The sequence below is a fragment of the Legionella sainthelensi genome, from assembly GCF_900637685.1.
In the GTDB taxonomy this organism is placed as follows: Bacteria; Pseudomonadota; Gammaproteobacteria; order Legionellales; family Legionellaceae; genus Legionella; species Legionella sainthelensi.
Genome location: NZ_LR134388.1, coordinates 856,030 through 971,372, shown reverse-complemented (window position 1 = coordinate 971,372; position 115,343 = coordinate 856,030). Strand labels below are relative to the sequence as shown.

Here is a 115,343-nt window from a genome sequence, read left to right as displayed (position 1 = left end):
TGTTCAAAATAGCTTGATTTAATACGCAATGACATTTACAAATACAGAATTAAAAATCAAGCTATTTTGATCCTGGTTTTACAAATTGTATATTGCCCCTAACGATTCGACAATGTCATCTGATTTGCCATATTTGCCTTTAATAAACTGATCACTCGATCAGCTCGATCAACAGCTAATGCGGTATTACCATTATAAACATTTGAATCTTGCTTCACTAAGAGCAACCTTTCAGATGCCTTTTTTATTTTTTCCTCTACTTCTAAATCACCTTCTTTATCGATAACACGCATGTGGAGTAAAAATGCCTCTAAAGATCGAGATTTTACTCCTCCTGCTCGCCAATTTTTAAAAAATTGCTGATCTAATAATCCAAGGTATGACTCGATAGGTGCTGCAATCATTTTTAATTCTGGAGTTCTAAAATTTTCAACCGTACTTTGATTTTGACTTGCTAGAACTAATTCCTTGCAAATGGATACCTCACTAGGTTCTTCAGGATGTTGCGTCGGTGAAGAAACAGCAATCAGAGGAGTTAAAAGAGCGGAGCCAATCTGTAAACTCGCATCATAAAATTGACGCGTTGCCCAGAAAGTCATTTCGAGTAAACGGACCAATAAAGTGGTTGTAGCTGTTGCTGTCACTGCACTAATCTTCTGTAATGTTTCACCTAGTTTTTGTAGCTCTTTAGATTGACTACTCTCAAGGAATTGTCCACTTTTTAATAAAGCAAAATAGAGCGCATAAACGGCAAATAACTCCTCTGCAAAAACAAAAGTTCCAAAACTGATAAATACCATAGGTAGAAACGAGATTAGAGCACGCAACCCGGTCGGTTTTATCTTGCCAACCTCATCGAAATAGCTTGTCGATTCATCTAACAAACCTAAAAGACTGGCATAAAAATTACGCTCAGTATAAGTTCTAGAGCGATTTTTTAACATTTCCAACCACTTTTTTAAATCTTCACGAGTAGTGATTTCATCAAATTGAATAGGTTTAAAATCTTGTGGTGAAGTTAATTTTTCATAACAGAGCATTAACGTTTTGAAACAAGCCCCATCATTACGGCCCTCAGATAGGTTTTGTTCAAGCCATCCAAGTTCAGGGCTGAATGAAGAGCTATGATCTGGATGAAACTGCACTGCTATTGCTTTATAATTTTTTCGAATCTTTCTCTTGTCTGGACCATCTTTTAAAAGTAGCTTATTGATAAATCGAATAAAGTCAGCATCTAAACGTAAAAGAGTCTCTTTATTTAAAGAACTCAAATAACTTTTTTTTTCTTCATCATAACTGGCATAAATGCTAACCAGAGTTTTTAATTCTGTTTCTATACTCATCAGCACTCCCTAGCATTAGTTATGGATTGATACTGTTATAATTCTGATTGTAATTTTACTCCAAACAATACCATCCATTTTTTGGAACCAACTTTCCTTCTAAGATATTCAGTAAAAAAGCTCACTACTAATAAACTAATATAAAAAGCACTCATCACATCACTCAAATAATGAAAGCATAATAAAATTCTTGATAGAGCCACAAAAAATGCAACAATAAGTAAAAGATAAAAATAACGCGGAAAAAGTACACCTAATCCCGTGGCTAAACTAACAACTGTAGTTGTGTGCCCTGAAGGAAAAGACCAGTAATTACTGCTCAGTTTAAACCAATAAAACCCAAATTCATAACTCGAAAACAATAAATCAGGGCGAGCACGACTTAACGCAATCTTCAGAATCACACAAACAAAATTTGCAATAAAAACACAACCTAACAAATACCAAGACCTTGCTTCGTATAAGGGATTAATTTTAATGTAACGAAAATATAATCCTATGATAAAAAATAAAGCTATATAGGCTACCGACTTACCTAAAGCAGTTAATGCCTCTAATAAAGGTACTTTAGTCCCCAGATCTAATTGATGCAAATAAATTGCCAATGGCCTATCAACAAAATAATAGGCTACAATAACAGAAATTGCATAAAGAAAAATAACCCAAGGTTTTTTCATAAAATAATCTGTTTTTTCAAATTGTGTCATCAATCAATCCTTACTCGCGTAAATACCAAGGTATTGTAATTACAATAATGCGCGGCTCTCTCTCTAAAAAAAGTAACGCACGTAAACCTGTCGCATGAATATTATGTAACAAATACTCATACCATTTAGGCTCTATTAATTCAGGTATAATAATCGCAATAAGTTCATTTTTCCTGTCTTTTCTTACTTTACTTACAAAATTTAATAACGGCTTATAGATACGGCGATAAGGTGATTTAATAATTTCAAGTTTAGGAATCTTTTTATCTGCCTTATACGCTGGGATTTCAATTTTTTCATGCCAAAGCTTTTTCAATCCATGGACATCCTCATAACCAGCATCGATAAAAACAGCCGTAATATCCTCTGAAAGCAACATTCCAAATTGTATTGCTTTTTCAGCAATTAAATCTAGACCATGTATGGGGATAATCACTATAGGAGGTTTTAAGGAGTTAGGATTGATCTTAATTGGATTTTTAATTTCATGGGCAATTTTCTTATAATGAAGTTTTATACGATGCATCAAAAAAGCAAGTGTGGGTGCTAGAACAATAATTATCCAGGCACCTTCTACAAATTTTGTAATGATGATAATAAACAGAGCAATTGCCGTTACCAGAGCACCTAATGCATTGATTATTAACTTATAACGAACTTTGCGATTTTCTTGACGTAACCAATACACGACCATGCCACTCTGAGAAAAAAGAAAAGCACTAAAAGCGCCAACAGCAAATAATGGAATGAGATTACTCGTAATTCCATTAAAGGCAATAAGAATGATGGCTGAAAAAATGGCAAGAATGATAATGCCGACTGAAAAAACGAGGCGTCGCCCACGCTCAGCAAAAAAATAGGGTAAATAGTTATCTTCGGCTAGTAAACGGCAGACTCTTGGAAAACCTGAAAAACTAGTTTGTGCGGAATAAGCAAGGATAATAAAAATGCTAACAATTGAAATGTAGTAAAAAATGCCTTTTCCTGTGGTCACCATAACCAATTGCGACAAGATGGTCTGATATCCAGGTTGATTCTGATTCATAGCTACAATATGATAAGCAGGACATAAGTAACCTATAACTATTAAAAAAACAGCTAGAGTAACAACGATTATGGTCAAGGTCCATTGTGCATTGCGGACGGTGGGTTTCTGAAATAGAGGAACTGCATTACTGACCGCTTCAACTCCCGTCATTGCGGTTAATCCATTGGCGAATGCCGTTAAAAACATCCAAAATGTTAATGCTTCAAACGAATTTGCTTGTGTTTTTGGAGGCTCATTAATCAGCTGGGGATGCCCGCCACTGGACCAAACGTCCACAATACCGATGCACATAGCAACTAACATGCATGCAATAAAGATAAATACCGGGATCAAAAAAAGTGTTCCCGTCTCACGAATTCCTCTTAAATTGAGCAAAGTCAGCATGAGCAAGATGAGAAGGCATAGGATGAGAGTGTAAGGTTGCAATGACGGAAGCGCTGAAACTATAGCACCAACACCTGCTGAGATTCCAACAGTAACATTTAACAAATAATCCAGTATTAAAGAAATTGCTGCACCTAAACCGTATTTTTTACCTAAATTATCACTAGCGACAATGTATGCACCGCCTCCATTTGGATAAGCGGCTGTCGTTTGCAAATAAGAAAAATACAAAAACACAAGAACCAGAACAACCAATAATGAAATAGCGAAAAAGTGATTTAGCCCTACTATTCCAGCCGGTAATAAGATGGTGAGTGCTGCTTCCGGGCCGTAAGCGGTCGAAGATAATGCGTCTAAGCCTAATGCAGGAACGCCTGTAAAAATAGACAGCTGTTGCTTTTTTTTTGCCTTTAATGGTAGAGGTTTTCCTAATATCTTATCAAGTAATGACATATCCTTATTACCTCATTATTTTTAATCTATTGTAACCATTCAATAAACCATAATCAAAGACTCACATTGAACGTGAATTATGAATTTTATTAGGGTCAGTTGACAATTCACCTGCCGCCTCGTGCCGCTTCTTGTCCGCGGCATCCATTCGATCTAAATCATTGGCAAATTTCTTGATACAGGTCACGCGATTGAGGGTTTAGTTTCTCTATTAAATTTATTTTCCATTGTCTTGGCCAATTTTTGAAACGTTTTTCACGTCGTGCTGCTTCAACGTATAATTCATATGCTTCATAATAGACCAGCATATGTACGTTATACTGAGCAGTGAAACCAGGACTGACTTTATTTTTGTGTTCCCAAGTCCGTTTAATGATGTCTGACGTAGACCCTACGTAAAGAGTACCATGATGCTGACTCGCAAGAATAGAAACATAAGCCAGACTCATCGTACTTCCTTGGATGTTGGGCAAACACTGAGATAATACCGGAAGCTGCGCTACATAGGTAGCCATAAAAATGCGCATGCCATAGCAACAACAGAAGCATCGTTTCGCTTTAATTTATCAACTCTTGTGGCGATTGCACGAACGTGTTTTATTCTGACAAAAAAATTTTCAACTCGATGTCTGTATTTATAAATACCCCAATCCATATCTGCATTACCAGTTTTAGAATTGCTCTTTCCTTGAATCACGGGAATGGATGATTTTTTTCGAATGGTATCTCGAACCTCTTCGCTATCATAACCTTATCTGCAATAGTATGTTCTGCAGCAGGTAACTTTTCGATAAATTCTGGTGCCACTTTGCAATCATGCACTTCGCCACCTGTTATTTCAAAATCAATAGGTAATCCGTGAGCATCAACGTCCATATGAATCTTCGTTGTATTTCCAGCAGCCGACTTACCAATGCCTTGTTCTTCCTTATTAGGCGCGCCAGCACTATGTTGATGAGCTTTGACAATACTGCCATCAATAAACTCCCATTCTAAATCGGGCTCTTGCACAAGCGTTTTAAAAATTTGAATTAACTTTTTTTGAGATGACCATCGATTAAATTGTTGATAAATTCAATTCCAGCATCCAAAATCTATCGGTAGGTCACGCCAAGGGCACCCAACCCGCATGCGATATAACATTGCCTCAACTATCCTACGAAGATTGGGCTTGTCATAAATTCTGTGCTGTAGCATGCTCTCCCTCAGCTTTGACCAACGCTCGTCATTGAGCATAAGTCTAAGCATTGCAAACTCGTTTTATACTTGGTATCTGAGCCGTTATATTATGAGTGTGCTTCCATTAATCAATCAATTAGGTTGTTCAGCTTTTAATTTGACCATCTACTGGATGCCGCGGACAAGCCGCGGCACGTAGGCAGCAGGTGAATTGTCAACAGACCCTAGATGAAAATCTAACTTGTGTGTGTTGGATTGAAAAAATGCACTCGCATCGGCTTGAAGCTTTTATACCAGGCCTGAAGCAGAAACATTTTGCCCTTAGGCTCGCCGCTATTCACTTAAGGAGTTTTCGTTATTTTCGCGAAAATGAAAATCCATTTCTACACAACCATCGCGACTTGCTCAACAGGAGCCTTAATTTGAGATGCTTTTGGTTCTTCGTTAAAAAACCGATGCTTCCTTGAGTCCGATTTTAGAGAGGTTAAAATATCCTCTTTCATCGATTCCATAAAACTTGGAGTATCTCTGTATCCCCCAAGGCAATATCTTTGCCATAACCCGTCTAGCTTCATTTCGATAAAACAATGATCTGAATTAACAATAACAGAAACAGGAATCTCGGGGTATAAACGTTTCATTTCTTCTTTGAATGCAATAGCTCTTAAGCGACAACTTGCAATACCCTGTTTTCGCGCCTCATTAAGGTATTCATGACCATTGTGGATACTGACTCCGACAGAATCACGGAGTTTTCCATGATCTTTGCCAAACTTTAGGTATTTCATTAATAAACGATGAACTTCTTGATGCTCTGGATTTTTTATTAAAGTATTAAATACAGGATTTGCTCTATAGTGTTGGGACATACGCAGCAGTAAATGAACCGTGACGTCTATAGGAGCTGTTTGGGGTTTAGCTAACCGAATGTAATAGAGGTGATTTTCTTTAGAATATTTTATTTCAAAATCATCTTTTTTTAATCCTTTTAGTGCAATATCCAACAATTTTTCATTCGGATCTAAGGAAGGTAAAGCTTGCCAGTTACTGGTAAGACAAATACTCTTTTCTCCTTCAAACACTGTTAACTTTGACTGTTCCTTTCTTCTTTTTATTAAATCTTTTGTTATTCCATTAGCATGAAATTTATACTTACAATGAACTAGATTTTCAGTAGCGTTCATTCCTAATAATTCGAAATACTGGAATGGAGAAGAGGGATTCTCATTAATAGTTAAATCAGAATATACTTCATTACGATAATACTTTCTTGATGGGGTCAAAGTGATTAAATCAACAGATTTAAATATAGGTGCCCTGTATTGGGGTTGAGAAACAAATGCTTTCGTATCTATACCACTTTGAAAATTTGTTTGTTTCGCATTCATCTGTGTCGCAATGCGCTCTTTGATCTGTTGCAATCTAACGAGTTCTATTTGATTATTCTCGATATTTGCAATCTCAATATCAATAATATTTTGCTTGGCTTGTCCCAAATGATAATTATCAAGTTTTGTTGCGAATAAGGGAGCAATGTTATCGAGCTTTACTTCAAGTGCTTCACGGTCCTCGACTAGATTTTGACATGCTTTATAGTCAAGAAATTGTATCTTTGTAGTATCTAATTTTTGTTGTTTGGCCTGTTGAGCCAATACTGTTCTCGTTGCTGGCGTTAACTTAGAAACCAATAAATCGTCAAAATCTTCGCCATTAATTGCATTTTGCAAAGATTCTTTATTCATTTGAACCAGTTGTTCATTCTCCCAGGTATATAAAGAATGTCCTGCAGCAAGTAAGTCAAGCATATGTTCGAGTAACAGCTCACGTTTATTTGTTGACCAACTAGAGAATGACCAATCCGCAAAAATATATATTTGGCTCTTTGCAGAGTTTTCAGGATGTTTATTCTCTTTTTCTTGAGTATTTTTGTCCTCTGCAATTCGTCTAGGAGGTTTGTCTTTTAGTTTCTCTATTGTTTCACGAATGTCACCATCAAAAATACCTTGGGTTCGTGCAAATGCGCGTACATGAGAATATGAAGTTGCTGGAAACCAGGCTCCTAAAAGTCCGGTTTTTCTTTGCAGTGTTGGAAGTAACGTTGCGATAAGCTCTAAACCAGTATCCACCTGCAAATTAACAGGATATGTTTGCAATTTAGGATCGCGGAAAGGTAACAGAAGCTGTTTCAAATCAGATGCTTTTTTTTTGTCAGCCTTATTGGTCCACCACTTAGATTCAATTCGGATAATTTCATTGTCAACCACCTCTAACAAAGTACTCATAAGCTTTCGACCTGAGGAAGGCAAAATCTGCAACGTAAATGGTGGAAGTGATTGTTCTTGTGCTGCAACCATATCCTCAAATTCATCTAATTGTTGTTGATTGGCCGTGCCTTCTACTTGTATTTTTCTTTTTGTAGCTTCTCTAAGACCTGCCTCTAAAGCTTTTGGTAACACATGTCTTCCACGATCGACCAAATTAGGATCTACCTGATTTAGAACTTGCATGAGATTACGCGAACAATAAGTAGCCTCTGATGGGGGATTTTTTTCTCTGTCTTTCTTATCTTGACTTGACCACTGAAAAAAAGATTTGATAAGGACCCAAAGACTAGTACGTACTTTTCCTTCAGCATGGAGCTTTTCAGTCAACTTGACTTGTTCTAAATATTCATCAAGAAATTGCTGTCTTATTTTACTGTCAGTATGTTTAAAAAGTAATAAACTTGAATTAACTACAGGGAGAATGTCAGCTTGCCCCGTGGCACGCCAAAAAGTGACTAAGAGTTGGATTAAGCGATCTTTATTCTCTTTGGATGCAGTGATAAATTGTTCAATAAGCTCATCCTTATCCTCTATCCCTTTCATATCTTTGGCCAATCGCCTCATCCAACGATGACCAGTTGCAAGAGCTTCTTTTAGTTGGGCACGAGTAAGTTCTTTAGTGCAGTAATTTAAAAGCAGAACAGATAATTCTTCTACAGTTTTTTCTTGTAGGGTTTTAATAAATGACTCGGTGGATAAAGATAGTTTTCGCTCAAAATTATTACAAATTACCCCATATTTATTCTTTCCAGTGCAAACAAAGACAGAGATAACTTCTCTATGTCCATGTTTGCTCCGAGATGTTGTTAGTGATTGTGCTGCTTGCTTGAATAGAGCCAAAGGCTTTTTGCTATTAGTAACTACAAACAAAATATCGCCCGGATCAATAGCACAGTCATTCATCACTAACATGATGACTCTCCTAATAAATTAATTACCGATGGCCATGGAAATGACTGTACGCATAAGGATGGCCATGATGATGGCTATTTGCAGACAGTAAAGAAGTCTCACTGGTAACTACGGAAGTGATAAGAGTTGCCAGATCATCATCATTGACTCCGGGTTGTTCCATTCCTTTAGTAATTTCATCGATTGAATCGTTAGAAAAATCGACTTCTTTTAATCGAGATGCTACATCTGATGGTTTAGAAAATGATAAAACAGCGATTTCTCCAACATGTTGCTTCAGCAGAGCAAGAAAAGATTCTCTTTTGCTTTCTAACAAAGAAGTAGTAGGAGAAATTGCTTTAATTGACTTATATCTTTTAATTACAGAGTCAACATAATTAATTGCATCTTGATTATCTCGTAATGATTCACTTTTGCTTTTTTCAGCTAGCACTTGATATTGAGTTGCCCTGGGACTCATTTTACCTAAAGCTTCTCTCAGTTCAGATGATAATTGATTTAACATTGGCATTTTCTCTCCTAGACTAGTTAAATTTGGCCCGCATTCTATCACTGAAAGCTCAATCAATCAACTTATTGAATTTTATTTGAACTTTTTGGTTTGGGGTGCTTTATTTTATTGTAAAAAATAAATTAATTACTCTTTTTACTTTGCCCTACGTGAGTAAGATTCTAGTTTAGAATCATCGATACACACCTATATAAATACCTAATTCACATCAGTTTATAACGGACCAGAACTCAAATTATAAAAGGCAATATCGATGATGAGCATATTTTGACCTATTATTTACTTGTTATTTCAAGTCACTATTCGTTAGAATCAGAATACTTTGATCATGAGTCATTTTTAATGTTGGAATTTACTTTAATTCAAAAAATATGTATTTGGGCTATTCCTATTTTACTTGCAATAACCTTGCATGAAGCAGCTCATGCTTACGTGGCCTATCGATGTGGAGATACTACCGCAAAAATGTTTGGCCGTTTAAGCTTAAATCCGATACGTCATATTGACCCTATAGGTACAGTGCTCATTCCTCTGTTAGTAGGTGTTTTGACTCAATTTAATTTTGTAATCGGGTATGCCAAACCGGTTCCTATCAATTGGAGGCAATTTCGTCACCCTCGCCGTGACATGATTTTTGTCACTCTTGCAGGACCTTTTGCAAATATTTTTATGGCTTTTTTATGGGCCGGTTGTTATAAAATTTCACTAATTCTCAATCCTGCCTCCTCAATGCCAGTACTTTTTCTTTATGCCACAGCTCAGGCTGGGATATTGATCAATTTGATTTTAGCGACTTTAAATTTACTTCCTATTCCGCCATTAGATGGGAGCAGAGTAGTGAGCAGTCTTTTACCTCCTAAACAAGCGATTGCTTACGAAAAAATAGAACCTTACGGATTTTTTATTCTAATTCTGTTAGTATTTACTGGAGCTTTGGGTATCATATTAACTCCATTGATCAATTTGGGGTTAGTGACACTGAGTGCCATTTTTAATATATGAATATTTTAGCCGATGCATCCCTTCCCGGACTAGAGCAAGCTTTTCCTAAGCCTTTTAACTTAATGCGCTATAATCATGCCAATGAACTTGCTCACTTACTCGTTGGACAGGATGTTCTTCTTTGTCGTTCTACGCTTAAAGTAAATCGAGCGTTATTAGAAAATCATTCGATAAGGTATGTAGCTACTGCAAGTTCAGGCACTGATCATCTCGATCACTCCTGGTTAAACGCACAACATATTCAAATCATAGACGCCAAAGGGTCAAATGCTAGAGCTGTCGCTGATTATGTTGTTGCCTGTCTTGCTTTTCTGGAGCAGCGCCATTTTATTCAAGGCAATAAAGCCGGTGTGGTTGGTTTGGGTAAGGTGGGAACCCGAGTCTCGACACGATTGCAGGCAGCAGGTTTCCAAGTATTGCACTATGATCCACTGAAAGCGATGCGCGAAGCGGATGCTTTTCAAAGTTGCTCTCTAGAGGATTTGTATCAAGCGGATCTCATCTGTATTCATGCAGAACTGCATGACAATCCCCCCTTCCCTAGTCGTCACTTAGTTAATCAACATTTTTTGACTCAATTAAAGCCCGGTTCCATTATTATTAATGCTGCACGAGGAGGAGTTATTGATGAAGAGGCCCTGCTCCATGAACCCAAGGCCTTGATTTATTGCACTGATGTATATCTAAATGAACCAACAATTGATGTACGTATAATTGATAAAGCAGTACTCTGCACGCCCCACATAGCAGGCCACAGTATTGAAGCAAAATATGCTGCTGTGGCGATGGTTAGCTTATCTTTACACCAAGTCGCAAATTTGCCCGTGCCTCAATTTGCCACACCCCAAACGATAAAAACCATTCATATAGAAAAAAATAAATTATGGTATGAGTCGGTGTTATCCCTTTATAACCCCATTGAAGAAACAGTGAATTTAAAAAAAGCTATAGATAAAAAATCGGCGTTTATAGAGTTGCGTAAACATCATCAAAACCGTCATGATTTTTGTCAGTATTCCATGGAATCGCTTGGTGATGAGAAAACGAAACTCTTATTGGGTATGTGAACCAATAAAGAGTGCCCCATAATTGTATTTAATGTTATTAAAGTTAACTTTGTTCATTGTAAATCAGCAAATCAACTGATAATCTCTTACCGGTTTTTATAAAAATAAAGGAGTATTTATAATGTCTTTAGGAACAAAGTTGGCCTCTTTTACAGCTGCATTAATTTTTTCTGGTTCTACTTTTGCCCAAGATGTAGTATGTCCTGATCTTGGTGAAATCCAAAAAATAGGGATCAATAAAGCCTCAATAGTCGATCGAAATTATTATATAGGCTATGCAACGAACCATTACAATACTGATTCAAATTGGAGCTTCGCTATTGGACCAGTAAATGCACACTCAGAGAACGAAACTATTGAAAGAACTAATGATATTTTATCAAAAATGACTGGTATAGGCGTGCCTGATTCCTATAATAATGATGTAATTTGCTTTTATGAATCAGGTGAAAGAGATGTGTTGGCCATCGCTATCACGGGTTCTTATGAAATATCACCAATGAAACTAAAACAATTAATATATAAAGCACATTAAGAATCAATTCCTGAGCGAAATTCGAATTCGCTCAGGCTAACTCAAAAACTTCTTATATAATCATTTATTTTGTATCCATTTAGAAAGTATGCCTGGCGCCTGGGGAAAAGCAGGATTTGAGCGCAAAATGTGTCAAATACATCCTTTCGATGCATCAGGCATATACGCTGACTTATTTTTGGATTAACCTTCTTACTACCTCTTGATCAGAAAATTGATGTTTCACAGCACCAATCTGCTGATACGATTCATGCCCTTTTCCAGCGATTAAAATAACGTCGTTTTCATCTGCGTTACCTAAAGCATAAGCAATTGCCTCCTCACGATTTATTCGTTGAATGACTTTAGACGTTGGAGCAATGCCTTGTGAAATTTCATTAATGATTACTTGTGGCTCTTCGGTGCGTGGATTATCACTCGTAATAACAATGTGATCTGCCAGCTTATCCGCAACCATTCCCATAATAGGCCTTTTGGTTTTATCTCTATCCCCGCCACAACCAAATACTACCCATAAACGCCCTTTCTTCAATTGATTTAAAGTCATTAAAGCATTCTCTAAGGCATCAGGTGTATGTGCATAATCAACCAAAACATATGGAGTATGAGCAACAATTTCCATACGTCCTGGAGCAGCTTTTAATTGGGTCATTACCTCAACTACCTGTTCAGGGATGTAATGAGCAGCTAACAAACTACTAAATATTGCTAGGCTGTTGTAAATATTAAATTGCCCTAACGCTTTGATTTTTATTTGATGCTGCCCCCAAGGCGAGTGCACTTCAATTTCCGTGCCATAAATATCCATAAACCATTTCTTAGCTCTAACATCACAATCTTGATGTATTCCATAAGTTAATTTTTTTACTTGTGGCTTAATTGCAGCAGCCATAATCTTATGATAAGCATCATCTTGATTGATAATTGCCCACTCCAAGGACTCTCTGGCAAATAGTAATGACTTAGCCCTGGCATAGTTTTCCATACTATGATGATAATCTAAATGATCTAAAGTTAAGTTAGTAAATATAGCTTGATTAAATTCAAGGGCATCGACGCGGTGCTGCGCGAGTGCATGAGAGGATACTTCCATACATACCTGTCGTGTATCCTGGTTCTTATATTGATGCAATAATTTCTGTAAATACAGGGAATCAGGAGTGGTATTATCCAATAGCTGTAATTCATTCACATTGCCTTGGCCAATAGTACCTATATAAGCCGCTTTTTGCCCTAGTAAATGATGTGCTTGAGCAAGTTGATATGCAATTGTTGTTTTTCCATTAGTACCTGTCACACCGGTTATATTTAAAAAATATCCGGGATTATCATAAAACTGTTTTGCAATACTAGAAAGCTGCATCGATAACTGGGGTACAGGAATACAAGGAACAGATTCAGGTAATACGCAATTACCAGGAAAACCCGCAGGATCATAGGCAACTGCAACCGCTCCTGAACTTACAGCCTTGTCTATAAATAAACGACCATCAGCTGCCGCACCTGCATAGGCTATAAACAAATCTCCTGGATGAATTCGGCGGCTGTCATTTTCTAGACCCGAAATCATACAGTCCATTACCGATTGTTCCATCCAAGGTTTTAATAAGTGTGAAAGTTTCATTAATTCGTTCCTGATTGGTATGTAACTCAGCACCAGCAATGAGGATCTATTTTTTTTATACAGCCCTGTTCCGCCGTTGTAAATGAATTCTCAACTGCGCGGAATAGATCAAGCTTACCCCACTAACTCATCCGTAGGTACGTTAAACAGTCTCAATGCTCCGGACATGATTTTTGTAAACAAAGGAGCAGCAACAGCGGCAGCATAATATCCTTTCCGAGAAGGTTGATGGATGATAACGACCACCACGAATTTAGGCTTTGAAACAGGCGCAATGCCAACAAAACTCGCGGTATATTTTTTATCCTTATATCCATCTTTTCCTGCTACACGCGCTGTTCCGGTTTTTCCAGCTACACGATATCCAGGTACTTTTGCAGCTCGACCCGTTCCATCTTTCATAACTGCTTCCATCATATGTAGAACCTGTTGGGCTGTTTCAGGCTTTATGACTTGTACTCCCTGCGTGGGTGGATCATTGTGCAGCAATGTCACTGGAATGAGTCTTCCTTGATTTGCAAAAATCATATTGGCCTTTGCCAATTGCAATGCAGTGACAGATAGACCATACCCAAAACTTAAAGTAGCCAAAACGAACGGATTAGCATCTTTGACGTTAACAATTCCACCTTCACTTTCACCGGGATAAGTACTTTCTGTACGTTGGCCAAAACCACAACGTTGCAATAACCCAATTAGTTGTTCTGGGGGGCTTGCCAAAACCATTTTTGTTACCCCAACGTTACTCGAGTGCTGTAATACACCCGTCACATCCAAAACCCCATAATTGTGAATGTCACGTACTGCATGGCCATGCACAACCATCCAACTGGGATTTGTATCAATAATCGTTGAGGGTTTAAACAAACCCGTTTCTAAGGCACTTGCGATACTAAACGTTTTGATTACCGATCCAGGCTCAAAGGTATCTGTTACAGCCCTATTTCTATAAGTATCCTTGTCATAACGACCCCGTGAATTTGGATTATAAGAGGGTACATTAGCCATGGCTAAAATTTCACCATTTTCAGTGTCTACTACTACTACCGAACCCGATTTTGCAGCAAATTCTTCTACAGTTTTACTCAACTCGCTGTATGCTAAATACTGCAATCGTCTATCAATACTTAAAGTCATATCACGTCCAGGACGTGGTTCTTTAATTACCCCTAATTCGTCAATAATTCTACCTAAACGATCTTTAATTACTCTTTTTTTACCGACAACGCCTTTTAACCAATCTTGATAGGCTAACTCTATGCCTTCTAACCCATGATCATCGACGTTTGTAAAGCCTACCAACTGCGAAATACTATCTGAATCAGGATAATAACGTTTAAATTCTTTTTGAAAATTAACACCAGGAATTTTAAGATTTTTTATTTGCTTCGCCAAAGGAGGGGGTAATTGTCTTTGTAAGTAAATGAATTCTAATTCTTTATTTTCAGCATCTACAATTTTGCGACTTAGTTGCTGGGGAGTAAAGTTTAAATAGGCTGCCAAGGACATAAATTGTTCTTTATCTGGAGCAAACTCCTTGGGATTAACCCAGACTGACTCTACAGGAGTACTAATTGCCAAAGGAGTACCATTTCTATCCATGATCATCCCTCGATGAGCCGGAATGTCTACTACCCGTAAACTTCGTGCATTACCCTGGCCCTGGAGAAATTGTCGATGAAGAACGGTTAAATCAACCATTCGCAAAACCAAAATAACTAAAAGCAAAGAAAAAAAAGCAGATACAATGACAAGTCTGTTTAGATGGGTTGATTTTTTCATGGGTATCTACCATTTATAACCAGTGGCAATGGTACTCGTTTGAAACAAAAACTTCTACTGCTGAGCTTGCAACCAGTAAGTATTTTTAGATGTTGGCAAAACCATTTGTAATTTATCGCTAGCCAACTCTTCTACCCGGGCTGGAGTAGCCAAGCTCGCTTGCTCCAAAAGCAATTGACCCCATTGCAATTGCAAATAGTGGGTGAATTGTTCTTGTTGTTCCACTTGATTTAAAGTGACTCGATATGAATTAGTACTGTAAACAACTGCCAACGCGCTTATCAATACAGCGATTAATAAAATAACCAGCATGTATAATGATTTAGACATATGTATATCTGCCAGTTGACCGTTAAATAAAGTACCTTCTTGGTTGATCACTTTCGCTGCAGCGTTCATGCTAATTTCTCCCCTATTCTTAGTACTGCACTTCGAGCCCTGACGTTTTCACTTACTTCACTTTCTTGCGGCATTATGGCTTTACCTATTCTTTTAAAATTTGTTTTTAATTCTTCGTAACGTATAGGTACTTCAGGAGGTGGTTTAGCACCTTCTTCTTTATTTCTCATAAATTGTTTGACAATTCGATCTTCAAGGGAATGAAAACTAATCACTACCAATCTGCCTTTAGGCGCTAAAACATGGATACATTGTTCCAAACAACTCTCTAAATCATTAAGTTCTTGATTGATGTAAATTCGAATTGCTTGAAACACACGGGTTGCTGGATGTTTGTGTTTTTCCCATTTGGGATTTGCTTCTTTTACAATTTCTGCTAATTGCAAAGTTGTAGAAATTGGGGCTATATTTCGTGCTGCGACAATTGCTTTTGCTATTCTTCCCGCAAAGCGCTCTTCCCCATAAAGTTTAAAAACAGCGGCCATTTCACCAGCTTCTGCTTCGTTAACAAAACGTGCAGCACTCAATGGTTGGGATCTGTCCATACGCATGTCTAATGGACCTTGCTGCATAAAACTAAAGCCTCTTTCAGGATTGTCCAATTGCGGTGAAGAAACACCTAAATCAAGTAAAATACCATCTACCTTTCCCAAGACACCTACTTCAGTTGCAAATTGCTCAATTTTTGCATAGGAACCTTGAAATATATGAAATCGTTTATCGTGGTCAAAGTGCTCCTTGGCATACGTGACAGCATCCAAGTCTTTATCTATAGCGTATAAACGACCTTCTTTATCTAAATGACGCAAAATCTCCTTGCTATGGCCGCCTCGTCCAAAAGTGCCATCAAAATAAATACCATCGCTTTTAATGGCTAAGCCTGTTATTGATTCGTGCAATAATACGGATTGATGTGTTGCCATATTTGTTTCCATTACAAAGAAAACGTTTTCATTTCATCAGGTAAACTAGAAGTCCCAGAACTTTCCTCAGCTAACCATTGTTCACGCCGAGTTTCCCAAATATCTTTATTCCAGACTTCAAATTTATTTCCTTGGCCTATCATCACTACATCTTTTTCCAACTGCGCATAATTTCTCAACACTGTTGGCAGCAACACGCGTCCATTGGTATCCACTTCGACATCAGTTGCATGACCAATCAATAAACGTTGTATTCTTCGTGCAGCGGCATTAAAGCTGGGTAGTTTCTGCAAATTATTTTCAATGATTTGCCATTGAGCTGCTGTATACAGCAGCAAGCATGTTTCTTCGGTATCAATAGTTATTACTAAGGGTATTTTTTCATCAGCCCCCAATGCCGCTCGATAACGCGTAGGAATAGCTAAGCGTCCTTTTGTATCGATAGTAATGGCATTTATTCCCCGAAACATGCTTTTCTGTATGTGAAGGTTTTTATTCCTCCACAATTCTCCACTTTTTTATTATTTTACTCCACTTTTATACACTATAGAAACACATTTCTCCATGCGTCAAGATAAAAAATTGCTTTTTAAGTATTTTATTTAAAGTGATCAAAATATGAGATTAAAAAAAAATCTATATAGCAAAATAATGGGCAAATTTAAAATCATAAAGAAAGATAGTTTTTAAAAACAGATTCAAAACAGGGGGAAATTATAAGATTAGGTTTAAAGTGATTTACTATGCACTTATTTTCGGGAAGGCATTCCTTGCCTTCTCAAAGATTAAGATTCTCATTACACCAGATGGGTTAAAATCACCAATCAAAATCAATTATTCATCAAGGCAGCTAAGCGTATTCCTTGAAGTACTAGATCTGGAACTAAATAATCGTATAAACCTTGCTTCTCGAACAATGACGCAAATCCACCAGTAGCTAAAATTAAAGTTTTTTCTGTACCAAAAACCTCTTCGATCATCCGCTGAATCAATTCTCGACAAGCACCAAGAACGCCATAATAAACACCCGATTGTATGCTTTCAATTGTTGAACGTCCTATTGAGTTCTCTATTTTTATTATCTCCACTGCTGGCAATTTGGCAGTATTTTTTGATAAAGCATCCACTGAAAGTCTAACACCAGGTAGAATGGCTCCTCCCATATAGGCTTTTTGTGCACTAATCACACAAATAGTAGTTGCCGTACCAAAATCAATAACAATTACATTTTGATTGGGATAAAGATGGGTAGTGGCAATTGCATTAGCAATTCTGTCAGCGCCAACCTCCACTGGATTACGGTACTTGATATTTAAGCCCGTTTTAACTCCTGCTTGTAATAAAAAGGGTTCTATAGAAAAATACTTAACGCAGGCTGCGCGCAAAGAATAGTCAATCTGGGGGACAACAGAGCAAATGCCAATTTGTTTAATTGATTCTGGCAAGCAATTATTTTCTCGCAAAACACTTTTTAAAAAAATACCCAATTCATCTGACGTACTTATCTTGGATGTATGGCGAAAACGCAACTTTATCTCATCGCCATCAAAAACACCGCCATAAATATGTGAGTTTCCAACATCAATACAAAGAATCATAACTTAAGCAGATCCGATAAAAAGAATATGATAGTAAATGCCACTTCGGTTATTAGCAAGTTGTTCGAATGAAAAAAAACAATGGAGTTCATTGAAATGAACCACAAAAAATATGAGTCAACAGAAAGTCAGAACTAAAAAAATTGGGCTGTTAACTTCTCAAGAAATGATTCTGCTTATTTAAAAAATAAAAAAGCCCTGCATTTGCAGGGCAATAGGAGATAACGATGTTATTTAAGTCATTGTGTTAATATGGTTTTACAATTACGGTTGTTCCAATATCAGCGAAATCTTCATTTAGCCATTTCGCGGCACTCGGCAAAACACGAATACAACCATGGCTTGCGTTGTAATTAGGTACTTCGTATGCTGCATGGATGGAATATCCTCCGTGGAAATGCATGCAATAGGGCATTCTAGCCCCCCCGTGGGTTTCAAGAGGATAAATACTAGAGGTACAATCCTCACCTTTCTTAGAATAAATACTAAAAGTTCCTGTAACTGTATGGCAGGGCTTGCCTTCATCTTCACAAAAGTCCTTTCCCCCTGAAGCACTACCGGTGTTCACCCTGTTCCCATCTTTATCGTAAGCCGCCCAGGCCGTTGCTTTTGGATCAAATACAATAACTTTTTTTCCCGTTGCTTCTCTTTTCACTGGAAAATAATTAGACCCTTTATTATCAGCACCCATGCTCATTGTATAGTGAGTATAACCTGCGTCATCCACAATAGGCACTGATCGATCCATAGAAGCACAAGATGTTGCTAATGCACATACTGGAACTAACACGAGATATTTTTTCACTTTATTTCTCCCTCTTTTTTATCTTATTTATCGGGAGTTTTAAAAATAGGTTTAGCTTTTTTGTAATTTTTTTTGCTTTTTTGTATTTTTTATGAACTTATAAAGAAAATAATGTTTATTTTTTAGAGTGCTCGGGTAGCATGTATTGAATCGCTAACATGAGTTGTTTATCAGTGCATTCAAAGCATCCACCTCTAGGAGGCATTGCATTTAAACCTTCATTTGTATGTTTAAAAAGAATGTTTACCCCTTGTTTTAAACGTGTTTTCCAATCGTCATTTTCACCAATTCTGGGTGCACCTATAGAAATCAAAGGTTTTATCGCATGACAATTCACACAAAAATGGTTATAAATTTGTTCCCCTTCATTTTTGGCTCCACTAATTGATTGTAAAAATTCTTGGGGGTGGTGACTTTCTGCATACGCTGATATCTGGAAAACCAACAAAATTACGCTATAAATACTGAAACGAATCATCATTATATACTCCTGAAATTGGCATATCTGATTTTTATCAAAAATGAGCATACTAAGTGTTTTACTATTTTATGCAAGTAGCGATGGGTTGGATGAATGATTGAATCATAGAAAAGCTTCTTTAGAAAAAGCGACTAAGCATAATGTGTGTTCCGGTTAAGCAGTTTATGAATACAGAGTCTATCGAGTTTGTACTTTTATTCCATACTCATACTAGCTCCTAAAAACAAAAAATCTTTTTCTCCAAAAACACAAAAATCAAGTAGAATGAAATTTAAAGAAGCACTATCATGTAAAAAAATCAATAAAACATCTAAAGTTTTTTTAAAATGAGCCGATAAAGATAGAAGTCAAATATGCTTGAGGATACATTATGTTAAATCCAATCATTGATATAGCTCCCGTAAAAACAATAGAGCTGGAAGAACATTTAAAGAAAATACATGAAGACGTTAAAAATTTAACTGATGCACCCTCATCACATGTCAGTATCAATGACACATCCAAACAGCTAGAGGCAATAAAAAACTCTCTGAAAGAAGTTTCCGAAATTAATGAAGCGCGCGTTTTATATTTTAAAGCTGAAATCGCACTAGGCAATTATCAGATTGATAGCGACAAAATTGCTATGAAGATGTTAAAAGAGCCTCTCTGTGTTGATTAAAAAAATTGCGAATAAAAACCAATGACTAATCTTGTCCCTAGTCCTCAAATCGCATTAAATCATCAATTAAAAACACCTTGATTTTTAAAAGTTCTGAGCATCCTCATGGGACATTACCAGAAACCATAAAAGTGGGGTTATTCCAATCCGAATATGAGGATTTAGAATCACCTATGGAAAATGAGCCAAGGAGTTGCAAAATCACATTTTGTCTCTGAATTTGATAGAGACAAACGAACCTCCAAAAAAAGACCACATGCGGAAATCATCAGTATCTTCAGAAAGATTTAAAAGAAATTTAAAATCCATTCACTGGATTGATTTCGAAGAGGCAATTAAAAATATGCAGGCGCTTAGATGTCCTCTGTGATTGGCAGGGGAATCATTACATTCCCCTATTTTTTCGCAATGCCTTGATGCAAAACTCACTGCATACGAAGAGCACCATCAAGACGTATTACCTCCCCATTCATCATCTCATTTTCGATAATATGAGCGACCAGTGCTGCAAACTCGTTAGGTTTTCCAAAACGTTTCGGAAAAGTCATTGTCGTCACTAAATTATCTTGTACTTCTTGAGGCATATTGAGCAACATTGGTGTGGCGATCAATCCCGGTGCAATTGTGTTTACACGAATTGCAAACTGAGCTAACTCCCGCGCTGCCGGGAGGGTCATCGCTACAACCCCACCTTTAGAAGCACTGTAAGCAGCTTGCCCAATTTGACCTTCAAATGCAGCAATCGACGCCGTGTTAATGATCACACCTCGCTCCTGGGAGTTGCTCTCCAACTCCAGGCTGCTCATCGCATGAGCAGCGACCCTCATCACATTAAACGTACCAATAAGATTCACATCGATTACTTGCTTAAAAGCAGCCAACGGCATGGGGCCATCTCTCCCAACAATGCGCTTTGCAGGCGCAATTCCAGCACAATTAACACAAACTCGAGGCACACCTAATTGTTCTATGGTCTGCTGCATTGCTTTTTCTGCGGATTCATCAAGCGTTACATCACAACTAATAAATAAATCTGCTTCACTTTGTTCATCAACTTGTTTATCCCAAACAACAACATGCATTCCTCGTTGTTGAAGATATTGAACACAAGCTTTTCCCATCCCCGAAGCACCACCAGCAATTAAAACAATTTGATTTAAAAAATTCACTGTCTACTCTCCATGAATTGTAGTACCTAGGCAAAACGAAAAAAATTGTCGTTTCAAAGCATACTTTATTTTATATTCCTTTCACCTGGTAAGTTTATTTAACTAAAAAACTCTTTGCTTAACATTTTAAATTCGGGAGTACCGGCTTTTTTTAGCCATTCAAAAAATACCATTTCAGAAGTAACGAGTTGAACTCCTTCTTGTTTCATTCGTTTTAATCCATATTTCATATTTTGTTCGCCACGACAGCTTACCGCATCAACCACGACAAAAACATCATAACCTTCACTTCTCATTTCTAGTGCAGTTTGCAAAACACAAACATGGGTTTCAATACCGATAAGGACGAGCTGTTTTTTTTGAAATTGCTTTAAGCGATCTGCATATTTTGACTCACCCATGCAAGAAAAAGACACCTTGTCGATGCATTCTTGTTGATTAAAATAAGGGTGAAATGTCTTCAAAGTTGAACCAAGACCTTGGGGATATTGTTCGCTAACTAGAACTGGAATTTCTAGTCTTTGCGCTAATTTTAATAACCATTCACAGTGGCTTATCAATGCTTCACTATTAAGTACAGCTGGCGTCAATTTTTCTTGTACATCAATTAATAATAAAAGTGAATCATTTCTATTTAATAACATCCATATTCTCCCTAGAATCAAGTCATCATGCAGCAAGAAAAACTCGTAACTTCTCGCCTTCTCGCTGCTTTATATAACTTTCTTATTTAATGCAAGTTCGATACAAAAAAAACATCATTTTTTATATCGAACAGATTTTATTTAGTACTGGATCCTATATAAACGCGACGTGTTTACGACTGAATTCCAGCTACATCAATTGTTCTCATTGTTACATCCATTTGCTTATTACCACGCTGGATAGAAACAGTTACTCGTTCGCCTACTTTGATTTCAGTGAGCATGTTGTATAAAACATCATAGTTTCGAACTGCATGGCCATTTAATGCAACAATAATATCACCTAATTCAATACGACCCCAAGCATCTTTATGAGTACCATGCAAGTGGGCTTTACTTGCGGGTGTATTTGGTAAAACATCTGCAATTAATATTCCTTTATGTATCCCTAACCGATGAGCAATACTAGATGGCACACTTTGAATACCGATTCCAGAGAGCACCACACGACCATTCTTAATGATTTGCGTCACAATACGCTCAATATCATCAGCAGGAACAGCAAAACCAATTCCTGCTGATGAGCCTGAATTAGAATAAATCATAGTGTTCATACCAATTAATTGTCCTGCACTATTTAGTAGTGGACCACCTGAATTGCCCGGATTAATGGGGGTGTCTGTTTGGATCATATTGTGAATCGTCACCCCTCCAATTCCTGGAACTTTTCTACCTAATGCAGAAATAACCCCCTTAGATAAACTATGATCGAGGCCAAAGGGATTACCTATTGCGATCGCCTTTTGTCCCACCATAAGATCATTCAGGTGCACTATTTCAAATGGCTTAAACCCTTTAAGTAAGGCTAATGCTTGGGGTGACTCAATCTTTAACACAGCAATATCTTTACGTGGCTCCGCAGCAACTACTTTTGCTGGCACAGTCAATTTGCCCAAAGTAACTGCTAACTTCTCAGCTCCTTTTATCACATGATAATTTGTTACTATATAACCACTGTTATTCCACACAATACCAGAACCGGCTCCCGCTGGTATTTGCATTTTTTTTAAAGATTGATTAGTTACAGTTGCTAATCGATGAACATAGACAACTTTAGGCGACGCCTCTTGGAAAACGGTCACTGTGTTTTGCTCATCTGGAAGTAGCGAATTCACACTTAAACTGTATCCTGGGAACGTCAGAGTGAAACATAAAATAAACGAAATAAATCTCAAAAAACGTTTTCTTGCCATTAATATACCTCCTCCAATTAGCTCAAAATCCCGCATTCCTCAAAAATGCAGGAGAATTGTAATATATACCAACAAAAATGTCACTAATTGACTCAGAAGAATAATTTTAACTCAAGTAGTTGTTGATGTTTTTTGGGTAGCCACCAAGAAATTTATTGCTCCCCTCTACTGTCGCAGAGGAGATTAGGAAATATGACGAGACAAATAAATATCATTATTGTTTCTCATGATCGGAGCTACCTCTAAACCACAGCATGCAATTTATTGGTGCAGATGTATTAATTGAGTATGAATTTCTATTGCAAAATAATGATTAAATGTTTGAAAAGAATCAATAATTGGCCATTGCTCGGGCTCCTCTAATAGATATTTCATTGCCGTTGCAGAGATTGAAAAAAAGTTTTTTTGGATAAAAGGTTTTATTTCAGTCAAATTGGAAAAGTCTCTAACTAAAACTGTTGTATTTTTTGCTAATTGATTTAATTTGATTTTTTCAACGACATCTTGTAAACCTTCTTGTCTTTTTTCTGAAGAATTAATCCAATTCAACAATCCTAAACGGGGTTGAATTAATAATAATTGATGTCCTTTTTCAATTGAAGGCTCCATCAAAAGAATATGATGATGTAATTCAAATTTAAAACAACAAAGAAAATCAAGAAAGTTGATGCTTATTTCGTTTGGTACTCTATCTCCTAACCAACGCATAATTTCATGGCCAAACATAATTGAAAAATGTTCTTCTATTTGATCAAGAATAGGTTTATCCACATGATGTTTTTCAAAAGCATATGCAGTATTATCAATTTGTAACAATCTTAAATCAGGTAATTTAATCCCGGGTAACTTTGACGTGAGAAATGATAGGAAAGCAGCCGTAGGTTTTAATACAACTATTTCATACTGACTCTGGCGCATATATCTCTCCTTGATTGGGTTACTCATCCTAAATACAACAGGCCCTTATTTAACGTTAGTTTCGATTAAATATTTGCATAAATATTTGAGTAGACCTTGATACAAATTGAGTCTCATAACATTCTTATCTAAAACTGACGCTATTTAAAACGATAGACTATATATCGGCATTTTGCGAATCCCCTTTAATTTTTTCTACGCTTTATGAAGCAGGATTTCTTTCTAAAAAGCGACAATTTTTATTAATGGTTGACCTCAAACCTTACTTTTTTTACAGTACGCCCATACGAAACACCACAAAGAACCATTTAGAGTGAATAAACAAAATTTATATGAGCAATTTAGCAAACCATTACTACTCTGGTTTGCTCTGCATGGCCGTAAAAATCTACCTTGGCAACATCCACGTACTCCTTATAGAGTATGGATTTCCGAAATTATGTTGCAACAAACTCAAGTACAAACAGTTATTCCCTATTTTGAGCGTTTTATACAGCGCTTTCCGGATATTAGTGACTTGGCGCATGCACACGAAGATGATGTGCTCTCTTTATGGTCAGGACTAGGGTACTACAGCCGGGCTAGAAATCTTCATCACACTGCAAAACTTATTTTGCAACATCATCAAGGAGTATTCCCAAATGACCGTAAATTATTAAACGAATTACCGGGAATTGGCCCTTCCACTTCAGCAGCTATCTTATCGCAAGCATTTAACAAGCCAACAGCGATTTTGGATGGCAATGTGAAAAGAGTTTTAACCCGTTTTTTTAGGATCAAAGGCTATCCAGAGCAAGCTCAAGTCAAAAAAAAGTTATGGGAACTCGCTGACTCTTGCATGCCCCAAGAGAACTGTGCGGATTATACCCAAGCCATTATGGACTTAGGCGCTACCTGTTGTATTACAAAAAAACCCCAGTGCTCGAATTGCCCCTTGCAAGAAAATTGCTTGGCCTTTAAACATGAAGAGCAGCATTTATATCCTACAAAAAAAATTAAAAAATCAATACCGACTCAATATCAGCAATTATTAGTTTTACACAATGAGAAAGGAGATATCTATTTAGAAAAGCGTCCTCCTTTGGGGTTATGGGGCGGTTTATGGTGTTTGCCAAGCATTGATACCGATAAATGCCCCTTGGATTTTATTCGTGTGCACTATGATTTAGCGGGTGAACATCCCCAACCATTACTTGCTTTTAAACACCGTTTTAGTCATTTTCATTTAGAAATTAACGCCCTCAGCATAAAAACTGTATATTTAGGTATGCAACTGTCCGAAAATCAAGGCAAGTGGTTTACAAAAGAACAATTAAACTCCTTAGGATTAGCCCAACCTACCCGCAAAATACTTTCTTGTCACTACATTACATCGCAGAACTTATGAAGGACTATTTTAGGGGCTTTTGATAATTCAAATCGCTACACCCCGCGACTTGCTCCTAAAAGTCCGCAGAAAATTGCTTTAATTTATTGAAAAATAAAGCAATGGATTGAAGAATATGTGGCGTGGAACAAATTACGTTCCCTTTATTGTGAGCCGAGAAGTGTTGGAAGTTTAATTCAAAGAGCCACCACGGGCCAAAATTCGAATTGCTTCTTTTGCATCAGGCTGTCCTAAATTTGCTGCTGCATTGATCCAAAACCAAGCCTTTTTACGATCTTCTACAACGCCTTTACCGTAATAATACATATAGCCTACCGCATATTGGGCATCAGGTTGGCCTTTTTCAGCCTCTGGCTTTAACCGGATAAACGCTTTGCGATACTCTTCTACTCTAAAACTATCTATACCCTCTCGCAAATTAACAGAGCTGGATATAACACAGCCCCCAAGAGTAAAAACAAAAATTACAACAGTTAACAATTCCAATAAACGTCTCATAAATCCTTATCCTCTGTCAAAGGCTTTGCTGCTGGCTCAAAGATTAATTCATTTTTAGGTAAACTCAAACTCTCTAAAGTACCACGTCGATCCACTAAAATTCCAGTAGCCATGATACGCTTAATGACCGCACCCCCAGGTACTGTATCCCCGATCTTATAAGTTTTTTCCTCTCCATTAGCAGAGCGTATAATTACCTGTGACTCATTTATTTTATTAGCAAATAAGATTCCAACCAACGTGACATTCAGCATTGATTTTTTAATACTCGATAAATTATTAGTAACATAAACCCCAAATAATGATGTATGTAAAATAGCATCAAAAGAATTCTGTACCTTTGTGACTGGTACTTTATTTATTGTTTCAGGGGGAGATTGAACATTTGAAGAAAAAAATAAAGTAGACCATTCACTAATGATCAATAGAGAAAAAAGCAAAATTAAAGCAATAACAACCCACTGTGCGTATTTTGCTGTTAACAAAGCAAGAAGATCAAATTTCATTGTTAAACGCCCTGATTAATAAAAAAAACCGAAGTCTAGATAAACCACAACAAAAAAACACACCGTTTATACCCATGAGACAGCTAAACTTTTCTGTACATATAAGCCTCACTAGAATATCCTACATCAACTAGTCTGAAAAGATCGCTCTTCAATACACGAAAAAAAATCAAGTTACCTAAAAAGGATAGATCTCAATGAAAAAAAGCCATTTTGATACCCGTGCGATACATGCCGGCCAAGAACCATGCCCAAGTACAGGTGCGGTGATGACTCCTATTTATGCAACATCTACCTACAAACAAAGTGCCCCAGGCGAACATCTAGGCTATGAATACTCGCGTACCCACAATCCCACCCGCGGTGCCTATGAAGGATGTATTGCTAGTTTAGAGTCAGGGGTTCGTGGTTTTGCATTTGCCTCAGGAATGGCTGCAATTAATACAGTAGTTGACTTGTTAGACGCAGGAGATCATGTCGTAGCGATGGATGACTTATACGGAGGAACTTTTCGCTTATTTGATAAAGTAAAAACACGCACCTCCCACTTATCTTTTTCATTTGTCGATATGTCAGATTCCCAAAAAATAGAAGCTGCGATTACCTCAAAAACACGTATGCTTTGGGTTGAAACTCCCTCGAATCCTATGCTAAAACTCGCTAATTTACGTGAAATAGCAATAATTGCGAAAAAATATAATTTAATCGCTGTTGCAGATAACACCTTTGCAACTCCCTGGATACAACGCCCTCTCGAACTAGGATTTGATATAGTCCTTCATTCTGCCACCAAATACCTTAATGGTCATTCTGATGTAGTAAGTGGCGTGGTAGTTGTCGGCGATAATCCAAATTTAGCAGACAAACTTGCATTTCTTCATAATTCATGCGGGGGAATTGCTGGCCCATTTGATAGTTTTCTTGTTTTAAGAAGCTTAAAAACTCTATCCTTACGCATGCAAAGACATTGCGAGAATGCTAATCATCTAGCAAATTGGCTGGACAACCATGCCAAGGTTAGTAAAGTCATTTATCCAGGGCTTGAAAGCCACCCACAACATCAACTCGCAAAAGAGCAAATGCAAGGCTTTGGAGGTATGATTTCCATGGTCATTGACGGTGGACTTGATGCTGCTAAGCGATTTTTATCACGCTGTGAATTATTTACCCTGGCTGAAAGCCTTGGGGGTGTAGAGAGCTTGATTGAACATCCCGCGATTATGACTCATGCCTCAATCCCTCCAGAGCAACGAAAAACATTAGGTATAGAAGATGGATTTATTCGCCTGTCAGTAGGCATAGAACATATAGATGATTTACAAGCTGATTTGAAATACGCATTTGAAGATTAAAAATATTTAAACAGAATTGCTATAAGCTTAGAAAATTTGTTGTCGTACTTGTGAAAATGAGCTCCCCTCTGAACTTTCGTTTTCGCAAAATAAACAAACACTTAAGTAAAGACAATAGCGTAAACTTCAAATAATACCAGATACAGGAAAAAGAGATGCACACGTTACAAACTCTAATTGAAGAAGCATTTGAGCAACGTCAAACATTATCCATTGATACGGTAACGCCTGAACTAATCACCGCAATTAGTGAAGTACTATCTTGTCTCGACAGTGGTCAACTTCGTGTTGCAGAAAAAATAAATAACGAATGGATTGTTCATCAATGGATAAAAAAAGCCGTTCTCTTATCGTTTAAACTGAATCCCAATCAAATCATTGATTCCGGTTTTTGTCAGTTTTACGACAAAGTACCTCTCAAATACAATAATTATACTGAAGAACAATTCAAACAAACTGGAGTAAGGGTGGTTCCCCATGCAATAGTCCGTAAAGGTGCCTATATTGCAAAAAACTGTGTTTTGATGCCTTCTTATGTGAATATAGGGGCTTATATCGATGAAGGAGTCATGGTAGATACCTGGGCTACTGTGGGTTCGTGCGCTCAAATCGGTAAAAATGTTCATCTTTCAGGAGGGGTAGGTATTGGAGGGGTTCTTGAGCCTTTGCAAGCTAATCCTACAATAATTGAAGATAATTGTTTTATCGGAGCACGCTCTGAAGTAGTTGAAGGAGTCATCGTAGAACGCAATTCAGTTTTATCTATGGGAGTATACTTAGGACAAAGTACTAAAATATATAACCGACTCACCGGTGAAATCACTTATGGACGAATACCAGAAGGATCAGTAGTGGTTGCAGGAAGTTTACCAAGTGAAGATAAAAGTTACAGTTTGTATTGTGCCGTCATCGTAAAACAAGTAGATGAAAAAACAAGAGCGAAAGTAAGCATCAATGAATTACTAAGAGCAAATTAATATGGCCCCATACTCAGACGTCATTTCTTCTCCTCGTGTTAAAGCGTTGCAAAAAATCCTCGACACACTGATTGGTTTTCCCTCGATTACTCCAGAAGATGCTGGATGTCAGGAATTTATGATTCAATTTTTAGAGGGAGTCGGATTTACTTGCCAACGCATGAATCAAGGACCCGTATCTAATTTTTTTGCATCCTATGGAGACACAGGCCCTCTTTTAGTCTTTGCTGGTCATACAGATGTAGTTCCCATTGGTGAAATCACAAAATGGTTTACCGATCCGTTTGTGCTCGAAAATCGAGATGGACTACTCTATGGGCGCGGTGTAGCTGATATGAAGGGCAGTCTCGCGTGTATGCTCTTGATGGCACAACGTTTTATTAAAACGTACCCCCAATTTCACGGAAGACTAGGCTTTCTGATAACAAGTGCCGAGGAAGGCGAGGATTATGATATGGGTACACCTTATGTGATGCAGCTTTTAGCAAGACAAGGTATCCATATTGATTACTGTGTTGTAGGTGAACCCTCAAGTACTCACAGTGTGGGTGATGTCATTAAAATTGGCAGACGTGGGTCACTGAGCGCAAAAATTAATGTTCATGGAAAACAAGGACATGTCGCATACCCTCATTTGGCAGATAACCCAATACATAAAATGAGTCCTGTGCTGAACAAACTTACTACTACAGTATGGGACCAAGGTAATACCCATTTTCCACCGACTACAATGCAAATTACCCACATGCATTCTGGCGGCCATGCTGCAAATATCATCCCAGGTGAGTTGGTGTTGCATCTTAATTTTAGATATTCTACAGAACAGACCCACCATGCATTAAAAGAAAAAGTGGTTTCTGCCTTCCAAGAATTTAACCTGAACCCAGTTATTGAATGGCGCCTCAGCGGTGAACCTTTTTTAACAGCCCATGGTACCTTAATCGAAAGTTGCAAAGAAGCAATCATCGAGCTCACAGGAAACTCACCCGAGCTGTCTACTAGTGGGGGTACTTCAGATGGCCGTTTTATAGCACCCTATGGTGTTGAAGTTATTGAGCTTGGGCCTGTAAATGCAACAATCCATCAAGTTAATGAATGTATTACTTTAAACCAATTAGAAGAATTAGAAACTTTATATTTTTTAATTTGTGAAAAACTGTTCATTAAGTGATTCTTTAGTCTATACTTCCAGAGAAATTAAGGAGTACAAGATAAAAGGGAGTGTAGACACAGACCCAACCACGCTAATTTGAACATTTTAATCTCCCCTTTTGACAGAGTAATCCTTAATTCATTGCCAATAGTATCTGTTCAGAGGGTGAGCTTGCCTCTTGATGGAAGGACAGATTTGAGTGCAGATTGCAAAATACAGCTTTTCAGTGCATGAGACGTGAACACGTACAATATCCGTCATTAGGGTTTAGTATAGGAGAGATAAACATGAAGGGTTGCCAATTAAATCCTGTAGCTTTGGGTCTTGCCTTTGGCGTTCTATGGGGTGTATCCATATTCATTTTAGGATTACTCGCATATTATTATACTTATGGACATGCTTTTGTTTTAGCTGTTGGTTCGTTATATCCAGGTTATGCACCTTCAATCAAAGGCAGTATCTTCGGAGGAATTGTAGGTTTTATTGATGGGTTTATTGCAGGTTTTCTTATTGCCTGGCTTTATAATTTGTTTAATTGCTGCAAGTGTATCTGCTGTAATAAAAATAAAGATGCAACAGCTAAATAGCTCTTTGTAGCCTGAAATTTTTCAGGCTACAAAAATATCGCAACCAGGCTTTTAAAATTATTTAATTCACAACATGCCATGTGCCATCTGGTTGACGACATGCACTACCACGTAATGTTTCAGTTTTTCCATCAATAACTGCTTTAGTTATATACTCTCGGCAAGGCAAACGCTCCCGATAATATGTACGCGTTGGCTGTACCGAATATCTATAGCCTGTATCAGGATTAGACCAATTTACCGCTCTACCGGTAGGAGCAGTTTCTAATGCGCGTTGCATTTCCATTCGATCTACCTTATCCATGGTTTTACCAATTTGACCACCCAAGTAAGCACCAACAATGGCACCACCTGCTGCCGCAGCCATTCGAGCCGCTGATCCACCACCAAATTGACTTCCAATCAAACCACCGATAACACCACCTGAAATAGTGCCTACGTCTTCATGAGTTACTGGTCCGCAACCCACCAAAAATAAAGACAATGATGCAACAGCTAGCTTTTTCATAACATATCACCATTTAATAAGGTTACAAAATCGGTTGTCATTCTAACATCACGTTCAGTTATTATCCATAGTTGTAAAGATATCATCTCTATCATAAGTGAAATCATCCAGGAAACCCAACTAAGAAACACAACATCAATTGATATTACTACGATCTACCATGACGTACTCGCTCAGAAATTTGGCACAGCAATTCGTAGCCCGAAGTACCAGCAGCTTGTGCGACTCGTTCAACTAAAATGTGTTTTCCCCAGAGCTCAACTGGTGCTCCAGGTTTAACCTCTTGATGCTCTGTTAAATCCACAGCCAGCATATCCATGGATACTCGCCCTACGATAGGTACTTCTTTACCTTGAACCCACACTGGAGTATTTTCTGCAATGTGTCGCGGATAACCATCTCCATAACCCGCAGCAACAATGCCTATAACAGAGTGCTTTTGACTTTTCCAAATGCCACTATATCCTACTGCAGCTAAAGGAGGATTATAATGTACTGCACTGATTGCTGATACAAAGCGCATAACAGGAAGCAAACCTAGTTCTATCGCGGTCTTATTAGCAAAAGGGGACACGCCATAAAGCATAATTCCAGGTCTCACAACGTCCGCATGAGTTTGGGGGAAAGCAATAATAGCTGCTGAATTAGCAATGCTTCGTTGACTAAAACCGTCAATAGAAATATTCTCAAATAAAGAAATTTGCTCAAAATTTTCTACGCGCTCTGGTTCATCTGCACAAGCTAAATGAGTCATCAAACCAATATCTTTATCTACCCAAGTACAAGTTTGTAATGCACCCATGACTTCGTGTAACTCTTGGGGCTTGAACCCTAAACGATGCATGCCTGTATTTACCTTGACCCATAGTTTAATAGGTCTATTTAAGGGGGTATTTAAAAGCCATTCTAATTGATGAGGTTGATGTATGACACATTCAAATTGATGGTGAGCCACTATTTTAAATTCATCAGGGCTAAACACACCTTGAAAAAGAATACAAGGAGTACGACTACCTATCTTATGGAGAATTAAAGCTTCCTCAATGCAGGCAACTCCAAAAGCATCAACGTGCCCTTCTAATACTGGAGCCACAATGTGTACACCACAACCATAAGCATTTGCTTTGACCATCGCAATTACTTTCTTGCCAGGGGCAAGTCGTCTTATCTTTGCTAAATTATGGAGTAAAGCACTGGGCTCTATTACCAGTCTAGTAGGTCTTGACACCTCAATCTACCCCTTGATAACCAGTATAAGCTAAATCTTCAAAGCGCGTGTATTTGCCTATAAAGGCCACACGCACCTTACCAATAGGACCATTTCTTTGTTTGGCCACAATTATTTCTGCAGTACCTTTATCAGGGCTGTCTTCATAGTAAACTTCATCTCTATAAATAAAACAGATTAAATCAGCGTCTTGTTCGATTGCTCCCGATTCTCGTAAGTCAGACATAACGGGTCGTTTATCCGCGCGTTGCTCCAAACTTCTGTTTAACTGAGATAAAGCAATAACAGGTACCTGTAATTCTTTAGCCAATGACTTAAGACTGCGGGAAATTTCAGAGATCTCTGCAGTTCTGTTATCAGCATTAAATCCTGGCACTTTCATTAATTGCAAATAGTCCACTACAATCAACCCTAATGCACCATGCTCTTTGGCTAAACGTCTGGCACGTGCCCTCATTTCCCCTGGACTTAAAGCAGGAGTATCGTCAATAAACAAAGGGGCTTCCGAAAGCATGTGCACGGCTGAAGTGACTCGAGGCCAATCATCATCATCAAGTTTTCCAGTCCTAATCTTATGCTGATCAATGCGGCCTAATGAGGACATCATTCTCATGGCCAAAGAATCTGCAGGCATTTCCATAGAAAAAACCAGTACGGGTTTACCCGACTTAATTGCAGCATGCTCTGCCATATTCATTACTAACGTAGTTTTACCCATGGAAGGCCGACCTGCAACAATGACTAAGTCAGATGGCTGTAATCCAGAAGTCATTTCATCTAAATCAGATAGCCCCGTTGCCAGGCCAGTAATCGCATCTCCATTGTGATATAGCGCATCAATTTTTTCTACCGCACGGACTAAAATCGATTTTATATTTTCAGGGCCACCATCTCCCCCAGTTTGCTCTCCTATTGCAAATACTTTAGTTTCTGCTAAATCGAGCAACTCAGGAACCTCTCTGCCCTCCGGATTATATGCCGAATCAGCAATTTCTGTTGCTACTGCAATAAGCTGCCTTTGTACTGATTTTTCACGTACAATCTCAGCGTAAGCCGATATGTTAGCAACACTTGGGGTATTATTAGCAAGTTCAAATAAATAGGCTTCCCCACCTGCATCATCTAATTCATTATGTGATGTTAAGGCATCAAGTAAAGTGACTACGTCAAAAGGTTGATCTTTTTTAGCCAATGCAGAAATGGCACGGAATAAAATTCGATGTTCCGTACGATAAAAATCAGTTTCGCAGAGCTTATGGCTAATTTTATCCCAAACCTGATTATCCAACATCAATCCACCTATAATGGATTGCTCCGCCTCCACTGAATGCGGTGGGCGCTTTAATGGATCAACCGTTTTTTTTGCGTTTTGCAGCTCATACATGGCAATGATACAATGAAAATTAGAACAAAATGTATTGTAATGTTCTTTTAAAAAGATGTCATCCCGAATAGATACTATTCGGGAGCAATTATCCTAGATAAGCTTAGCGTTGTTATAGCATAGCGCTATTCTTTATGCCACACTTGTGTACGGCCTAATAAAGAAATTCCAAGATATCCGCGAACTAAAAGTTCATTTCCTTGAGCAGTGAGCTTAGCACGATAAATTTTACCTGTTTTGGGATCCAAAATAGAGCCACCACTCCATTGATTATCCCCTTCTTTCTTTAATCCCCACATAAACCGCAGTCCCACTATTTTTTTCCCTTTAAAAGCACCAGGACAATTTTCACAGATTCCAGTATCCCCTGGTTGCGGATACACTTTATCAATAACACCACTTAACACCCCACCAGACTCAGTAATAGTAACAACCGCTCTTTTGGCGCCAGTTTTATCATCTACAGTCACCCAGTTACCGACAGGGGCTTGGGATGCTGCTAATACCGCAGGGAAATAAAAAGTAGCAAGAACAAGACCACAGGCTCGCTTCCATAAGTTCATAATTTTCTCCATGTTTACAATCAGTTAATAGCTTATGCTATGAATAGAAACTATGCTAGTTTTTATTTAAATTTAACTTAACTATTCGCCAAGTTCATCGTAAAGCCATTTGACACACCTTGACGCACTTAATAGAACTTAATACATTCACATCTGCACATCCAAAATAGTGAATAGATATATTTAACTTAATGGCATAAAGAACTGCTCAATATCTTTTTCACTTAAAGCCGTCGCTTTTGTAGAGTCAGGGGATAGTACGCTTTCTCCCAAGAGCCTTTTTCTCTCCTGCATCGTTAAAATTGCTTCTTCTACAGTACCTGCGGTAATTAATTTATAAACAAATACTGGATTTTCCTGACCTATACGATGAGCTCTATCTGTAGCTTGGGCTTCAACAGCAGGATTCCACCATGGATCGTACTGAATCACGGTGTCTGCACGAGTTAAATTCAAACCCGTACCACCTGCTTTTAAACTAATCAAAAATACAGGCGTATTCCCTTCTTGAAATTTATCTACCATTGCCTGTCGGTGTTGCGTTTGGCCTGTTAACTTCAAATAATCATATTGGCGGGTACGTAACTCTTCTTCAATTAATTGCAACATAGAGGTAAATTGTGAGAAGACTAAAACTCGTCGCCCCTCACCAATTAGGTTATTTAGCAAATCCATTAACACTTCGAGTTTTGCAGAGGTACCATGAGCTATAGCAGCTTCTGGCAAAGACAATAATCTAGGATCACAACAAACTTGTCGTAGTTTGAGTAACGCATCGAGCAATAGAATATGACTTCTACCTAGACCTTGTTTTGCAATCGCATCACGTACCTTTTTTTCCATACTCATACGTATCGCTTCATAAAGATCGCGCTGTGCTCCAATAAGCTCAATGGTATGAGTCATTTCCGTTTTTGGTGGCAATTCTCTAGCAACCTGATTTTTTGTTCTTCTTAAAATAAAAGGTTGCACACGCTTTGTGAGAATTTCTCGTCTCTCTCTATCCGCATATTTTTCGATAGGACTCCTAAACCAAAGTCTAAACTGCTTGGCATCTCCTAATAAACCAGGCATTAAAAAATGGAATAAAGACCATAACTCACCTAAATGGTTCTCTAAAGGTGTACCTGTGAGGCATAAACGATGAGTGGCATGTAACTGTTGAATAATTTGAGTTGTTTTAGTGCGCGCATTCTTAATAAATTGGGCTTCATCCAAAATGAGATAATAAAAAGGATAGCTTACAAATTTTTCCTTATCCCGTTGAATTAATCCATAGGTCGAAATGACTAAATCATAGTCATCAAAATTATCCTGATGTCGTTCGGACCCATGATGGACTAAAACATTTAATTGGGGAGTAAATCGTTTTGCTTCAACCAACCAATTACCTACAAGACTTGTTGGTGCAACAATTAATGTAGCTGATTGAATCCGTCCTTGCTCCTTTTCATAGAGCAAATGTGCCAAAGTTTGTATCGTTTTACCTAATCCCATATCATCTGCCAGAATACCGTTAAAATGGCTGATGCGTAAAAACTGCAACCAACTCAATCCATAACGTTGATAATCTCTTAATTGTACTTGTAACCCCGAAGGGGATTGTATCTCTGGGATATTAGATGATAGGGTGAGTTGTCTTATTTGCTCTCTTAATGTCTCTGCTCCTTGCCAACGAGTTTTAATTGCTGCAATAGCCAACTCAGCTTCACGCATCAAAATTAATTGATATTTATTAAGAGAAACACTTTGATTTGCATCAACATGGCGCAGACCAAATTGCAATAATAATCGAATCAACGGCTTAATTCGCCCCATTTCCAACTGCAACGCACGACCATCTTGCAAAGGAAGCTTTACCAACTGATCATCAGAAAGATTATCCAAACTATTAGCACTATAACGTTGAATTAAATCAGCAATTAAAGGCACAATGCTCACTTGTTTGCCATCAACCAAAATTCCCAATTGATATGAAAAAAAATCAGTAGTACTTTCTTGAAGATCAGAATACCACTCTACTTCATCAGCACTAACAACTTCCTGATACAAAGTACCAACACACTCTACCTGCCAACCTCTTTCTTTTAGATCAGGGATTGATTGGCTACGAAGAAACTCTAAATCTGCCAAGACATTAATATTTTGAATAATAAAATCTACATTCTTTACCTTGCCCCATTGCTCATATTCCCAAGCCCTGGGCACCCTTAGGTCTAATATAGACTGGACTTCATCCCATTTTAATTTTTCAAACTCTTTATCGCGTAGATACTGAATTAAAACATCTTCCTGCTGGCGCACAACTGTGTCGCATTGATCTGAACCAGTAATCATTAAGCCTGCATAATCAAAAACAATATGTACGGTAAATAAAGCATGTAATTCTTCCTCAGTATCATAGAGCCAAGAGGATTCTTCATCAAATTCACTGATGGTATCAAGAATCAGTACCGGGATGGGGGTAACTTGACGTACTTCTCGTTGTTTAAAAACTTGAGGCACAGGAAATTCAGGGCAAGTATGCGCCATTTTATTTGCCAACAATTCTGCCTGCTCCAGCGGAATTGAAGGTGCCTCCAATAAATAACCCAATTGTTTTATGGGATATGGGGTAAGCAAACACCCTATTTTGGCTTCCGAATAATTAAAATACCAACTGTTATCAAGTAATAACGGCTTAAATACCTTGTCTTCATGCATTAATAATAAGTTTTGACTCCCATTGAGAGACAACATCCATTGACAAGTGCCTCTGATGGACTCGCCTAATTGAATTGCTTTATTTGGATTTTGTATAAAAAACGCTCTTCCAGTAGATATAATTCGTTCAAGTAGTTCACTATTACGGATGTTTAAAGAGTCAAACCAACCTGAAATACCACATTTAAACAGCAATAGAGCCACCAGATCATTATCATCACCAATAAAATGCTGTTTTTTGGAATCAGAAAGACTATTAAACGTGATCATTTTTCCATAACCACCACGTTTTAATAATTTAGCCAAAGCCAGTTTAACAACAACTCGATGCTCATAACCATCCAACTTTAGATCAATAAGATAAACTAAATGATGTGTAGCCTCTTGTGTTTTAATGATCGCAGCTTCTTGTGCACGTAAATTTTTTAGCCAACTATCCAGTCTTTTATCTAACTTATTTGCAGGCAAAGACTTAGAGTTGCTTTTTTCTCTCTCTCGTAATGCTAATAGACAGGCTGCGGCATGTTTGCAATTATGCTGATGTGTGCAAGTACAATGCGCTAACTTCTTGGGCCAAGCTTTTAAATCCATATGAACATCATAAATCTGGCTTGCACTCCCCTTGACTCGTCCCTTAAGCAAACCATCACTGAACCGAATATTAAGCACATGCCCTTTTTCAAAATACTCTTGCCCACGCAATAATATCTTAGCCTCAAAAACATCTGGCATTGTTGATAGTGCTTCATTTAACATAAAATGTATTTATTACTGGGCCAAGGATCTATTTTAATGTGAATTTCTTATAAAAATAAGTATTTTTTATAATGAATTGCTTTTATTTAGAATATTATTACGTAAAATGAGTCGCATTTATACAATATCCTGTTCGTTTAACATCATAAAAGGACTTTTATTTTAGTCAATTTTTAAATTAATTAACAATTTAATCTTTTAATTAATAATACTTTGTATTAATTTATCGCACCTTGATTCCATTAGAGTATATATCATGCAAAATAAGCTTACAGTTTTAATGGCACAAATTAATCCTACTGTAGGGGCATTAACATCCAATAGAGATAAAATTATTGAGATTATCAAAAGCCAACAACTTGATCATGATATTATAATCTTTCCTGAACTCGCATTAACAGGTTACCCTCCTGAAGATTTACTCTTCCGTAAAGAGTTTCAGCAAAACGTCAATGAAAACTTACAGCTAATTCAGACTGTAACTGAAGATTGTTATGTACTGATAGGACATCCTTCTCAAGAGAAACAACAGAGATATAATAGTGTAAGCATCTTTTATCAAGGACAGAAAGTTGGTGAGTACCACAAACAAAATCTACCAAACTATGCAATCTTTGATGAAGCTCGTTATTTTACTCCAGGTAAAAAGAATCCTTGCCTCTTAGAAATCAACCATTACAAGGTAGGAATTATCATATGTGAAGATTTATGGCAACCAGGTCCAGCAGAAGATTTAATTGAACATGGTATTTCAGTTTTACTGATTTTAAACGCATCGCCATTTGATTCCAGTAAATACCCAAAAAGGGAAGCTTTATTAAAATCTTATGCAAAACGAGGGATATCCATTATATATGTTAACCAAGTGGGTGGCCAAGACGAACTTCTTTTCGATGGACAATCAATAGCTATAGATTCCCAAGGAAGAATTAGTGCACGCGGAGCAGCATTTAAAGAAAATTTATCTACGGTTGAAATACAAGGGAATCAAATCAAAGGAATTATATCCCCCTTGCTTGAAAACGAAGCGTTGCTCTACGAAGCCTTGGTTTGTGGTACTCGCGATTATGTTAATAAAAATCATTTTCCAGGTGTTTTAGTTGGACTCTCGGGTGGAGTTGACTCTGCTTTAACGCTTGCTATTGCAGTAGATGCCTTAGGCGCAGACCGAGCTCATGCCGTGCTGATGCCTTCTCGATATACAGCGCAGATGAGCAATGAAGATGCTCTAACGCAAATTAAACAGTTACAAGTATCTCATTCTATACTTTCGATTGAATCAGCATTTGAAGCATTAATAGCTACCCTAGAACCTTTGTTTCTCGGATTACCTTCTGATACTACAGAAGAAAATATACAAGCGAGAATTCGCGGGTTATTAATCATGGCACTCTCTAATAAAACAGGTAAAATGGTGCTTACAACGTCCAATAAAAGCGAATCTGCCGTTGGGTATGCCACTTTATATGGAGATATGGCAGGTGGTTTTGCAGTACTAAAAGATGTGCTTAAAACCCAGGTTTATGCCTTGGCACGCTATCGTAACACTCTTTCTCCTGTCATTCCCGAGCGCGTTTTAACCCGAGCGCCTTCTGCAGAACTAAGGCCCGATCAAACCGATCAAGACAGTTTACCTGAATACGCGGTACTCGATGCAATAATTGTTGGATACATAGAACAAAATTTAAGTCCAGAAGAAATAATGCAACAAGGATTTGCACCTGAAACAGTAGCAAAAGTAATTCAACTGATTAAACATAATGAATACAAACGTCGTCAATCTCCACCCGGAATTAAAATAAGCCCACGAGCCTTTGGTAAAGATTGGCGTTATCCAATAACTAATGGTTTTAAAAATCAATAAATAAATACTGACAACTTATTATTCACATTAATGAGCGTGCTATCGCACGCAAATTTGTTCCAGGCCTTTACTCTGATGTTCATTTCAAGGTGTTATTCATGGATGGAGTGACCTCTTCAACATCTCCCGTCACTTCGCTTTGATTTTGCCAAAACATTGGTAATTGAGAAAGCGCTGCATATCGTTCTGGTTTTAACTTTTTAGGAGGATTCTGAATAGCAAGCGGCTCATTAGCGGGATCAGAAACAGAGGGGGCTTTCTCAGATATTTTTTTTACTCTGTCTTCCAAATGCAGTCTTACTTTATCAAATAAGCTGAGATCGAGTCTGCCAACATGCCTGTCCTGTGTAGTTTCGTCTTTAGAGCTTTGCCTTTTTAATACTTTCTCAAGCATTTCATTCATATGTTCTAATTTGGAGGCAGAAAAAGGTTGTGTGGTTTTGATATGCAGCAAATTAGCTTTTAATTGTAATTTATCTGTTTGATTCAATGGTGCTTCATGAGCAGCCAGCCAAGAATCCAGTTTAGGATAATGAGCCAAATCAATTTTATTTGGAACCCCTATACTATTAATCCACCAAAGACTAGTTTCCTTTTCTGTATGATGTAAAACAAAAGTCGATACAATTCCATTGGCTATCAGATTTTCATTGGTTAAAGGGGCATATGAATTTTTATCCTGGGGATTGATAATTACTTGAATTTTAGAAAGATAGTGATCTCGAGCTTTAATGCACTCTTTTTTGATTTGCTTTAAACTGACTGAGCTAAGCTTTTCAATATCCGGCTTCTCCAGAGTAGCAAGCTTCAAAATTAACTCATTGCCAGGAGATAGTGGGTACGTTTCACCATTTTCATCAACCCAAGACAAATGCCATAAATCATTTTTAAAATTCAAGGCAAAGACGGTTTTATCTTGTTGTTTGAGTCGTGTTTCTCTCGCATTAGTTAAGTCATTAAAAATTAATATATTTTCGGTTGACTGACGCTCACTTTTGCGCATTGATTCTCGCTCAAGCTCTCGAGCCTTAATTGTTTCCAATGTAGATTTATATTGAAACATAAAGCTATCAATTTGTTTAATGACTAAATCTTTAAGTTCAAGAATAAATGAATGAACAAATGGTTCATCTATAGACGCATAATCAGGAACAGCATCAATTAACTCTAAAAATAACAAATAATTATATGAGCCTATCTTCCATTCACCATCACTGATTATCAGTTTAAATTCTTGCAACCGGGTATAAGCATCCGGAAAATTCTGCATCACATTGATTGATTGATCTACTTTTTCACCGCGAGTGCGAGTATATTGATAAAACCACCCTGTAAGCCAAGATTTTATAGGACGTTCATACTTTTCTTCTGCTCTTTTGGCGATAGCAATAATTTTTTTACGCCCTTCCTCTGATTCGTTTGCAATTATAGCCAACACTTGATCAACAAATTCTTTAGATATCTCTAATGGTTTTTTTTTTGGCATTTTTTGAAACTCCCTTTTCATGATGCAAAATCATCATTACATTAATGTTTATTTTATACAAGTAGAAAATTATTGTGCTAAATTGCTCGCATAAATCTAGAACCATCAATTTTTCTTCATTATGCATTTTTAGGTTTTAATAATTATCTTTTTTTTTCAATTACTCTCTTCCATGAGCTTTTTGCCTAAATTTTTATCTTTAAAGATGAAAGCATTATTCATGAAGGGAACAAAATACTATTCATCTCAATTATCTATTAAGAATTTTTAAAAATTAAAAATGACAAATTGAAGTATAGACAGGGTTTTAAATCTTGCCACTACAAATACAGCACTCCTAAAAAAATATATGCTTCTGATATTGCAAATTTAAAGTAACACGTTAACATGATTCGACAAAAAAATAATAACGAAGGGATGTTATGAAATTAGCATTATTTTCTACCGCTTTATTAGCTAGCGGTCTTGCTTCAGCTGCAACTCCGGTCAATGGGTGGTATTCCAGCGTTTTTGGTGGTTATGCATACATACCTGGATATACTTCTCGGTTTGATTCTGGATTTTTCTTTTCAGACACGGCTTATCGAAATGGTTTTAACTTGGGTGCTCGTTTAGGGTATCAAAGTAATCCTCTCCGCTACGAAATTGAATACACTTATCTCCAAGCGGATACTAAAAAATTTGATGTTTTTCTTATTCCGCAAGCGGGTGTTTCAGGAAACACTCATGCAAATATTGGCATGGCAAATATTTATTATGATTTCGCAGATGTCATTCTACCCACGATTTCTCCCTTTCTTGGCGTCGGTATTGGTTATGCCTATATTCAAAACTCTTTAGAAAGTACTGGCCCATTCGGAGCTATCTTTTTTAAACAAAATAATGGTGTTTTTGCCTATCAAGGCACTGCTGGATTGACTTATAATTTTGCAGAAAATTTTGCCATAAATGCCTCATACCGTTATTTAGCAACAAGTTCTTCGGATACATTTGGTAAAACATTCCAATCTCAAATGGGTGATGTGGGTGTCGTTTATCGTTTTGATCAATGCGATTACAAGTAGTTATTTTTTGTTCAAAGTTTCCTTCTGATTTAGAGACAGGTTAAAAATTATTGTCTTTTAGATTAGGCCCTGACTTCCCTACTAAACTTTCGAAAGGACATCATCCTCCGCGCAAAATGCGGGGGATCTACTAAAGAGCATCTCTGCAAGGTAAAGTTGCTATTCGCTATATTCCAAAATTCTTACGCCAATGGCTGTTAAGGTTATAAAGCATATAAAGTTGGTTGAACGTATAATGATTCATAACGCCTTCATATGCTGCTCATTCAATTGATTACAATTAGTGCGGATTTGTGGTTCTTGCCATAATGTAACGAATAAAACCATAACTAATGGTCCTACAAATAACCCCAGTAAACCTAAAGTTTCAACTCCCCCTAAGATACCAAATAAAACTGCCAAAAAGGGTAATTCAATCGCACCACCAATTAATGCAGGTTTAATAAAATGATCTGCAATAAACATAACTAAGGTTCCCCAAACAAGCACAGCGATTGCACCAAACATACTACCACATGCAAATAAAATCATGGCTACTGTAATAAAAACGATGGGCACAACAAAGGGAATCATTGCTGCAAGTGCGGTAATAAATCCCACCAAAGTAGGTGCCGGAAAGCCAACTAAACCATAACAAACTCCCATTAAAAAGCCTACTCCAAGCCCTACAACTATTGTTCCATTCACTGTTGCTCTCAAAGCTTTAGGAAGCCTATCTGCATAGCGGAACCATCTTTTACCTAGACAGTTCTCGCCTACAAGATAAATTTGTTTGATTAATTGATCGCCATCACGATAAAAGAAAAATAAACTTAATAATGTAAAACCTACTTGAACACTTCGATGAGCTAAATTAGAACCAATTTGTTTTACATAGTAACTGGTTGGTGTTAAAGATAAATGAATATTGGATAACAATCCTTTAATCATTCCGGGTTTGCCAATATTATTATCCCAGTAAACGACCAAATCACTTCCTATCCAAGGAAAATTCTTCAAAAACTCAGGAGCCATGCCTCCTTTTTCATTTAGGCTTTGTAAAAAATTAATGAATATTTGTAACTCCTTGATGAGAAGCCCGACCAACCAGCTCAGAGGGAGTAGAAACAACAATCCAATTAACGTTGTGAAAAGTAAAGCCGATAAATCGTCCTTACTTCCAAAAAATCGACGCCATCTTTCATACAAGGGGTAAGTAGCAATCACAATAATAGAGGCCCATATCATAGATGGGATAAAGCGATGAATAATAAACAAGCTAAGAGCTATAATTCCTACAGTTAGGCCCATACTAATGAGCTCTTTATGATTCTCATTCATCAAGCAAAACCCCACGCTAAAATTTGCACAATTATCCAGGCAGGAATCGCTGCTAAAACATCATCAAGCATGATTCCTAAGCCACCAGGTACTTTTTGATCTATATATTTTATTGGGTTTGGCTTCCATATATCGAAAATTCGAAACAAAATAAAACCGCAGATCATCCAGAATAATCCTTTGGGAGCCATAAACATAGTCAGTAAATAACCAACGACCTCATCCCAAACAATTCCTTTATAATCATGCACGCCTAACTCTTGAGAAACTTTCTCACAAACCCAAACACCTAAAACAAATGCAATCAATGTAATAAAAAGATAAACCGTCCAATGAGTTCCTATAAGTAACAAATAAAGCGGCACAGCAGCCAATGTTCCCCAAGTACCAGGAGCCGCAGGCATTAACCCTGTACCAAATCCAAAAGCGATAAAGTAAATAGGGTTTTGAAAAACACATCTAGCTAAATTAATTTGTTTCATCATTTTCTCAATGTCATTTATCATCAATGCAGGTGATTAAAAATCATCCATCTAACGAAAAAAATTTAAAAATGTGTGTAACCTACTGGTCTTAACGCATTACACTGATTGTCAGCATTATTTATCCTTATCCCAGGAGCAGACTCTATCACACCTATAGGATAGCAAAGCAAATTTGCGTTCTTAAATTCGTTCATCAATGAAGGAAATTTATTTTCTGGCACCGTAAAACATAACTCGTAATCATCCCCGCCTGTTAAGGCTAAGTCAACTGCTTTACGGTGCAAATATTTTTTAAGTAAAAAATGTGTTGGAATTGCATTTTCATTCAGGCAAGCCCCTACACCACTGGCAACACAAATATGATTTAAGTCTGCACTAAGCCCATCAGAAATATCTACGGCTGCAGTTGCATACCCTCGTAAAAAATTAATTAAATCAATACGAGGTTTAGGATGCAATAATTTTTGCATTAATTCCGTTTTCTCTTGTTGGGGTATTTCCGTATCAAGTAATTTTATAGCTAATGCTGCAGCTCCTAGCTCTCCTGAAACTAAAACAATGTCTCCAGGTTTCGCACCACTGCGTGATACAGCTTGTCCTTCAGGTGCTATACCCAAAATAGTCATTGTAATCGATAAAGGACCTCGAGTTGTATCACCACCAATTAAAGTCATATTAAACTGATTTAGAGAATCCTTTAATCCCTGCGCAAACGAAGTCAGCCACTGGGAATTTATTTCAGGCAAAGTTAAAGCAAGCGTAATCCAGCAGGGTTTTGCAGCCATAGCTGCCATATCACTAACATTAACCATAATGGATCGACAAGCTATATCATAAGCATTCCATTGAGGCAAAAAATGCACATCTGAAACTAAAGTATCCGTGCTTACCAGCAAGTTCACACCATCCGAGAGGTGCAAACAAGCAGCATCATCACCAATACCAAATATAACTTCATCCCTTTTTAAATCAAGCGGTTTAAAAAACTGAGCAATGAGTGAAAACTCATCCATTGCTATGACTGATTTCAATTGAGCGAACTTGGCGCGCCAGGTTGTTTAATACGCCATTGACATAACGATATCCATCTTGAGAACCAAACTCTTTAGTTAATGAGATAGCCTCGTCAAGTACCACTTTATAAGGGATTTCAGGGCAATAGAGTAATTCAAAAGAACCCAAACGCAACACTGTAAGTTCAATTGGATTAAGCGCAGAGATTTCTCTATCGAGAAAAGGACTAATACTTGTCTCTAAGGAAGTAACATGTTCAGGGACGCCATGTAATAAACGGCAAAAATAATCGACATCTACTTTATCCATTTTATTAATGACACGAAATTGTGTTTCTATTTCATAGACATCGGTTCCCGCCATTAACCATTGATAAAGAGCCTGAAGTGCCAATTTTCTGGCTTTTCTTTTACCGCTTATTGACTGCTTTTCCACCTTAACCTCATAAACGTTCTTAAATAAATAACAATACCAATTGCTCAACATACTAAATGCAAACAAATCCTAGTGCTCTAAGTGAAAATCTTGGTGAACGTCCTTATTTGATACATATTGATACAAAGTGAATAACGGTCCTACTCCTTATTCATCTGATCAATAGTTAGCCTGAAATCACTCACATCTTTAAAGCGTTTATATACCGAGGCAAATCGTACATAAGCAACATGATCAAGACTAAATAATTCTTTCATCACTAACTCACCTACAATTTGAGAATCAATTTCTCGCTCTCCCCGACGGCGTATTTCTTGAGTTATTGAAATAATTGCAGCCTCCAATGCATCAACACTCACCGGTCTTTTTTCCAAAGCACGCAACATACCTGAACGCAAATTTTCTATATTAAATAGCTCACGTCTCCCATCTCGCTTTACAATTAATGGCATAATTAATTCAGCTGTTTCAAAAGTAGTAAAACGTTCATGACAAACAAGGCATTCTCTTCTGCGACGTACTTGAGCCCCTTCAGCAACTAAACGTGAATCAACTACTTTTGTTTCTTCTGCATGACAAAATGGACAATACATGATTATTTATAAACCGGAAACTCACGACATAAAAGTAAAACTTGTTCTTTCACTTTTGCTATAGTCGCTTCATTATTAATATCATCAAGAATATCTGCTATCCAATTTGATAAAAGATTAATTTCCTTTTCTTTAAACCCTCGTGTTGTTACTGCAGGTGTTCCTAAACGCAAACCGCTAGTGACAAATGGGGAGCGCGGATCATTAGGAACAGTATTTTTATTCACAGTAATATTTGCTTTGTCCAGAGCAATGTCCGCATCCTTACCTGTAATATTTTTATCAATTAAATCGACTAATAGTAAATGATTGTCTGTACCGCCAGAAACAATTTTATAGCCTCTATTCATTAATACAGACGCCATTGTTTTTGCATTTAACAAAATTTGCTGTTGATACGCCTTAAATTCAGGGAGTAAAGCTTCTGCAAAAGAAACTGCTTTAGCTGCAATGACGTGCATTAAAGGTCCGCCTTGAGAACCAGGGAATACAGATGAATTCAGTTTTTTCTCAATTTCTTCATTGGCACGACATAAAATCATTCCACCTCTTGGGCCTCTTAATGTTTTATGCGTCGTAGTTGTCACGACATCTGCATAAGGTATAGGAGAAGGATAAAGACCTACAGCGATTAATCCAGCAACATGTGCCATATCTGCCATTAAATAGGCGCCTACTTTATCTGCTATCGTCCTAAATCTTTGCCAATCCACCACACGCGAATAAGCAGAAAATCCAGCAATAATTAATTTAGGTTTATGCTCTAAAGCCAAATGTTCCACAGCATCGTAATCAATCAAACCAGTCTGAGCATCTACACCATAAGCCACGGATTCATACAGTTTACCTGAGAAATTAACCTTGGACCCATGGGTTAAATGCCCTCCGTGAGGTAAAGCCATTCCCAAAACCACATCACCAGGGGCGATTAATGCCATCATGACCGCCGCATTGGCTTGGGAGCCAGAATGAGGTTGGACATTAACGTAATCAGCACCAAACAGTTTTTTTGCCCGCGCAATAGCTAATTGCTCCGCAACATCAACATACTCACATCCGCCATAATAACGCTTGCCTGGATAGCCTTCAGCATATTTGTTGGTCAATACAGATCCTTGAGCCTGAAGAACACGTGGACTGACATAATTTTCTGATGCAATAAGCTCAATGTGCTCTTCCTGTCGTTGTTGCTCATTAACAATCGATTGAAAGAGTTCATCATCAAAATTTTGTATGGTATAGCTGTCATCAAACATAAATCATCCTAAAGAAAAAAGTTAAGATCGAACAATGATGTCATTACGCACCCTTCTCACACCATCTACATTTGCAGCAATTGCTCCTGCGCGTTGTTTTAATCGTTCAGTAGCCACAAAACCACTAAGTTGCACTTCATCTTTAAAGGTTTTTACTTGTACTGCTAAACCAGTAGTTCCTAATTGATTCACTAAAGTCGCTTTTACCTTAGTCGTTGTGGTGGAACTATCAAGAAATTCTCCTGTGCTTTCTCTACCTGGAGAAGCGACGCATGCTATGACTAGTATAGATAAAAGCACCACAAACATCATTTTCAGTGAGTTACGCATCTCCAACCCCCTAAAGAAAAAACTCCAATAGACTACCACAAAATTTGATGGTATACGAATTGTGAATACAAATTGCAATGAATCATACTCACGAAGATCGGGATTTTTCCTGTGCTTGTGTAACTTTAGAATCAGAATTTGCTTTTTTAACAGCTGGGCGATGACCACGCTTAGGATTGCGATAATCATGGGGATGCTCATCAAAACCATATATTTCTGAACGAGGAGGAACAGAATTAAAATATCCCGCATCATAATATTCAGGTTGAGTCATCTTACAAGAAATCAAACTTGAGAGTAGTACAAAACAAATCATCAAACGTTTCATGAGCAGTTTCCCTCATAGAAAAAAAGGGAAGTTGCACTGAAATGCAGCTTCCCTATTCGCTAATAAGTAATCTTAATTCTTACTTATTTTGCTGTTACTTCAACTTTAACATTTTTATCATTTTCGTTCTTATTAACGCCATTAGCTAAGTAAGGTACGATTCGAATTGTAGAATTTACAGTAGTAAATTGATCATAAATTACTACATTGTATGGGAAGCGGATCGATTCAATTGTAACACGCATGCCAGAGTGGCAATAGCCATAATAAAATAAATCAATATAATGAGCTGAATCCAAGCTAGGAATCATAAAAGCAGGTAAACCTATGCCATCATCGAAAATACCATAGACGTAAACATCATCATAAGATCTGTTTATCACTTCAATTTGGCAGTAACCTGGAAACATAGAAGGTTTGCTAACAGCATTTTTATTATTACCAGCTTCATTAGCTTTTGGATGCATATGTTGATTTGCTGCAATAGCATGACCAAACAATCCAAAACAAATAGCAAACAACAAGGACTTCAACTTCATGGTTTCTCCTTTGATTGATGAAAGCCGCATAGTAGCAAAGTGTTGAATTTAGTCAATAGGATATTTTTATAACCATGAAATATATTTTTATAAATCCAAAATCGATAAAATTGAATTATATAAAGACAATTAAAGGTAATAAAATTTATCTTTCGTGTTATATTTGGCAGACTTGAAAATTTGCCGTTTTCTAAAAATTCAGGAGAGCATTGATGAAGTTAGTAAAAAAACGAATGACCATTATGGGAATAATCTTACTGATTGTTTTCGGTGGAATCATTGCGTTTAACTTGATAAAAGCATTCTTGATCAAACGCTTTTTTGCTAACTACCAACCACCAGCTGTTTCTGTATCTTCAGCTGTCGCAAAGGCTGTAGATTGGCAACCAACAATCAATGCGGTAGGTAATTTTGTAGCTATTAATGGGGTAGACGTAAACTCACAAGCCGCAGGAAATGTCATTAAAATTGATTTTGAGTCTGGGCAATATGTTGATAAAGATGCACCATTGATCACCATTGATGACAGTGTTGATCAAGCAGTACTCAAGTTTAATCAAGCTGAACTAGCCATTAAAAATTTAAATTATCAACGCCAAAATGATTTATATAAGCGTGGCGCTTCCCCCATATCAAACGTAGATGAAGCTAAAGCAAATCGCGATCAAGCTCAAGCTAAATTAGAACAAACGGAAGCACAAATAAAACAAAAACATATTACGGCTCCTTTTGCAGGAAAATTAGGCATACGTCAGATCAATTTGGGACAATTTATTAGCCCAGGACAAACATCGATTGTTTCCTTGCAATCACTTGATCCGCTTTATTTACAATTTTACCTTCCAGAACAGCTTTATAAAAAGATAAAACCCAATCAAACCATTACATTTTCTGTAGAAGCATTTCCTAATGCTCTTTTTGAAGCAAAGGTTACAGCAATTAACTCAAAAGTGGATCAAAACACACATAATGTGCTCGTCCAAGGGACTCTTGCCAATTGTCCTACTTCAGCAATTAAAAAACCTGCACAATCATCTCTAGTAAAAATTCGAAAAGAACATTTAGGAAAAAAATTGATTGTTTCTTGTAATTCTGAACTTAACGCTCAAAATAAAGTCCATAGTTTTACATTTGTTCCAGGAATGTTTGCTTCGATTGATATAAGCCAACCCCCGATACCAAACACAGTTATAGTTCCTTCTACTGCAATTTCTTACAGCCTATACGGCAACGCAATCTATATTATCGAGAAGAATGCAGAGGGTAAGAAAAATAAGGATGGTTCAGATCTCCTAACGGTGAAACGTGTCTTTGTCACTATAGGTGAACAACAAGGGAATTATACGGTCATTAAAAAAGGGATTAAAGCAGGACAATTAGTCGTAAGCGCAGGGGAAATAAAATTACAAAATGGTACTCCTGTATCAATCAATAACGAAGTCAAACTTGATGAAGTGAGTAATCCAGATATGTTAGGACAATAGACTTTAAATTACTTATATTCGACACAATTGGCATAAAATACTTTTTGTGTCGCTAACAGCAGTTTTATGTGTACATCGTCTGTTGCAGAATTTTTTAATCAGGAAAAGTTATGAAATTTACCGATCTCTTTATCAAACGGCCTGTGCTTGCCATGGTAATTAGTTTGCTTATTTTTCTTTTTGGCGTTAACGCCATTTACAATATGCAAATTCGCCAATATCCTCGTATGGATAATACAGTGATTACCATAATGACGGGTTATCCAGGAGCAGATGCAGATCTTATCGCAGGCTTTATTACTTCTCCTATAGAAAAAGCGGTAGCAAGTGCTGAAGGGATCGATTATATGACTTCTTCAAGTACTCAAGGATTAAGTACCATTACATTAAATATTAAACTAAATTTCGATCCCCAAATTGCCTTTACAGATGTGATGAGTAAAGTGCAACAAACAATCAACCAACTCCCTAAAGAATCTCAACAACCCGTTATTCTAAAAACTTCCGATGCCTCCACAGCTTTGATGTACATCAGTTTGGACAGCACCCAAATGACCCCACAGCAAATCACTGACTATGCGACCCGTGTGGTACAACCGCAATTGCAAACAGTAGATGGGGTAGCCAAAGCTGACATTTTAGGGGGATCTACTTACTCAATGCGTATTTTTCTTGACCCAAAAAAAATGGCAGCATTGGGTGTTTCACCTTCTGATGCATCTGCAGTACTTGCTAAAAACAATTTCCTAACCGCCGCAGGGAATACAAAAGGAGAATATGTAGCACTCAGTATTACTGCTAAAACAGATCTGAATAATGCGGATCAATTCAGTAATCTTATTGTCAAAAGTGATAAAGGCTCTATAGTACGCTTACGCGATATTGGAAAAATAGAGTTAGGCTCACAAAGTTATGACTCATCGGTAACCTTTAATGGCAAAAAGGCAGTATTCATTTCTATAACGCCTACTCCAACAGCGAATCCTCTAACTGTGATCAGTGCAGTTAGGAAGATGTTACCCTCTGTAATCAAAGAATTCCCACCCTCTTTAACAGGAACAATAGTCTATGATGCAACGGCATTTATCAGAGCGTCTCTGGACGAAGTAACACATACCATTATTGAAGCGGCATTAATTGTTATTGTTGTCATTTTTTTATTCTTAGGCTCTATTCGTTCTGTTTTTATTCCTCTAGTGACTATTCCTTTATCGTTAGTGGGTGTATGTACCCTAATGCTCATACTCGGATACAGTATTAATCTATTGACTTTGCTGGCTTTTGTTTTAGCCATCGGCTTAGTTGTGGATGATGCAATTGTAGTAGTTGAAAATGTACACCGCCATATAGAGGAGGGAAAAACTCCCTTTGATGCTGCAATGATAGGTGCACGAGAGATTGCTACTCCAGTTATTGCGATGACGATAACACTGGCTGCAGTCTATGCACCTATTGGCTTTATGGGAGGACTGACTGGCGCTTTGTTCAAAGAGTTTGCTTTTACCTTAGCAAGTGCAGTAATTATTTCCGGAATCATTGCCTTAACTTTATCACCCATGATGTGTTCCAAAGTTTTATCAAGAGACATCTCTAGTAGTAAGTTTGTACATTTCCTTGATACTTTTTTTAATAAACTTAAATCAAAATATCAAAAAGCATTACACAGTTTACTCGATACTCGCGTGATCATGCTCTATTTTGCAGCGGTTGTGATTCTGATGCTTCCTTACCTGTATACTCATACTTCAGCAGAAACAGCACCTGATGAAGATCAAGGCTTCTTTTTTGTCATGGCCATGATCCCTCAATACGCAACACTTAATTATATAGAAGCATTTACCAAACCATTTGACGAAATTTATAAAAGTTTTCCTGAAACAGAAAATTATTTTACCGTAAATAATAATCAACCTATTTCAGGTATGGTACTTAAGCCCTGGAATGAACGTAATAAAAGCCAATTTGCCTTGAAACAACCTTTACAAGACAAGTTATCCAATGTCGCCGGATTAAATGCTTTTGCTATCGTCCCTCCTCCACTTCCTGGTGGGGGTGGAGGAACTCCAATACAATTTGTTATCAAAACAACAAATGATTTTCAAAGTTTACTTGATGTCTCGAACAAGCTTACAGAAAAGGCCAAGAAAAGTGGCTTATTTATCTATGTAGATAATTCACTTAAATTCAATCAACCCCAAATTGTAATGAACATTAATCGCTCTAAAGCTTCAGAAATGGGATTAGACATGCAAGCGGTTGGAAGTAGTTTAACAAGTGCGCTATCAGGTAATTATGTCAATTATTTTAACCTTGAAGGGCGAAGCTATCAGGTAATACCACAGTTAAGTCGTTCCTTTCGTATGAGTCCAGAAGAATTAGGACAAATTTATGTAAGAACCATTAATGGCACGATGGTCCCTCTCTCAACCGTAGTCACTTTGGTAGAAAAAACCGTACCAAATGCAGCCTCGCATTTTCAACAAATGAACTCCGCAACCATTCAAGCAGTAATGATGCCGGGAAAAACCTTGGGTGAAGGATTACAATTTTTACAAAAAGAAGCGGATCAAGTTTTACCTAAAGGATTTTCTTATGATTATGGGGGTGAATCAAGACAGTTTATGCAAGAAGGCAACGCATTACTCTTTGCTTTTGTTTTTGCAATTATAATCATATTTTTAGTGCTTTCTGCTCAATATGAAAGCTTTCGCGATCCCCTTATTGTCCTTATTAGTGTTCCCATGTCAATTTGTGGTGCCTTGATTCCTTTAAATTTAGGATTAGCAAGTATTAACATTTATACACAAGTGGGTTTAATCACACTTATTGGCTTAATCTCAAAGCATGGAATTTTAATTGTAGACTTTGCTAACCATTTACAACGAGAAAAAAATCTTGATAAACGGGCCGCGGTAGAAGAGGCTGCTGGAATTAGATTAAGACCAATTCTCATGACGACTGCCGCCATGGTATTTGGGGTTTTACCACTTTTAATTGCCAGTGGGGCTGGGGCAGTAAGTCGCTTTGATATTGGGTTAGTTATCGCTACTGGGTTACTTATTGGAACTGGATTCACCTTATTTGTGGTTCCTACATTATATACTTATATTGCCGAGGACCATCGGTCCAAAACATCTGAACCTCAATTTGATGAAGCAAAGATTCCTGATGTGCAGTTACCCAACCAAAAACATTAAATAGTGCGAATTGGGGATAAGGATTTTATGAGATCGAGCATGTAACGCTTGCGCTTAATTCTCGCCCCAACTTCACACATCCTTGCTCAACTTATTATGTAATTTGTGATACCATTTCTAGTTTTATCAGTACAGGTTTAATTATGGATAAAATCTATTCCCCAGAAGCAATTGAAAAAGCACGTTACAAGCATTGGGAAAATCATCATTATTTTCAACCTTATGGTGACGGCCAAAAATTTTGCATCATGCTCCCACCTCCTAATGTCACCGGTAGCTTACATATGGGGCATGGTTTTCAGCACACAATTATGGATGCATTAACTCGTTATCACCGAATGTTAGGCGATAAAACATTGTGGCAACCTGGAACCGATCATGCGGGAATATCAACCCAGCTCGTGGTTGAGCGACAACTTGAAGCATCCGGTATTTCTCGAAAAGATCTCACTCGGGAACAATTTTTACAGCGTGTATGGGAATGGAAAAACGAATCAGGCAATACCATAACCCAACAAATGCGACGCTTAGGTGCATCAGTTGACTGGAGTCGCGAACGATTCACTATGGATGAAGGATTGTCTGCGGCTGTGCAAAAAGTATTTGTGCAACTCTATGATGAAGGATTAATTTATAGAGGTACACGTTTGGTGAATTGGGATCCTAAGTTAGGTACTGCGGTATCAGATCTTGAGGTAATCGCAGAAGAAGAAGATGGTTTTCTTTGGCATATTCGTTATCCCATTGTGGACTCAACAGAGTTTTTGATCGTTGCTACTACAAGACCTGAAACAATGCTAGGTGATACAGCAGTTGCGGTACATCCCGAAGACTCACGATTTAAACATCTTATTGGACAAGAGGTGCATCTACCTCTTTGCAACAGAACTATTCCTATTATTGCAGATGAATATGTTGATAAAGAATTCGGAAGTGGCTGCGTTAAAATTACCCCTGCGCATGATTTTAATGATCATGAGGTAGGTAAACGCCATCAACTACCCCTAATCAATATATTAACTAAAAAAGGCTCTATTAATAAAAATGCACCAATAAAATATCAAGGCATGGATCGATTTGTCGCAAGAGAACAAATCATCAAAGATTTAGCAGCAACTGATTTACTGCTTAAAACCGAACCACATAAACTTAAAGTTCCCCGCGGCGAGAAATCACATGTCATCATTGAACCCCTTTTAACCGACCAATGGTATGTTAAAACACAACCCTTGGCTGAACCTGCTATTGCTGCTGTACAAAACGGCGATATTCGTTTTATACCCGAAACCTGGACGAAAACTTATTTTCAATGGATGAATAATATTGAAGATTGGTGCATTAGCCGCCAACTATGGTGGGGACATCGGATACCTGCCTGGTATGACAGTAATGGGAATGTCTACGTAGGCTATAGTGAAAATGATGTGCGTTTTAAATATAAAATTAAAGACTCTACGGTGCTAAAACAAGATGAAGATGTTCTGGATACTTGGTTTTCCTCTGCGCTTTGGCCTTTTTCAACTCTAGGCTGGCCTGAACGCACTCCTGAATTGGAGCAATTCTATCCAACCTCTGTTCTGGTTACCGGCTTTGACATTATCTTTTTTTGGGTCGCTCGTATGATTATGATGGGCTTAAAATTTACAGGAAAAATTCCTTTTAAAGAAGTGTTTATTACCGGACTCATCCGCGACAGTGAAGGGCATAAGATGTCTAAATCTAAAGGGAACGTACTTGATCCTTTAGATATTGTTGACGGTATTGATCTTGAATCATTAATTGCAAAACGAACATCTAATTTAATGCTTGAGTCAGTTCGCGATAAAATCGTTAAGGCTACACGTAAAGAATTTCCAGAAGGCATTAGCGCCTATGGAACAGATGCACTACGCTTCACATATTGCTCGCTTGCATCAACAGGACGTAATGTACGTTTTGACATAGGCCGTGTTGAAGGGTATCGAAACTTTTGTAATAAACTTTGGAATGCCGCACGATATGTCTTGTTGAATACAGATGAAGAGCAAATCGATTTTGGAGATGGAGCATTTCAGTATAGCCCTGCCGATCAATGGATTTTATCTCGCTTACAACGCACTATAAGTAAAGTCCATCATTATTTTGAAACCTATCGATTTGATTTATTATCAAACACCATTTATGAATTTGTCTGGCACGAATATTGTGACTGGTACTTAGAATTATCTAAGCCTATATTACAAGATGAACATGCATTGAGTGCCTTGAAAAGAGGCACACGTAAAACACTTATCCATGTCTTGGATCAAATTCTAAAAATGTTGCATCCATTAATGCCATTTATTACTGAAGAAATTTGGCTACGAACCACAAAATTAACCAGTGAAAATGGTGCAAGTATTATGGTCAGCGCCTATCCTCAAGTCAATGAAGAATTTATTGATAATACTATTGAAGAAGAATTAGAGTGGTTAAAATCTGCTATTCAAGCAGTACGTACCATACGTAGTGAAATGTCGATTTCACCTGCCAAGTATATTCCACTTTATATTCGCAATATTACACCCATACTCAAAGAACGTTTAGAAAAATACCAAGATACGTTCAAAGCATTGAGTAAATTAAGCCACATTCATTGCCTTAATCCAGATGAAAAAGCTCCAGTCTCAGCAACAGCGGTATTAAACGAACTTGAGTTACTCATTCCTATGGCTGATTTAATTGATAAGGAAGCTGAATTAACTCGACTTACTAAAGAATTAGCAAAATTGGATAAAGACATCAGCTTGGCCGAAGGTAAATTAAATAATCCTAAATTCACGGATAAGGCACCAGCAGAAATTATTGCTAAGGAACAAGAAAAATTTACCCAAGCCCAGCAAGCTAAAGAAAAACTATTGGAACATAAAGCTAGAATAGAATCGCTGTAAACTGGGGGTACTGTGATGATTGCAAACGAATTGAGTTATGAGTATCACCATATGGGCATACCGACTTCTACGCCTATGCCCAATGAAAAATACAGTTCTACATTTAAAATGTATACAACAGATGGCAACAATCCTTTTCGGATCCAATGGCATCGATTTGAAGAAGGCTGTCCATTGCATCCGCTGATTCAATCAACTCCGCATGTAGCATTTAAAGTAAATAGCATTGATGAGGCTATTGCTGGAAGAACTGTTTTACTAGAGCCTTATTATCCTTTCGATAGATTTCGCGTTGCCATGGTTGAAATTGATGGAGCTCCTGTAGAGTTCATTGAAACAACATTAACTGAAGAAGAAATTTGGGGGAACTCTCATAAAGGTTCTATGATATATCCTGAACAAGAGTAAAACCCCATCGCGCAGAATTAGAAGAACCCAGTGACGAGAGTTCCAAATGATTAATTGAAAAAAATTAATGCGAAGCATCCATGCCTAATGCACCTAAAGGCTGCATTAGGTTTGGGAGTGTATGTATGAATGAAAAAGCAACTAAGTTTTTACTTACCTCGGCATACCCTGCGATTAATCCACCATGCTAATAATAATGTTGATAATACCCCTAGATAAACACCAGTATCTTTCCAATCACTTCCAACTAATTGCAATGCATCTGGGCTATGTAAAACTGAAAAAGGTATCGCAAGCAAAACATCCATAATGGCAGAACCGGCAACGAGTCCACACGCAATAAGAGTTCCCTTTTGTTTGCGAAGCACTACTTCTTCTGCAACAAGATTATTTTTTTTCAAATGCTTATTCACCAAAAGGGCAATCATACCGCCAATAAATAATGGAAAAGAAGAAGAAAGAGGTAGATACATTCCTATAGCAACGCCCAAAATAGACAAGTTTAAATAACGTCTTAATTTAAAAAAATGATTCAAGAAAATAATAAGTAAAATAATGCATGAACCAATTAACATCATCGCCCATGGCAGAGAATTTCTAAATACTGCTTCAGTAATCGCAGCCATTAATGCTGCAGTAGGTGCTGGTAACGATTGATTGATATCCATATTAGGATGAGGCATGACTCCTGCTATACCATACACTTCAAACAGTAACTGCATTACGGGCGGAATTACTAAAGAAGAAATAACCACCCCAAGCAATAACATGAGTTGCTGTTTCCACGGCGTTGCCCCAACCAACTGCCCCACTTTTAAATCTTGAGTGTTATCATTGGCAATGGCAGCAATACCTGTAACTACAGAACCAATCATAATCGTAATTGCTTCTGCTGCTTGAATTTGTTCTGTACTTAATGGAAGGGGTAACATCTGATCAATCGCAACTAGCAATAACCATGCAGCAAAAAGCATCCCAGAGATAACCACAGAACTTCCAGGGCTTGCCGTTACACCAACCATGCCCGAAAAATAGGCTGTAATAACTGAAAAAATAAATCCTATAAATAAAACATACAGTACCGCCAAGAAAATTAAGGTAGGTGAATATTGATTGTCTAATCCTACTTGACCCAGGGGTAAAACAAGTTGAAAAAATAGAAATAATATTGCGGCGAATGCGCCAATGCCTATTAAAATATAGGGTAAAGGTATATCCTTATCAATACGAGGGAGTTGCTCCATCTTGCCTTTAGAGCTAAAACTATTGAACGAGGCCCGGATATTCCTAGACAAGGGTTTAATTAACTTCAAAAAAGTCCATACCCCTGCAAACAACATAGCCCCTATCCCCATATAGCGCATTTCGCTGTTCCATAGAAAGGTTGCTGCTTGTTCAGGTGGATAATGGTTGATAAAGTCAGGGTAAATATGACTGACTATAGGTAATGCAATTAACCAAGAAATTACCGCCCCTAAAAATATACTGATAGCCATATCATGACCAACAAGATAACCGGCGCCTATCATTGTTGCAGAAAAGCCTGCACCAAGACCGAACAAAGAACGCTTTACAACAAACCAGTATCCCCAGCTATTGGCAATTATCTTAAATCCAGTTTGCAATAACTCAATAAAACCACCAAGTGCACCACCAATTAAAATGTCTTTAATGCCTGATTTTTCAACTGATGATTTTAATACCTCAGCAATGGCTCTACCTTCTGGAAATTTTAAAGACTGGTCATGGACCAAAATGCGACGTAATGGAATGGAAAATAATACACCCAAAATTCCACCACAAACTGCGATGAAAAAATTGGTAAGATAATCAAAATGATTCCAAAAACCAATAATAATTAATGCAGGAATAGTATATACAATTCCACCAGCAACCGCTTCACCAGCTGAAGCGGCTGTTTGCACGGCATTATTTTCGAGAATAGTAGAATTTTTAAAAAAGCGTAAAATTCCCATCGAAATAATTGCTGCTGGAATTGAAGCTGAAGTCAGAATCCCCAATTTCAACGCAAGATAAGCATTAGACATTGCTAACAATACTGTGAGTATTATAGCAAGTAGTATCACTCGGACGGTAAGTTCCGATACTTTTTTGTCTGCAGCTATAAAAGGTGTATCTGCCATTAACGACCCCAAACTTTATGTGCTACATCAGGCTTTAATAAAGAAGCGATTTGCGATAAAGGAACGCTTACTGTCTGCGGGCCATAGACATAAGCCGCGACTTGATACGTATCAAATATAACGTCTATCCCCTCTGACGAAAAAGACCAGATTTGGTAGTTTTTATCGGTAGGCTTGGTACCTTCTCCAATCCACTTTTTATCAGAGATATTTTTTGCCATTATTTTTTTATAACAAAAATCAGCCATGGGTTTTAAATAATCTACTTCAGGACGAAATAGCTCGGATAATTGAACTTGAGATCCATTAATAAAATTTAACGTACTGACTGTATTTGCAGGATGTGCTGCGCCTTTATGAAAAATAGAAATCATAAAACGCACACTTAAGGTATTTTTCGTTTTATAAGGCAATGAATAAGTAACATTCAAGCCTGATTTACCGGGCGCATCAGCAGAAACATCAGCATCGGATCCAACTTCTTTAAAAAAACGTTGTTTTGTTTTTTCAATAAATCCTTGTAAATCTGCATCGATACGAGGATCTTTAAATCCTTGAGGGTATTTGATATCCAAAATATAAGCAGGTGTTTCTTTTTGGACTGATGCTGGATAAATTGCATAAACAATAAAAGAACATGCCAGTAAATATAAAGATAAAACGATTTTTATTAACTTTATCATAATCTTATTCCCAATCATTTTTCTGAGAAGAAACCCATTCACCTGCTATCATCATATGATGTGGCAAAGGATAGGCAAAATAATAACACAAGGCGGCACTGTCCTCCGTAGACCACAGCACTAAATCTGCTGTCATACCAGCGGCAATTACACCTACTTCATGTTGTATTCCTAATGCTTTTGCTGCATGGCTCGTAACAGCAGCCAAAACTTCAGGAACAGTTAACGAAAAAAATTGGCAGGCCATACTCATCATTAAACGTAGTGATGCAGTTGGTGATGAGCCAGGATTACAATCAGAAGCAACAGCGATATTCACAGCAGCTTGACGCAATAAATCAACTGGAGGCTTGTGTTTTTCACGCAGAAAATAATAGGCTCCCGGAAGCAAAACAGCAACCGTGTTGGCCTCTGCCATAGCCAATGCTCCTTGAGCATCAAGAAATTCTAAATGATCACAAGACAAAGCACCAAATTCTGCTGCAAGTTTACTTGCGCCAAGATTAGACAGTTGCTCTGCATGGCATTTTAGAGGGAGATTCAATTCACGAGCAGCACTAAAAATTTGCTCCGTTTGAGCGAGCGAAAAAGCAATAGACTCGCAAAAAACATCCACAGCATCCGCTAAACTCTCTTCAGCAACAGCGGGTAACATTTCTTGACAAATCATATCAACATAGGCCTGGCTGTTTCCTTTAAATTCTGGTCCAATTGCATGCGCCCCAAGAAAGGTTTTTCTAACTCTTAAACCGGTGAGCTCACCTAAGCGTTTGGCAACGCGCAACATTTTCATTTCATTGGATAAATCTAAACCATAACCTGATTTAATCTCAACAGTAGTCACACCATCATCTCGTAGGGCTAAAATTCTGGGTAAGGATTGCTTGAGCAATTCCTCCTCAGATGCGTCACGGGTCTGTTTGACTGTTGATAATATGCCGCCACCTTTTTTAGCAATTTCAATATAGCTGATGCCAGCAAGTTTCATTTGAAATTCAGCTGAGCGATTGCCTGCATAAACTAAATGTGTATGACAATCAATGAGGCCGGGAGTAAGCAACTTGCCATAACAATCTTCTTTTTGCTTTGCTTGATGAAACTGCGGCGGTATTTGTTCTTGTGCTCCACACCACGCTATAAGACCATTTTTAATCGCTATGGCCTGTTGCATTAATTGATTTCCCTGGGCATCAATAGTCGATGCATTCAATAATAATTTATCGCAAGCAAACATTAAAAATCCCAATGAAGAACTTGATGAGGAGGTTTAAGCCAAGCCGGATGATGCTCGGTATCATATACGTCCCATTCCTTAGAGACATAAGTTTTCTTATCGATATCTAATAAAAGCCACGTCAAAAATTCAGCAACAGTATCTGGAGAAATCAAACAATTTTTATCTTTCAAACTCTGATAAAAGTCGATGCGCTCATAATCCGGATTCGCGTTACTTCGAGCTACCACCTGCATATGAGTATCGATTATTCCAGGCATAACACTTGCAAACGCAATGTCTTCAGACTCTAGCTGCCAACATTGAGTAAGCATCGATAAAGCAGCCTTAGAAACACAATAAGCGGCCCAACCTCTAATAGGAAAATAAGCTGCCCCTGAACCAATATTAAGCACTCTTCCGTTAATTAGTTTGCTGTAGAGTTTTTGTGTAAGAAAAAGAGCGGAATTCAAATTAGTATTTAGAGCATGCTGCCAATCTTTCAGTTCAACTTCTCTTAAAGGAGTTAAAGGATTTAAAGTACCCGCATTGTTTATAAGAGCATCAATATGAGGAACTTCAAGTAAATAATTTCTAATAGACTCAAGTCCTTCAGAAGTTGAAACATCAGCACGCAGATAGTGAATTTTTGCTGACATCGCTGCCGTTTCTTGCAACAACGACTCTCGACGACCAACAATTAAAACAGATTGATCACGTTTTGCCAAAGAAAAAGCTAAAGACTTCCCAATCCCGCTTCCACCGCCAGTGATTACAAACATGATATCCTCTGTACATTAATTAATGTGTGCAAATGATACCAGACATTGAATAAACTTGGCATAATTTTATGCGCGCTTGCAGCAGAAAAGAGCATCTATAGGATTAAGATTGGATTAATTCAAAAGTTCCCTGATCGGACTAAAAAGTATACCCTCATGTATAATACATGACTTTTCTCAGATTATTGCTATCGGTCGTGTGTCAATTGAGATTGGCGTAAGCATCATCTATCATCATATAGGAGAAATTTAATGTTTGAACTTCTTTCCAATTATCACCAACCCAATTCTGCACTTTGGAAAGGCAGAAAAGATACAATAAAAGCAGAGCGATTTTTTCAAAAAATTATTTTTCCCAAACAACAAACGGATCTAATCACTAAAGAAAAAAGGACAATTTTCTTAGGGTTTGCCAGTGATGCCGGAGTTAAGCGAAATCAAGGAAGACCAGGAGCAAAGTTAGGCCCTGATCACATAAAAACCCAACTGGCTAAATTACCTTGCTCTCTAGATAAGGAATTTTGGGATTTAGGAAACATTGTGTGTGAAGAAGATGAATTAGAAACTGCCCAGTCACAATTTGCACATTTGATCAGTTTTTGTCATCAACAAGGTCATCAAACCATTGCCTTAGGTGGAGGACATGAAATCGCATGGGCGCATTATCAAGGATTAGCACCTCATTACAGTAAATTAGGTATTATTAATTTTGACGCTCATTTCGATTTAAGGCCTCATCAGAAAAATCAGCCCGGCACATCAGGGACCCCTTTTTCACAAATTGCTGCTTATTGTACTGAAAACAACCAAAGCTTTAATTATTGCTGTCTTGGAATTCAAAAAATGGGGAATACGGATTCCTTGTTTCAACAAGCCCATGCACTGAATGTCCAGTACCTCACCGCCGAAGAAATTTATGCCAATAGTTTAGCTTGGCATTTAGCTTTTCTTGATGATTTCATGCTTAATCTGGATCATATATACCTAACTATATGCATGGATGTGTTAGCTGAAGCTTTTGCTCCCGGGGTGAGTGCCCCACAACCATTGGGACTTACTCCCTGGCAAGTTCTACCTCTCTTGAAATACATCATTCAAAGTGGCAAAGTAGTGAGTTTTGATATTGCTGAATTGTCGCCGCCGCTGGATCAAGAACAAAAAACTGTTAGACTAGCGGCTCTTATTATTGCAGAATTGATACATTCAATTTAAGGAGTCAGTTTCATGAAGAATACGATACTCTGGGGTGCTCTTATTACTTTAATTGGTGCTCAAGTACAAGTACACGCTGATGTTGCTCAACCAGCATCTCCATCAACACCAGCACCTAATACGCTTGCTAGTCCTCAGGCACAAACGCCTCCAGTACAGAGCCTGCCATCAGTAAGTTCGGCACAGCCTGTTCCACCTCCTGTTATCAATTGTGACTACAAAATTCCACCAGAAACAAAAAAAATTGACCAGTCACTTGTGATAACTTGGTCAGAAAAAGCGGTAACTCAAGCGTTTGACTTTGATCCCAATAAATTAGATGAACAATTACAAAAGCTAGAAGCATGTTTTACAGAACAAGGATGGACAGGTTTTAATACCGCACTCCAAAAATCAGGGAATCTGGAAGCCATCAAATCACAAAAACTTACTGTAAGTAGTCAGGTAATGGGGCAAGCTATTGTTACTGAGGCTAAAGAGAATCAATGGAAACTTAATTTACCGTTACAAGTTGTTTATCAAAATGATAAAGAAAAAGTAACCCAACTACTCAGTATTGATGTAACTATTGGTCGAAAAATAACTGGGGATTTGGGAATTATCCAAATGATTGCTGCGCCACGAAATACCGAAAAATCATCAAACCCAAATACACCAAGTACTACCCCAAGTAGCAACAGTGGAACAACTCCAGCTCCAACAACTCCAGCTCCAACAACTCCAGCTACAACAACTTCGCCCACAACAAATCCCGCATCAACTAGTACGGGGCAACCTAATTTACCAACAAACAGTCAATGATTCTCTCGACATCATTACAAGCTAAGCGATGTATCTTTGTCATCGCTGGCTAGGCATCGCAGCACTACCATTAAGCCAAGGAAAGTGCGCGTCAGGTTGTAGGTTGACCTCGACCCAACATCTGTGGCTTAACAGTCTTTGTTGGGTCGAGGCTCAACCTGCTTTTTTCCTGAGCTTAATGCAAGTGAGGTGTCGCAGCTTGTCCGGAGGGTTCAGTGTTTTAGCCCAGTGCTCATGGATTCCACGGGTAAGCCGTGGAACGCCAAAGAGTAAAACTAACCTGGGTTTTGAGGTATGTAGAAGATTCAGTGCTTGTCTGGGGTCGATCGTTTTGAGCACCTATTTACCTTAATACTTCTTGCACTTCTTCAACCAGATCGCGCCAAATAATGATTCGCACTCTTATTCCGAACTCACTAATTTACAGCCCTGTCTCGAAGCTTGAGAAAAAACCTGCGAGACTGGATATAGAGATCAGTAAAGTCTAATCAAATCCCCAAAAGAACTATGATGCTTGAGTTTTATGAACACCATTTTCATCAGGATAAGCCAAAACAATTACCTTAGTGCCAATTTGGAAAAAGTTTTCACTTAGCCATTTAGCCGCACTTGGGAAAATACGTACACACCCATGGCTTGATGGATGTTCAGGGACTTCATATGCCGCATGAATAGTATATCCTTGATAAAAATAGGTACAATAAGGCATTTTTGCACCACCTTTTGTATCTACTGGATATTCACCTGAACGGCATTCAAATCCTCTTCTGTTATAGACCTTAAACGTTCCTGTCACTGTTCTACAGGATTGGTTTGTGTTTTCCTCGCAAACATCTATTCCAGCTGAACCGCCACCAGTTAATAATCGATTTCCTTCTTCATCATATGCAGCCCATGCAGAAGCTTTAGGATCGAAAATAAATCGCCTTTCTCCAGTTGCACTAATTTTCTTGGGAAAATAATCACGGCCGCGCTTATCTTTTGTATAATGAACCGTTCTGTGAGTATAACCTGCATCATCAGTGATTAAAGTGGACTCATCATATTCAACACATGCTGTTAATCCCAGGCATAGTAACAATGCCCCAAACAACTTATTCATCTAGATTTTATCTCCAATTAATTTTAATTATGATTCCAATTTTCTGTATTTAATACGTGATGGTCTATCCGCAGCATCACCCAAACGACGTTTTCTATCCACTTCATAATCACTGTAATTTCCTTCAATAAAGGTTATTTGCGAATCCCCTTCAAAAGCCATCAAATGGGTGCAAATTCTATCCAAGAACCAGCGATCGTGGGAAATGACAATAACACAACCAGGAAAATTGAGAATCGCGTCTTCCAAAGCACGTAACGTTTCAACATCTAAATCATTGCTCGGCTCGTCAAGTAACAATACATTTCCACCACTTTTCAGTAACTTAGCCAAATGCACACGATTTCGCTCACCTCCAGAAAGTTGTGACATCTTTTTTTGCTGATCTGAACCTTTGAAATTAAAACGTCCTACGTAGGCACGCGAAGGCATTTGAAAACTACCCACTTGCATAATATCGTGTCCATCGGATATTTCCTGCCATACTGTTTTGTTAGGATCTAATTCATCACGTAACTGATCTACGTATGCTAGTTGCACTGTTTCTCCGATACGAATAACACCATTATCAGGTTCTTCTTGACCCGTAACCATTTTTAAGAAGGTTGATTTCCCTGCACCATTTGGGCCAATAATGCCTAAGACTCCTCCTTTCGGAAGTTTGAAATCAAAATTATCGATTAAAATGCGATCACCAAATGATTTAGTAATTTTTTCTCCTTCAAGGACAAGATCTCCCAATCGCTCACCAGGAGGAATATAAATTTCATTGGTTTCATTGCGTTTTTGGAATTCCTTAGAGTTCATTTCCTCAAAACGAGCAAGACGAGCTTTATTTTTAGCATGTCGTCCTTTAGGCGAAGTGCGTACCCATTCCAGCTCTGCTTTAAGAGAACGTTGGTGTGCATCTTCTTGTTTTTGTTCCATCTCTAAACGAGCTTCTTTTTGTTCAAGCCAAGAAGTATAGTTGCCTTTATACGGAATCCCTTCACCTCGGTCTAACTCTAGAATCCATTCAGCAGCATTATCCAGGAAGTATCTATCATGAGTAATTGCTACTACGGTGCCAGGAAAACCTTCAAGATAATGTTCTAACCAAGCTACAGACTCTGCATCTAAATGGTTTGTTGGCTCATCAAGCAATAGCATATCAGGGTTCGAAAGCAATAAACGACATAAGGCAACGCGACGCCGCTCCCCTCCTGATAATTTTCCAACCACCGCATCCCAATCGGGTAGTCGTAGCGCATCAGCGGCAACATCGAGCTTTCTATCTAGATCCCAACCACCACCTGCTTCAATTTCATTTTGCAATTCACCCTGCTCTCCTAGCAAAGTATTCATTTCATCATCACTCATTGGTTCAGCAAAACGCATACTGATTTCATCAAAGCGCGCAAGTTTATCTTTCATATCTTTTACGCCTTCTTCAACGACCTCACGTACCGTTTTATCCAAATGAAGTTGTGGTTCTTGTTCAAGATAACCAATTTTAATCCCTGGTTGAGGCCTAGCTTCTCCTTCATATTGTGTATCAACACCCGCCATAATACGCAATAGAGTTGATTTACCAGAGCCATTTAGACCTAAAACACCAATTTTAGCGCCAGGGAAGAAACTTAATGATATATCTTTTAAAATAAATCGTTGATTTTCAACAATCTTGCTCACACGATTCATGGTAAAAATATATTGTGACATAACTACTCCGTCTTTCTTTAAATTTGTCTGTATAACCAGGATGATGACTCAATAAATCTACCATTCAAGAATTACTTTACCTGACTGACCTGAAGCCATAATTTGAAACGCATGTTGATAGTCATCAATTGGAAAATGATGCGTTATTACTGGTGAAATATCTAAACCACTTTGCAACATAGCAATCATTTTATACCAGGTTTCAAACATTTCACGACCATAAATTCCTTTAATGACCAGCCCCTTGAAAATAACCTGATTCCAATCAATAGGTGTTTCTTGGGGAGGAATGCCTAACATTGCAACATGCCCGCCATGATTCATTACTTTCATCATGTCATTTAAAGCCATAGGATTTCCTGACATTTCAAGGCCTACATCAAATCCCTCAATCATCCCTAACTCAGCAGCTACATCGGAAAGTTTTTCATATTTGATGTTTACAGCGCGAGTAACACCCATTTTTTGTGCTAGTTTTAAACGGTAATCATTCACATCGGTAATTACTACATGACGTGCACCTATATGTCTGACTATAGCTGCGGCCATAATACCAATAGGTCCAGCGCCAGTGATCAATACATCCTCACCAACAACATCAAAAGCTAAAGCACAGTGAGTGGCATTACCGAAAGGATCTAGAATTGAAGCCTGCTCGCCAGTGATATTATCGGGAAGCACAATAACATTAGTAGCAGGTAAGGATAAATACTCCGCAAAACAACCTGGTCTATTTACGCCAACACCCAAAGTATTACGACAAAGATGCCGTTTTCCTGCGCGACAGTTTCTACAAACGCCGCAAGTGATATGACCTTCTCCTGAAACTCTTTGGCCAACACTCAGGCCTCGCACTTCCTGGCCCACAGCAACGATTTCTCCATAAAATTCATGCCCTACAGTCATAGGCACAGGAATAGTTGCTTGTGCCCATTCATCCCAGGAATAAATATGGATATCAGTGCCGCAAATTGCTGTTTTTTTCACTTTAATTAATACATCGTTAACGCCATATTCAGGCATAGCGACTTCTTCCATCCAAATTCCAGGTTCCTTTTTCGCTTTGACTAATGATTTCATGAGGTACCTCAAAATAAGATCCCCTCTACCCAATGAGAGAGGAACGCTTTACTTAATGTGGCTCAATATAAAAAATAAGGTGATTTTATATCGAACTGTTTTTAGAAACTAAATCCCATATAAAAGCGATGCATTCTTGCTAGCAGGCTCCCGTCAACAGAAGCACATGCACGCCTTTATAGCGCACTACGTTTCTTAAATAACAGAAAACTCCTTACCTACGGTTTCAAATGCAGCAATTGCTTTATCCAAATGATGCAATTCATGAGCAGCAGACATCTGCGTGCGAATTCGAGCCAGTCCTTTGGGAACTACTGGATATGAAAAACCCACTACATAAATACCCAACTCTAATAAACGATTCGCTATACGCCCGGCCAAACTCGCATCACCCAGCATTACAGGAATAATCGGGTGTTCTCCAGGAATAAGTTTAAAACCCAAACGAGTCATAGCTTCACGGAAATATTGACTGTTACGTTTCAATTTTTCTGCCCAATGGTTATTTTTCATTAAATTATCTAAAACGATGCAAGAAGTATGTGCGATAACAGGAGCTAAAGTATTTGAAAATAAATAAGGTCTAGAACGCTGACGCAGCCATTCTACTATAGTCTTATGCGCCGCCGTATAACCTCCTGACGCTCCACCTAAAGCTTTACCTAGAGTACCGGTGATGATATCAATTCGCTCACTTACTCCAAAATGCTCTGGAGTTCCACGACCTGTTTCTCCCATAAAACCCACTGCATGAGAATCATCAACCATAACCATAGCGTTATATTTATCCGCTAACTCACAAATTGCGGGAAGATTTGCCAAAATTCCATCCATAGAAAAAACACCATCTGTCGCAATCAATCGAAATCGTGCATTTTTGGCGGCAATTAATTGCTCTTCTAATGCCTTCATATCATTATTGGCATATCGATAACGTGCAGCTTTACATAAGCGTACACCATCAATAATACTGGCATGATTCAATGCATCACTGATAATAGCATCATCCTCTCCTAACAAAGTCTCAAAAAGACCTGTATTGGCATCAAAGCATGAAGAATAGAGTATCGTATCTTCTTTATTTAAAAATTGACTGACTTTCTGCTCAAGCTGCTTGTGAGGAGTTTGTGTTCCACAAATAAAACGCACTGATGCCATGCCATAACCATACTGAGCTAATGCCTTTTGTCCTTCGGTAATTAATTCTGGATCATTCGCCAAACCTAAATAGTTATTAGCGCAAAGATTTATTACTTCTTTGTGATTTACTGTGACAGCAGCTTGTTGTTGACTGGAAATAACCCGTTCGGACTTATATAAACCCTCACTCTTAAGTGTTTCTATTTCTGTTTGCAAAAAGTCAATAAATTGCTCACGCACAGTATTCTCCTAAATATTGAATTTTCGTATATTATAGCTTGGGTGCCGTGAAGAGAAACTGAAAGTCGTTCCGCTGTACTCAAACTATAAAACATGAGGAAACAACCCGCTTTCAAAATTAGGTCGTCCCATTAAAAGATGCAGATCATAACAAACTTTAAACAGAGTCACCATGAAATTTAGGATTCAAACATTATTTCTTAGCACATGAGTTTATTTTTTGCTAAGATTGGGTCCATGTTTTGAAAGTGCATTGGTCATTCGTTTCCGCCGCATTGTTTCGCAGCAAACCTGCGGAATCCAAAAATCAATCAAAAGATGGATCATGCAGGCATGTTAATTGAAACAAAACTAAAGGAAATAAACTGGCCAAATCTAAAATCTAAATAATCAACACGGTAGAACAAATGAGTTATCAAAGCGCACGCATTAATATGGTCAAACAACAACTTCGAACTGGCGATGTTTTAAACGAATCCATACTTAATTTATATGAGGTAATACTCAGACATGAGTTCGTTCCTGAACAGTTCACCCATTTTGCTTATTCGGATATGCAAATTCCCCTGAATCATGGTCAACGAATGCTTACTCCTTTAGAGGAAGGAATAATTTTGCAAGCACTTAATCTCCAAGGCCATGAAACAGTTTTGGAAGTAGGTACCGGGAGTGGCTTCTTCACTGCCCTACTCAGTAAATTGTCTAAAAAGATAATTAGTGTTGACTATTATGCTGATTTTACAGTTCAAGCAGAAAAAAAATTAAAAGCCCATCATTGCAATAATGTAGAATTAATTACAGGCGATGCCAGCCAAGGCTGGTTAGAGAAAGCTCCTTATGATGTTGTCATCTTCACCGGTGGATTAGAAAAGATTACTGAAACGGAAAAACTACAAATTCTACCTGGCGGTAAGCTATTTACCATATTAGGCAAATCTCCTGTACTACAAGGCAGACTGTATGAACTCGACCATGATGAAAATTGGCATGAATCTTTACTTTTTGAAACAAATATTCCTTTATTGATCGACAAATCAAAACCAAAAGAGTTTGTATTTTAGGAATTAGATCAAATGAAAAAATTGTTGTTCTGCTCTCTCATGACATTAGGTCTATTGCCGCAAGCATTTGCAACAGATCTGATGGATATCTATCATCAAGCTCTTGAAAATGATCCTCTATTCAAGAATGCCTATGATACTTACATGGCCAATGCAGAAGCTCTTCCGCAAGCGCGTTCAGCACTACTGCCTCAAGTTGGGATTACAGGTCAAGCAACTCGTAACTTTTTTCATGTGAATGATGGTTTTTTCACCATTCAAGACACTTATTATAACTCTAGAACATGGCAAGTTTCGGCATCACAAGCAATTTTCAATTTTCAAGCATGGTCAAAAGTACAACAAGCCAAAGCATCTGTAAAAGCAGCCCAAGCGATTTTTAATAATGCGGCTCAAGATTTGATTCTCAGAACTGCGAAGGCATATTTTGATTCACTCTATGCTCAGGACACACTCAATTTTGCTGAAGCAAAAAAAAGAGCAAACAAACGTCAATACGATCAAGCGCAACAACGTTTTCAAGTAGGGCTCGATCCTATTACCTCTGTTTATGAAGCAAAAGCAGCCTATGATCAATCGGTAGCTACCGTTATTGCTTCACGAAATAATCTAGTTAATCAAAATGAGAATTTAAGAAAACTTACCAACCATGTATACGATTCGATAGCGCCTATACGAGATGGTAAAATTCCATTAATAAAACCAGAACCCAATTATGCCGATCAATGGGTGGATACAGGACTGAAGCAAAATTATAAATTGTTGTCAGCCAAATACAATCTCGAAGTGGCACGTGAAAACGTAAAAGCTCTTTCTGCAGGCAATTGGCCTGTTATTTCAGTTCAAGGGAATACAACCGAAACATCAAATAGTTTAAATACTACAAGCGATAATAATCCCTTATTACCCGTAAACCAAAAACAATCATCTGTTGGGCTTGCTTTGAATTTTCCAGTATATCAAGGAGGTTTAGTCCGTTCTCAAACTCGCCAAGCAAAACACAATTTTCAAGCAGCAAGCGAGCAAGTCGAGCAGGCTTATCGAGAAGTAGTCGTAAACAGCCGTATTGCGTTTAATACAATCACCGATGGGATTAGTAAAGTCAAAGCGGACCGACAATCGGTTATTTCCCAGAAAAACTCATTAGACAGCACCGAAGCGCAGTTTGAAATAGGTACGCGTACGATGGTAGATGTAGTCAATGCCCAACAACGCTTATTTGAAGCTCAAAACTTACTGGCTAATGACCAATACAATTTAATTAATGCCGTTTTAACATTAAAATATCAGGCCGGAACATTAAATGCTAATGATCTGGAGCTAATAAATTCATGGTTAGAAACAACAAGGGTTAATGGATTCCCTACCACTGGAAACACCAAATAACAATTTTTATTTAACCCCACTAAATGAGTTTTCAATAATGTCCAATCCTTCTCAAATTGAAAAAAAATTGCTTCATTACACAGGTAAAGCCATTGCAGATTTTAATATGATCCAACGAGGCGATCGGGTTATGGTTTGTCTATCAGGGGGCAAAGACTCTTTTACCTTACTTACCATTCTCAATCAATTGCGTCGTCGTTCAGGTAATAAATTTGAACTTTTCTCGTTTACTCTCGATCAAGCACAACCTGGCTGGAATGATTCAGCGTTACGTCAATGGCTTAAAGAACGTTCGATTCCGCATGAAATCTTGACTCGTGATACCTACAGCATCGTTAAAGAAAAAATCCCCGAAGGCAAAACCTATTGTTCTTTGTGTTCGCGACTACGACGGGGCATTATTTATCGTTATGCGGAAGAAAATGGTTTTAACAAAATTGCTCTCGGCCATCATCGAGATGATTTGGTACGAACCTTAATGATGTCCATTTTATATAATGGCGATATTCGATCTATGCCGCCTAAATTACTCAGTGATAACAAAAAACACATTGTCATTCGCCCTTTATGCTACGTCCAAGAAAAAGACATCATTACGTATGCACAAGAACAAGCGTATCCTATTATTCCATGCAATCTTTGCGGTTCCCAAGAAAATTTAATGCGTAAAAAAGTAGCTCGAGTAATTGATCAACTTGCGGAAGAAAACCCCAAAGTTCCTAGTAACATCCTTCATGCCCTACAAAGCATCAAACCGAGTCAGCTTATGGACCAAAATATGTGGAATTTTAGAAATCTGGAACATGAATTAATAATTAATCAGGTAACTAACGCCAGTGAAGTTTTCAGCTCAGAAGAATTTGACACTGTAGATGAATAGAGTTTGGTGGCAATTCAAATAAATTAAAAGCTCCCGTACATTTAGAGTTCTGTATAAATAAAGAAAATTTTTTATAAGGAACTCAGCCTCTTCTCCTCTCCATTTTTTTAAATATTTCTTACACTAAAAGAAGCAAATAGATATTTTTATACACTAAAAGTTAGAATTAATTACATAATCTTAACTAAAAAGAAACATTTTTATAACATTTTTGTAACATTTATGTTTTATTAAATATCACTTTAGTCTAAAATTAGAAAAATTTTTAATAAAATATTAAATTGCTATCATAGGAATTTCTTCATGCTCACAAATACCACAGTTGACTCTCGTATATTTCGAATTTATACAAAGCGTTTTCTTAAATTTGATTTTGTCGCTGCCATAGTCGTATTTCTCGTGGCTATTCCATTATGCTTAGGGATTGCTCTAGCCTCTGGCGCCCCTTTATTTTCAGGAATTTTAAGTGGCGTTATCGGTGGAATTGTTGTTGGTTGCTTGAGTGGTTCCCATGTCAGTGTTAGTGGGCCTGCCGCTGGAATGGCTGCTGTCGTAGTTGCCGCTATCGCTCATGTTGGCGATTTTAATTCATTTTTACTGGCTTTAGTACTTGCAGGAATATTGCAAATAATCATAGGTAGTCTTAGGGCTGGATTTATAGCAGATTACGTGCCATCAAATGTCGTGCAAGGTTTACTTTGTGCTATTGGAATTTTATTAATCATCAAACAACTACCACTTGCATTTACCTTGTCTGCGGATTTTAATGAACTTAAAACCCACTTATTAGAAACAACAGAAGAAATTACATTAAGTCCTATTCTTGCACTCTATCATCACATCAATTCCGGAGCCATGCTCATTACCATCATTTCTTTAGTCACATTAATCTTTTTTGATTTAACAAAAAATAAAGTACTTAAAGAAATACCCGCGCCGATCATTGTAGTGATTTTAGGCGTCCTGCTCAATGAACTATTTCAATGGACTGACTCAAATCTTGCTCAAAACTCACCGCAATTAGTTAATATTCCCCAAACAAACGATATTCATGAGCTACTTAGCAAATTTGAATATCCTAACTGGTCCTCCTGGACTAACCCTAAAGTTTATGTTTATGCATTTATTATTGGTATTGTTGCCTCTCTTGAGACTTTACTGAATTTCAAAGCTGGTGAAAAACTTGACAAAAAACGTCGTCATCCCTCTTCGAATCGTGAATTAGTGGCACAAGGTGTAGGAAACGTAGCTGTAGGATTAATTGGTGGAATTCCAATTACATCCGTAATCGTTAGAACATCAATTAATATTCAAGCAGGTTCTAAAACCAAGGTATCTACCATTTTACATGGTGTTTTTATCTTATTTGCAGTGATGTTAATTCCTGGAACACTAAATAAAATACCATTGTCTTCATTGGCAGCTATTTTGATGTACACCGGTTATAAACTGAATAAGCCCTCTATATATAGCTCTATTTATGCACAAGGTTATGATCGCTTTATTCCTTTTATAGCTACTGTGATTGGTATCATTGTATTTAATCTTTTGATGGGTATTTTGATTGGATTGGCAGTAAGCCTGTTTTACATTTTAAAATCAAACAGTCAAGCTCGTATCAATATTATCAAGGAAATTCACACTACCGGAGTTATCAATCGCCTAGTACTCCCACAACAAATGACTTTTTTAAATAAAGCAGCTTTAATTGCTGAACTTAATTCTATACCTAAAGAATCACAATTAATTATTGATGCGCGTTATTCCCAATACATTGATAAGGAAATTTTAGAATTATTAAAAGAGTTTCAGGACGAGCAAGCTCCTAATAAGAAAATATCCCTAAATCTTATTGGCTTTAAAAAGCATTATAAAATTCATAATCATATCGATTTTATTAATGTAACTACATACGACGTACAATCACATTTATCCCCTTCTGAGGTCTTAAATATTTTAAATGAAGGAAATCATCGATTTTTGAACGGTAATTTAATTCATCGCTCTAACCAATTGGATATTAAACACACCGCAAAAGAGCAACATCCTATCGCTATAGTTCTTGGCTGTATTGATTCCAGAGTCCCCGTTGAAACTATTTTTGATATGAGTTTTGGCGATATTTTTTGTGTCCGTGTTGCAGGAAACGTGGTCAATAATGATGTGCTTGCCAGTATCGAATATGCCTGCAGCGTGGTAGGTGTGAAATTAATCATCGTTCTTGGCCACACTCGTTGTGGTGCCATTCAGTCTGCTTGTGATGGAATTGAAAAAGGACATATTACTGAGTTATTAGAGAAAATAAAACCTGCTATTAATGCCGAAAATCAAACACCAAATGATCGCCACAGCAAAAATGACACTTTCGTTCATCATGTCACAGACTTAAACGTAGCCAATACCATGCAAAATATTTATAAACGAAGCCCCATTTTACATGACATGATAGAAAAAAATGAAATTGCAATGGTTGGTGCAGTCTATGATGTGCAAACAGGAAAAGTCCATTATAAAGATTATGTTTATGAATTAAATCAACTTGATGGCAAAGACAATAACCACTTAGCCTCTAAATTAAATGCCTTATTGAAAGAAGCTAAGATTCATATATAAACTTATAGCTTGAGCGCAAAGTAAAATACTCGTTTTGCTTTGCCGCACCCCAAATTTTTCATATTCGACAGAAGGCCAAAGTACTTCTTCAACCTCATCTGTTTTTGCACAAAAACTTCTGTATAATGCCTGAAATCTAAGAATTAAATCAGGAGCTGAAATGCGTGCATCTCAATGGTTTTTAGCAACTCTTAAAGAAACGCCCAATGATGCTGAAATTGTGTCTCATCAATTAATGCTGAGAACTGGAATGATTCGTAAATTGGGTTCTGGGCTTTATACCTGGATGCCTCTAGGTTTAAAAGTATTGCGTAAAATAGAACAAATAGTTCGCGAAGAAATGAACCACATCAATTCAATGGAAGTGCTGATGCCCGCAGTCCAGCCCGCAGAGTTATGGCAAGAAACAGGACGATGGGATACTTTTGGCGGCCAACTGCTAACCATGAAGGACTCCAATGATAGAGAATACTGCTTTGGCCCAACTCATGAAGAAGTCATTACGGATATTATGCGCCATGAATTGCAATCTTATAAGCAACTTCCTGCGAGTTTTTATCAAATCCAAACTAAATTTCGTGATGAAATTAGACCTCGTTTTGGCGTCATGCGTGCCCGCGAATTCATTATGAAAGATGCTTATTCTTTCCATTTAAACCTGGAAAGTCTGCAAGATACTTATAAAGATATGTATCAAGCATATTGCCGTATTTTTGATCGTATGGGACTTAAATATCGTGCTGTAGAAGCCGATACAGGAGCTATTGGCGGCTCTGCCTCTCATGAATTTCAGGTATTAGCTGATTCAGGTGAAGATTTAATCTTTTACAGCGATCAGGGCGATTATGCAGCAAATATTGAACAGGCAACGAGCTTAAAACCCGCTAAAGCAACGCCAGCAAGTCAACAAATAACTCTGGTGGATACACCAAACACAAAAACTATAGCTGAGGTTGCCCAATTCCTACATGTTCCAAGCAATCAAACCGTCAAGACATTAATTGTCAAAGGCAAAGAACATCCCATGGTTGCGCTTATTCTATGTGGTGATGATGAACTCAATGAAGTTAAAGCTACAAAACATCCTTTGATTGACTCCCCTTTGCAGTTCATAGATGAAGAAACGATTTTAAAAAATTTAAACACCCCCATTGGCTCACTTGGACCAGTTAACCTGGAAATACCTATAATTGCGGATCATCATGCCTTGGCCATGGACTCCTTTATCTGTGGTGCAAATCAAGCAGATAAACATTATCAACATGCTGCTTGGGACAAAGATGTCAAAGAATATCTTGCTTTCGACTTACGCAATGTGAAAGATGGAGATATTAGCCCTGATGGCAAAGGTACGCTCTATTCATGTCGCGGTATCGAGGTTGGTCATGTTTTCCAACTAGGCGATAAATATGCTAAAGCCATGAACGCTACCGTCATTAATGAGCAGGGGCAATTAGAAACCATGTTAATGGGATGCTATGGTTTAGGTATCACCCGGGTTGTTGCTGCTGCCATAGAGCAACATCATGATGAAAAAGGCATTATATGGCCACAAAATATTGCCCCATTTCAGTTAGTGATTATTCCTTTAAATGCCCATCGTTCACCGGAAGTTAAAAAGCAAGCAGATGCTTTATATGAACAATTCAAAAATTTAAACATTGATGTTTTAATCGATGACCGTAACGAACGAGCTGGTGTATTGTTTGCCGATCATGATCTTGTTGGTATTCCTCATCGCTTAGTAGTCAGTGAACGAAATATCGAACAAAACTGTGTGGAATATAAAAGCAGAGCTACCGGAGAAATTCAACAATTCAGCTTAGATACAGCAGTAGATTCACTACTTAAATTAATTGCAAAAAACTGATGTAGTATTAACGCAAACATAATTGTGAGACGGCTTGTCAATTCAATGTGAACAAGCCCTCATGCTTTTATTGCAGAAATAATGAAATACTCATATTGAAATAATTTTGGGAACGTTGCCTAATTTAACATCATACAAACGATGACAATCAGTAATAAGAAACAATAAATCTTGCCATAAACTTTATCAGGAATAAGATTACTAAAATGTATTCCTAACTTCGCGCCCATAATACTAGCTAAAAATATAGTAATTAATGCTGGCCAATACAAATAACCTGTGCTGTACGGCGGTAAATGAGGTATATGGATTCCCGCTGCTATAAAAATAATACTGCCTATCAAACCGCTGGGTGCAGCAAGTCCATTTGCAAGTGCAGAAGCTTTATTCATAGGCACCCCATAATGTCTAAAAAATGGGACAATAATTACACTTCCTCCTATTCCCAATAGGGCCGCAATTGTTCCTGTAAAATAACTGACAAAATACAAAATTGCATTAGTCGGCTTTTTGTGGGCAGAGACATTATTTTTAAAAAACTCCTGTTTCAAATTTCTTAGTAAAACCAAAAAAATCAACATTAAAAATGCGTACTTGAGTGCTTTTGCACTTAAAATTGTAGCAATTAAAGCGCCACTTACAGCACCAACAGCAACGAGTGGTAACATTTTTCTTAATAAAATTATATCCATATTTTGTTTCAGATAATGTAGCCATGCTGCATATATCATATTAATAAACATCAGCATTAAAGATGTTCCTACTGCCATATGCATGGCCAATTCTTTTGGAATACCATCAAATGGTAATAACCAAAATAACAAAGGAACTACAACAAATCCCCCGCCGAAACCAAACAACGTGGCTAGTAGTCCTGTTATTATCCCTGCAAATAAATAAACTCCAATCATAAATTTTGATCATCCTTGACTGCAATTTCATAAGCCTCAAGCTGCATTACAAAATCATCCACAATTTTATAATGCAGGCAATTATTTTTTAATTTTTTAATGTAGCCTAATGCTTCCAATCTGTTGAGTGCAACGAGAATTTCAGCAGATAATTCATAGCGTAATCTCGTGATCGAAGAATTCAATATCGCATCTTTATCAACCACAAAAAATTCTCTTATATCTTTGTAATGAGCATTAGTAAGATCATCTTTGATGGCATTCATAAAATCAGGATAGTCATTAAAAAGCTTATCTAAATCAAATTTTTTAGTATTAATCTGTTCAGAACATCCTCGCTGACTAATGAAATTTTGCAAAAAATACTGGCCTATAAAGGTAACAAAACACCCAGTAAAAAAACCATATACAAATGAAATACTCATAGATACTGTTTCAAAGTTAGACTTCTAAGTTTTTCTAGATGGATCTCATAGAGATTCGTCCTTATGGCAAATTATATAACAAAATTATTATAAATAGTTAACAATCATGTATTGCTTAAAACAATCAGGTAACAAATAACAATAAATAATTAAAATCACTACTCTTAATTTACGCTAAATGAGAAAAAGTGATCTTGATTTTTCAACCCAGCATTAATACACTGGGGCAATTTAACTGATCAGTTACTTATCATGCTGTATACTAGCAGTACCTATACTCCCATTTATCATTAACAAAGAGGATATATGCTAAAACATTGCTCTATTTTTTCTGTTATAGCTTTAGTTGTTTTATTAACCTCCTGTGGTCCCATCTATAATACCGAATATAGTTATATTCCACCTAAATCAGATGTAGCAAAAATGTGTACCGCTCAATGTGTACAGGGAAGAAATGACTGCCAACAAAGTTGTCGAGTAGACAATGAAAATTGTCGCCTAAGAGCACAGCAAAGTGCTTTGTTTGAATACAACCACTATAAAGAAGAACAAACGCGAATGGGTTTTCCAATTAATAAAACCATTAAAGATTTTGATAGAAGCAGCAGCTGCAATAATTCATGTCATTGCGAATCTACTTATAGGGAATGTTACTCCGCATGTGGCGGAGAAGTTAGGGAGCATCAAGTTTGTGTCGCTTTTTGTGACAAAAAAATTTAGAGTCCGTTGCCAACACTCAAAAAACCAGTAATTGTTACGCAGTCATTACTGGTTTTACTTGAAATATAAAAAAATACATTTAGTAAAATATTTTACAATTTGACAAACATTGGCCAAACTTTACGTTATAAACCCGGATATCACACGAATTAATATGAAAAAAGCAATCCTCTATTCTTTGGCATTCATTGGTGCCTTTGCCTTGTTAATTTTTCTTTATCTTTGGCTTGGCAGAGTAGCAGGGCAAACAATGTATGGAGCCGCAGGCCCTGTTCCCATCCCAACAGGAGAGCAAATTCCTACTACTATAGCCATGCAAAGTAATCAATATTCTCAAACTGCGAACCAGCCTTCAGAAAATACTATTAGGGGAATGATAATTCGTAATGCAAATATTTCCTTACAAGTAAACAATATTAGTGTCGCGATGGAAAAAATTACTCAGCTCGCAGAAAGTTCGGGGGGCTATATTGTAAACTCAAATATCACTCAAGACAGTAATCGTGTTATAAATACTTCTGCCAATATTAAAATAAGAGTACCTGCTCGAGGCTTAAATGATGCATTAACTGCCTTAAAATCACTTTCGACCCAAGTCCTACAAGAATCTATAAGTGGTGAGGATATTACGCAACAATATGTGGATCTACAAAGCCAGCTTACAAATTTACAAACAGCCAAAGAACAACTTGCAAAAATTATGGCAAATGCCACTAAAACATCTGATGTTCTGAGTGTATTCAAACAATTAACTGAAGTACAAGGCCAAATTGATGTTATCCAAGGGCAAATTAAATATTACAAAGCATCTGTTGCCTATTCATTAATTAATATTGATTTGAGCATGAATCCACTGATTCAAACTGCTCAGCAAAAACAATGGAAAATAACAGAAGTATTTATTAACTCCTATCATGCATTAATCGATCAACTTCGTGAATTCACTTATGGTTTAATCGAATTTTTTGTATATTTTTTACCATTGATTGTATTATGGATTTTTATTTGCTTGATTGTTTATTGGATAGGGAAAAAAATTTGGCGAATCCTTTAATAAGGGCAAACTATTCCAATCACTATATGACTCATAATGCGGATTAGGTAAAGTGTCATCCACTAAGATCGAGACAAAGCGCAAGCAAAGTACGGGGAAAAAGTGTACAAAAAAACATGACAGAGCCAACAAAACTTGCAACGATTTATAGAAATTAGTGGGCGGTACTGTGGCGGGAACCACACAAATAAACACCCTACATCCTATAAGAAATTGATTCTTCTAAATCAGGGCTGGCCTTTATGTAAGATGGAATGTTTTTATTAACACCCACATTATCTTTGGAATAAATAATATTTAAATTTCTTTGATCAATTTTTTTACCATCAAAATTAACCCAATAGGCTTCCATGTTGTATATATGCAAAGTAACACTAATTCCTACATCCAAACCTTTTCTGCATTTGAGTTGATGCACATAAGTACTTTTTAAGTCATCGCTATTAGTATGAAATCTGTAGCGATCCATACGATTGACAAGCTGCGCTGATTTCTCGCTGGTTGGATGATAAAATTTCTCAGATATAGGACCTTCAAGAACAGTAACAGTACCTTTATATTTATGATCATGAATTGTTGTTTTCTGCCTAGGTGCAAATGCAAATACCCATATTGAAAAAGGATTAGATGAATCATGATCATAGAGCAGGTATCGCCCTACGCCTTTGGGAAGATTCGTTGATGGATCAGCTGGGGTATAAACACTGTGATCCAATTTTAATGAACCCTCAGCAAGTAACCTAGGGAGGCATTTTGAAACCGTATCATAATCTACAACCTCCAATTCATTGATTACCTTTACTAATTTTTTTCTATTTGCTTCTCTTACAAACTCAACTTTATCCTGCATATCACTTCCTTAAATGATTTTTTTGTATTTGAGGTCAATAGTTTTTAAATTTGTGATTTCTCGCTTATGTATATAGCCAATAATAAGTATAAAAATCAATGAATTAATTTTAATTTTTAAATTTTTTCACCACATTCTCAATTTTAGCTTAAATGAAAATAAGCTAAGAGAGTCCCCTTTTATAAAGTTTTAGGGATGCCTAATCAAAGGCTAGACGATGAGGAATGTCCGTGAACAGGATTGTTTACTTGTGTTCTCAATAATGTACTTGATTCATGCTGATTGAAAAAAAGAATCCTGCTTAGTGCGTGTAGCTTCACTTCTCTTTTTTTACCATATAATTCGTCAATAGTCTTAATTGCATCAGTCAATATATCTGATTGGGACAATGAGTCAAAGGATTCATGAGCATTTCTTAGCATAAGAGTAGCTTGTTCTGTTATCGGAATATCCGAGAGACGCACCCGTAAAACCTCCCTGTAATAATTCTTCAATGCACGACGGCACGGATCGGTATACAGAATTCTTTTTTTATCATAAAACTCTTTTAAAATAAGCAAATCCTCAAGAGGTAATTCCTCATTTTGAGATTTTGAGATTGCTTCCCAAAGAATTTTATCAGCAGCAATTTTTTCATGAAGCTCCTTCACCATTTTTTCATGTACTTTTGTGTGCTCTACAAAAGAATGGATTGTAACCAAATTATTGCTGTTCTTCTCGGGAGAAAACTCCATTTTTTCGTTCGATTTTTCCTGCTCCTCCAGCTCAAAGCTGTACCGGCGCTGCCATTTTCTAAACTCATCTTGTATGTGATTCAAAGTAGTTACAAGACTTACCTGTAGAAATTGAGGAAGACTCTCAAAAAGTCGAGTAAGTTCATTAACAATAACGCCCTTTGTAACAAATTGAGTCACTGAGGGAAACTCATCCGCTAAAACTAAAAATTGGGTGAAATCTTTTTGAAATTTCTGAAGCTTCATTATGTCATAAGCAATTTTCTCTTGATAAGATAACTCTTGCACTTCTGTTAAAGCTCGATTCATACGCTCCCAAAGCTTAGAATTTTTTAGCGCCAGCCCAATCAGCACACTTGAATTTATAAAATCCATTTCATGGAGACAAACACCCGCAAGTTGTGAATCAGACATAACACAAAGAGCCTTATCTAACTCTTTTAATAACACCTGATAGAGTACACTAAAATCGTGCAGATACTTTTTTAAAGTATCAAATAAAAAATGAATTGCAGAAGACTTAGCAAGCATCGCTGAGCTTTGGGTATCTTGTAATACTCGAATGGTAACAAGAATATTAAAACTCGTAGTTAATACTGTTTCTGTAAATTGCCAATAATCTTTTGTGGAAGAAGCTTTTATTTCCGCATGAGAAGAAAGAGAGGGTTTCAAATCTGTATCAAAAGTAAATAAATTGCGATAGAAAGCACTTTTTGGATTAATTTTCATCATCTTATCAGAAAATCCAGCAGCATTAATATCATGAAAAAATGGATCTAATTTTTCAATTTGACGTAATAAACTTTCCATAAAGAAATTAAACTGTTTGGCTAGTTTAGTACGATCAATGCTATTAAAATCAAAAATGCTCCGTTCATCAGATAAAGAAAGTATATTTAGCCAAATATTCATCTGCTCTGCAAAAGGAGTAACCTGATTCACTGGTAACACTATTGCCGTCGGCATACTTTCAAGATACACAATTTGAGGTTGTTCTATATCAGTTGTAGCAGTTGGAAAATCCTGTAGTAGGGTCATTTTTTTTAATCGACTGGATAAAATCGCTGCTAAATCATGTGCAAATTGTTGATAATGACCTTTTTCACCAAAACTGATGTCACTAAATGATTCCATACATAAATATTTTGTAAGTTCTGTTTTGGTCTTACTGTCTAGTAAATCAAGGGGGAGTTCTCTTAAAACAGTGCTGACCATATCCACAAAGAGTTCTTCATTTACTTTGTTTTGTAACAACCTTGCCTGTTCAGCGAGAGCAGGAAACAATCCCTTGATTTTTCTATAATTTAGAAAATAACCTTTAGTATATCCTTTAGGATTAAACCATCCTTGATATTCAAAGGGACAAAAAAGATCTTCATTATTTTTTTGTGGCCATAATAACGAAACGCAGCCCCCCAATCGATGCGTGCAAATTGAATAAACATCATTTCCACTGAAGACATCACATCCAAGCAGACTACATTGCCGCTATGTACACTGTGATCCCCCAAGAGCAAAGAAAACATTAATGCCACTGCAAGGCCGTAGTACTGTTTTAATTGAGTGAGCAATAAATAAGCTTGAGGTCCATAAAACATCTCCACGAGTGGATCTCGATCAGAACCATCTCGATAGCCGGTTCCAATGACTTTGTATAACTCCTTGAATTCTACTTTAGGTTGAATAAGTCCATAACTACCATCTTCAAATTGAATCAATTGAGCACAAATGAAGGATGAATGATATATTTTGTCAATCACACCACGATGCTTAAACTCCTGTAGCAACAAACCAGCAAACAATTCTGTGAATAATTCTCGAGGATCTTTAGGTTTTTTTACAAAATATTCCATGCCATCCGAATCACGATAAAAACCGTCTACTTTATTTTGATTTTTTCCACCTTTTTTATTTTTAAACTTTGTGAGCATCTTGCCTTTGTAAGTGAACATCCCTGACTCAAACACGCATAATTTGCAGATAGTTTTATCATTTTTTAATCTTTTGAGAAAGATTTACAACACTATGATATTAAATAAAGAAAAATAGCGTCTATTATCCCATACCTCACTCCATTCTTTGCAAAAATCTACTATTAGTCCCTATTTAGATAAATAAACAACAAATTTCAATCTTATATGTATAGAAAAAGCACAACCATTACCTGTGATTTTTACAGTTTTGCAAAATAAGTTGACGACAATGAAATAATATTTTAATTTGTAACTAAGATTTGTTACTACATGAATAAAAAACCACATCTACCGCATGGAAAGGGAGCACTCATGTTAATTAAGTTAATGCTTGGAGTACGTCAGTTTCAAGGTGAGTCATTTAAACAAATGCAGGGGATTTTTGAGCATCTAAGTATGGGGCAAAGTCCCGAAATTTTATTCATTACTTGTTCTGATTCACGCCTCATGCCAAGTCTGTTAACTCAAACAACACCTGGTGAATTATTTGTCATTCGCAATGTGGGCAATATTATTCCCCCCGCCAATGTACCTTCCAGTGAAGCAGCAGGAATTGTGTTTGCTCTAAATGAGTTAGACAGCATTAAAGATATCATTATTTGTGGTCATTCACACTGCGGTGCCATGAAAGGACTATTAACTCCAGACTTAAAAGATCGTCTTCCCGAAGTAAGTTCGTGGCTACACCATTCTCATTCAGTTTTAAAACAAATGCAGGAGACACACACGCCCCACAGCCAGGACTTTGATTTAAAGGTTCGTCAAGCAACAAAGCTCAACATTTTAACACAACTTGAACATTTAAAATCTTATCCTATTGTAGCCGAAAAGCTGGCTCGAGGTGAGTTAAACTTACACGGATGGCTCTATGAGTTTGAAAAGGGAGAAGTACTTGTTTATGAACCTCAAACTAAGGATTTTATTCCTTTTGAGAGCGCATTGGCACTGGCTGTTTCTGCCCGTAGAGATAAAATTATTGAGCAAGTAGCAATGAATTATCTAGAGTCTTTTACTCACCCACGCACAACCAAAGAATATGAAATATTAATCCAGCTATTTTCTCTTCTTGAAAAGAAAAATTTACTTACTATCTGGCCGGCAATAAAAAAAGAGGCAACACAAAAATTATGGTCGGAGTTAGGAGGGTTATACCCTGGTGTTGACGACTTACAATTCAATACCTTACTGGAGGAAGGATGTCAGTTAAAACTAAAAAATCTCCAAAATTTTCAAAAAAATATCATGGAATCTCCAGGGTATCATCAATACATAGAGCACATAATGCGTTATTCGCTCTTTACCCCTCCCCGGCTCCCTTTAACTTCAGATACGCCTCATGAGTCGCTCAACATCCCTCATTAGGCATTTGCTTGAAGATCTTCACCTTATCTAATGATAGATTCATTGAATCACCTAACGCGATGAGAAACATTAAATTCTATCTATTACTTTTGTTTGCAATTTATTTGTATGACCTATAATTATACTTAATTTAATAAATAACAAATTACCTGGAATTTAAAAATGGAACACTCATGGAAAGAACAGTTATATCAACAGGTGATCAACAAGCTAGGTACTCAAAAAGGAAAGAAGCTTGCTGAAAAATACCTTCCTATTTTACCACTAAGTTACTGTGAACAACATTCCGCCGATGAAACATTAAGGGATCTCTTACAAATTGAGACATTATCATTACAAAATCAATTAACTATCGATTTTGTAGAATCTCCACGTACTGAATTCCCTTTGCACATTATGCTCTATCGCTATGGCAGCCCTATACCTTTATCGGATATTTTGCCCATTCTTGAAAACATGGGGCTACGCACTTATACAGAACGACCTTATAGAATAGAGATTAATCAAAATGAAGTGATTTGGATCGGCGATTTTAATGTCACATACACTCGAAGTAATTTACTTCCCCTCGATAAAGTGAAAGCCATTTTTAATGAAGCATTGATAAAAATTAGTACAGGCGCATGTGAAAATGATGGTTTCAATAAACTGATTTTAGGTGCCGGGTTATCGTGGCGTGAAATTATTATTATTCGCGCTTATGCAAAATACATGCAACAAATAGGGTTTCGTTTTAGCAAACAATATATTGAAAAAACGGTGGATACCTATGCCTTAATTGCCAAAAAACTTATTCAACTTTTTTATTTAAAATTTAGTTTGAAACAAAATTCGACCATTCAAAAAGAAAAAATTGCCCTGGAACATGAAATTCAAACGGATATTGATGCAATTAACAGCCTAGACGAAGATCATATTGTTCGCTATTTTTGGTCTTTAATAAAAGCCACTTTACGTACGAACTATTTTCAGCATAATTCTGAAGGACAACTCAAAGAATATTTATCACTTAAGCTTGACTCAACAAAAGTCCCTGACTTACCTCCTGGGCAGCCGATTTATGAAATTTTTGTTTATTCTGCACGCTTTGAGGGCATTCATTTGCGTAGCGCAAAAGTAGCTCGTGGCGGTATTCGTTGGTCCGATCGCCCTGAAGATTTTCGTACTGAAGTTCTAGGACTAATGAAAGCTCAAAAAGTAAAAAATGCAGTGATTGTGCCTTCAGGAGCAAAAGGTGGTTTTGTCTTAAAAAAACCATTACTGTCACTTGATCGTGAACAAATAAGACATGAAGTAATTTACTGTTATCAATCTTTTATTCGAGGTTTACTTGATCTTACCGATAATCTTATCGACGATCGTGTTGCCCCTCCCCCAAAAACCATCTGTTATGATGATGCAGATCCTTATCTTGTAGTTGCTGCAGATAAAGGAACTGCAACATTTTCTGATATCGCTAATGGTATTGCCAAAGAATATAACTTCTGGCTTGGTGATGCTTTTGCCTCCGGAGGATCTGCAGGATATGATCATAAAAAAATAGGGATTACCGCTCGTGGTGCCTGGGAATCAATCAAACGGCATTTTCGTGAATTGGATATCAACATCCAACAACAAGACTTTACTGTGGTAGGTATAGGAGATATGAGTGGTGATGTATTCGGTAATGGGCTAACGTATACCAATCATTGTCTTTTAATTGCCGCCTTTGATCATCGTCATATTTTTCTTGACCCTACTCCAAACGCTCATCAAGCCTTTGAAGAACGTATGCGCTTGTTTCAATTACCCACTTCTTCGTGGGAAGACTACAATCCAAAACTGGTTTCAAAAGGGGGCGGTATTTACAAACGAACAGTCAAGTTGATCTCGATTACTCCTGAAGTAAAAAAAGTCCTTGCAATTACAGAAGACTCTCTCACACCGAATGAATTGATTCGAGCCATATTAAAAGCACCTGTTGATTTATTATTTAATGGTGGTATTGGAACCTATGTCAAAGCATCAACTGAATCACATGCTGATGTGGGAGATAAAACCAATGAATTTTGTCGCATTAATGGAAATGAATTACGTTGCAAAATTGTAGGCGAAGGAGGAAATCTTGGTTTTACTCAACTAGGAAGAGTGGAATTTGCACTTAATGGTGGTTTAATTAATACTGATTCCATTGATAATTCAGCGGGAGTCAGCTGTTCTGACCATGAGGTCAATATTAAAATTCTTCTCAATAAAGAAATGAATCAAGGGAAACTTACTGAAAAAAAACGCAATCAACTTCTTACGAAAATGACCGAAGAAGTCGCTCAGCTCGTTTTGCAAGACAATTACAATCAAGCGTTGGTCTTAAGTTTTTCTGCGATAAATACCGTATCTTATAGTGGTTTATATCAAACCTACCTTAAAGAACTGGAAGGAGTTGTGAATTTAGATAGAAATGTTGAATTTCTTCCTGATGATAAACGACTTTTAGAACGTAAAGCGTCTGGACAAGGTTTAACACGCCCAGAATTATCTATTATTATGGCGTATACAAAAATTTACATTACCAGTGAATTATTGAAATCTAATTTGCCTGATGATCCTTATTTTACAACCATACTTGAAACCGGTTTTCCTTCATTACTTAAAAAAAATTATGCCGATGCAATGGCAAAACATCGACTACGTCGTGAAATTATCGCAACACAACTAAGTAATCAAATTGTAAATACTGTAGGGATCACATTTATGTACCGTTTACATATAGAAACAGGCCAATCAATAGCGGATATTGCTCGTGCTTATACTATTGCAGCCAAAGCCTATCAAGTAGACAATTTGCATTGTTTAGTGGATTCACTAAATTATAAGTTACCCGTACAAACTCAATATGAATTGCTTCATCATGTCAGGCAGTTAATGAATTTAGCCACTCGATGGTTCTTACATCATAAACGTCTTGAAGGTGAAATAGCCCACAATATAGACCATTACAGCCAATCAATAAGTAAACTTGAGCGACTAATCCCTGATCTAATGGCTGGAGTCACTCGAGAGTATCTCGATAAAATGGTCACACAATTTTTAGGTATCGGTTTACCCGAAGAGGCCGCTCGAAAAATTGCTACCACGCGGGCAATGTATACATTGCTCAACATTACAGAAGTTGCGACACAAAACAAATTCGATTTAAGAAAAACTGCAGAGGTGTATTTTACAGTGGGTAGTAAATTTAGTTTAGTTTGGTTTCGAGATCAAATAGGGAACGACTCTCGTGAAGGTCATTGGAATAATCTTGCACGTTTATCCTTGCGCGATGAGTTAGACAACCTCCAACGTCGATTAACCATTGTCATTTTAATTCACGATCAAAAAAAGCTTAATGCTGAAGAATTGATTTCCTACTGGTTTACCAAAAACAACTTTATTCGGCAACGCTGGGAACAATTATTGGAAATGTTATTAGATAGCCAAAGCATTGACTATACCATATTTTTCATAGCACTGCGTGAATTAACTACATTAATTAGTGCAGAGAAATAAATGCTTGTTTCTTTTTGAATCACGCCATAAAACAACGCTCTAGAAATATTGTTTTTTTTTGGGCGTATATGGTACTTTGTGTTCTCAAATTTAATGGTTAATGGAGTATATAATGGATGAAGAAAAGAGAAAAAATGCGAAGCAGAAAATCGCCAATGCTAAAAATCTAGAACGATATTTTTCCAAGAAGGAAGCAATTACCGAGTACCAAAATGGAATTAATTTATTTCTGCAAATTTCCAATAAAAGCGTTGCAGATATTAAAGCCATTGTTAGTGCTTACTATGAGCTTGCCACTCTCTTTTTTAATTCAAAAGATTATGCACATGCGGGCGAATGTTATGTAGCAGCGATAAACCAACTCGTACAAACGTCATTAGATGATGATTCATATCGAAACTTAGCTGAATTATATATTGATTTGGCTGATGCTTGTTATGAAATGATGAATCAAGTTGCCGGAGATGAGGCAATGGCTAATGCAATAAAAGCATTTGGATTAATTCGGTATAAAACACCTGAAGAACAAAAAATTGGTGATCCGGTGACTCATTTCAAAGAGTTTCATGCTTATTATGAAAAAAAATTATCCACAAAATCATACTTAAAATCGGCTAAGTTTATGAATCATGAACATTTACTGGGTGAAAGACAAGTTGAAAGACAACAAGAGCAAGCATTTTTCAATCAATTTGAAAGCATATCTCTTAGTGAAATACAGCAATTTGATCGTAGTCTAGAAAATATGTTATCCCAATTGTCCTTGTCCGCAGAACCACCAGCATTTAGTCCGATTTCATTAAATGAAACGCCCAGTGATAGTGCTTATCGCGGAATGGCAATGCAGTTTTTAAATTTAGCCAAATCCCAGATTCAGAATAAACAAATTTCGAATGCGATTACCACCTATCAACAGGCAATTAAAACTCTTAATGCAATCAAATTACCCAAAGAAAGCGACCTGCAAATTCTTCAAAGTCTGACGCAACAAATAGAATACTTACAAAATAAGCCTGGCTCTTCGCACTCTCATTCGTTCTCATCCACACGTCAAGTCGAACAACCATCTGTAACGACAACGAGTCAAAGAATGGGATTTTTTGATCATAGATTTAGAGAAAGCACTTATGACCCCACACCACAGTTTGGTTCTTTTAATGAATCAAACGAGGAAGAAGAGAATGACCATAGTATGTCTCTATAAAACCTAAGTCATACCCCGGCCTGTTAAGCCGGGGATTATAATAACCATTGATAAACTTATTAAGATTCGCTCGCTAATGATTTAATTTCAGGGATTCTACCTCAATGAGCAATGTATTTATTAATTCTCTCGCACTTAGGTTTCTGCATAATTGTGCTGATTGTCCAGACCACATGGACATAAAATCAATGTGTTGTTCTTCCTTTGCTTTTTTTCGCATCGTTGTGGTTAGAGCATTTTGAATAGGATAGCTAAGAATATTAGTTTTCTTCTCATGCATACGTTCGATAAATTTATTACGTATTCCTCGTGCTAATTTCCCAGAAAAAGCGCGTGTTAATACAGTATTGTCTTGACATTGAGCTAATAAAGTATGTTTGTATCCATCAGGTATTCCTGATTCAGAGCACGTAAGAAATGCCGTACCCATTTGTACTCCGTCTGCACCTAAAGCGGTGGCAGCAATAATTCCCCTTCCATCCATAATGCCACCTGCCGCAATAATAGGAATTTTTAGTTTATCAACTAGTTGCGGTAATAAACTGAATAAACCAATTAATGAATCTTCAGCTTTACCTAAAAAAGTACCTCTATGACCACCCGCCTCGCTCCCTTGGGCAACAAGGGCGTCGATACCACTTCGTTCCAGCTCATACGCTTCTTCAAGATTCGTAGCAGTACCTATTAAAAAAGTATGATTTTTTTTAAATTGTGAAATCCATACTAAATCCAATAAACCAAAGGCATAGCTAAAAACTGGAATTTTTTCTTCGATAAGCACTTTTATTTGTTCTGAAAAGGATGGTGCGTACGGTTCTGTAACCGGTTTAATTTCCAAATCCAGCTCAATGCAAGATTGTTGAATATCACGACACGCCCGTTGCATTTGACTTGGTCTAGCGTGATGATGTTGCGGAATAAACAGATTGACCGCGAAAGGTTTGTCCGTTAATTCACGAATTTTTCTTATCACAGACCTAATCTCTGTCGGCGACATATATCCTGCTCCTAACGAACCTAACCCCCCTGAGTTACTCACTTGGGCAACTAACTCTGGGGTAGTCGCACCACCCGCCATAGGAGCTTGGATAATTGGAAATTTTATACCTATTTTCTCAGCTAATTTCGTACGCCACATCGTTATTCCTTAACTTGAGACAGATAAAAATATTTTACTCTATAAACACACAAGTGATAATCTCTAATATTGCTGTAATTTATTCGATGAATTTTTTAAAATGCATCAATGTCTAGTGCATTGAGTTAGGAGAACACTATGAAAGCACAAGCGATATCCTCTTTTGGCGACTGTTCCGTTTTTGAAACAATTGAACTTCCCAAACCCACCGTTAAACCTGGCTATGTTCTACTTCGTGTAGAAGCGACTAGTGTTAATCCTGTCGATTGCAAAGTACGTTCTGGAAAATACAGTCAAATTTCTCCTCCATTTCCCGCAATTCTGCATAGTGATGTATCCGGCACTATTGAAGAGGTTGGTCCTAATGTTACTGAATTTTCAGTAGGTGATGAAGTTTATGGATGCGCGGGAGGGTTTAAAGATGAAAGTGGCGCATTAGCCGAATATATGCTTGTTGATGCACGATTAATCGCTAAAAAACCTAAGACACTGAGCATGGTAGAAGCAGCTGCATTACCTTTAGTGACGATCACCGCTTGGGAAGCATTGTTTGAAAAAATAAAAATTAAACCAGGACAAAAAGTATTAATCCATGCCGGAATAGGTGGTGTAGGACATATTGCTATTCAGTTAGCAAAATGGGCTGGGGCTGAAGTATACACTACGGTATCTTCCCAGAATAAAGCAGAAATTGCAAAATCGCTGGGAGCCAAAGAAGCAATTAATTATCGAGATGAATCGGTTCAAGAATACGTAGGACGATTGACTAGTGGAGTAGGATTTGATGTGGTTTTTGACACTGTGGGGGGCGATAATCTGAATCAATCATTAGCTGCAGTCGCTCTCTATGGGAATGTCATCAGTATTCAATCTGCTGCTCTATATGATCTTTCCCCTTTGCATGCAAAATCTGCCAGTCTACATGCTGTTTTTATGTTAATACCTTTACTTCATAATGTACAACGTGAACGGCATGGGATGATATTAAAACAAGTTGCCAGCCTTGTGGATGAGGGATATTTGAAGCCACTTATCGACCCACATCTTTTTTATTTTGAAAATATAGATAAAGCACATGCTTTACTTGAGTCAGGCAAGGCAATGGGTAAAGTTGTTGTCCAAGCATACTAACTAACCTGGGTTCGATATAAAAATAATAATTTTTTATATCGAACCTCTTTGAGAACTGGAATCTGAATCAATACTACTAATCTTGAAAGATAAAGTGCGTGTTTCACAGTAAAGAATAGTACTTGCAATTACTGCAGCAGGCATGAGTAGAATGTTAATTACCGGTATGAAACTGGCCAGATTAATAGAGCATCCTAACCCTAATGAACGCATTTTATTGTGGGCAATTTCCTGCCGCATTTCTTTAAAATCCACTAAATTATTATCCATAACAAAATCTTGATATTGAATATTCAACATCCATGCATTAAAAACAAACCAAAGCAAAGGATAAATCGGTTGTAAGAAAGGGACAAAAAATAAAAGACCCACCCCAAAAAAGCGAGGGAGAAAATAACGAAGAAATTCCATTTGGCGTTTCAAACTGCGAGCAACCATTTTGTAGAATGGGATAACTGGAATCATACTTTGATAAAGCAGATTTTGGGTTTTCTCTGCCAATAAGCCATTTAAAGGAGCCGCTATCACATTAAAAACAACCGTAAACAAAGAGAGAAACATTAAGAAAAAACCAAGGATAAAAATTATAAAAAATAAGGTACTTAGAAAACTAAGCCACGAGGGCAATTGATTGAGATAATGAGATGCGTAAGGAAGTAAATAATGATAGATTAAATAAAATAACCCAGCAAACATTAAAAAATTTAATACTAAAGGCAATATAATAAAACGTTTTAATCCTTTGGTAAAAAGATGGCGAATACCCCGTAACAGATAAAATGCCCCCTTCCAGAAACTCTTCATTTTTACCCTTATTTTTACAATATACGTTTTAGACTAGCTCATTTTAATCAGCTAGGAACCCACTTTGTAACATTCTTGTTACAATTTAAAAACACCTTGTTATAATTCTGTTACATTCATTATTTAGACTGGGCATCGGATAACAATCTAAGAGGTATAAGAAATGATTATAAAAAAATATTGCTGCTGGGAATCATAAGCGCTGCTGCGTTTTTTTCCACCTCAGCGTTTGCCAATCATCATTCTCATCGCCATCATCCACGCTTTAAATTTTTCTCTCATCATCACCATCATCACTCAAACTCTTGGAGAAATGTTCACCGAGTACCCCCCCTGGAAATTATATTGTAGTGCCAAATGGAACGCCATATTCACGATATCATCATCACCAGTAATTAGCGTGAATGCGACATACAAGGCATAGAGATGCTTTTTATGTCGCTCACGAATATTATATTCATTCTGATTATCAACAATTCCTCTGTGTGTCATAAGATATTAAAATTTCTTGTATTTTAATTAGGATGTGTTAGTAATTCATTTAGTTGCCCGCTTCTCGGACTGGATGTATAGACCAATAACCCCTATGATAATAGATTATTAGAGATCTTGATGAAAACTTTGATGCAAGCATGTATTTTTTTTCTTATTTTATCTGCGGGTATTTATTTTTCTTTAGCTTTATACATTATAAAAAATGCCGAAAATGATGAGAAAAAATATGCAGATGTGATTTTAGTGCTCGGAACAAAAGCGTACCATGACGATCAATACAATCCTTGCCTCGTAGCTCGAGTACAACATGCTGTTGCTTTATATAAAACAAACTATGCACCCAAACTTCTTTTTTCCGGGGGAAATGATGACAAAGATGGAACGAATGAAGCACAAGTCATGAAAGAAATGGCCCTGTATTTAGGTGTTTCTGAAGAGGACATTCTGCTTGAACCCGCATCAACATCTACCTACGAAAATCTTTTGTTTTCTGAAAAAATTCTCACCGCAAAACAATTTAATTCTATTCTTTTAGTTACTGAACCTTTTCACTTACCTAGAGCAATGCTTGTCGCTCAAAAAATAGGACTTCATGTTTCTAGTTCTCCAGCAATAGAAAGCCTGTGTTGGCAAAAAAACAGATATTTTTCCCGACACTTTCTTAGAGAACCACTCGCTATTATTTATTATAAAATCAAAAATCAACTATAATCTGACCAATAAGAGACCAACAAAACAATAAAAAACTCAAAATGATTTTTTTATTGACCTTAAATTGGCGCATAGGTATAGTTCAAGAACGCTAAATCAGCTCTATTGGTTATAATGCCATCGTTTTCTGCCCCTAAAAAAAGCGCCAAAAACTTACATCAATGGACTTACCTTTATGCTCTGTATCTGGGCATAGATAATTGCAAACTGTCTATGAGCATGATCAAATACAGTTTTGACATAGCTCTAGCCAATAGTGATTTAGCCACCAAAGCAATGCAAGAATGGATAAAATCACCGATTGGCGCCTCAGTAGCCATCCTAGTTATTTTTGGCACAATTAGTGCCTCTTTAATAACACATTATACGATTCATGAAGATAAAATTGCTTTTAGAATAATCATCCTACTTTGGCCTTACGTCCGCGATTCAATGAAAAGCTTACGTAACGCATTGCGCGGGATAAGCAGTACCCTAAACTTAATCTATATTCTTGAGTTTCAAGACATTAGACACTTAATTATTCCAATTGGGCTTTTTGTAGGTGGCCTGTCTGTATTAAATCGGATTTGGATACGTTGGAAATCGAATCAATACCATGAGTTGTTAGAAATAAATGCACAATTGCTTGTAGATCTTGAAAAGTTAAACACTCTATCTCCACAGCAAATTGATAGCCTGCGTAGAAAAATAGCAAAGCAATCTAATGCATTTAAAACATGCTCTTTATTAGCCTGCTTTTTATCTGGTCTGATTGATGGAATAAATCCCTATATAGGATCCCTGGTTTTAGTGACATGCTCACCGTCCATGCTCTTATTAATTACCAGTTTTTGTGGTATTTATTTTTTCACAACCTTAGCAATACGAGTTCATGAAGAAATGAACCTACAACAAGAATTCTTAATTGTTCAAAAAAAAATTGAATTAACTTTATTGGAAAAAGAAATTGATCTTCTGACTACTTACATCACTCAGTTAAGTGATTATTTGAGCCTCCACTCACGCCATAAAGAACTATTTTTAGATGAATACACTACTCTCTCAATTTATCTTAACTTGAAACTAGAAGAACAAGAAAAAGAACGAAAAGCTTTATCACAAATAACTCGCAGAACACCAACATATTTACAAGGAGCTCAAATCGGGTTAAATGCCTATAAATATGTGATGCTTACCTTGAGCACGTGTATTTTTCTATCCCCTATTAAACTTCCTGTTCTATCTTCTGAGCATCGTGCTCTGGTGGGAATGAGTTCACTCGGTGCTGGAATTAGTTATGCTTTTTCTGCCTCTTTTTTACGGCAATGGATAGAGTCCATGAAGTCCTATTTTAAATCTAATAACTTACAAAATAATTGCTGTTTAACACATAACAATAAAATTTCCACATCATTTCAAAATTCAAATAGTTTTTTTTTCTATTCCAAACAACATGAGAGACCCTGCTTAACTTATCAATTATGCAAAATCAACCGTTAAATTAATTATTGATGAAGTATTCGATGCACTTCATACTTGGAAACATAGCAAGAGCTCAAAATTTTGAGCTTCTGCTAGTTTCTCCGGGCTAAAAAAAACATTATTCCTTAAATCATTTATTTGGTCTTAGTACACGTTTCGGAGCCAAGTTTATTGTCTGATTGTAACGTCCAATTGCCTTGCAATGAACCATCTGACTTCAACTCAAACACTTCTATTCCAAGTGCATCAGGTTTTTTAGGATCCCAAAATGAGACTGAGATAGCATTCGGTAAACTTCCTACCATAACCCCAGTACCATAAAGAATAGGATCGCCATTACTATCATCCCATTCAAAAGTATAGGTATCTTTTCCTTTGGTTATTGAGAGAGTAGAAGCGCTTGTGTTATTGGACGCGTCTGCCCGTTGACATTGATAATCTCCTTGAGCACTAGGAGTCGCCGCATTACTTGTGTTTGTTGAGGGGCTAGGGCTAGAGGTTGATGTATTAGTATTGGTCGGAGTGCTCGTAGTATCTGCATATGTTATCATAGTAGAGAGCGATAATGCGGTAACTAAATAAACACTCTTAATTACAGTTTTCATAATAAATTCCTTTTTTCATATCTTATCTATATGAGTATCTTTGTTACTTGGCTTTAGTGCACGTCTCGGTGCCCCCTGTATCTTTGTTACTTTCTGAAAAATAACCATCTAAAGTACCATCAGGTTTGATATTAAAAATTTGAACTGTAGTAACAGTTGGGGATTTAGGTTGCCAAAATATATAACCAATAGCATTGTTTATATTTTTATTCATTACTCCCTTACCAATATAATAGGGAAATACGTTACCGGTGGGAATTCCTGAAATTTTGTATACATCTCCATTTTTTTTGAAAACTATAGTTTCTGTTCCATCATTAGGTGTAGAAAATGGATCATGATAGGAACATTGGTACGATCCTGAAATGTCAGGTGTATCAGAATATACACTCGTTGAGACTGCCAAGATCCCCACTAAGCTTGCAAGCGAAATCTTACTAATAACTCTCATAAGAACTCCTTTTTCTTATCGTCATTCAAATCCATAAGGCTATAGTAAATATATGTTACGCTATAGAGAAAAGCAAATTTATCCCCCTGCGATACTATTTAAAATCTGATGAAACCTTTAACTCCCTCTCTTGTTCATCTAATGACTCAATAAGTTGTTTTAGCCGTCCTTGATTCAAAGCCATTTTTTCAAAAAAACCAATGCTCAACGGCATACCGCGAATGGAGTTTTTCCATTTTTCTGCTGCCTGACATTTTGTCGCCCTAGAAAGAGATAAAAATGAATGCTTGGGACGAATATCTTCTTGACGCTGCTTTATATATTTATCCAAAGAAAATAGAGTAATTGCCGTATGAACCAATTTTGCTTCTCTGCTGGTCAGAGTACGTATCTGTTTTTGAGCCGCAGCGGTAAAATCTAAAGCCGCGGGATAAGATTTATCTTTTTGGGTATCAAAATCAAGTTCTAACAATCGAAGGGTCTCATCTAATAAAACATCATCGTTCATAATTAAATCGATTCTGCTTTTCTGAATAAAAGGGTAAATCCAGCGGCAGTGGTTAGTGATCTGAAGAAAATCCCCGCGTCGATTAGGAATTAAATGAGCAACTTGCGATAAAGCATCAACCATTTTTAAGGATCGAGTATCTATATAATCTTTTTGCATATGAAAAAAATTAAGGCAATCCGTCGCTTTTTCAGTGAGCGTTTTAAACATTGCGAGTTCGGAACGGCGCTCTTCGTCAGTAGTATTCTGACGAAAATAAATCAGATAAGGAATTAAATGGAGTTGTGCAACAGTACAATGTTTATAAAGTAAATAAAAACTGGATTGCAGCAAAAAGAGTATGTCTTTTAATTTTTGAGTTTCCTGAGACCGTTTTGCAGAAAAACACTCATTCAAACGCAATAATGGATAGCTATTATCAAGCTCATCCAGCCGGGCATAACCTGACATACGACTTGCACAAGTCAATAAAGAAAGAAGTTCTGTACTTTTTAATTGATTATCAGAGACACTGTCATAGCGATTTTTTAATTCTTGAAATAAAAGAGAATGATGAAAATCTCTTTCTAACAAACCCGCTTTAAACAATTGCTTTTGAAATGTAAGCCAAGGGATAACAAGAGCATCATTGTGCCATTGCTCAAAAGATAAATGATGCGCACTCCAGCTCCAAAATTGATGAATGATTTCTTGCACAGAACCGATCATCTCAGATGGAACATCATGTTCCTCATCATACATTTTAGCAAGTTCTTTAATACGTGTGACTAATCGAATGACTTCATCAACACTTTTTTCCAGTAGAATTTTTTCTTCTAATTCATCAATTAGCCTATTAAATTCACCGACCTTCATCCTTTCACTCCATGTCTGATAATATAATTAAGAGAAAAACATATGAATAAAACCCTTTAGCGTTCCGTATTATTTGTTCAACAAAAAAATCAATTAATCAACATTTTATTCAAACATATAACAGAATATTTGTTTTAAATCTAGAGTTCTCAACGTTATCATTCCAATGATTGAAGAGTGTGTTTCTAGTGAAGATAAACAGCAAATCCACCATTAATAACTAAAAAATACAAGGAAAATCACTCTGGACGAAGTGTATTACAACTACTATCATGGCAGCATCACGCTCTTTTGATACATGATTATTTCGTTTATAAGGATATTTATATCAATGTTTGATTTTACTGGTAGTTATACTGACCAATATCAGCTCACCATGGCCCAAGTTTATTTTTTAAAAGGTCATGAAAACTCTACTGCAGTTTTTGATTATTTTTCAGAAAACTTCCATTCGGTTCTGGATATGCCATTTTTGCTGGACTTACTGATTTGCTTAAGATATTAGAAAACTATCATTTTAATGAGCAAGATATTTATTTTTTAAAAAGCATAGGAATGGCCCCTAGGTTCCTTGATTATTTAAAGAACTTTCGTTTTCGAGGAACTGTTTATGCCTCTTATGAAGGGGATTTAGTCTTTCCTACGTGTCCTGTGGTTTCTATAGAAGCCAATGTTATCGAAGCCCAACTCGTTGAAACAATTCTATTAAATTTACTAAATTTTCAAACGCTTATCGCCACAAAAGCCAGTCGAATCAGGCGAGCAGCAGATGGATGTCAGTTAATCGATTTTGGGTTACGCAGAGCCCAAGGCCCAGGGGGGTATTATGCGAGTCGGGCAGCAATTATTGGTGGTTTTGATGCTACGAGTAATGTATGTGTGGGACGTGACTATAATATTCCAATTTCAGGAACTATGGGACATTCATACATACAAAGTTATGACAGTGAACTGTCTGCATTTCGCGATTTTGCGGAGATCTGGCCTGATAATTGCTCTCTACTTGTTGATACCTACAGCACTATAGAAAGTGGCGTTCCCAATGCGATTCGTGTAGCTAAAGAAATGGAACAACGTGGACACCGTTTACAAGGAATACGATTAGATAGTGGTGATTTGGGAGCCCTGGCTAAAAAATCACGTCAAATGCTTGATGAGTCAGGGCTAAATTATGTAAAGATTATCGCATCCAATCAGCTTGATGAAGAAAAAATAAAGGATCTGCGCGAACAAAATGTACCTATCGATATTTTTGGTGTTGGAACAAATTTGGTTATTGGAGCACCAGATGCTGCATTAGATGGAGTATACAAATTAGCTTATATGGATGAAAAGCCACGCATAAAGCTCTCAGAGACAATAGGTAAAATTACTTTGCCCTACAAAAAACAAGTGTACCGGCTATTGCATAATGATACATTCTTAGGAGGAGATGTTGTAGCACTTATGAGTGAAACTGATTTGGGAGACATTCACTCTCCTTTTAAACCCGGAAAATCATTCGCTTTTGAGCAGTATCTGCAAGAGCCATTACTCCACAAAGTCATGGAAAAAGGTAAATGCACTTTACCCTTACAAACACTCCAACAAATTGCAGAGTACAGCAAACAGCGTTTACAACAGCTTCCTGAGGAATTTAAACGGTTTGAAAAACCAACCATTTATCAGATAGGCTTAAGCAATCAACTGAATCAAAAACGAAATCAATTAATTAAAGAATATCAAAAATATTCCCATGAAAAAAATAAATAAGACCTTAATCATTATTGATGTGCAAAATGATTTTATGCCTGGTGGTTCACTTGCAGTATTAGATGGCGATGCCATCATCCCTAGTATTAATCAATTACTTCCTAAATTTGATTTAATTGTAGCTACTCAAGATTGGCATCCTCAAAATCACAAAAGTTTTGCATCTAATTATCCGGGGAAAGCCTCTCGATAAAATAATAGTACATGGAATAGAACAAATACTATGGCCTAATCACTGCATTCAGGGAACTTTTGATGCAGAGTTTCATCCCATGCTTGGCATAAAACCTATAGAAACTATTTTTCGTAAAGGGATGAATCCTGAAGTAGACAGTTATAGTGGTTTTTACGATAACCAACACCAAATAAACACGGGATTAGCAGGTTATCTCAAGGGAAAAGACGCTAAGAACCTTTATTTTTGTGGTTTATGTGCTGATGTTTGTGTTTATTTCTCAATAAAAGATGCACTGAATGAAGGGTTCCAATGTTATTTAATTGAAGACGCGACTATGCCTCTTAATCAAAAACATTTTCAAGAGATCAAAGCAAAACTGATTCATAGCGATGTCAGGTTACTAAAGAGCAATGATATTTGATAACTCATTGTTAACAATTTGTTTCTCCTGTAACGTTTCCACACTAAGTTCTTTACGTTATGACAAGCTCGTTCGGTTCTATCTCACGTTTACTTGCACCTTGTCTGGAATTAGTGTATGACGCTATACCATTTTTGCGTAAATCATATGATGATTAAAACCTAAATCGGCCAAAATAGGATTTCTGTCAACTAACGTGGCATAACCTTGTTTTTGCAAATAAGAATTAAGCTGTTCCACTCGATTTTCTATATTATGAACTTCGATACTTATTTGCTTGATTATAGAAAAATGCTTGGGTTGAATACTTTTTATAACATCTATTTCGGCACCCTCAACATCAACCTTTAAAAAATCGATATGCCTAATTTGCTGTTGTTCAATAAAACGTCCTAATGAGGTCAGTTTACATGTAACTTGGGTTGTTCGAGTTTGCTTTTTATAATTTCTCTTAATGAAATAGTCCCGAAAAAATGGCAGCAATTTTAATTGATAATAAAGAAATTTATTTTGCCAAGGAAGTAACTTCAAGAGCGTATTATAATCTAATAATGGTTGAAAATTTGAAATGAGCTTATCTTGGGGTCTATAAGTTGCAGTACCCACACTGTGTCCAAATAAAGTAAATACAACCTCACAATCGTGGGCAACATCACTGATGCCAGTATTGTATAGATGTATCTTACTCTTAAAATGTTCTAAATTTTTTTGCAAACAAAAAAAAGTCATTGGAATCGGTTCAAAACAGTAAATCTCAGCATTATAATTACAATGCTGCAGGGCAAATAATGAAAAAATGCCAATATTTGCCCCTACATCAACAATAACTGCCCCTGGATTTAAACTAAGAAAATCAAGCAAATACGTCTTTTGTGAAAAAATTTCATAGATTAATCCTTGAGTTTCAAGTTCATTTACAAAAAACAGATCACCAATTACAAATTTTTTTTGTAAGATCTCAGGAAACATAATTATCTCCCTTATCATAAGAATAATGGGTCATTCCTGCTAAAATTAACCTGTCTCCAATATGAGGTGTTTTTCCATGCAAGCAGGAATAATTATCAATAATCATCAGATCTCCTGGTTGCCAAGAAACTAAAAGTGTATTTTTTTGTACCGCCTCGCTGATCAACAAAGACTCTTGCTTCGAAAAAGGCGTACCATCTCCGTAAAAAGCCAAATAAGGATGAATGCTGTTTTGCAATAAAATAAAGGAAAGGATAGGATTTTTAACCATTGAATTAATATAATCACTAATACCATTGCAATGGTGGGAAAGCTGATTACATTGATTGAACCATACTAATTTACCTGTTATGGGATGCTTTCTACTGGCAGGCAGATATATTTCCGTAAGCAAATCCTTTCCTTTCCATTTAAATTGTTGTTGTGTCTGATGAAGTATGTTTTCAACCTGTTTTTTTTCATGGGTATTAAACTCTTCCTTCCACGTCTTAAATACAGGAGCAACCCCCATTAATTGAATGATTTTATATTTTATTCCATAACTGTAATAATGTCGGCGGTATAAAACACCTTTTAACTGTAATTTTTGTTGTAAAGACTCTGGAAGGGAGAGCCAAATTTGATGGCCATCAGCAAGCGAAGTACAGCCACCCTGTTCAGCCGCTTTAATGCAGTTAAAAAAGATATGTGTTGGAAATTCAGAGCTGTAAGATTTTTCATTATGTAGCGCAATAGGATAACTCGCAGGATAATTGGATGAAGTAAATACACCTTCTTGAATTTTTGTTCTTGGAACCGGGCACAAATCGTAATTATAATTAGCGCCTAAGTCACTGGCCTGAATTACTGTTTTAAATTGCTCAGGAGTATTAATGTTAAATCCACGGAAGATAATGGCATGATAACGAAGCAGATGCTCTTTAAATAAAGTATTATCTTCTTTGAGAAAGCGCACTAAATCATTACTATTAGCACTTTTTGCAGCAGGAGCTTGTATCAATAAGGGTAATTTTTGCTGATTTAAAAAAGCATAATGGAGCTGCTTATGTATCATAAAATCTCCTGATTGCATCTTTATTATGTAGCTAAAACGTTGCCTGCGACTAACCTAATTTCCGATTTTGATGTAGCGGATACACGTTCACCAGGCAATAAAATTCCAATTAAATTTAAAGGATCCACCGACGAAATAATTCGTGGTATTTTATCTATTTCCTCATTACGTTCCGCTCGCAAAGAATCAACCGCATAAGGCAGTGCAAATTGCTCACCTAAAAATCCATCGACAAACCGTCCTCCACGTACCTCACCACGTAATTCAAGGCGCCGCAAAAAAATCAACAAATCTCGCCAGCGAGGAATATTTCTTTCACGTACAAGCAAATCACGGAAGATGACTCCATAGCGCTCTAACAACATCCAGCACGCTGCTTCTACGCGTTTTTCATGATCTTCTTGTGCATGAACATGTAATAAAGACCAACGCCCCGTACTGAGTGGCAACATGGGATTACGTCTATATCGGCGACTTTGTTTACGTTTTGTACTCATCAAAGTCCGCACATTATCAAAACTATCCGCAGTTACCATTCCTGCTGCAACTAACTCCCATAAGCCATTTTCTACTTCAATTTTCAAATTTCCTGTACCACGTACAATATCTGCATAAAATGAAGCACCATATTTTTGCAAAAATCGATAAATATTGCGGGCTGCATAACTAAGGCTCGTTATTTCTTCAACATTAGCTATAGATACAGAAGGTGGAATCCAATCAACATCCTCTCGAACAAAAAACGTAATTGGCGCATTTCGGGTTGGTGATAAACGTCGAGATTTTTTTGTTTCTTCATCTGAAAGCACTACAGAAGGATGTGGTGATACTCGCCCCCATCCGACTATGCCACTCATGCACAATTTATCGAGCATCAATGCGTCGTAATCATGTACGCGTACAGGAAAAATATCGGTTTCCCATGCGCTTGCAGCCAGCTCAAAACCTTGTAATTGCTTGATTACTGCAAGCAATCCCCTTTCACCATTCACCTGATGGCTTTTTCCAATGTGATGCCATTTCAACAACCATGACATAAATTGCGCTTGACTAACAGGTTTGATTTGTCGTCGTAACGATTCCGTGGTTAGACGATGAATACGAGCAAGTAATCGACGTTCGCACCACTCTCTTTCCCCAGCATACTCGGCACGAAAATGGCCACGCAACACATACCCACTTGCTTCTAATTTCAATAAAGCATGCGCTACATCTAATGGGACAAGATGGAAACAATCGCTCAATTTTTCTTCCGTAATTGGTCCTGTATGCAACAACCAACCTTGGAGCGTTTTGAGTATGGCCTCTTCCGATGAGATGAGTTCTTCATTGATATTCACTACCTCAGAAGCAAAGGAAGCATACGGGAAAATACACTGAAAAGTCTTCTTTTTTTCTGTAGATACATAATAATTTTTACCCGCAACAACCCCTAATACAGCTCTTCCTTGCTGTTGTAATTCAATAAAATATTGTTTCCATTGCGGCAAAGTAGATTGTAATTCGCTCAGCTGAATTATTTCTGGAAAAACAATAACGGTGTGCAGCACATCATGCAATTCATCAGCAGAACGAATATCTGGCCAGGCCTGCCCCTGAACCTCAAAGACAGCTTTAGGATCGAGTTTCCCTACTTCTTCTAACATTGACTCTGGTAAGATGCGACGCATTTCAACCGCACGTGAACGCCGCTCCTCTAATGGAGCATCATCTAAAAATGCATAAGGATTAGTATTTAAAATTTCATGAGAAAAGACCGAGGGAACTGGGGTGTCCACCGCAAGACAAGTAATATGCTGAGTTTCAATATTATGGATTACTTTTGTTACACCATCGATATCCAAAGCATCCATTAAGATATCTTTCATAGTCTCTTCAATAAGCGGATGCTCAGGTAAGACTACATCTCCCCCCCCTAAATTATCCTGACAAGCAGCTGCATCTGGAAATACAGCAGCCAATAAATCATCAGCAAGCATTCGTTGAATATTAGGAGGAATTTTTTTACCACCGCGAAAACGTAATAAGGCTAATGAGCGTGAAGCTACTGCACGAAAACGCATACCGAATAAAGGGGATTGCAAAACTGCTTGGGTGACCACTTCCTTTAATGTGTTTGTATGCAAAAAATGAAACACATCAGACAAAGGGAAGCTATGTTGCTCCGTTAAAGAAATATTTAACCCATTATCGGTAGCAGCGGCCTGCAATTCAAAATTAAAGGATCGGCAAAATTTCTTTCGTAACGCGAGTCCCCAAGCTTTGTTAATTCGTGCGCCAAATGGCGCATGAATAATCAGTTGCATGCCGCCGCTTTCATCAAAAAAGCGTTCTGCTATTATTGTATTCTGGGTAGGAACCGCACCTAAAACTTGCCGTCCTAAACGTACATACTCAAGTAATTGTTCTGAAGCAGATGCATCAAGACCACAATAGATCATTAACCATTGAATGGCTTTTTGTATCTGGGGAATATGCCTTGCTTCAACAATTTGGGGTATTTTTTCAGGTAATAAATAATTAATTTTTTCCCGAAGCTGAGATACTTGTAAAGATAATTCGATGCTGCGGGCAGGTGCTTCACCTAACCAAAAAGGAATACTGGGTGGTGCACCATGTGCGTCTTCCACTAACACCCGACCACTTTCAACTCGCAGTACTTTCCAAGAATTTGTCCCTAGCAGAAAAATATCCCCACGATTACTCTCTACAGCAAAATCTTCATCTAAAGTACCAACCATCGCATTATTTGGCATCGCAATCACTGAAAACAAACCATTGTCGGGAATTGCTCCACCACTGGTGATTGCCGCGAAACGACTCCCTCGTCGCCCTTTAAGTATATGATTCACTCGATCTCTATGAATATAGGCACCGTAACGCCCACGAGATCCGGCAATGCCCTCTGAGAGCATAGTCAAAATTTCATCGAATTTTTCTTGAGTCAAGTGATGGTAAGGATAAGCATTTTTAAAATTACGAAAAAGTAAATCTTCATCCCAATCCTGGGTGGCACAAGCAGCCACAATTTGTTGTGCTAAAATATCCAAAGGCTCTTCTGGAATAATTAATTGATCTAAATCCCCGTGGCGAATGGCATAAACTAATGCGGCACACTCTAATAATTCATCGCGCGTGGTTGCAAAAATGCGACCTGTAGAAATCGCTCCATGCCAGTGTCCTGCTCTACCAATACGTTGTAATGCGGTTGCAATAGCTCGTGGAGAACCGATTTGACACACTAAGTCAATATGACCAATATCAATTCCTAACTCTAATGAAGCTGTAGCCACCAGAACTTTCAGCGTACCATTCTTAAGTTTAGCTTCTGCCTCAAGACGTAATTTTCGTGATAAACTACCATGATGAGCTAATACCTTATTTTCACCTAAACGTTGTTCCAAATGATGCGCAACGCGTTCCGCTAATTTTCGTGTATTGACAAACACCAATGTAGCCCGATTTTTTTGGGCTAAACCTGCGATCTTTTCATAAATCTCATCCCACATTTCATTGGAAGCAACAGCAGCCAATTCACTTTCAGGTATTACAATCTGCAAATCTAATTGTCGAGCATGTCCAATATTGACCAATTTCACCAGAGTCTTTTTAGAGCCGACTAGAAAGTTCGCCACTTTTTCTAAAGGTTTTTGAGTCGCAGAAAGACCAATACGAATAAATGATTTTGGGGTAAGTGCTTCTAAACGCTCTAAAGACAATGCCAGATGGGTACCTCGTTTGTTATTCACTAAAGCATGAATTTCATCCACAATAACTGTATGAATATCTGACATATTCATTCGACTTTTTTCAGCAGTTAATAGAATGTAAAAGGATTCCGGAGTAGTAATCAAAATATGTGGTGGCTTTTTGATCATTTTTTGTCGCTCATTCGTTGGAGTATCTCCTGTTCTCACAGCCACACGAATTTCCGGTAAATCAATGCCTTGCTCTTTAGCCAACTCACCAATTTCTTGTAAGGGTAACAGCAAATTCTTTTGTACGTCATTACTTAATGCCTTTAGTGGTGAAATGTATAATACTTCAGTGAGGTCTTGTAAGTTTCCTGTTACCGCTTTATGCACTAAACCATTTAAACAGGCTAAAAATGCAGCTAACGTTTTACCCGAACCCGTCGGTGAAGAAATGAGCGTATCAAGGCCGGCCAAAATATATGGCCATCCTTGCTCTTGTGGTTCCGTAGGTTTACCTATTTTTTGGACAAACCAATCTTGCACCAACTGATGGGCCCAAGAAATGCTTTGATAATTTGATGCATTCATGAGATTAATGATAAATAAGCAAGTTACACTACATAGTATAGGCAAACTCGCTAAGGTATCTGCCAATATATGCTTATTTTAAGTGTACTACTTATTTCTCAATTTAATTATATAAACTTATTTTATAAATTTTTATCCTGAATAATCAATGCTAATATTTACCTAATAAATAATAAAATCAAAAAAGGAATTGTCTTATGAGTCGCATGCTTCTCTTTACTTCAGGACTCATTGTCATATGGATTACTGGTTATTTCCTTATTGTGGGAAGCCATGTATTAATTCCTTTAGTTATCGCCATTTTTATTTGGCATCTTCTTAATACCATTAGTAATATTATTCAAGGAATACCAATGGTAGGTACCCGGCTACCTGGCTGGTTAAGCATGATTTTTGCTTTTGTAATTGTTGCTGTTTTTATTTTTATCTTCATAAACATTATTACGAATAACGTCAATAATGTCATAGCGGCGTCAAATCGCTACCAGGAAAATTTATTAGCCATTTTTAGCAATATTGACAAAACACTGCATATTGAAATTTTATCGAGTCTGAATCAAATGATAAAATCACTTAATTTACAAACGATTTTAGTCAATGTCTATGGTGTATTCTCAACCCTTGCGAGCTCAACTGTACTCATTCTGCTGTATATTGCATTTTTATTTGCAGAACAATATTTCTTTCTCAATAAAATTGATGCGCTGTTTCCCTCTCTTGAAAATCGCATACTCGTAAACAACATTTTGAATCATATTGTAGTGAATACGCAAACCTATCTTGGCTTAAAATCAATTTTAAGTATTGTCACTGCTCTTTCCAGTTGGATTATCATGAAATGGGTAAAACTCGATTTTGCAGAGTTTTGGGCGCTTCTTATTTTTTTTCTCAACTTTATACCAAACATTGGAGCAATCATTGCGATTGCATTTCCTGCTTCTTTAGCGATAGTACAATTTACCAGCTGGATTCCTTTTACAAAAATTATTTTTGGTTTAGGGACAGTACAATTTATCGTAGGAAATATAATTGAGCCTCGTTACTTGAGTAATTCTTTAAATTTAAGCCCACTTGTAATCTTATTTACCTTGGCAGTCTGGGGTGATATATGGGGACTACTGGGGATGTTTCTGGCTGTACCAATCACTGTAATGATGATGATTATCTTTGCACATTTTGAAAAGACAAGGCCGATTGCTATTCTTTTATCTCGGGATGGCAATGTTTTTAGAACTTATGAATTATTGCCTGTAGAAAACTCCCCCGATCAAAATTGGTCTCAATATTAGTGTTGACCATCTATCTCCCCTGCCTAAGGGGGGGATGATGAATTGTCCATCGGAGATATTACTTATTAACGAGGTAAAAGCAGGGAAATAGCTTTACCTCGATCTCCTTCTATTTAGACTGCCAGAATGCAATATGAGCACCCGTGGGATCTTTAATAATTGCAAAAAGTCCCATCTCTCCTACATGAGTAACCCCTTTTATTTCCTGAGCTCCATGGTGTTTTGCCTTTTCCAGGATTTCTGCAACATTATTTACCAAAATATAAGCCATCCAATGTGGGGGGATTGTGTTTTGTTGATCCGTAGGGATTTGCCATATACCCGCAATTTCTTTATCGCCCGATTGGATAATGGTATACGTCATTTCGTCAGAATGAATTTCTTTATAGTGCCAACCTAATAATTGGCTATAAAATTCTTTAGATTTTTTTACATCAGCAGTAGCTAATTCATTCCAACAAAATTGACCTATTGCGTGTTGCGACATAATTAATTTCCTTATTTTATTTTAACGAGAATTTAACACCTTTGAATGATAGCTCATAATTTTAAAATTGATTAAAAAAATTAGGCATTTTATAAACGCAAAATACCCTTAATGAAAAATCGAATTAAAATGATGAATAATGAATTGTAAAATAATAAGAGCAACAATCATTATAGGAATCACTAAAGGAAATGTACCCTTATTAATAGGTTTGGTGCCGCTGTTTACATTTACATTCATACTGTTGAAGTTTGTTGAATCATAAAATGTATCTTTATCAACGACTATTGCTTGAGGTGGTAGTTGCTCTGATTCTGTTTTGATGCGATTGTTTTTCTTTACGGCTGTGCCTATAGCTAAAAATTCGATTAAACCATTACCCAATTGATAAACATACGTTTTAACCCCTACAACATCATCAGCACCTAGAGCTTTAGCCTCATCATTGATTATGGCCAAAGCATTTTCACGTGCGTGATAAATCATTCGCGTTAGCTCATTAATTTCCCCTCGAACAAATGCTTTAATTGTTGAGGTAATTCCACCAATTAATCCCAAAGAATAAACTGAGGTACCTAGCAATAATTTCATGGGTGTATACCCCATACGCGCCATATTCCACATTTCAATATTAGTCATATCACTTGTAACTATCTCGTTGCCTGGATCACCTATTAATAGAGGGTTATAAGAACCTGTTCCTATCATAAGCATTTCATTAACACCACCAAAAGGTAAAACAGTGGTTTTAATACCAAGCACAGCATTCGCTTTATACTGTCGAGCGTGTGCCGTGATACGCGTTAGGGCTAAGTGTCTGGTTTTATTAAAAATATCAGAATATTCTTTAATTTCACCACGCCCCAAGGTTTTCAGACTACCAAGGATACCGCGGCCCAATCCCAGAGAATAAGCAACATTACCAAAAGAAAAACAAATAGGTTTATAACCAGCATCAAGCTGTGCATATAACTCCTGCCCATCTGCAGAAGTTGAAAACTTCTCCTTGCTCGCCCCTTCTTCTCCGTAAATTACTGATCCTATAGATAAAAACTCAACATTCGCTCCATGAAGAATCAGCTGACTGGTCACTCCAGTAATCCCTGTTGCATTCATGCTGACTGCCTCTTCTAACATGCGTTTATAGGCCGTTTCTCTCCCCTCCTCTATGAGAGAAGTAATTTGCATTAATTCGCCGCCGAGAATTACTTTAAAACTTGAACCTACACTGCCAATAATGCCTAAGGAATGAACACTGTTTCCAACCACTATAGGACCAGGTGCATAGTTTTTAAGTTGGAGACAAAATAGTTCATTACCTGATAATCCTGTAGTAACTGTCATTATTTATTCCCTTAAAAATATTCTTATATACATAGTGTAGCTGTTATTTGTAATATGAAAGAGGAGGAAAATTATTAGGAACGTTCGAGGACAATAATCGTCCTATTTGGAATAAAAAATATGCAGCGAAAATCACTCAAACTTTTAATTTGTATTTTTTACGCTCATACTCTTTATGCAGGATCTGACAATCCCTGTAACGACATATTGAATATTGTAAACAGTCCAAGTAATCTCGACAGCGCATGTTCCGTACCGTTTAAAAAAGTTTTAATTGAATTAAACTATATTGATCAACAACTTAATACTCATCAAGGTGTCCAGCAAAATTTTCCAAATGCAGAAATTCGCTTTGGATTACCCTTTAATAGCGAGTTTTTGATAAACCCTCCTAATTACATTCATCAAAAAAGTTTTCCCAAATCAGGGATTAGCACGACCCTTTTGGCTCTCAAACACTCTATTTATTACAATCCACAATGGATGTTTGCATTAGAAGAGATTGTTAACACACCAGGAGGAAGTAGTGCTTATGGAAGTCATGGATGGGGATCAACACTTAACTGCACTACCACCCTAACCATTAATGAACATCTGAGTATTGATGGAATGCTTGGTATAAGCAGGCTTAGTGATTCATCACTCAATGGTGGCAATCACTTCAACAGTATTAACCCAGATATTGTTATCACTTATTCACTAAGCGAAAGAATTGATATTTATGGTGAAGTATATGGACAAAGTAAAATTAGTGCTAAAGAAAGCGCGGGATATAATTTTGATGGTGGCATTATATTTCTTCTTTATACTAATACTGTATTGAGCATCAGTGGAGGACAACAACTTTATAATTATTTAGGTGGCTTTACACATTATATTAATTTTGGAATGTATGTGATGCTGTAGCCTCTTCTAAATTATAAGCACACCCAGCGATTGTATCTTGTGAATTTAAAAGTCTATAAACATCATGTGGAATTTCTTCTTTACTCATTCGTTGTTTTTGATACGCATCAGTGACACAGTAAATCATGTAGGCAAGTGTGAGTCCGAGAGCGATTGGCCAGCAAGCCGCGGCTGCAGTGATAATAAATGCAATTCCCCCAACGTTAAACACCAGTGCTTTCCAGAACTGTTGATGACTTTGAACGTATTTTTCATTAAGCGTTTTGAGTAGCTGTTGATGATGTTCATCGTTTAGAATAGTTCCATTAAATAATTCACGTTGTAGTGTTCGTTTTGCTTTTTGGTATTTCTTATAATCCTCGGAAGTATTATACAATGCATTGCCAAGCATACTAAAAAACGCAAGCCCCGCTAGAGCAAGTGGTCCAGTACATAACATACTGATCGCAAAACTGATAGCGATTATATTCGCGGCGAAAATGTTGATCGCAAAATAGGAGCATTGCGACTCCCATTCATCATTTAATACATCAATCTGGCGTTGAATCACCGCATATTCAAAAGATGTTGCATCTTTTTGCTGTGCTTGCAACTCGTGTAAGAGTTCATTATGTTGATTCGCTTCAAAAATCCACTGGGCCAAAAGCAACAGACTATCGAAAATCAGAAAAGTAACAACGATTGGTGAAATAAGGGCTTGCGCAATGTGAAAAAACTGATTGTAGGAGGTCAACAAACTCACAGTAGCCCAAACCAAGTCACTAGCCATGACAAATCCACGTTTCTCCATTTCTTGCCGAAAAATTTTATTGGTTGATAACTCATCCCTCATTGCTGCCTGTAGTACATGTTTGATCGTCAAGATCAGATTTAGAAGAAAACGAAACGTAAAAAGTGCAATCCCTAGATCGGTTATTCTCTTGCTCGACTTATTTAAAAAATCCATCCCTTCAGTAAAACTATATGGATTGCTAAGGATTTTATTTACTTCTTGAATGAATTCAGCGATAGAGCTCTTTTGCAAGTAAGTAATGAAATATTTGGCTAAACCACGACTATAAGTAAATCGAGAGCGATTGGTATTAAGATCGCCAACACATTTGCGTAGTGCAGAAATACTCATAAAAATGGACAAAGAATTTTGAAAATTTACTCTTAATTCGTTTAATATAAAATCTGGAAGTTTATTAATTACTTTTTTTTTCTTAACACGATCTTCCTGAAAAAATGTTTCTATTTCTTTACGAAATTGATTTAATTTTTGCAGATCAGAACTCACGTAATCAGATTGGTAATATAAAATCAACACATCACATAAGTACAATAAATAAAATACAGCTTCATTATCTTTTAACCAATACGATTTATTCGATAAAACAACCTGCTGGATTAAAAAAATTCCTTACGTAATTGTTCCAGATTAAATTCATCTTCTTTAAAAGAAAAATCCTGTTTTTTATAGGAATGATTAAAAAAAGTATGCTTTATGAGGCTTATTTGGGGATTTCTCATAAAAGACCCCTAGAAAAGAGTTGTGAAATTGTACTATGACTCGGTGAAAAATCATTAAACAATAGCGTTAATTTTTTGCAAAAAAACAGTTAAAAACCGACAAAATTAGATTTATAAAAATAGATAAATGACAAAAGCCACCAAAGACCCTCTTTTTTTTATAAAAACTAATTGGTACACTCATGGCAAAATATCCCCCTAATATTTCGAGATATAAGTTGACTCTTGATGCAGATAATTCTTTTAATTCCAATGAAAAAAATCCATCAGGAGAGAAGGTTGTTATTATCATTCCAACATATAATGAAGCGTCGGTTATTCAAACAACAATAGAGCAAGTATTTGCATCAGTACAATCAACAGATAATTACGACATTCATATTTTAATTTTTGATAGTGCCTCTACAGATAACACTCAAGAAATTATTACTTCTCTCCAACAAGAGTATCCTAAATTGCATTTAAAGCATGAGCCCACAAAATCAGGCTTAGGCTCTGCTTATCTGCAAGCAATGAATTATGCGTTAACCTCTCTTAATGCAGACATTGTTTTTGAATTTGATGCAGATCTTTCACATCAGCCCAAATATATTCTTCCTATGTTGGACATGCTTAGAACTCACGATAGTGTGATAGGAAGCCGTTACATCAAGGGTGGGAGTATTCCTAAGAACTGGCAGTTGCACCGCAAATTATTTTCTGTGTTGGGTAATTATGTTGCAAGGGCAATTCTTACGCCTAGGTATAAAGATTTCACAAGTGGATTTCGAGCTACACGCCGTCAGCAATTAATGAAAGTGCTTCCTAAGCAATTTCTTACAAATCATTATGCGTATAAAATCCAATTATTGTGGCTTCTACATAAAAATAACGCCAAAATTTGTGAATATCCAATTAGCTTTATTGATCGAAATATGGGTTATAGTAAATTACCCAAAAACAGTATTGCTGACTCTCTGCGAGTTGTTTTTACTTTACGTTATTATGAAATTAAGCGCTATATAGCCATGTGTGTCGTTGGCTCATTGGGAGTCATCGTACAGTTCGCTACATACAATATTCTGCGTAGCCATTTTTCTTTTCCTCCCTTTGAAGCATCAAGAATCGCTATTGCAGCAGCCATTATCAATAACTTTATTTTGAATAATAGATTCACCTTTAGAATGAAAAGCAAAATACCCCGGTCAATGAAAATAAAGAGCTTAATTATTTTTGTTCTTTATTCGATATTTATAATCTACTTGCAAAGTTATTGGCTACACTTTGGTGTTCTTTTCTTGGGTAGAGGGCCTTTTAGAGAAAATATCATCATGGGTTTGGGCATAGGCTTAATATCACTTTTGAATTATTACATTTATTCTCGCCATGTATGGCCAGATAAGCACGTTCACTGGAATAATACTGATGATACGCACACCACGTAGCATTTATCTATGTCTTTTTCTTTATTTTGCCCTGATGCTAGGAATAGCCCCCATTAATATTTTATCTCTTGATACTTATTATTATTGGGATTGGAGCCGCCATCTTGCTTTATCCTACTATGATGGCTCACCTATGATCGCCTATTTTATTAAATGTGCCACCTTATTATTCGGCAATAACCTTTTTGCTTTAAATTTTGTAGGCATCATAGTAGCGGCGTCCTGCTGTGGAATTATCTACAAAACTGCTCGATTTTTTTTATCCCAAGAAGCAAGCTGGATTGCTGCACTTTCGTGGTTATTCTCACCACTCGTCACGATGGATATTCTCAAGCAAACTACTTATGACACGCCGCTTACTTTATTTTGGGCATTAACCCTTTATTACTCAGTAAAATTGATCCAAACAAACAAAACCAAGGAATTGTATTATATTGGGATCAGTGCAGGATTGATGATGTTGTCAAAGTATACTGGCATTGTCTTAATTTTATCCTTGCTCATTTTTATAATCTTTAGTACGTACCGATCTCTTTTTAAGACTAAGCATTTTTATTTTGCTATGATTCTCGCGATACTTATTTTTAGCCCAGTAATTCTATGGAATTATCAAAATCATTGGCAATCTTTTATCTATCAATTAACCACCCATCAATTAAATCACACCGTTAGTCCCTTTTATAATGCAATCAAAACTTTTTTTACATCGTTTATTCCTGCACTCAACATTATGCTCCTGCCTCCTTTTTTGGTAACCAGCAAAAATCTGGATGAAAAAAATGCTTTAATAGTTCGCTTATGCCGTATCATCTGTTTTACTTTTTTATGTTTTTACATCTATACAGCGAGTAAAGCCGAGGTTAGGATTTTTTGGCTTACACCATACCTTATCAGTAGCGCGATTTTATTTGGATACAGCTATACCATTTTGCCTTTTCGTAAGGCAGCTGTCTCATTAATTGTCATTTATAGCTTAATTAGCCTCTGTGTTCTGCTTGATAATACTTCTAAATTTAATCTCATTAAATCTAAAAAACTGGCTTTTTATCACTTAATGCAACAATTCAACACCACCTATCCGCAACTACCCAATAAAATCTTTACCTCGGGTTGGTTTCAAGCACGCATGATGTTTTTTCTTGAAAACAAACCGACTATTTATACTTTAGGTTGTGGTACCGCACAAAATCAATATGCATTGTGGAGTAAAGAAATTAATAAAAAAATTATTGATAAAACATTAAAAGAAGCGATTTACATCGATAGATATGATAGACAAAGCTGTTTGCAAAAATACTTTGATCACTGTGAAAAAATACCTACGCAGAAATATCCCTTTAGGCATAAAGAATATGCATTGAACGTTTACCGATGCCAAAACTTATAAACAAGATCCATAATAGCGCACTAAGTTGCGCTTTTAAATTTAAATTAGGATGATAAGAGTTTACAGTTTTCGATTCTTCTTTTAATGTATTGCCTAGAATGACTGCAATTGATTTAGTTTATAGTGGTTTGATTTTAAATGGCTTGTCCAAAGCGAGTAATATCTTCTGGATTCTACAGACAAATAGCGGTATGTTGAAATAAGCAATTTAAAAATCAAACCACTATAAACACCACTAAGAATTAATAAGGACCTTTGATGCTCAAAATATTCTTTCTTTTTACCGCATTATTTTCTTCAATATGTTTTGCTGAGGAACGAGAAATCGCCATTACGATGGATGATTTACCCCTTGTTGCCTCTAGAATGAATACCCCAGGAAATAAACAACGCTCCACTGAACGCTTTACTCAAATTGTACAAGCCTTTCAAAAATATAAAGTTCCAGTCATAGGGTTCGTCATTGCAGGAGCAATAGAAAAAGGGCAGTGGTCGTTTTTAGAACAGTTTCGTCAAGCAGGATTCATGTTAGGCAACCACACTTATTCTCATTATAACTTAAATCAGATGAGTGCTGAAAAGTACATCGCAGATCTTGACCGTGCTGATAAAATTCTTGAGCCCATCATGACTCATCCTAAATATTTTCGTTACCCTTATCTTGCAGAAGGTACTAATGGAAAAAAACAAAAAGTCCATGATTATCTTAAAGAACACAATTACACTATTGCTCCTGTAACGATTGATAGTAAAGATTTTGAATTTAATGAAATGCTTTATAAAGTTCCATATCGCTCAAGAGTAAATTATATTCAGAAACTCAAACCACGCTATCTCGCTTATATATGGAAACAAACATTAAATGCAGAAAAAAGATCCGGTAAAAACAGCAAACAAATATTACTAATTCATGCCAATCTTCTAAATAGTTATGTATTAGGTGATATTCTGGAAATGTACCAAAAAAATGGTTATAAATTTATTAGCATCACGGAAGCACTTAAAAATCCTGCCCCTGTTCTTAATGTATCATCGCCCCAAAAAGGTCTAAATAAAACATTAGAAGAAGAACTGTTAGGTATTTCTCTGGATACTCCCAAACAAAACTATGTGACACCGAGTAAAATTGAATAATAGCGCCATTATCATCTGGTTACAAAACCTCCTGGAACTATCTGCTCCAATGCTGAGTATAGCTTTAATTTTCACAAGCTATAATGTTTATATAAGTCCTTGACTAAAACAGGAGGTTTTATGTTACTACTCGCAATTGCTTTATTTATTGCAGCTGCTGTCTGCGGTTTGATCTTATTAACTGCAATATTACAGGATAAACCTGTGAATAAAGCTGCTAAAAATCTGCATGGAATCTTTGCCGCTGTAGGAATCATCCTCGTCTTAGTGTACGTATTTATCTTTATGCCTAGCGGGTCTCCCCTTCTGGTTACAAGTTCAATTTTGCTTGTTCTTGCA

97 protein-coding genes and 3 pseudogenes (1 of these 100 running past the window's edge) are annotated in these 115,343 nt (G+C 37.0%); 39 read left to right on the top strand and 61 right to left on the bottom strand.

From position 1 onward, the window contains the following. Positions 1-98: 98 nt before the first annotated feature. The 7 genes and pseudogenes from EL220_RS04285 to EL220_RS04255 form a co-directional block, all read right to left on the bottom strand. Positions 99-1,343, bottom strand: coding sequence for a hypothetical protein (locus EL220_RS04285; protein WP_027270588.1), 1,245 nt, complete (start codon positions 1,341-1,343; stop codon positions 99-101). 35 nt (positions 1,344-1,378) lie between these two features. Continuing rightward, complete coding sequence (locus tag EL220_RS04280) at positions 1,379-2,050, bottom strand: phosphatase PAP2 family protein (protein WP_027270587.1); 672 nt, start codon at positions 2,048-2,050, stop codon at positions 1,379-1,381. A gap of 10 nt (positions 2,051-2,060) precedes the next feature. After that, on the bottom strand, positions 2,061-3,935 hold the full coding sequence (locus EL220_RS04275; RefSeq protein WP_027270586.1) for an APC family permease: 1,875 nt from the start codon (positions 3,933-3,935) through the stop codon (positions 2,061-2,063). A 158-nt stretch (positions 3,936-4,093) separates the two neighbouring features. After that, positions 4,094-4,384, bottom strand: a complete 291-nt coding sequence (locus EL220_RS04270) for a GIY-YIG nuclease family protein (RefSeq protein WP_128130972.1) — start codon at positions 4,382-4,384, stop codon at positions 4,094-4,096. A 50-nt stretch (positions 4,385-4,434) separates the two neighbouring features. Next, positions 4,435-5,183: pseudogene (locus EL220_RS04265) on the bottom strand (IS5 family transposase). Positions 5,184-5,497: 314 nt separating this feature from the next. After that, positions 5,498-8,350 carry a hypothetical protein gene (locus tag EL220_RS04260; protein WP_027270966.1) on the bottom strand — a complete coding sequence of 951 codons (2,853 nt, stop codon included), beginning with the start codon at positions 8,348-8,350 and terminating at the stop codon, positions 5,498-5,500. A gap of 22 nt (positions 8,351-8,372) precedes the next feature. Then, positions 8,373-8,861 (bottom strand): hypothetical protein, encoded by a 489-nt coding sequence (locus EL220_RS04255; protein ID WP_027270967.1) that lies wholly within the window; start codon positions 8,859-8,861, stop codon positions 8,373-8,375. Between the two features lie 342 nt (positions 8,862-9,203). Between EL220_RS04255 and EL220_RS04250 the strand changes: the two genes are divergently transcribed. The 3 genes from EL220_RS04250 (at position 9,204) to EL220_RS04240 (ending at position 11,465) form a co-directional block, all read left to right on the top strand. Beyond that, entirely contained in the window at positions 9,204-9,863 is a 660-nt protein-coding gene (locus tag EL220_RS04250) for a site-2 protease family protein (RefSeq protein WP_027270968.1), read from the top strand. After that, the gene (locus EL220_RS04245) at positions 9,860-10,930 is read left to right on the top strand and encodes a 4-phosphoerythronate dehydrogenase (RefSeq protein WP_027270969.1); all 1,071 of its coding nucleotides are present in this window, start codon (positions 9,860-9,862) and stop codon (positions 10,928-10,930) included. The genes EL220_RS04250 and EL220_RS04245 overlap by 4 nt, the downstream gene beginning before the upstream one ends. A 121-nt stretch (positions 10,931-11,051) precedes the next feature. After that, on the top strand, positions 11,052-11,465 hold the full coding sequence (locus EL220_RS04240) for a DUF4949 domain-containing protein (RefSeq protein WP_027270970.1): 414 nt from the start codon (positions 11,052-11,054) through the stop codon (positions 11,463-11,465). Positions 11,466-11,637: 172 nt separating this feature from the next. On the opposite strand, the gene EL220_RS04235 is transcribed toward EL220_RS04240, so the two are convergent. The 8 genes from EL220_RS04235 to EL220_RS04200 all read right to left on the bottom strand — a co-directional run bounded on the left by EL220_RS04235 (position 11,638) and on the right by EL220_RS04200 (position 19,077). Further along, positions 11,638-13,089 carry a UDP-N-acetylmuramoyl-L-alanyl-D-glutamate--2,6-diaminopimelate ligase gene (locus EL220_RS04235; RefSeq protein WP_027270971.1) on the bottom strand — a complete coding sequence of 484 codons (1,452 nt, stop codon included), beginning with the start codon at positions 13,087-13,089 and terminating at the stop codon, positions 11,638-11,640. Between the two features lie 114 nt (positions 13,090-13,203). Next, the gene (locus EL220_RS04230) at positions 13,204-14,871 is read right to left on the bottom strand and encodes a peptidoglycan D,D-transpeptidase FtsI family protein (RefSeq protein WP_027270972.1); all 1,668 of its coding nucleotides are present in this window, start codon (positions 14,869-14,871) and stop codon (positions 13,204-13,206) included. A 54-nt stretch (positions 14,872-14,925) separates the two neighbouring features. Next, positions 14,926-15,270 (bottom strand): cell division protein FtsL, encoded by a 345-nt coding sequence (gene ftsL / locus EL220_RS04225; RefSeq protein WP_027270973.1) that lies wholly within the window; start codon positions 15,268-15,270, stop codon positions 14,926-14,928. Beyond that, complete coding sequence (gene rsmH, locus EL220_RS04220) at positions 15,267-16,193, bottom strand: 16S rRNA (cytosine(1402)-N(4))-methyltransferase RsmH (protein ID WP_027270974.1); 927 nt, start codon at positions 16,191-16,193, stop codon at positions 15,267-15,269. Before rsmH ends, ftsL begins: the two co-directional genes overlap by 4 nt. Before the next feature lie 11 nt (positions 16,194-16,204). Further along, positions 16,205-16,663 carry a division/cell wall cluster transcriptional repressor MraZ gene (mraZ, locus tag EL220_RS04215; protein ID WP_027270975.1) on the bottom strand — a complete coding sequence of 153 codons (459 nt, stop codon included), beginning with the start codon at positions 16,661-16,663 and terminating at the stop codon, positions 16,205-16,207. Between the two features lie 360 nt (positions 16,664-17,023). Further along, entirely contained in the window at positions 17,024-17,791 is a 768-nt protein-coding gene (locus EL220_RS04210; RefSeq protein WP_027270976.1) for a type III pantothenate kinase, read from the bottom strand. Positions 17,792-18,038: 247 nt separating this feature from the next. Further along, positions 18,039-18,596 carry a L,D-transpeptidase gene (locus EL220_RS04205; protein ID WP_027270977.1) on the bottom strand — a complete coding sequence of 186 codons (558 nt, stop codon included), beginning with the start codon at positions 18,594-18,596 and terminating at the stop codon, positions 18,039-18,041. 115 nt (positions 18,597-18,711) lie between these two features. Continuing rightward, positions 18,712-19,077, bottom strand: a complete 366-nt coding sequence (locus EL220_RS04200) for a c-type cytochrome (RefSeq protein WP_027270978.1) — start codon at positions 19,075-19,077, stop codon at positions 18,712-18,714. Positions 19,078-19,447: 370 nt separating this feature from the next. On the opposite strand from EL220_RS04200, the gene flgM reads away from it, so the two are divergent. After that, positions 19,448-19,738, top strand: coding sequence for a flagellar biosynthesis anti-sigma factor FlgM (gene flgM / locus EL220_RS04195; protein WP_027270979.1), 291 nt, complete (start codon positions 19,448-19,450; stop codon positions 19,736-19,738). 425 nt (positions 19,739-20,163) lie between these two features. Here the strand turns inward: flgM and EL220_RS04190 are convergent, their stop codons facing one another. The 4 genes from EL220_RS04190 to EL220_RS04175 all read right to left on the bottom strand — a co-directional run bounded on the left by EL220_RS04190 (position 20,164) and on the right by EL220_RS04175 (position 23,722). After that, positions 20,164-20,907 (bottom strand): SDR family NAD(P)-dependent oxidoreductase, encoded by a 744-nt coding sequence (locus EL220_RS04190; RefSeq protein WP_027270980.1) that lies wholly within the window; start codon positions 20,905-20,907, stop codon positions 20,164-20,166. A 98-nt stretch (positions 20,908-21,005) separates the two neighbouring features. After that, entirely contained in the window at positions 21,006-21,551 is a 546-nt protein-coding gene (locus tag EL220_RS04185) for a hydrolase (protein WP_027270981.1), read from the bottom strand. A 173-nt stretch (positions 21,552-21,724) separates the two neighbouring features. After that, entirely contained in the window at positions 21,725-22,804 is a 1,080-nt protein-coding gene (locus EL220_RS04180) for a S1C family serine protease (RefSeq protein ID WP_027270982.1), read from the bottom strand. A 261-nt stretch (positions 22,805-23,065) separates the two neighbouring features. Continuing rightward, positions 23,066-23,722 (bottom strand): hypothetical protein, encoded by a 657-nt coding sequence (locus EL220_RS04175; protein ID WP_027270983.1) that lies wholly within the window; start codon positions 23,720-23,722, stop codon positions 23,066-23,068. A gap of 313 nt (positions 23,723-24,035) precedes the next feature. Here EL220_RS04175 and mutY point away from each other — a divergent pair, with 313 nt between their 5' ends. Beyond that, positions 24,036-25,109 carry an A/G-specific adenine glycosylase gene (gene mutY, locus EL220_RS04170; protein ID WP_027270984.1) on the top strand — a complete coding sequence of 358 codons (1,074 nt, stop codon included), beginning with the start codon at positions 24,036-24,038 and terminating at the stop codon, positions 25,107-25,109. A gap of 171 nt (positions 25,110-25,280) precedes the next feature. Here mutY and EL220_RS04165 read toward each other — a convergent pair whose 3' ends face one another. After that, complete coding sequence (locus EL220_RS04165; protein ID WP_035906024.1) at positions 25,281-25,607, bottom strand: tetratricopeptide repeat protein; 327 nt, start codon at positions 25,605-25,607, stop codon at positions 25,281-25,283. After that, a complete protein-coding gene (locus tag EL220_RS04160) occupies positions 25,604-26,113 on the bottom strand; it encodes a type II secretion system protein N (RefSeq protein ID WP_027270985.1) in 510 nt (169 codons plus the stop codon). Before EL220_RS04160 ends, EL220_RS04165 begins: the two co-directional genes overlap by 4 nt. Positions 26,114-26,310: 197 nt before the next feature. Between EL220_RS04160 and EL220_RS04155 the strand changes: the two genes are divergently transcribed. From EL220_RS04155 to EL220_RS04140, 4 genes are all read left to right on the top strand, one after another. Beyond that, positions 26,311-27,465, top strand: a complete 1,155-nt coding sequence (locus tag EL220_RS04155) for a trans-sulfuration enzyme family protein (protein ID WP_027270986.1) — start codon at positions 26,311-26,313, stop codon at positions 27,463-27,465. Positions 27,466-27,620: 155 nt separating this feature from the next. After that, entirely contained in the window at positions 27,621-28,442 is an 822-nt protein-coding gene (gene dapD, locus EL220_RS04150; protein WP_027270987.1) for a 2,3,4,5-tetrahydropyridine-2,6-dicarboxylate N-succinyltransferase, read from the top strand. A gap of 1 nt (position 28,443) precedes the next feature. Beyond that, complete coding sequence (gene dapE / locus EL220_RS04145; RefSeq protein ID WP_035906025.1) at positions 28,444-29,613, top strand: succinyl-diaminopimelate desuccinylase; 1,170 nt, start codon at positions 28,444-28,446, stop codon at positions 29,611-29,613. A 269-nt stretch (positions 29,614-29,882) separates the two neighbouring features. Next, positions 29,883-30,182 (top strand): bacteriophage holin, encoded by a 300-nt coding sequence (locus tag EL220_RS04140; RefSeq protein WP_027270989.1) that lies wholly within the window; start codon positions 29,883-29,885, stop codon positions 30,180-30,182. 61 nt (positions 30,183-30,243) lie between these two features. On the opposite strand, the gene EL220_RS04135 is transcribed toward EL220_RS04140, so the two are convergent. The 5 genes from EL220_RS04135 to EL220_RS04115 all read right to left on the bottom strand — a co-directional run bounded on the left by EL220_RS04135 (position 30,244) and on the right by EL220_RS04115 (position 37,324). After that, the gene (locus EL220_RS04135; RefSeq protein WP_027270990.1) at positions 30,244-30,690 is read right to left on the bottom strand and encodes an RT0821/Lpp0805 family surface protein; all 447 of its coding nucleotides are present in this window, start codon (positions 30,688-30,690) and stop codon (positions 30,244-30,246) included. 148 nt (positions 30,691-30,838) lie between these two features. Then, positions 30,839-31,918 (bottom strand): alanine racemase, encoded by a 1,080-nt coding sequence (alr, locus tag EL220_RS04130; RefSeq protein WP_027270991.1) that lies wholly within the window; start codon positions 31,916-31,918, stop codon positions 30,839-30,841. A 1-nt stretch (position 31,919) separates the two neighbouring features. After that, positions 31,920-33,302 (bottom strand): replicative DNA helicase, encoded by a 1,383-nt coding sequence (gene dnaB, locus EL220_RS04125; protein ID WP_027270992.1) that lies wholly within the window; start codon positions 33,300-33,302, stop codon positions 31,920-31,922. A 125-nt stretch (positions 33,303-33,427) separates the two neighbouring features. Next, positions 33,428-33,865: a DUF2147 domain-containing protein gene (locus EL220_RS04120; RefSeq protein ID WP_027270993.1), complete on the bottom strand. Its 438-nt coding sequence runs from the start codon at positions 33,863-33,865 to the stop codon at positions 33,428-33,430. Between the two features lie 183 nt (positions 33,866-34,048). Further along, positions 34,049-37,324 (bottom strand): DEAD/DEAH box helicase, encoded by a 3,276-nt coding sequence (locus tag EL220_RS04115; protein ID WP_027270994.1) that lies wholly within the window; start codon positions 37,322-37,324, stop codon positions 34,049-34,051. 256 nt (positions 37,325-37,580) lie between these two features. Here EL220_RS04115 and EL220_RS04110 point away from each other — a divergent pair, with 256 nt between their 5' ends. Further along, positions 37,581-39,188: an NAD+ synthase gene (locus EL220_RS04110; RefSeq protein ID WP_027270995.1), complete on the top strand. Its 1,608-nt coding sequence runs from the start codon at positions 37,581-37,583 to the stop codon at positions 39,186-39,188. 79 nt (positions 39,189-39,267) lie between these two features. Here the strand turns inward: EL220_RS04110 and EL220_RS04105 are convergent, their stop codons facing one another. Next, the gene (locus tag EL220_RS04105; RefSeq protein WP_027270996.1) at positions 39,268-40,674 is read right to left on the bottom strand and encodes a hypothetical protein; all 1,407 of its coding nucleotides are present in this window, start codon (positions 40,672-40,674) and stop codon (positions 39,268-39,270) included. Between the two features lie 422 nt (positions 40,675-41,096). Between EL220_RS04105 and EL220_RS04100 the strand changes: the two genes are divergently transcribed. Further along, positions 41,097-41,738, top strand: coding sequence for an outer membrane protein (locus EL220_RS04100; protein ID WP_027270997.1), 642 nt, complete (start codon positions 41,097-41,099; stop codon positions 41,736-41,738). Positions 41,739-41,978: 240 nt separating this feature from the next. Here EL220_RS04100 and EL220_RS04095 read toward each other — a convergent pair whose 3' ends face one another. The 9 genes from EL220_RS04095 to EL220_RS04055 all read right to left on the bottom strand — a co-directional run bounded on the left by EL220_RS04095 (position 41,979) and on the right by EL220_RS04055 (position 48,038). Then, on the bottom strand, positions 41,979-43,058 hold the full coding sequence (locus EL220_RS04095) for an AI-2E family transporter (RefSeq protein WP_027270998.1): 1,080 nt from the start codon (positions 43,056-43,058) through the stop codon (positions 41,979-41,981). Next, positions 43,058-43,540 carry a phosphatidylglycerophosphatase A family protein gene (locus tag EL220_RS04090; protein ID WP_027270999.1) on the bottom strand — a complete coding sequence of 161 codons (483 nt, stop codon included), beginning with the start codon at positions 43,538-43,540 and terminating at the stop codon, positions 43,058-43,060. The genes EL220_RS04095 and EL220_RS04090 overlap by 1 nt, the downstream gene beginning before the upstream one ends. 65 nt (positions 43,541-43,605) lie before the next feature. After that, positions 43,606-44,556, bottom strand: a complete 951-nt coding sequence (gene thiL / locus EL220_RS04085) for a thiamine-phosphate kinase (RefSeq protein WP_027271000.1) — start codon at positions 44,554-44,556, stop codon at positions 43,606-43,608. Then, positions 44,549-44,992 (bottom strand): transcription antitermination factor NusB, encoded by a 444-nt coding sequence (nusB, locus tag EL220_RS04080; protein ID WP_027271001.1) that lies wholly within the window; start codon positions 44,990-44,992, stop codon positions 44,549-44,551. The genes thiL and nusB overlap by 8 nt, the downstream gene beginning before the upstream one ends. 140 nt (positions 44,993-45,132) lie before the next feature. Next, positions 45,133-45,585, bottom strand: a complete 453-nt coding sequence (gene nrdR / locus EL220_RS04075; RefSeq protein WP_027271002.1) for a transcriptional regulator NrdR — start codon at positions 45,583-45,585, stop codon at positions 45,133-45,135. Positions 45,586-45,587: 2 nt separating this feature from the next. After that, positions 45,588-46,841 carry a serine hydroxymethyltransferase gene (gene glyA, locus EL220_RS04070; RefSeq protein ID WP_027271003.1) on the bottom strand — a complete coding sequence of 418 codons (1,254 nt, stop codon included), beginning with the start codon at positions 46,839-46,841 and terminating at the stop codon, positions 45,588-45,590. Between the two features lie 21 nt (positions 46,842-46,862). Next, entirely contained in the window at positions 46,863-47,171 is a 309-nt protein-coding gene (locus EL220_RS04065; RefSeq protein ID WP_027271004.1) for a BON domain-containing protein, read from the bottom strand. 88 nt (positions 47,172-47,259) lie between these two features. Continuing rightward, a complete protein-coding gene (locus tag EL220_RS04060) occupies positions 47,260-47,499 on the bottom strand; it encodes a hypothetical protein (RefSeq protein ID WP_027271005.1) in 240 nt (79 codons plus the stop codon). A gap of 83 nt (positions 47,500-47,582) precedes the next feature. Next, positions 47,583-48,038, bottom strand: a complete 456-nt coding sequence (locus EL220_RS04055; protein ID WP_027271006.1) for a hypothetical protein — start codon at positions 48,036-48,038, stop codon at positions 47,583-47,585. A 212-nt stretch (positions 48,039-48,250) separates the two neighbouring features. Between EL220_RS04055 and EL220_RS04050 the strand changes: the two genes are divergently transcribed. From EL220_RS04050 to EL220_RS04035, 4 genes are all read left to right on the top strand, one after another. Then, entirely contained in the window at positions 48,251-49,522 is a 1,272-nt protein-coding gene (locus EL220_RS04050) for an efflux RND transporter periplasmic adaptor subunit (RefSeq protein WP_027271007.1), read from the top strand. A gap of 110 nt (positions 49,523-49,632) precedes the next feature. Next, positions 49,633-52,719 (top strand): efflux RND transporter permease subunit, encoded by a 3,087-nt coding sequence (locus tag EL220_RS04045; RefSeq protein WP_027271008.1) that lies wholly within the window; start codon positions 49,633-49,635, stop codon positions 52,717-52,719. A 143-nt stretch (positions 52,720-52,862) separates the two neighbouring features. Continuing rightward, on the top strand, positions 52,863-55,628 hold the full coding sequence (locus EL220_RS04040; RefSeq protein ID WP_027271009.1) for a valine--tRNA ligase: 2,766 nt from the start codon (positions 52,863-52,865) through the stop codon (positions 55,626-55,628). A gap of 15 nt (positions 55,629-55,643) precedes the next feature. Beyond that, positions 55,644-56,036 (top strand): glyoxalase/bleomycin resistance/dioxygenase family protein, encoded by a 393-nt coding sequence (locus EL220_RS04035; RefSeq protein WP_035906028.1) that lies wholly within the window; start codon positions 55,644-55,646, stop codon positions 56,034-56,036. A gap of 149 nt (positions 56,037-56,185) precedes the next feature. Here EL220_RS04035 and EL220_RS04030 read toward each other — a convergent pair whose 3' ends face one another. From EL220_RS04030 to EL220_RS04015, 4 genes are read right to left on the bottom strand one after another with little or no spacing between them, the layout of a single operon-like run. Next, positions 56,186-58,180, bottom strand: coding sequence for an OPT family oligopeptide transporter (locus tag EL220_RS04030; RefSeq protein WP_027271011.1), 1,995 nt, complete (start codon positions 58,178-58,180; stop codon positions 56,186-56,188). Next, positions 58,180-58,863 carry a DUF3298 and DUF4163 domain-containing protein gene (locus EL220_RS04025; protein ID WP_027271012.1) on the bottom strand — a complete coding sequence of 228 codons (684 nt, stop codon included), beginning with the start codon at positions 58,861-58,863 and terminating at the stop codon, positions 58,180-58,182. Before EL220_RS04025 ends, EL220_RS04030 begins: the two co-directional genes overlap by 1 nt. 4 nt (positions 58,864-58,867) lie before the next feature. Next, positions 58,868-60,097 carry an imidazolonepropionase gene (gene hutI, locus EL220_RS04020; RefSeq protein WP_027271013.1) on the bottom strand — a complete coding sequence of 410 codons (1,230 nt, stop codon included), beginning with the start codon at positions 60,095-60,097 and terminating at the stop codon, positions 58,868-58,870. Beyond that, entirely contained in the window at positions 60,097-60,858 is a 762-nt protein-coding gene (locus EL220_RS04015; protein WP_027271014.1) for an SDR family NAD(P)-dependent oxidoreductase, read from the bottom strand. Before EL220_RS04015 ends, hutI begins: the two co-directional genes overlap by 1 nt. 252 nt (positions 60,859-61,110) lie before the next feature. Between EL220_RS04015 and hutG the strand changes: the two genes are divergently transcribed. After that, positions 61,111-62,070: a formimidoylglutamase gene (hutG, locus tag EL220_RS04010; RefSeq protein ID WP_027271015.1), complete on the top strand. Its 960-nt coding sequence runs from the start codon at positions 61,111-61,113 to the stop codon at positions 62,068-62,070. A 12-nt stretch (positions 62,071-62,082) separates the two neighbouring features. Continuing rightward, positions 62,083-62,871: a DotI/IcmL family type IV secretion protein gene (locus tag EL220_RS04005; RefSeq protein ID WP_027271016.1), complete on the top strand. Its 789-nt coding sequence runs from the start codon at positions 62,083-62,085 to the stop codon at positions 62,869-62,871. A gap of 505 nt (positions 62,872-63,376) precedes the next feature. Here EL220_RS04005 and EL220_RS04000 read toward each other — a convergent pair. The 4 genes from EL220_RS04000 to EL220_RS03985 form a co-directional block, all read right to left on the bottom strand. Next, on the bottom strand, positions 63,377-63,973 hold the full coding sequence (locus tag EL220_RS04000; RefSeq protein WP_027271017.1) for a L,D-transpeptidase: 597 nt from the start codon (positions 63,971-63,973) through the stop codon (positions 63,377-63,379). A 27-nt stretch (positions 63,974-64,000) separates the two neighbouring features. Further along, positions 64,001-65,674 carry an energy-dependent translational throttle protein EttA gene (gene ettA, locus EL220_RS03995; RefSeq protein ID WP_027271018.1) on the bottom strand — a complete coding sequence of 558 codons (1,674 nt, stop codon included), beginning with the start codon at positions 65,672-65,674 and terminating at the stop codon, positions 64,001-64,003. A 57-nt stretch (positions 65,675-65,731) separates the two neighbouring features. Next, entirely contained in the window at positions 65,732-66,754 is a 1,023-nt protein-coding gene (gene tdh, locus EL220_RS03990; protein ID WP_027271019.1) for an L-threonine 3-dehydrogenase, read from the bottom strand. Between the two features lie 195 nt (positions 66,755-66,949). Further along, positions 66,950-68,134, bottom strand: coding sequence for a glycine C-acetyltransferase (locus EL220_RS03985; protein WP_027271020.1), 1,185 nt, complete (start codon positions 68,132-68,134; stop codon positions 66,950-66,952). Between the two features lie 407 nt (positions 68,135-68,541). Between EL220_RS03985 and EL220_RS03980 the strand changes: the two genes are divergently transcribed. The 5 genes from EL220_RS03980 to EL220_RS03960 all read left to right on the top strand — a co-directional run bounded on the left by EL220_RS03980 (position 68,542) and on the right by EL220_RS03960 (position 75,944). After that, positions 68,542-69,195, top strand: a complete 654-nt coding sequence (locus EL220_RS03980) for a protein-L-isoaspartate O-methyltransferase family protein (protein WP_027271021.1) — start codon at positions 68,542-68,544, stop codon at positions 69,193-69,195. 12 nt (positions 69,196-69,207) lie between these two features. Next, complete coding sequence (locus tag EL220_RS03975) at positions 69,208-70,581, top strand: TolC family outer membrane protein (protein WP_027271022.1); 1,374 nt, start codon at positions 69,208-69,210, stop codon at positions 70,579-70,581. 37 nt (positions 70,582-70,618) lie between these two features. Continuing rightward, positions 70,619-71,461, top strand: coding sequence for a tRNA 2-thiocytidine(32) synthetase TtcA (ttcA, locus tag EL220_RS03970; RefSeq protein WP_035906031.1), 843 nt, complete (start codon positions 70,619-70,621; stop codon positions 71,459-71,461). A 303-nt stretch (positions 71,462-71,764) separates the two neighbouring features. After that, positions 71,765-74,074, top strand: a complete 2,310-nt coding sequence (locus tag EL220_RS03965) for a SulP family inorganic anion transporter (RefSeq protein ID WP_027271024.1) — start codon at positions 71,765-71,767, stop codon at positions 74,072-74,074. Between the two features lie 160 nt (positions 74,075-74,234). After that, positions 74,235-75,944: a proline--tRNA ligase gene (locus EL220_RS03960; RefSeq protein ID WP_027271025.1), complete on the top strand. Its 1,710-nt coding sequence runs from the start codon at positions 74,235-74,237 to the stop codon at positions 75,942-75,944. A gap of 119 nt (positions 75,945-76,063) precedes the next feature. On the opposite strand, the gene EL220_RS03955 is transcribed toward EL220_RS03960, so the two are convergent. Both EL220_RS03955 and EL220_RS03950 read right to left on the bottom strand, forming a co-directional pair. Further along, positions 76,064-76,855 (bottom strand): sulfite exporter TauE/SafE family protein, encoded by a 792-nt coding sequence (locus EL220_RS03955; protein ID WP_027271026.1) that lies wholly within the window; start codon positions 76,853-76,855, stop codon positions 76,064-76,066. Beyond that, entirely contained in the window at positions 76,852-77,280 is a 429-nt protein-coding gene (locus tag EL220_RS03950) for a hypothetical protein (protein WP_027271027.1), read from the bottom strand. The genes EL220_RS03955 and EL220_RS03950 overlap by 4 nt, the downstream gene beginning before the upstream one ends. 306 nt (positions 77,281-77,586) lie before the next feature. Here EL220_RS03950 and EL220_RS03945 point away from each other — a divergent pair, with 306 nt between their 5' ends. Both EL220_RS03945 and EL220_RS03940 read left to right on the top strand, forming a co-directional pair. Continuing rightward, positions 77,587-78,000, top strand: coding sequence for a hypothetical protein (locus tag EL220_RS03945; protein ID WP_027271028.1), 414 nt, complete (start codon positions 77,587-77,589; stop codon positions 77,998-78,000). Between the two features lie 154 nt (positions 78,001-78,154). Beyond that, entirely contained in the window at positions 78,155-79,054 is a 900-nt protein-coding gene (locus tag EL220_RS03940) for a DUF4349 domain-containing protein (protein WP_027271029.1), read from the top strand. A gap of 196 nt (positions 79,055-79,250) precedes the next feature. On the opposite strand, the gene EL220_RS03935 is transcribed toward EL220_RS03940, so the two are convergent. The 3 genes and pseudogenes from EL220_RS03935 to EL220_RS18570 all read right to left on the bottom strand — a co-directional run. After that, the gene (locus EL220_RS03935) at positions 79,251-79,904 is read right to left on the bottom strand and encodes a cupin domain-containing protein (protein WP_027271030.1); all 654 of its coding nucleotides are present in this window, start codon (positions 79,902-79,904) and stop codon (positions 79,251-79,253) included. A gap of 203 nt (positions 79,905-80,107) precedes the next feature. Further along, the gene (locus EL220_RS18575) at positions 80,108-81,013 is read right to left on the bottom strand and encodes a hypothetical protein (RefSeq protein ID WP_232002728.1); all 906 of its coding nucleotides are present in this window, start codon (positions 81,011-81,013) and stop codon (positions 80,108-80,110) included. Positions 81,014-81,142: 129 nt separating this feature from the next. Next, positions 81,143-82,164: pseudogene (locus tag EL220_RS18570) on the bottom strand (LepB GTPase-activating domain-containing protein); the annotation flags it as partial. Between the two features lie 759 nt (positions 82,165-82,923). Here EL220_RS18570 and EL220_RS03925 point away from each other — a divergent pair. The 3 genes from EL220_RS03925 to EL220_RS03915 all read left to right on the top strand — a co-directional run bounded on the left by EL220_RS03925 (position 82,924) and on the right by EL220_RS03915 (position 88,702). Further along, positions 82,924-83,973, top strand: coding sequence for a carbonic anhydrase (locus EL220_RS03925; protein WP_027271032.1), 1,050 nt, complete (start codon positions 82,924-82,926; stop codon positions 83,971-83,973). 162 nt (positions 83,974-84,135) lie between these two features. Then, positions 84,136-87,498, top strand: a complete 3,363-nt coding sequence (locus EL220_RS03920) for an NAD-glutamate dehydrogenase (protein ID WP_027271033.1) — start codon at positions 84,136-84,138, stop codon at positions 87,496-87,498. Between the two features lie 112 nt (positions 87,499-87,610). Continuing rightward, a complete protein-coding gene (locus EL220_RS03915; RefSeq protein WP_027271034.1) occupies positions 87,611-88,702 on the top strand; it encodes a hypothetical protein in 1,092 nt (363 codons plus the stop codon). A gap of 73 nt (positions 88,703-88,775) precedes the next feature. Here EL220_RS03915 and EL220_RS03910 read toward each other — a convergent pair whose 3' ends face one another. Then, a complete protein-coding gene (locus tag EL220_RS03910) occupies positions 88,776-89,840 on the bottom strand; it encodes an NAD(P)H-dependent flavin oxidoreductase (protein WP_027271035.1) in 1,065 nt (354 codons plus the stop codon). A 138-nt stretch (positions 89,841-89,978) separates the two neighbouring features. Between EL220_RS03910 and EL220_RS03905 the strand changes: the two genes are divergently transcribed. Further along, positions 89,979-90,971 carry a zinc-dependent alcohol dehydrogenase family protein gene (locus tag EL220_RS03905; protein WP_027271036.1) on the top strand — a complete coding sequence of 331 codons (993 nt, stop codon included), beginning with the start codon at positions 89,979-89,981 and terminating at the stop codon, positions 90,969-90,971. A 33-nt stretch (positions 90,972-91,004) separates the two neighbouring features. Here EL220_RS03905 and cysZ read toward each other — a convergent pair whose 3' ends face one another. After that, on the bottom strand, positions 91,005-91,775 hold the full coding sequence (cysZ, locus tag EL220_RS03900; RefSeq protein WP_051544730.1) for a sulfate transporter CysZ: 771 nt from the start codon (positions 91,773-91,775) through the stop codon (positions 91,005-91,007). 612 nt (positions 91,776-92,387) lie between these two features. Between cysZ and EL220_RS03890 the strand changes: the two genes are divergently transcribed. Next, positions 92,388-92,981: a YdcF family protein gene (locus tag EL220_RS03890; protein WP_027271038.1), complete on the top strand. Its 594-nt coding sequence runs from the start codon at positions 92,388-92,390 to the stop codon at positions 92,979-92,981. Positions 92,982-93,095: 114 nt separating this feature from the next. Continuing rightward, positions 93,096-94,463 (top strand): hypothetical protein, encoded by a 1,368-nt coding sequence (locus EL220_RS03885; RefSeq protein ID WP_232002612.1) that lies wholly within the window; start codon positions 93,096-93,098, stop codon positions 94,461-94,463. Between the two features lie 116 nt (positions 94,464-94,579). On the opposite strand, the gene EL220_RS03880 is transcribed toward EL220_RS03885, so the two are convergent. The 3 genes from EL220_RS03880 to EL220_RS03870 all read right to left on the bottom strand — a co-directional run bounded on the left by EL220_RS03880 (position 94,580) and on the right by EL220_RS03870 (position 96,864). Next, entirely contained in the window at positions 94,580-95,050 is a 471-nt protein-coding gene (locus EL220_RS03880; RefSeq protein ID WP_027271039.1) for a hypothetical protein, read from the bottom strand. A gap of 43 nt (positions 95,051-95,093) precedes the next feature. Further along, entirely contained in the window at positions 95,094-95,501 is a 408-nt protein-coding gene (locus EL220_RS03875) for a hypothetical protein (RefSeq protein WP_027271040.1), read from the bottom strand. A gap of 94 nt (positions 95,502-95,595) precedes the next feature. Continuing rightward, a complete protein-coding gene (locus EL220_RS03870) occupies positions 95,596-96,864 on the bottom strand; it encodes a hypothetical protein (RefSeq protein ID WP_027271041.1) in 1,269 nt (422 codons plus the stop codon). 331 nt (positions 96,865-97,195) lie between these two features. Between EL220_RS03870 and EL220_RS03865 the strand changes: the two are divergent. The 3 genes and pseudogenes from EL220_RS03865 to EL220_RS03860 all read left to right on the top strand — a co-directional run bounded on the left by EL220_RS03865 (position 97,196) and on the right by EL220_RS03860 (position 99,215). Next, positions 97,196-98,616, top strand: a pseudogene (locus EL220_RS03865) (nicotinate phosphoribosyltransferase). Continuing rightward, on the top strand, positions 98,600-98,809 hold the full coding sequence (locus EL220_RS19490) for a cysteine hydrolase family protein (protein ID WP_261975423.1): 210 nt from the start codon (positions 98,600-98,602) through the stop codon (positions 98,807-98,809). The pseudogene EL220_RS03865 and the gene EL220_RS19490 overlap by 17 nt, the downstream one beginning before the upstream one ends. After that, the gene (locus tag EL220_RS03860; RefSeq protein ID WP_269471004.1) at positions 98,775-99,215 is read left to right on the top strand and encodes an isochorismatase family protein; all 441 of its coding nucleotides are present in this window, start codon (positions 98,775-98,777) and stop codon (positions 99,213-99,215) included. Before EL220_RS19490 ends, EL220_RS03860 begins: the two co-directional genes overlap by 35 nt. A 123-nt stretch (positions 99,216-99,338) precedes the next feature. Here the strand turns inward: EL220_RS03860 and EL220_RS03855 are convergent, their stop codons facing one another. The 3 genes from EL220_RS03855 to EL220_RS03845 are packed head-to-tail and all read right to left on the bottom strand — an operon-like array spanning position 99,339 to position 105,521. Then, positions 99,339-100,184: an FkbM family methyltransferase gene (locus tag EL220_RS03855; protein ID WP_035906035.1), complete on the bottom strand. Its 846-nt coding sequence runs from the start codon at positions 100,182-100,184 to the stop codon at positions 99,339-99,341. Continuing rightward, entirely contained in the window at positions 100,174-101,238 is a 1,065-nt protein-coding gene (locus EL220_RS03850; protein WP_027271043.1) for a TauD/TfdA family dioxygenase, read from the bottom strand. Before EL220_RS03850 ends, EL220_RS03855 begins: the two co-directional genes overlap by 11 nt. A 23-nt stretch (positions 101,239-101,261) precedes the next feature. Continuing rightward, entirely contained in the window at positions 101,262-105,521 is a 4,260-nt protein-coding gene (locus tag EL220_RS03845; protein WP_027271044.1) for a DEAD/DEAH box helicase, read from the bottom strand. Between the two features lie 197 nt (positions 105,522-105,718). On the opposite strand from EL220_RS03845, the gene EL220_RS03840 reads away from it, so the two are divergent. After that, positions 105,719-106,810 (top strand): AI-2E family transporter, encoded by a 1,092-nt coding sequence (locus EL220_RS03840; RefSeq protein WP_027271045.1) that lies wholly within the window; start codon positions 105,719-105,721, stop codon positions 106,808-106,810. A 109-nt stretch (positions 106,811-106,919) separates the two neighbouring features. On the opposite strand, the gene EL220_RS03835 is transcribed toward EL220_RS03840, so the two are convergent. Continuing rightward, positions 106,920-107,297: a VOC family protein gene (locus tag EL220_RS03835; RefSeq protein WP_027271046.1), complete on the bottom strand. Its 378-nt coding sequence runs from the start codon at positions 107,295-107,297 to the stop codon at positions 106,920-106,922. 108 nt (positions 107,298-107,405) lie between these two features. After that, positions 107,406-108,641, bottom strand: a complete 1,236-nt coding sequence (locus tag EL220_RS03830; RefSeq protein WP_027271047.1) for a heavy metal-binding domain-containing protein — start codon at positions 108,639-108,641, stop codon at positions 107,406-107,408. Positions 108,642-108,761: 120 nt separating this feature from the next. On the opposite strand from EL220_RS03830, the gene EL220_RS03825 reads away from it, so the two are divergent. Further along, complete coding sequence (locus EL220_RS03825) at positions 108,762-109,547, top strand: transporter (RefSeq protein WP_027271048.1); 786 nt, start codon at positions 108,762-108,764, stop codon at positions 109,545-109,547. On the opposite strand, the gene EL220_RS03820 is transcribed toward EL220_RS03825, so the two are convergent. Beyond that, a complete protein-coding gene (locus EL220_RS03820; protein WP_232002611.1) occupies positions 109,519-110,853 on the bottom strand; it encodes a hypothetical protein in 1,335 nt (444 codons plus the stop codon). The two genes, EL220_RS03825 and EL220_RS03820, sit on opposite strands and share 29 nt — an antisense overlap. A gap of 83 nt (positions 110,854-110,936) precedes the next feature. Beyond that, positions 110,937-111,059: a hypothetical protein gene (locus EL220_RS19485; RefSeq protein WP_269471003.1), complete on the bottom strand. Its 123-nt coding sequence runs from the start codon at positions 111,057-111,059 to the stop codon at positions 110,937-110,939. A 218-nt stretch (positions 111,060-111,277) separates the two neighbouring features. On the opposite strand from EL220_RS19485, the gene EL220_RS03815 reads away from it, so the two are divergent. The 4 genes from EL220_RS03815 to EL220_RS03800 all read left to right on the top strand — a co-directional run. Next, on the top strand, positions 111,278-112,483 hold the full coding sequence (locus tag EL220_RS03815) for a glycosyltransferase family 2 protein (RefSeq protein WP_027271050.1): 1,206 nt from the start codon (positions 111,278-111,280) through the stop codon (positions 112,481-112,483). Continuing rightward, positions 112,464-113,870 carry a glycosyltransferase family 39 protein gene (locus EL220_RS03810; RefSeq protein WP_027271051.1) on the top strand — a complete coding sequence of 469 codons (1,407 nt, stop codon included), beginning with the start codon at positions 112,464-112,466 and terminating at the stop codon, positions 113,868-113,870. The genes EL220_RS03815 and EL220_RS03810 overlap by 20 nt, the downstream gene beginning before the upstream one ends. A 258-nt stretch (positions 113,871-114,128) precedes the next feature. Further along, positions 114,129-115,004: a polysaccharide deacetylase family protein gene (locus EL220_RS03805; RefSeq protein ID WP_027271052.1), complete on the top strand. Its 876-nt coding sequence runs from the start codon at positions 114,129-114,131 to the stop codon at positions 115,002-115,004. Positions 115,005-115,124: 120 nt separating this feature from the next. Beyond that, a protein-coding gene (locus tag EL220_RS03800; RefSeq protein ID WP_027271053.1) for a hypothetical protein crosses the window boundary here: on the top strand, positions 115,125-115,343 show its 5' portion. 129 nt of this gene lie beyond the right edge of the window; 219 of the gene's 348 nt are visible here — the first part of the coding sequence; it begins with the start codon at positions 115,125-115,127; its stop codon lies beyond the right edge, outside the window.

Coding starts and splice junctions, on each gene's coding strand:
- EL220_RS04035 (WP_035906028.1), top strand. CDS start 55,644: ATGATTGCAAACGAATTGAGTTATGAGTATCACCATATGGGCATACCG.
- dapE (WP_035906025.1), top strand. CDS start 28,444: ATGGCCCCATACTCAGACGTCATTTCTTCTCCTCGTGTTAAAGCGTTG.
- EL220_RS04050 (WP_027271007.1), top strand. CDS start 48,251: ATGAAGTTAGTAAAAAAACGAATGACCATTATGGGAATAATCTTACTG.
- EL220_RS04185 (WP_027270981.1), bottom strand. CDS start 21,551: ATGTTATTAAATAGAAATGATTCACTTTTATTATTAATTGATGTACAA.
- EL220_RS04040 (WP_027271009.1), top strand. CDS start 52,863: ATGGATAAAATCTATTCCCCAGAAGCAATTGAAAAAGCACGTTACAAG.
- EL220_RS03845 (WP_027271044.1), bottom strand. CDS start 105,521: ATGAATGCATCAAATTATCAAAGCATTTCTTGGGCCCATCAGTTGGTG.
- EL220_RS04045 (WP_027271008.1), top strand. CDS start 49,633: ATGAAATTTACCGATCTCTTTATCAAACGGCCTGTGCTTGCCATGGTA.
- EL220_RS04090 (WP_027270999.1), bottom strand. CDS start 43,540: ATGAAACAAATTAATTTAGCTAGATGTGTTTTTCAAAACCCTATTTAC.
- EL220_RS04160 (WP_027270985.1), bottom strand. CDS start 26,113: ATGAAATTTGATCTTCTTGCTTTGTTAACAGCAAAATACGCACAGTGG.
- EL220_RS03830 (WP_027271047.1), bottom strand. CDS start 108,641: ATGACAGTTACTACAGGATTATCAGGTAATGAACTATTTTGTCTCCAA.
- EL220_RS04030 (WP_027271011.1), bottom strand. CDS start 58,180: ATGGCAGATACACCTTTTATAGCTGCAGACAAAAAAGTATCGGAACTT.
- EL220_RS04250 (WP_027270968.1), top strand. CDS start 9,204: ATGTTGGAATTTACTTTAATTCAAAAAATATGTATTTGGGCTATTCCT.
- EL220_RS04210 (WP_027270976.1), bottom strand. CDS start 17,791: ATGATTCTTTGTATTGATGTTGGAAACTCACATATTTATGGCGGTGTT.
- EL220_RS03950 (WP_027271027.1), bottom strand. CDS start 77,280: ATGAGTATTTCATTTGTATATGGTTTTTTTACTGGGTGTTTTGTTACC.
- EL220_RS04235 (WP_027270971.1), bottom strand. CDS start 13,089: ATGAAACTTTCACACTTATTAAAACCTTGGATGGAACAATCGGTAATG.
- EL220_RS04100 (WP_027270997.1), top strand. CDS start 41,097: ATGAAATTAGCATTATTTTCTACCGCTTTATTAGCTAGCGGTCTTGCT.
- EL220_RS04260 (WP_027270966.1), bottom strand. CDS start 8,350: ATGTTAGTGATGAATGACTGTGCTATTGATCCGGGCGATATTTTGTTT.
- EL220_RS03925 (WP_027271032.1), top strand. CDS start 82,924: ATGTTAATTAAGTTAATGCTTGGAGTACGTCAGTTTCAAGGTGAGTCA.
- EL220_RS04155 (WP_027270986.1), top strand. CDS start 26,311: ATGAAAAAAAGCCATTTTGATACCCGTGCGATACATGCCGGCCAAGAA.
- EL220_RS03855 (WP_035906035.1), bottom strand. CDS start 100,184: ATGTTTCCTGAGATCTTACAAAAAAAATTTGTAATTGGTGATCTGTTT.
- EL220_RS03975 (WP_027271022.1), top strand. CDS start 69,208: ATGAAAAAATTGTTGTTCTGCTCTCTCATGACATTAGGTCTATTGCCG.
- EL220_RS04135 (WP_027270990.1), bottom strand. CDS start 30,690: ATGAAAAAGCTAGCTGTTGCATCATTGTCTTTATTTTTGGTGGGTTGC.
- EL220_RS04110 (WP_027270995.1), top strand. CDS start 37,581: ATGCAAAATAAGCTTACAGTTTTAATGGCACAAATTAATCCTACTGTA.
- EL220_RS04060 (WP_027271005.1), bottom strand. CDS start 47,499: ATGAAACGTTTGATGATTTGTTTTGTACTACTCTCAAGTTTGATTTCT.
- EL220_RS19485 (WP_269471003.1), bottom strand. CDS start 111,059: ATGAGAAATCCCCAAATAAGCCTCATAAAGCATACTTTTTTTAATCAT.
- EL220_RS03940 (WP_027271029.1), top strand. CDS start 78,155: ATGAAAAAAGCAATCCTCTATTCTTTGGCATTCATTGGTGCCTTTGCC.
- EL220_RS04165 (WP_035906024.1), bottom strand. CDS start 25,607: ATGAGACGTTTATTGGAATTGTTAACTGTTGTAATTTTTGTTTTTACT.
- EL220_RS04175 (WP_027270983.1), bottom strand. CDS start 23,722: ATGCGCCAGAGTCAGTATGAAATAGTTGTATTAAAACCTACGGCTGCT.
- EL220_RS04005 (WP_027271016.1), top strand. CDS start 62,083: ATGAAGAATACGATACTCTGGGGTGCTCTTATTACTTTAATTGGTGCT.
- EL220_RS03965 (WP_027271024.1), top strand. CDS start 71,765: ATGCTCACAAATACCACAGTTGACTCTCGTATATTTCGAATTTATACA.
- EL220_RS03905 (WP_027271036.1), top strand. CDS start 89,979: ATGAAAGCACAAGCGATATCCTCTTTTGGCGACTGTTCCGTTTTTGAA.
- EL220_RS04180 (WP_027270982.1), bottom strand. CDS start 22,804: ATGGCAAGAAAACGTTTTTTGAGATTTATTTCGTTTATTTTATGTTTC.
- rsmH (WP_027270974.1), bottom strand. CDS start 16,193: ATGGCAACACATCAATCCGTATTATTGCACGAATCAATAACAGGCTTA.
- EL220_RS03825 (WP_027271048.1), top strand. CDS start 108,762: ATGCAGCGAAAATCACTCAAACTTTTAATTTGTATTTTTTACGCTCAT.
- EL220_RS03850 (WP_027271043.1), bottom strand. CDS start 101,238: ATGATACATAAGCAGCTCCATTATGCTTTTTTAAATCAGCAAAAATTA.
- glyA (WP_027271003.1), bottom strand. CDS start 46,841: ATGTTTGATGACAGCTATACCATACAAAATTTTGATGATGAACTCTTT.
- EL220_RS03910 (WP_027271035.1), bottom strand. CDS start 89,840: ATGTGGCGTACGAAATTAGCTGAGAAAATAGGTATAAAATTTCCAATT.
- EL220_RS04280 (WP_027270587.1), bottom strand. CDS start 2,050: ATGACACAATTTGAAAAAACAGATTATTTTATGAAAAAACCTTGGGTT.
- EL220_RS03890 (WP_027271038.1), top strand. CDS start 92,388: ATGAAAACTTTGATGCAAGCATGTATTTTTTTTCTTATTTTATCTGCG.
- EL220_RS03920 (WP_027271033.1), top strand. CDS start 84,136: ATGGAACACTCATGGAAAGAACAGTTATATCAACAGGTGATCAACAAG.
- EL220_RS19490 (WP_261975423.1), top strand. CDS start 98,600: ATGAAAAAAATAAATAAGACCTTAATCATTATTGATGTGCAAAATGAT.
- EL220_RS03875 (WP_027271040.1), bottom strand. CDS start 95,501: ATGAGAGTTATTAGTAAGATTTCGCTTGCAAGCTTAGTGGGGATCTTG.
- EL220_RS03935 (WP_027271030.1), bottom strand. CDS start 79,904: ATGCAGGATAAAGTTGAGTTTGTAAGAGAAGCAAATAGAAAAAAATTA.
- EL220_RS04015 (WP_027271014.1), bottom strand. CDS start 60,858: ATGTTTGTAATCACTGGCGGTGGAAGCGGGATTGGGAAGTCTTTAGCT.
- nrdR (WP_027271002.1), bottom strand. CDS start 45,585: ATGTATTGTCCATTTTGTCATGCAGAAGAAACAAAAGTAGTTGATTCA.
- EL220_RS04230 (WP_027270972.1), bottom strand. CDS start 14,871: ATGAAAAAATCAACCCATCTAAACAGACTTGTCATTGTATCTGCTTTT.
- EL220_RS03915 (WP_027271034.1), top strand. CDS start 87,611: ATGGATGAAGAAAAGAGAAAAAATGCGAAGCAGAAAATCGCCAATGCT.
- dnaB (WP_027270992.1), bottom strand. CDS start 33,302: ATGTATGAGCTGCAAAACGCAAAAAAAACGGTTGATCCATTAAAGCGC.
- mraZ (WP_027270975.1), bottom strand. CDS start 16,663: ATGTTTCGGGGAATAAATGCCATTACTATCGATACAAAAGGACGCTTA.
- EL220_RS04095 (WP_027270998.1), bottom strand. CDS start 43,058: ATGAATGAGAATCATAAAGAGCTCATTAGTATGGGCCTAACTGTAGGA.
- EL220_RS03870 (WP_027271041.1), bottom strand. CDS start 96,864: ATGAAGGTCGGTGAATTTAATAGGCTAATTGATGAATTAGAAGAAAAA.
- EL220_RS03980 (WP_027271021.1), top strand. CDS start 68,542: ATGAGTTATCAAAGCGCACGCATTAATATGGTCAAACAACAACTTCGA.
- cysZ (WP_051544730.1), bottom strand. CDS start 91,775: ATGAAGAGTTTCTGGAAGGGGGCATTTTATCTGTTACGGGGTATTCGC.
- hutG (WP_027271015.1), top strand. CDS start 61,111: ATGTTTGAACTTCTTTCCAATTATCACCAACCCAATTCTGCACTTTGG.
- EL220_RS18575 (WP_232002728.1), bottom strand. CDS start 81,013: ATGGATTTTATAAATTCAAGTGTGCTGATTGGGCTGGCGCTAAAAAAT.
- EL220_RS03960 (WP_027271025.1), top strand. CDS start 74,235: ATGCGTGCATCTCAATGGTTTTTAGCAACTCTTAAAGAAACGCCCAAT.
- EL220_RS03880 (WP_027271039.1), bottom strand. CDS start 95,050: ATGAAAACTGTAATTAAGAGTGTTTATTTAGTTACCGCATTATCGCTC.
- EL220_RS03805 (WP_027271052.1), top strand. CDS start 114,129: ATGCTCAAAATATTCTTTCTTTTTACCGCATTATTTTCTTCAATATGT.
- thiL (WP_027271000.1), bottom strand. CDS start 44,556: ATGGATGAGTTTTCACTCATTGCTCAGTTTTTTAAACCGCTTGATTTA.
- EL220_RS04140 (WP_027270989.1), top strand. CDS start 29,883: ATGAAGGGTTGCCAATTAAATCCTGTAGCTTTGGGTCTTGCCTTTGGC.
- EL220_RS04275 (WP_027270586.1), bottom strand. CDS start 3,935: ATGTCATTACTTGATAAGATATTAGGAAAACCTCTACCATTAAAGGCA.
- EL220_RS04285 (WP_027270588.1), bottom strand. CDS start 1,343: ATGAGTATAGAAACAGAATTAAAAACTCTGGTTAGCATTTATGCCAGT.
- EL220_RS04245 (WP_027270969.1), top strand. CDS start 9,860: ATGAATATTTTAGCCGATGCATCCCTTCCCGGACTAGAGCAAGCTTTT.
- EL220_RS03885 (WP_232002612.1), top strand. CDS start 93,096: ATGCCATCGTTTTCTGCCCCTAAAAAAAGCGCCAAAAACTTACATCAA.
- EL220_RS04255 (WP_027270967.1), bottom strand. CDS start 8,861: ATGCCAATGTTAAATCAATTATCATCTGAACTGAGAGAAGCTTTAGGT.
- EL220_RS04240 (WP_027270970.1), top strand. CDS start 11,052: ATGTCTTTAGGAACAAAGTTGGCCTCTTTTACAGCTGCATTAATTTTT.
- EL220_RS04270 (WP_128130972.1), bottom strand. CDS start 4,384: ATGAGTCTGGCTTATGTTTCTATTCTTGCGAGTCAGCATCATGGTACT.
- ttcA (WP_035906031.1), top strand. CDS start 70,619: ATGTCCAATCCTTCTCAAATTGAAAAAAAATTGCTTCATTACACAGGT.
- EL220_RS03840 (WP_027271045.1), top strand. CDS start 105,719: ATGAGTCGCATGCTTCTCTTTACTTCAGGACTCATTGTCATATGGATT.
- EL220_RS04105 (WP_027270996.1), bottom strand. CDS start 40,674: ATGCCAAAAAAAAAACCATTAGAGATATCTAAAGAATTTGTTGATCAA.
- EL220_RS03955 (WP_027271026.1), bottom strand. CDS start 76,855: ATGATTGGAGTTTATTTATTTGCAGGGATAATAACAGGACTACTAGCC.
- tdh (WP_027271019.1), bottom strand. CDS start 66,754: ATGAAATCATTAGTCAAAGCGAAAAAGGAACCTGGAATTTGGATGGAA.
- ftsL (WP_027270973.1), bottom strand. CDS start 15,270: ATGAACGCTGCAGCGAAAGTGATCAACCAAGAAGGTACTTTATTTAAC.
- EL220_RS03835 (WP_027271046.1), bottom strand. CDS start 107,297: ATGTCGCAACACGCAATAGGTCAATTTTGTTGGAATGAATTAGCTACT.
- dapD (WP_027270987.1), top strand. CDS start 27,621: ATGCACACGTTACAAACTCTAATTGAAGAAGCATTTGAGCAACGTCAA.
- EL220_RS04025 (WP_027271012.1), bottom strand. CDS start 58,863: ATGATAAAGTTAATAAAAATCGTTTTATCTTTATATTTACTGGCATGT.
- EL220_RS04200 (WP_027270978.1), bottom strand. CDS start 19,077: ATGATGATTCGTTTCAGTATTTATAGCGTAATTTTGTTGGTTTTCCAG.
- ettA (WP_027271018.1), bottom strand. CDS start 65,674: ATGTCACAATATATTTTTACCATGAATCGTGTGAGCAAGATTGTTGAA.
- EL220_RS04000 (WP_027271017.1), bottom strand. CDS start 63,973: ATGAATAAGTTGTTTGGGGCATTGTTACTATGCCTGGGATTAACAGCA.
- flgM (WP_027270979.1), top strand. CDS start 19,448: ATGTTAAATCCAATCATTGATATAGCTCCCGTAAAAACAATAGAGCTG.
- EL220_RS04120 (WP_027270993.1), bottom strand. CDS start 33,865: ATGAACTTATGGAAGCGAGCCTGTGGTCTTGTTCTTGCTACTTTTTAT.
- EL220_RS03810 (WP_027271051.1), top strand. CDS start 112,464: ATGATACGCACACCACGTAGCATTTATCTATGTCTTTTTCTTTATTTT.
- EL220_RS04065 (WP_027271004.1), bottom strand. CDS start 47,171: ATGCGTAACTCACTGAAAATGATGTTTGTGGTGCTTTTATCTATACTA.
- EL220_RS04115 (WP_027270994.1), bottom strand. CDS start 37,324: ATGTTAAATGAAGCACTATCAACAATGCCAGATGTTTTTGAGGCTAAG.
- EL220_RS04055 (WP_027271006.1), bottom strand. CDS start 48,038: ATGAAGTTGAAGTCCTTGTTGTTTGCTATTTGTTTTGGATTGTTTGGT.
- EL220_RS03945 (WP_027271028.1), top strand. CDS start 77,587: ATGCTAAAACATTGCTCTATTTTTTCTGTTATAGCTTTAGTTGTTTTA.
- hutI (WP_027271013.1), bottom strand. CDS start 60,097: ATGTTTGCTTGCGATAAATTATTATTGAATGCATCGACTATTGATGCC.